The sequence below is a fragment of the Streptomyces sp. DF42 genome (assembly GCF_058267695.1).
In genome coordinates this window covers 5,133,057-5,245,072 of record NZ_CM177859.1, presented here as the reverse complement: position 1 = coordinate 5,245,072, position 112,016 = coordinate 5,133,057, and the positions used below count along the sequence as shown (strand labels likewise).

Below are 112,016 nucleotides of genomic sequence, written 5' to 3'. Positions count from 1 at the left end.
GCGGCTCCGGCGGCGTCGGCTGCGTCTGGGTCGTCTCGGTCACGATGAAAACGGTAGGCCGTGGCAGGCACGCCGTCGTCACCAGTGAGAAGGGTCCTTCCGCCTCCCCCTCAGGTACTACGGGTATGAAGGGGCAGGCGTACCAAGGCGCCCGGGCACCAGGGAGCCCGCACACCGGGGAGCCGACTCGCTGAGGCCGGTCACCGCGGACGGTTCACCACGCCAGCTGTGCGATCTCCTCCGCCACCACCGCGCACGCGTCCGCCGCCGGGTCGATCAGCGGGAAGTGGCCGACGTCCTCCAGCAGCGTGAAGCCCACGACCTCACCGGCCTTGGCCGCCGCGTCGGCGTACGCCTCGGCGACCGCCTGCGGGACGTCGATGTCACTGCGGCCCTGGACCAGGGTGGTCGCGATGCCGGTCGGGAGCAGGAGCGACGGGTCGGCGTACGGCCGGCGCTCGGCGAACTTCTCCTCTCCGCCCAGCAGTTGACGCGCGGCCCCGCCGCACACGTCGAGTTCGTCGGCCACTTCGAAGTCCGCGATCGGGGCCAGGGCGACCACCCCGCGCAGGGGCGCGGGACGGTCGATGTGCCAGGCGGCGTCGGCGGGGAGCAGATGGCGGGCCGCCACCCACAGGGCGAGGTGGCCGCCGGCCGAGTGCCCGGTGACCACCATGCGGCGCGGGTCGGCCCCCGGAAGGGCCTCGCGAACGAGCGCGGGCAGTGCGTCCAGCGCGGCCGCGACGTCGTCGAAGGTCTCCGGCCACCGGCCCGCGAGGGGACCGCCCGCACCGCCCTGGGCCGGGATCACGCTCCCCCGCCGGTACTCGACGCTGGCCACCGCGAACCCCCGCCGGGCGAGGAAGTCCGCGAACGGGGAGATGTGCCGTCGGTCGTACGCCGCCCGCCACGCGCCCCCGTGCAGGACGACCACCAGCGGCACGGGAGAGCCGGGGGTCGGATCGACGCGCGGGGCGTAGAAGTCGATCAGCTGGTCGGGGTGGTCACCGTACGCGGCGGTGGAGTCGGGCTCGACCGCCGGATGCGAGAACGCCGACTCCTCCTCGGTGGCGGCCCGGGCTGCTGCGGCGTCGTCCGGCATGCTCCAACCTCTCAGCGACGATGGGGGCACCTCCCGGGCTTTTTCCGCACTGCGGGGAGGGTTTGGCGGACCAGGAGAGAAAATCGGGCCGTTGGCGGGGACGGTATCAGGCCGGTGACGTGCGCGGACACGGGGATGTCACGCTCGGTGAGGGGAAACGGTTCTGTGACCCGCGGGGCGGGCGCTTCCCCAGCCTGCCCGACCCGCACGCCGGCACCCCGCCCGGCCCGCACGCCACCACCACCGGGGTCGGACGCCACCACCACCGGGGCCGCCGGAGGCTACCCGCCGAGCGTCTCCCCCAGTACCCGGGCCGCCCGCTCCACATCCGCGAAGCCGACGTACAACGGCGTGAAGCCGAACCGGAGGACGTCCGGGCGCCGGAAGTCCCCGACCACGCCCCGCTCGATAAGCCGCTCCATGACGTCCCCGGCGTCCGCACACCGGAGCGCCACCTGGCTGCCGCGCTCCTCATGGGCCACCGGAGTCAGCGACTCCACGCGCCCCGCCGGCACGTACTCCCGCACGCACTCCAGGAAGAAGTCCGTCAGGGCGAGGGACTTGGCGCGCACCGCCTCGATCGGGACGCCGTCCCAGACGTCGAGCGCCGCTTCCAGGGCCAGCATGGACAGGATGTCCGGGGTGCCGACGCGCCCGCGCAGCGCGCCCCCGGCCGGTTCGTACTCGGGCCGCATCCCGAAGGGCTCCGCGTGGGAGTTCCAGCCGGGCAGCGGGGAGTCGAAGCGTCCTTGCAGATCGTCGCGGACGTAGAGGTACGCCGGTGAACCCGGGCCGCCGTTCAAATACTTGTACGTGCAGCCGACCGCCAGGTCGACCCCGTGCTCGTCCAGCCCGACCGGCAGCGCGCCCGCGCTGTGGCACAGGTCCCAGACGGCCACCGCGCCCGCCGCGTGCACGGCGGCGGTCAGGCCGGGCAGGTCGTGCAGCCGGCCGGTGCGGTAGTCGACGTGGTTCAGCAGGACGGCAGCCGTACGACCGGACAGCGCGCCCGGCACCTCGGCCGGGGTCACCGGACGCAGCGTGCATCCCGTCATCCGGGCCGCCGATCCGGCGATGTACCCGTCCGTGGGGAAGGTCGTCGCGTCCACGAGGATCTCGTCCCGGCGCCCCGACGACTGCTCCGACGGCTCCGACAGCTCCGCCAGCCGTACCGCGCCCACCAGCGCCTTGAAGACGTTGACGCTGGTCGAGTCGCCGACGACGATCTGCCCCGGGGCCGCGCCGACCAGCGGTGCGATCCGGTCGCCGATCCGCTCGGGCGCCGTCCACCAGCCGCTCTCGTCCCAGGACCGGATACGCAGCTCGCCCCACTGACGCCGTACGACGTCGTCCACCCGCCCCGGGACCGCCGACGGCAGCGCACCGAGGGAGTTCCCGTCCAGGTAGACCACCTCGTCGAGCACGAACTGCCTGCGCGAACCTGCCAGCTCGTCGGAGGCGTCCAACTTCCCTGCGCGCTCGATGAGTTCAGACATGGGACCGCGCCGTCCACAGCTCCGGGAACACGTTCTTCTGCGCGCGCTTCTCCAGCCAGGCGACGCCCGCCGAGCCGCCGGTGCCGGCCTTGGCGCCCATCGCGCGACGGGTGGCGACCAGGTGGTCGTTGCGCCATCGCCACACCAGCTCGGCGACGTCCGTCAACGCCTCGCCCAGACGGGCGAGTTCGGCGTGCTCGTCACCGGAGTAGATCGCGGTCCAGACGGCCTCGACGGCCTCGTTCGGCTCGTAGCGCCCCGAGACGTCGCGCCGCAGGACCGAGGCGGGGATCGGGTGGCCGCGCCGGGCGAGCAGGCGCAGCACCTCGTCGTACAGGCTCGGTTCGTGCAGCGCCTTCTCCAGCTCGGCGTGGACGCGCGGGGCGCCGCGGTGCGGGACGAGCATGGACGCGGACTTCTCGGCGAGCAGGAACTCCATGCGGCGGTACATCGCCGACTGGAAGCCGGAGCCCTCGCCGAGCGCCGAGCGGTAGGAGTTGAACTGGGCCGGGGTGAGCTGGCCGAGGGGCTTCCAGGAGGCGTTCAGTGCCTCCAGCTCCCGTACCGACCGCTTCAGCGCGTCGACCGCCACCGGCACCCGGTCCTCGCGCAGGGCCCGCGTCGCGGTCTCCCACTCGTGGACGATGACGGTGAACCACAGCTCCATCACCTGGGTCGTGACCAGGAAGACCATCTCTCCGGGGTCGTCGGAGAGGGTGTGCTGGAGGTGGGTGAGCACGTCCGCCTGGACGTAGTCCTCGTACGGGGTCGTGCCCTGGAAGTCGAGATGCGGGGTCTCGGGCTCCGAAGCCTCGTCGGGCTGAGCCTGAAGGGACATCGCTGTCTCCTGCTGTGTACTCCGGGTAGCGGTCCGCCCCTGCCGTCATCGACACGGTGGCCCCGGTCCCCAACGGCATCTTCCACAATCGTCCCCCGAAACCGCAAGGTCCGCCCGGTCACACCAGGCGGACCTGCACACACGCGTCCCGGTCAGCCCAGCGTCTGGGCCGCCGCCGGCGAGGAGTCCTTCAGGAACTGGCTGCAGCGCTCGTACTCCTCCTGCTCACCGATCGCCTGCGCGGCGCGGGCGAGGGCGTGCAGGGCGCGCAGGAAACCGCGATTGGGTTCGTGCTCCCAGGGCACCGGGCCGTGGCCCTTCCAGCCGCTGCGGCGCAGGGAGTCCAGGCCGCGGTGGTAGCCCGTACGGGCATAGGCGTACGACTCCACGACGCTGCCCCGCTCGAACGCCTCGTCGGCCAGCTGGGCCCAGGCCAGCGAGGACGTCGGGTACTTGGCGGCGACGTCCGTCGGCGCGGTGCCGTTCGCCAGGAGCTCGCGGGGCGCGGGGTCGTCGGGGAGGTGGGTCGGGGGCGGGCCCCCGAGGAGGTTCTCGTGAATCGACATGTGAACCAGTGTCCCGCGTGCCGGGCGCTACCGCTCCCAGGCCCCCCATCGGCCCCGAAGGGGCCCTGTCCTCAAACGCCGGACGGGCTGGAATACCCTGCCCGGCGAGGGGACGTGCCGCCCCGGGGCTGATGATGCCGACCCGTGCGTACGGCACTCCGGACGGCGGCAGCCCGGCGGCAGGGGGCGCACCGGCGCGAAGGCACCACCGAACCAAGCACCGAAACGCCCCCACGCCGCACGCAGCCGCCACAACCGCCGCCCTCAGGCAATCCGCCTCCGCGCCCGCTGCCCCTCCAACGGCGGAGCCATCACCGACCCGTGCGTACGGCACTCCGGACGGCTGCAACCGGGTGGCAGCGGACTTACCGTCGCGAAGGCGACCACCGAGCCGAGCGCCAGGATGCCCGCGCACAGGAGCATCGCCCGGTGGAAGGCGTCGTCGAAGGCGTCCGGGGAGCGGTAGGCCTCCGGGCCCATTCCGGCGAGCAGCGGCAGTGCGGCCACCGCGATCAGGCCGGCCGCGCGGGCCGCCGCGTTGTTGATGCCGCTGGCCACGCCCGCCCGCGCGGTGTCCACGGAGGCGAGGACGGTGGCCGTCAGCGGTGCGACCAGGGTGACCATGCCGGTGCCGAGGACCAGTACGGCGGGCAGGACGTCGGCCACGTACGAGGCGCCAGGACCGACCCGCAGCATCAGCAGCATGCCGGCCGCGCACAGCAGCGGGCCGACGGTGAGCGGGATGCGCGGGCCGATGCGGTCGGCGAGGGCGCCCGAGCGGGCGGAGAACAGCAGCATCAGGACGGTCGTCGGCAGCAGCGACGTACCCGCGGCGAGGGGGGACCAGCCGACGGCGACCTGCAGTTGGAGGGCGGTGAGGAAGAAGAAGCCGCCGAAGGCCGCGTACACGCACAGAGTGACGAGGTTGACCGCCGTGAACTGGCGGGAGGCGAAGATGTCCAGCGGCAGCATCGGGTCCGGGCGGTGCTTCTCGACGTAGACGAAGACGATGCCCGCCGCCAGGCCGGCCAGCGCGGTGACGACGACCACCAGCGAGCCCTGGCGGGCCTCGATCAGGGCGTAGGTGACCAGGGCCAGGGCCGCGGCGCCGAGGACCGCGCCCAGCACGTCGAAGCGGCCGTGGGCGCGGCCGTCCGCCGACTCGGGGACGTGGCGCAGGGCGATGGGGGCGCACAGCAGCGCCAGCGGCACGTTGAGGAGGAAGACCCAGCGCCAGCCGGGGCCGTCCACCAGCCAGCCGCCCAGGAACGGCCCGACCGCCGCGCCTATCCCGCCGAAGCCGGACCAGAGGCCGACGGCCCGCCCGCGGTCGTCGGGGTGGAAGGACGCCTGGATCAACGCCAGGGAGCCCGGCGTGAGCAGCGCGCCGCCGATGCCCTGCAGGGCGCGGGCCGCGACGAGCACACCGGCGCTGGGCGCCACCCCGCACAGCAGGGAGGCCGCCGCGAACCACAGCACACCGATCACGAAGACCTTGCGGCGGCCGTAGTGGTCGCCCAGGGAGCCGCCCAGCAGGATCAGGCCGGCCAGCGTCAGCATGTACGCGTTGACCGTCCACTGCAGTGCGGCGAGGTTCGCGTTCAGGTCACCGCCGATGCGCGGGAGGGCGACATTGACGACGGTCGAGTCCAGCATGGCCATGCTGGAGCCGAGCACCGTGGTCAGCAGGATCCACTTACCCTGCGGGGAGGAGATCCGGACGTCGGGCATGTCCCCAGGTATACAGCGAGCCCGGCGCCGTCGACAGACGCCGGGCTCTTGCGTTCCCGCTCGTGCGTTCCCGCTGGTGGGTTCTGCGAGGCGTTACTTGATCCTGGTGCCGGTCGAGCGCAGGTTGCCGCAGGCCTCCGTCACGCGCGCCGCCATGCTCGCCTCGGCCAGCTTGCCCCAGGTGCGCGGGTCGTAGGTCTTCTTGGAGCCGACCTCGCCGTCGACCTTCAGGACGCCGTCGTAGTTCCTGAACATGTGGTCGGCGACGGGACGCGTGAAGGCGTACTGGGTGTCCGTGTCGATGTTCATCTTGACCACGCCGTTCTCCAGCGCGGTGCGGATCTCCTGCTCGGTGGAGCCGGAGCCACCGTGGAACACGAAGTCGAACGGGGACTGCTTGCCGAACTTGGCGCCCACGCCTTCGTTCAGCTCCTTCAGCAGCTCCGGGCGCAGCACGACGTTGCCCGGCTTGTACACGCCGTGCACGTTGCCGAAGGACGCGGCCAGGAGGTAGCGGCCCTTCTCGCCCAGGCCCAGGGCCTCCGCGGTACGGATCGCGTCGTCGACCGTCGTGTAGAGGGAGTCGTTGATCTCGTGCGAGACGCCGTCCTCCTCGCCACCGGTCGGGGTGATCTCCACCTCGAGGATGATGTTCGCCCGGCGGGCCTGCGCGAGGAGCTCCTGCGCGATGGACAGGTTGTCGGCGAGGGTCTCGGCGGAGCCGTCCCACATGTGCGACTGGAAGAGCGGGGTGAGGCCGGCCTCGACGCGCTTCTCGGAGATCGCGAGCAGCGGACGTACGTACCCGTCGAGCTTGTCCTTCGGGCAGTGGTCCGTGTGCAGGGCGACCGTGACCGGGTACTTCTCGGCGACGATGTGCGCGAACTCGGCCAGGGCGACGGAACCCGTCACCATTTCCTTGCTGTACTGACCGCCCAGGAACTCGGCGCCACCCGTGGAGATCTGGATGATGCCGTCGCTCTCCGCCTCAGCGAAACCGCGCAGGGCCGCGTGCAGGGTCTGGGTCGAGGTCACGTTGATCGCCGGGTAGGCGAACTTGCCTGCCTTCGCCCGGTCCAGCATCTCGTTGTAGACCTCGGGAGTTGCGATGGGCATCTGTCCGCTCCTTGGTATCTGCGGGTTGGCTTTCTGCGTACTACGGCCCTGACCTAGACCTTGGGGGTGACGTCGTCGTCGGCGCCATCCTCCCAGACTCGGCCGGATGCTTTGCCCGTCCTGTCCGGCTTGTGGACAACGGCCTGTGGACAAGGCGGTTGAGGCTCGCCCCAGGCTCCGTCGAGGATCGGTCGAAGTTCGGTCGACGTTCGGTCGAGGCTCAGTCGAGGCCCAGGTCGTCCTTGGAGTACGCGTAGAGGTACGGCACCCCGGCCCCCTCCTGGATCTTCTCGGCGGCACCGGTCGCCCGGTCCACGATCGTCGCCACGGCGACGACCTCCGCGCCCGCCTCACGCACCGCCTGGACGGCCTCCAGCGGGGAACCGCCGGTGGTGGAGGTGTCCTCGACGACCAGGACGCGGCGGCCCGCGATCTCCGGCCCCTCGACGCGCCGCTGCAGCCCGTGCGCCTTCGCCGCCTTGCGTACGACGAAGGCGTCCACCTTCTTCCCCCGCGCGGCGGCCGCGTGCAGCATGCTGGCCGCGACCGGGTCGGCGCCCATGGTCAGACCGCCGACCGCGTCGAAGTCGAGGTCGGCGGTCAGGTCCAGGAGCACCTGGCCGACCAGCGGGGCGGCCTCGCCGTCGAGGGTGATGCGGCGCAGGTCGACGTAGTAGTCGGCCTCCAGCCCCGACGACAGGGTCACCTTGCCGTGCACCACGGCCTTGTCCTTGATCTGTTGCAGCAGTGCGCCACGTACGTCCGTCATGCCAGTCAGCTTAAAGGGGGTGCCAAGTCCACGTGGTCGTCGCTTCGAGGGGCTCCAGCGGGGTGACCGTGCGGGGCAGGCTGTTCAGGCCGTCGGGCGGGCCGGTCTGCGGTTCCACGCACACGGCCGCCTCCTGCTCGTCGTACACCACGACCCACTCCTCACGGCTGGTCACCTTCAACTGCAGCTGGCCGGGCCAGGTGAGGGTGACGTCGACGCCGCCGGGCATGCCGAAGCAGTCGTCCCAGGGGCCCGGGCGGGGGTCGACGCGGTTGCCGGTGGGCAGCTGGTCGTCGCCGCGCTCCTCCTGCCAGGCGGGGGTGAAGGCGAGCGTCGCGTCCTCGCCGCCCAGGTTGCGGTTGAACCAGGGGTGCCAGCCGATCTGTGCCGGGAAGGAGGAGTCGTACGTCTCCACGGACATCGTCAGCGTCAACCCGCCCGGCGTGAGGGCGATCTGCTGCGTGACGAGGCCGGTGTAGGGCCAGGGCTCCACCAGTTCGTACGTGATGACCGCCTCGTCGGCCTTCACGCGCGCGGTGCGCCAGGCGCCGTCGCGGACGGTGCCGTGGATGGCGTGCGGCGGGGAGTTGAGCGGCAGCTGGTGGACGGCCGCGCCGTCCCGGAAGCGGCCGTCCCTGGTCCGCCCGCACCAGGGAACCATCGGGAAGCAGCCGAAGCGTTCGCCCTGGCGGAGCAGTTCCCTGCCGCCCACGCGCAGCCCCGAGACCCGGCCGCCGTTGCCCGGCTGCACGGTCACCTCCGCGTCGCCCGCGGTCAGCGTGATGTCTTCGTTACTCACGGGACGACCCTACTGGGGCGATCAAGCCCCCGGCCCCTCGCTCAGTGGCGCTTGCGCAACGCACGGCCGACGACGATCGCCGACGCGAGCACGAGGGCCGCCGCCGGGGCCGCCCAGCGCAGGGGGGAACCGGCGGACACCGTCTGCGGGGCGGGGACCGGGGCGTAGCGGCCACGGGGCGGGGCGTGGTCGACCTCCTCCGCGCTGCGGCCGATCATCGTGCGGCGCGCGTGCGCGGCTTCGGCGGGGGCGGGGGGTTCGGCGGCCGGGGTGAGGTCGGCGGGCGTGAGGTCGGCGGGGGCGGCGGCCTCCGGCCGGGAGGCGGGCGCGGCCTCGGGCTCCGCCTCTCCCTCGGCTCCCTCGGCTCCCTCGGCTCCCTCGGCTCCCTCGGCTTCCTCGGCTTCCTCGTCGGCAAGCGGGTCGAGGGACGGCGGCGGGACCTCGGTGTCGAAGACCGAGGTGTGCTCCGTGGACTCGGAACCGGACTCGGAACGGGTCTCGGCGGCGGGAGCGGGAGCGTCGTCGGCGTCGGGAGTCGTCTCGAAGTCGCTGGTCGCCTTGGGCTCGAACTCCTGGGTGACGAGGGGCTCGGATTCCCCGGACGCCTCGCTTTCGGCAGACCTCTCGGGTTCCGCCGCCGACACCAGGTTCTCCGCGAAACGGTTCAGCAGGCGGGTCGCGGCCGAGGCGACCTGCTCGGCCGGCAGCTCCGTGAGCCGGCCGGTCGCGGAGGCCGTGCCCTCGAAGGTGAGCCGGGAGCCGCCGTCCGCCTCCTCGACGCGGAGCGTGAGGGCGAGCTTGACCGAGCCGGTGCCGCGGGTCTCGGTGACGTCGCCCTCGGCGGCGTACGAACCGTCGTCCTGCGGGGTGACACGGACGGTCCCCCGATAGGTGACGGAGTGACTGCCGACGCGCACCTTCAGCCGTCCGGTGACGGGCTCGGCGCCCGCGTCCTGCTGGAGCCCGGGGACAGCCCGGGCCACGCCTGCGGGATCGGCGAGGGTCTCCTTCAGCCGCCGGGCCGGAACCGGAACGAACACCTCATGCTCCATGTCGGCCGAGCCTACCCAGGAGGCCGGGTCATGCACCCCGGTTGGTCGAAAGTGACCGCGCGTCGGTGCCGGCCGACGCCGAAGGCATTCCCGCCCGGCACGTCAGTGGCACGGGGGCACCAGCACGGCACGTCAGTGGCAAGGGGCACCAGCCACGGCACGTCAGCAGCGGGGCTGCACCAGCAAAGCCCTTCAGTAGCGCGGGTGCACCAGCGTCGACGCCGGCAGCCCGTCGATGCGCCTGGGCGTCACGGCTTCGGCGTCCGCCGTCAGGACCGTCTGGGTGACGGTGCGCAGGCGTGGCTCATGCGGGTCCAGGCGAAGCTGCGGGCGGGCGTCGGCACAGGCCAGGACGAAGCCCCAGTCGCGCGGTGCACGGGACGAGCCGGCCGTGCGGTCGGGGCCCGCGGCGAAGCCGGTGTCCCGCCCGCCCACACGGTAGGGCGCGGTGTGCAGGCCGGCGGCGCGCATGGTCGCCTCGACCGTCCAGAACACGTGCGGGCGGGTGGCGAACGGGCCCGCGTGCACGACGAGCCGGCCACCGGGTGCGAGGGCGCGCCGGGCGAGGCCGTAGAACTCCTGGGAGTACAGCTTGGTGCTGGCCGTGATGCCCGGGTCGGGCAGGTCCGAGATGACGACGTCGTACGTCGAGGTGGGCGCCGTGCGCAGCCTGCGGAAGGCGTCGTCCGTGGTCACGTGCACGCGTGGGTCGCCGTAGGCGTGGCCGTTCAGCTTCGACAGGGCCGGGTCGCGGCGGGCCAGCCGCACGACTTCCGGGTCGAGTTCGACGATGTCCAGGCGTCGCACGCCCGGGTGGCGCAGCACTTCGCGGGCGGCGAGGCCGTCACCGCCGCCGAGGATGAGCACGCGCGCGTGGGGGCCGTTCATCGCGGGGTGGACCAGGGCTTCGTGGTAGCGGTGTTCGTCGCGGCCGCTCACCCGGAGGCGGCCGTCCAGGTAGAGGGACAGGGGACGGCCGTCGGTGCCGCCGGTGAGGACGATCTCCTGGATGCCGGTCTGCAGCGCCACGCGGACGTCCTTGCCGTACACCGCGTGCCGTGCCGCCCGCTCGAAGTCGTCGACCAGGACGGCCGCGGAGGCGAGGACGCCGAGGACGGTGAGGTTGGCGATCAGGAGCAGCCAGCGGGCGCGGGGGGTGAGGTCGCGGCGGAACAGGCCGAGGACGAGGGTGCCGCCCGCGATCGCGTTGACGGTGCCGGTGATCAGGGCGCCGGTCAACTGGCCCAGGAGGGGCAGGAGAAGGAAGGGGAAGGCGAGGCCGCCGACGAGCGCGCCGACGTAGTCCGCCGCGAACAGGTCGGCCACCGCGCCGCCCGCGTCCTGGCGCCGGATGCGCTGGATCAGCTCCATCAGGAGGGGGACCTCGGCGCCGATCAGCAGGCCGATCGTCAGGGAGAACGCGACCAGGAGCCAGCGCGGACCCCACAGGCCGCCCCAGTCGCCGGTCCAGGCGAAGACGGCGTACAGGGCCATCGCGCTGCAGCCGCCGACGAGCGCGAGTGTCGCCTCGATCGCGCCGAAGCCGGCCGCGGCACGCCAGCGCAGGCGTTTCGCGGCCAGCGAGCCGATGCCCATGGCGAAGACCATGACCGACAGGACGACGGAGGCCTGGGTGACCGAGTCGCCGATCAAGTACGAGGCCAGGGCGACGAGTTCGAGTTCGTACACGAGTCCGCAGGCCGCGCATACGAAAACGCAGGCGAGCACGAGGAACCGTCCGGTGTCCGGCTGCACGGGCAGCGGCGCCGGGGCCGCCCAGGGGGGCGAGGAGGCGGGTGGTGCCGGTGCGTGCGGTTCGATCACGACTGCGACGTTACGTCACTCCACTGTCACCCTTCGTCACCCACACGTGTGGAACTGTCGGTCAGTTCGGCGTCCCGTGTTTGAGATCACGAGTCCAGGTCAGACGTCCAGCGGTCTGCCGTGCGCCACCGGCACCCGGACTCCCACCCGGGTCCGCGTCGCCACCAACTGCCCGTCCTGCGGGTAGGCGTGCCAGGTCCGCCAGTGGACCTGGCCCTCGTGCCGCTGGACCAGCAGCGCGGTGAAGGCGTGCGGGCTGCCGGGGAAGACGCCCGCCAGTCCGTGCGGATGGTCGGAGACCAGCGCGAGCAACTCCTGCGCGCGCCCCGCGAACGACCCCGGTGAGAGGACTTCCACGCGGGCCGCGAACTCGTACTCCCAGTCGCCCGCCCGTTTGGCGACGCCCAGCGGCAGCGGGGTGCTTCTGCCGGAGATGCAGGCCACCGTCTCCGAACAAGTGCCCCGTTCCTCCTCCAGGAGTACCTGGTGGGACGCCCCGAGGAGTCTCAACTGCAGCTTGGCCCCGGCCAGTTCGAGGTCGAGCGTGGCCAGTGCGGGAAGCGGCTCGCGCCCCAGGGCCCAGGCGAGGTCGGCCGCGCGCGTGTCGGTGTATGAGGTGTTCAGGGTCGTGAGCATGGGTCGGCTCTCCGCTGGCACGCAAAGAAAACAAAGGGAGGTGTGGGGGTCCGGCACACCCCGGGCGATGCCGGGGGATCGGCCCGGTCAGCCCAGTCGGGAGGTCAGGAAGGTTCCGCAGGACGCCCGAGGAGCTGCCTTGGTGATTTAGAGGGAATCATGAAGTCTGGCGCCGCCACAGCGTTTTTACCCAAGTTCGTGGGGTTTCCATCCCTCAGAGGGCTCCCCTGCTCACCTGTTCAACCAGGGCGTGCGCCACGGCGGCCATGGCGTACGCCGGAGCGTGCGAGCACCCGTACGGGCGTGTGCCCCGACGGGTGCTCGACCGGAGTGGCAGAAGGGGATCCGGTTCCCCCTGTGGAGCTCGGCTGCCCCGTGTCAGCTGCCTCCACCACCACATCCGCCACCGCCACCGCAGGACGAGTGGCCGCCGCAGGACGAGTGGCCGCCGCCGCAGGAATGGCCCCCGCCGTGGTGCCCGCCGTGATGCCCGCCCGACGAGCCGCCGTCTCCCCCGCCGGCCCACCAGCTGCTGGTCCCGCTGCTGCGGCTCCCCGCGCCGTACGACTTCGAGCCGCCGTTGCGTACTGCCGATACGACGATCGCCACGAACACGATCACGACCGCCGCCACGATGAAGCCTGTGAACATGGCGTCACCGTCCTTTCGGGTTTCCCGAAGCAGCCCCCCGTGGGTGCCTCGCGTCTTGCGTGAACGGGGAATGCCCGGCCGCCCGACCGGCCAAAACAGAGTTGAGGAACTTCAGAGGGTTCTCTTGGGGCAACGGCAACGGCCCCTGCCCGCACAGAAGGGAAGTTCAGAGGCCGTTCGTGGGTCACTGGGCCGTCTGTGGGCCGTCATCTTTCAATGCAACGAGCCGCCACGTGCTGCCGAGTGCTCCATTTGCGGATCCGTGCGTCTGCACGAACGCCGGAGCGGAGGGAGGGACGTGGGGACATGAACGCCTGCCTGGGCGTGCTGAAGAGGAGAGGGATCACATGTCTGTTCGAAGCATGACGTCAGCACGGCTCACCGACGGCCGCCCGCAGGTGTTCGCGGGAAGCAACCATGGGCTGTTCACCATGAGAGAGTCCCTGTTCGCCGCGTCCCAACGGCGGACGAAGTACAGCTCCTACAGCTCCCCGCCGGCGAACTCGTCGTCGATCTGCACCGGACCAGGACAACGGGAATGTGGGCGCGTCCCATCCGCTCTTCTGGTCGGCCGTGCCCGGAACCGTCTTCCAGGCGCGGACTATCTGCGAGCCCGGCGGTAGGCGATCAGCAGCCCCAGGAGAATGCCGACGAGGAGGGTCACGGACAGGACGATCCACAGGGGGAGGCTGACCTCGGAGGTCCAGAGCCGGATGGTCACAGACTTGGTATTAGCGGCGATGAACCAGATAGCCAGGGCTGCGAGCACGAAGAAGCCGACGGAACGCAGCCGGAAGTCCCGCCCCTTGACCGTCAAGGTGGACGGCCCACGTGTCTTCGCAGTCCTCTGGGCCATAAAGCCAGTATCAGGCGGTTCACCCGAGCTGGCGACTCGGTTGTGTCCCGGGCCGCCGCGATCCCCGTACGCGATCTTCCAAGCTGGTGCTGTGCAACGGCGAGTCAGGGCGGGACCTCACGGGGAATCGCGGTCCCTAAGGGCCAGTTGCACAGGACACCGCCCAGCCCGGGAATCCGCAGGTCACACCCGTGATCGCCTAACCTCGCTCCTAAAGCGGTGCTTGTGACGGGCAGATACGGGGATGAAGCTTGGCTACGTCGACTTAGCACAACGGCGTCCGTGGCGTCGAGCCATTCGCATCTCTCACCCACCGAGCGCTAGCGTCTCTGTGAGCCACCGCCGAGGAACGCCCGCAAGGGTCCCGCCAGCCGGACACGAGTAGGACCGCCACCTGCTCCGCCGCCCCTCGTCCTCGGGAGGGGCGGCCCATGGTCCACCTATGTCAGCTCGCGCGGCCAACCAGGTTCGGCAACAGAGTTGGGCACTCCTGCCTCGACGCCGGCCGTCAGGCGCCTGAGCCTCCTATCCGCAGGCAGCGCCTCGCTCTCATGTCTCGCTACCCCCGGGGGGCTCGATTGCTACGAAGGCCCCCGTCTAGGCGGCCCACGCGATGTCGAAACCGATCACCGGTCACCTCCTTACGTTGGGGGTTGCGCCGCCAAAGCGCCCCCCATGCCTGTCGCGTCAGTCAATCCCTCGGATTTGGCCTGCGTCGATGAACGAGGCCGGCGATGCGATGACCGCCGTCCTGCTTGAGGGCCAGGACGAAATTCACGAGTTGGCCCTCAAGGTCTTCTACCTGGTGCAGGAGTGGTTGCCTGCGATACGTCTCACCCGCGGTGAGCCGCCAGAGGCCCGGGCAAGACGACTGGAACCCACCCAGCAACTCTTCCTGGGACCGAAGGGCCCCCTCCGGAGCCGTGTCGGTCAGGGATCGGGACGGCAGTGGGGGCAGGTACGCCAGAGGCCCGCGGACGGCCCAGCCCCCCGGCGGGCTGGGCCGTCCGTGGGCCGTCCGAGGGCGGCCAACGACGACAGATGACGACAATCGACGACAGCCCTTCCCCTGCTCAGAGACGGCACCGTGAGTGCCGGCGCAGGTGCTCACCCGCGAAGGCAAGTTGAGGAACTCCAGGGCTTCGGCGCAGGATGACCGGCATGACCTCCAGCAACCGCCCCCTCCTCAACCGCCGCCTCACCGAGTTCGGGACGACGATCTTCGCCGAGATGTCGGCACTGGCGCTGCAGACGGGCTCCATCAACCTGGGCCAGGGCTTTCCCGACACGGACGGCCCGGAGGAAGTCCGGGAGGCGGCCGTGCGGGCGCTGCGTGACGGGCGCGGCAACCAGTACCCGCCGGGCCCCGGCGTCCCCGAGCTGCGCACCGCGATCGCCGCGCACCAGGAGCGGCGGTACGGGCTGTCGTACGACCCCGACGCCGAGGTCCTGGTCACCGCCGGCGCCACGGAGGCCATCGCCGCGTCGCTGCTCGCCCTGCTGGAGCCGGGCGACGAGGTGGTCGCCCTGGAGCCGTACTACGACTCGTACGGGGCCTGCATCGCGATGGCGGGCGGGACCCGGGTGCCGGTGACCCTGCGCCCGCACGAAGGTTCCTTCCGCCTGGACCTCGACGAGCTGCGCGCGGCCGTCACCGACCGCACCCGCCTGCTGCTCATCAACACCCCGCACAACCCGACCGGCACGGTCCTCACCCGCGAGGAGCTCACCGCGATCGCCGAGCTGGCCGTCGAGCGGGACCTGCTCGTCGTCACGGACGAGGTGTACGAGCACCTGGTCTTCGACGAGGCCGCGCACCTGCCGCTCGCGACCTTCCCGGGGATGCGGGAGCGGACGGTCACGATCGGCTCGGCCGGCAAGACCTTCTCCTTCACCGGCTGGAAGGTGGGCTGGGTGACCGGTACCCAGCAACTCGTGACCGCCGTCCGGACAGCCAAGCAGTACCTGACCTACGTCAACGCGGGCCCGTTCCAGTACGCGATTGCCGAAGCACTCCGCCTGCCGGACGCGTACTTCGACAACTTCCGCGCCGACCTGCAACGCAAGCGCGACCTGCTCGGCGACGGCCTGCGCGCGGCCGGGTTCGAGGTCTACCAGCCCCAGGGCACGTACTTCATCACCACCGACATCACCCCCCTCGGCGAGAAGGACGCCTACGCCTTCTGCCGCGCCCTACCCGAACGCTGCGGCGTCGTCGCCATCCCCACCTCCGTCTTCTACGACGACCCCGACGCCGGCCGCAGCCAGGTCCGCTTCACCTTCTGCAAGAGGGACGCCATCCTCCAAGAGGCAGCCAGTCGACTGCAGCGCTTGGGCTGACTGAACCCCGTCGTCCCGCTCGACTGGACACCACAGCCCTGAGATCTACTACCAGACCGGGGAGAAACGCTGTCCACCAGCGGGGAGATCAACCGTCCCTCAGTGGGGGGTTCGTACCATCCCTTGACATGTACGCATGTACTGCGGCGGTCCATGACCACCGCATCAGGGATGCGGTCGCCGAACGGCGGCGTTGCGCGGCCCGGAGGACTCTTTGTGTTGCCAGGGTTGCCGCGTGGTCGAGGCCGAGGACCCGCTCACGGCCCTCCAGGGTCTGCCGCAGGAGGTCGACGGCCTCTGCGTGGCAGCCTTGGTGAAGGAGCGTGACGGCGAGGTTGTGCCGGGTGGCGAGGGTATGCGGGTGCTCGGCCCCGAGCGCCGTCTCCCGCCGCCGCAACGTGTCGTGCAGCAGGTCGATGGCCTCCGCGTGCCGGCCCAGGCCGTCCAGGGCGACGGCGAGGTTGTTCCGGGTACGCAGGACCTTCGGATCGTCGGCGTCCAGCGTCGCGAGCTGCACCTCGAGCATGCGGCAGTGGATCTGCACCGCTTCGCCGTAGCGGCCTGCGTTAGAAAGGGCGTTGGCGAGGCTTCTGCGGCTGATGAGGGTGAGGGCATTGTCTGCTCCCCCGATGCGCTCGCGCTGTTCGACCGTCTCCCGCAGCAGCGCAAGCGCCTCCTCGAACTGTCTCAGGTTGCTCAAAGCCGTCCCGAGAGTGCGCTTGCTCTGCAGCGTGCGGTGGTGATCCGGTCCCAGTACCCGGGTCTTGTGAGCCAGAGCCTCCCGCATGAGAGCGGCCACCTCAATGTGCCGGCCCAGGTGGATAAGGGCCCCACACAGCACGCTCCTGCTCTTGTCCGTACGGGTGTGCTCGGCTCCGTATGCCGCTTCGTCCGCTTCGTATGCGGCCCTGGCCAAGGCTGCGGCGGGCGCGTAATCCCCCGCGGCGAAAAGAGCCCCGAGGATCCGACCCTTGGCATTCAAGACTCTGCCTTCTGGCACCAGTCCGCGGTGTTCGAACAACAGCTGCGCGTGCGGAGCGAGAGCGCGGGCCATGGGCCAGTCGACGCTGTCCCGCGTGATCCGCTCGGCCATCTCGGCCGTGCGCAGGAGTGCCGTCTGTCGCCATGTGCCGATGTCGATACCTGGCGATGATCCGAGCAGGAATGCGTTGATCTCGCGCACCAGCGGGTGGATCTGCAGCGCATCGGTATTCGCGTACCGCACCGGGTCGGCCGGTCCGAGCAGGCCGTACTGATGCAGCCCCGCCAGCGCAGCCTCCATGTCTCGGTTGCGCACGCGTAGATCAGTGACCAACCGGAGCAGTGCGGGCGTGATCCAGGCCCGTGGAATCGGCGCGTCAGCAAGGAGGGACAGCATCCGCAGCAGAGGCCGGGCCGTCGGAGAGCCGCCGCTTGCCAGCTGGTCGAGGGACAACTCCCAGGTGTAGCGCACAGTTTGGCGGACAGTGTCACTGTTGCGGTGCGCTGGATCCGGGGTACCGAGCAGGGCCGACAGATCGCGGTCGAGGGCACTGCGATAGTCGTCGAATGTCCGGTATCGGCTGCCCGGCCTGGCGATGTAGGTGCCGGCCGAACGCAGGGCCAGTGGTAATCCGCCCAAGCGCTCCGACAGCTTCTCCGCATCTTGTGCCGACCCCGCCTGCGGCGCCGCGTCCCGCAAGACCTCGGCGCCTGCCAGACTGTCCAGTGTGGACAGCTCTACCAGCTGCGCCCGCGGCCCCCAAGTCTCCCGGCTGGTGTTCCGACTCGTCAGGAGCAGCAGACCGTCGCCATCGGGTCGGACCCAGCCGCGGTAGTCACTGACTCCGTCGGGCGACAAACCGAGGTGCTCCGCCTGGTCAGCGTTGTCCACGACCAAGAGCCACTTGCGCGTGATGCGCAGTCGGCGCCAGACGGCGTCGGGCAGCGGAACCAGTTCGCTCCGCGCGGCTTGGAGCTCCGTGTCGTCCATCCCGCAGGCAACGGCGACCTGCGTCATCTGCAGGACGAACGAGTCCATGTCCTGCCAGCGGACCCAGAAGACCGTGTAGCCGTTCCGCTCAGCCTGCTCAGCCAGAGCGGCGGCCAACGTCGTCTTCCCGAAACCCCCGGCCCCGCACACCACCGCGAAGCGGCCGTGCGGACGCCGCAGCAGTCCCGCCAACCGATCGAGTTCGGGTCCGCGCCCACGCACTGCCTCCGAGTCGAGATACGGACGCCGCAGCGAAGTGAACCGCACGGCGGTGAGTGCGGCGCCGGTGACCGGATCCGTTCCCCGAGGGCTGCCCGCACCACCGCCCGGCCCGTCAAGGCGGCGGCTCACCAGCGCGAGTCCGGCACTGACCGCAGCCAGCAGCACGAACACCGACCAGACGACCCCGGTGTTCCGAGCCCAACTAGGCACCGTCGCACTCGCATAGTTGGTGACAGGCCCCAGCACGAAGCTCACAACCGCTCCCGCGCCGGCCGTAGTCGCCCCGAGCAACGCCCTATGCCGAGGTCCCATCCGTCCTGTTCTCCGTCACCAACGCAGCGATCCCTACCCGCCGCCCTCCCGCACCCTGGCAGGCATGCGCCGTCCCCCGCAAGGCAGCCGCCGGTCCGCACCCCGCCGGGCAAGATCGCGCGGTCGCCGCCGGATACTGCTCCGCGACCCTGTCGACCGCGGCGAGGAGATCCTGGAGTGAGGGGTCGCGCGGGTCCGCTGCCTGCGCGGCGTGCAGATAGCGCAGCAGCGTGCGCAGTGTGCCCGGGGCGTCGCCGCGTTCCTCCCCTGAAGCTCGGTAACCTGCTGGGGAAGCCGGGAGGGCAGGAACTCCTCCACATGAGGCGCCTCCCACAGCCCCAGTCGGCAGTCGCCCGGTGACGGTAGTCCAGCACCGTGCTGCAGGAGGCGGTGCAGCGGCTGAAGGCGCCGGCGGGCTGAGGCGCTGGTCGGCTGAGGGGTGGCGCCGGAGGTTTCCACAGGCTGTGGACGGCGAGAGCCCGGCCCCGGCACTCGACCGTGGGGGTCGGGTGCCCTGGCCGGGCTCTCCTGCGGCTACGGGGCGAGGACTACTCCTCGTCGTCCTCGGGCTTGTCCGCCTCGTTGATCTCCTGCTCGATGCCGAGCTGCTCGACGAGCCACTTGTCGAACTCGATGGCGGCGCGCACCCAGCTGACCGTGGAGGACACGAAGTGCTCCAGGGCGACGCCGGTGCCGATCAGCATCTGCGCCTCGCCGATCAGGCGGACGGTGCCGTCGTCGTGGGTGTGGCTGTAGACCTTGGGCCACAGCGTCCGCCGGTTCCAGTCGTCGATGGACTCCAGCAGCGTGGGCTTCTCGTCGATCTGGTGGGGGCGGTCGTAGAACGTCCGAACGGAGAAGACCTGCTGGTCCCCTTCGCCACGGAACATGAAGTACGTACGGAACTGCTCCCACGGCGCCGCGAGGTCACCCTCGTCGTCGACGACATACTTGAGCTCCATCTGGTCGAGGAGCTGCTTCACGAGGTCCTGATCCGGGACGACGGGGCCCGCCGGTCCGCCGGGCTGCGGCTCGGGCTGGCCCCCGAAGTTCGGAATCGAGGACGGGTCGATGCTCACCGTGATTTTCCCTTCGTACGGATTCAGTCATCCTCCCTCATCCGGGGAGGGGGGTGGCAAGCCCGGTCGGCCCTGTCAGCCACGGGCTGACACGATCCGGTCACCTGGGAGTGACGGTGCCATGACCAGCGGGCGGCATGATCGCGGCATGCGGATGAGGAGAGAGCTGCGGTGGCTGCTGTGGGGCCTGTGGCTGGTGTGCCTGGTGGTCGCCGTCTGGTTCGTCGTGGCCGTGATCATGCTGTGGGTGGACGGTATACGGCTCAACCAGTTGCAGAACTGAACGGGCCCGTCACCGGAAGGATGGCGGGCCCGTACGGCATGTGGCCGGTTACAGCGTCTTGCCGGTGGCCGGTCCCACGATCAGCCCGTCGCCGAAGGCGTCCACCCGGACCGTGTCGCCGTCCTTGACCTCGCCGGAGAGGATCTCCTTGGCGAGGCGGTCGCCGATGGCGGTCTGGACGAGGCGGCGCAGCGGGCGGGCGCCGTACGCCGGGTCGTTGCCCTCGTCGGCGAGCCAGGCCAGGGCCTCGTCGGTGACCTCCAGGGTGAGCCGGCGCTCCGCGAGCCGCTTGGCGAGGCGGCCGATCTGCAGGCGGGCGATACGGCTCAGCTCGTCCTTGCTCAGGGCCGAGAAGACGACCAGGTCGTCGAGCCGGTTGAGGAACTCCGGCTTGAAGGACGTCCGGACGACCTCCAGGACCTGTTCCTTCTTCTCCTCCTCGCCGGTCAGCGGGTCCACCAGGAACTGGCTGCCCAGGTTCGACGTCAGCACGAGGATCGTGTTGCGGAAGTCGACCGTACGGCCCTGACCGTCCGTCAGGCGGCCGTCGTCCAGCACCTGGAGAAGGACGTCGAAGACCTCGGGGTGGGCCTTCTCCACCTCGTCCAGCAGGACCACGCTGTACGGGCGCCTGCGCACCGCCTCCGTGAGCTGGCCGCCCTCCTCGTAGCCGACATAGCCGGGAGGGGCGCCGACCAGGCGGGCCACGCTGTGCTTCTCGCCGTACTCCGACATGTCGATGCGGACCATCGCCCGCTCGTCGTCGAAGAGGAAGTCGGCGAGCGCCTTGGCGAGTTCGGTCTTGCCGACGCCCGTCGGGCCGAGGAAGAGGAAGGAGCCGGTGGGGCGGTCCGGGTCGGCGATGCCGGCGCGGGTGCGCCGTACGGCGTCGGACACCGCCTGCACGGCCTCCTGCTGGCCGATCAGGCGCTTGCCCAACTCGTCCTCCATGCGCAGGAGTTTCTGCGTCTCGCCCTCCAGCAGGCGGCCGGCGGGGATACCGGTCCAGGCGGCGACGACGTCCGCGATGTCGTCGGAGCCGACCTCGTCCTTGACCATGGTGTCCTTGGAGGCCTCCTCCTCGGCCTCGCTGGCTTCCTCCAAGTCCCTTTCCAGGGTGGGGATCTCGCCGTAGAGCAGCTTGGAGGCGGTGTCGAAGTCGCCCTCGCGCTGGGCCCGTTCGGCCGCCCCGCGCAACTCGTCGAGCTTCTCCTTCAGTTCACCGACGCGGTTGAGGGACTGCTTCTCCTTCTCCCAGCGCGCGGTCAGGCCCCGCAGCTCCTCCTCCTTGTCGGCGCGGTCCCGGCGCAGCTTCTCCAGGCGCTCACGGGAGGCCGGGTCGGTCTCCTTCTCCAGCGCCAGCTCCTCCATCTTGAACCGGTCGACGGCGCGCTGGAGTTCGTCGATCTCGACGGGGGACGAGTCGATCTCCATGCGCAGGCGGGAGGCCGCCTCGTCGACGAGGTCGATGGCCTTGTCGGGCAGGAAGCGGGAGGTGATGTAGCGGTCGGAGAGAGTCGCGGCCGCCACCAGCGCGCTGTCGGCGATCTGGACCTTGTGGTGAGCCTCGTAGCGGCCCTTGAGCCCGCGCAGGATCGCGATCGAGTCCTCGACCGTGGGCTCCGCCACCAGCACCTGCTGGAAGCGGCGCTCCAGCGCCGGGTCCTTCTCGATCCGCTCGCGGTACTCGTCCAGCGTCGTCGCACCGACCATGCGCAGCTCGCCGCGGGCGAGCATCGGCTTCAGCATGTTGCCGGCGTCCATCGCGGAGTCGCCGCCGGCGCCCGCGCCCACGACGGTGTGCAGTTCGTCGATGAAGGTGATGATCTGGCCGTCGGAGCCCTTGATCTCGGCCAGGACGGTCTTGAGCCGCTCCTCGAACTCGCCGCGGTACTTCGCACCCGCGACCATCGCGCCGAGGTCCAGCGCGACCAGCCGCTTGTTCTTGAGGGACTCCGGCACATCGCCCTTGACGATCCGCTGGGCGAGTCCCTCGACGACGGCGGTCTTGCCGACGCCGGGCTCACCGATGAGGACGGGGTTGTTCTTCGTACGGCGCGACAGCACCTGCACGACGCGGCGGATCTCCTGGTCCCGGCCGATGACCGGGTCGAGCCGGCCCTCGCGCGCCGCGGCCGTGAAGTCCGTGCCGAACTTCTCCAGTGCCTTGTACTGACCCTCCGGGTCGGGTGTGGTCACCCGGCGTCCTCCCCTCGCCCGCTGGAACGCGTCCTGCAGCTTCTTCGCACCGGCCCCCTGCCCGGACAGTACGTCACCGGCGGCGCCGCCCTTCGCTGCGATGCCGATGAGCAGGTGCTCGGTGGAGAGGTACTCGTCGCCCAGGGCCCCGGCGCGCTCGTCGGCGTCCGCGATCACGGCGAGCAGCTCGCGGCTCGGCTGCGGGGGCGCGACGGTCGAGCCGGTCACGCTGGGCAGCCCCGCGAGGATCTTCTCCGCACCGGCGCGCACGGCCGCCTGGTCGGCGTCGACCGCGGCCAGCAGGTCGGTGATGTTCTCGTTTCCTTGTTGGCCTCGCCCCTGGAGCAGGGCCAGGACAAGGTGCGCGGGGGTGAGGTCCGGGTGCCCCTCGGTCACGGCCCGCTGCTCGGCCGCCCTGATCGCGTCCCGGCTCCGGTTGGTCAGCTCGGCGTCCACGTTCGCTTTCTCCTCCTGATGTCAGCTCTCCGCCACGTCTCCCATTGCTGACTCCATCAGCGTACACAAAGTTGAGTCTATTCCACTCAAGGCGGAAGCGGGGGCGGTCCGGCGGCTAAGTTCCCGTGGGTATGGCGACCTATTCGCAGGATCCCGGCGCCCCTGACGCCACGTACCTCAGCTTCTGGCGGGAGCGGCACCTGTGCACGCTGACGACCCCGCGCCCGGACGGCAGCCCGCACGTCGTGCCCGTCGGGGTGACCTACGATCCCGGTGCCCGGCTGGCCCGGATCATCACGAACAAGACGAGCACGAAGGTGGCGAACGTGCTGGCCGCCGGGTCCGAGGGCGCCCGGGTCGCGGTGTGCCAGGTGGACGGCCGGCGCTGGGCGACACTGGAGGGCCGGGCCTTCGTACGGACCGACCGGGAGCGGGTCGCGGAGGCGGAGCGGCGCTACGCCGAGCGCTACGAACGGACGCCGGCGCCGAACCCGTCACGCGTGGTGATCGAGATCGAGCTGACGCGGGCGATGGGGCTCGGATGACGGCACCGATGATTTTCGGCCAGTGCTCGACTGTGGCCGAATAGGCCGATACCCGGAAATGTCCCGCAAAACTGCAGCGGCGTCACCGTGTTCAGGTCACGGTGACGCCGCTGCGGGGGGAAGCACCTGAGCGATCTGTTGCGACGGGGGAATCGCGTCAGGCACTGCGGGGGGTGGCTGAGATGGTCCGAACTTGGGGGGTTTCCGGTTCCACCAGCCGGTGGTCTCGCTGGTCAAGGTTCACAAAGATCATTCCGTACCGGATGGCACATCGCACGGGCTGCGGCGCCCCCCGAGGCCGCCGCAGACACCGGTACGCCCGTACGTCCTCGTCCTCGTCGCGCGTAACGACGACCGGCTCGCCGAAGACGGTCACCATCAACGAGTCACCGGTGTGGGGGATCGCGGTGACCAGATCGATGAAGTGCCAGCCGGAGCGGTAGGCGGTGGCCATTTCGCGTCGGAAGGAGCGGTCGTCGGGTGGGGTGGTCATGACTCGGCAACCCACGTGCTGTCGGTCGGAGCAAGCCATGTGCTGTCACCCGGGACGCCGGACGCCGTGGCGCCGGACGCCGTGACGATCCACGTGCTGTCACCGGCACCGACGGCAGACACGGAAGTCGTCTTGTTCCAGGTGCTGTCCTGCGCGGCATCGCCCTTGGCTCCCGCGAGGCCGCCCAGCGCTCCGAAAGCCAAGGCCGCGGAGAAGGCGGCGACAAGCGCCGAGCGAAGCATTCTCTTATGCATAGTCGGCTTCGTCCTCATTTGAAGGTCACCTCTCCCCCGTCCGAATACGACGATGGCCCATTCCGGCACGTCATGGCCACACAAACGATGCATCATGTTCCTGCACGTTCAGGACCCTGGGGGGTGGAGATCTGGTGATAAATGAGACTAAGCGGACACATCCCCATGGGTTGACCGACCTGTGCGAGGACGGACGCCGCCTCTACGGCAACGCTCTCCGGACGGGACGCATCGCCCGCGCGGATGTCGAGCCTGCGCCGTGTTTGATGGAGTTCGCCCTCCTTCATCCGGATCCCGACGACCCGAACTGGCTGCGCCCGGTACCCCCTTCGATCGCCCTGGCCCAGCGGCTCAACCCGATCGAGAACGAGATCACCCAGCGCCGACGGCAGTCCATCGAACTCGCCGACGCTTTCGAGCCGTTCATGACCCTCAGCGCCCAGTCGACGGCGAACACCCACTCGATCACCGTGCTGGAGGGCCTCGACCGGATCAACTCGGCGCTCGATCTGGCCACCACCCAGTGCCAGACGGAGATGCTCACCGTCCAGCCGAGCCGCCGCCGTCTGGAACACACCCTCGCCCAGGGGCTCAACCGCGACCGGCCCCTGATCGAACGGGGCTGCCGCATCCGGACGCTCTACCAGCACCCGGCCCGCTACAGCCCGGAAACGCTCGCCTACGTGGCTCAGTTCACCGACGGCAAGGTGGAGTACCGCACCATCGACGAACTCGTCGAGCGGCTGATCATCTGCGACGAGACCGTGGCCTTCATCCCGACGCGCGACGACGGGGCGGTGGCCCTCGAACTCCGCCATCCGGGGCTCGTGCGCTATCTGATCAAGGTCTTCGAGTTCATGTGGACGCGCGCGGTCCCGCTGAGCGCCGGCGCCCCCTACGAGACCGCCCCCGACGGCATCACGGAGATCCAGCACTCCATCGCCAAGCTCCTCGTCGAGGGTCACGTCGACGAGGCGATCGCCCGGCGCCTGGGCATGAACGTCCGCACCTGCCGCGCCCACATCGCCAAGCTCGCCACGTCCCTGGGCAGCGGCAGCCGCGCCCAGCTCGGCTTCCTCATCGCGCAGTCGGGGATCCTGAAACAGGAACCCTGAGGCAGGACCGCTGAGGCAGGACCGCTGAACCCACCCGGAAGAAAAGGGTCATTCGTGACGACGCAGGCGCACCCGCACGGCCCGGAGGAGCTGTGCGAAGCGGGCCTGGAACTGTACGGCCGCGCTCTGCGCGAGGGCCGTGTGAGCGGCACCGAGGCCGAAGCGGTCCCCTGCCTCACCGACTTCGGCCTGCTGCATCCCGCCGTCACCGACCTGGGCCGCCTGGAGCCCGTCGCCCCGGCCCTCGCGCTCCACCGCCTGCTGCGCGCGTCGGCGGACCGCATCGCCGGCGAACGGCAGCGCGAGCAGCGGCTCGCCGAGACGTTCGCGCCTCTCATGCACATCGACGGGCAGCTCACCGCGGCACCCGGCCCGCCGACCATCAGCGTCCTCGGCGGACTCGACCGGATCAACGAGGCCATCGCCGCGGCCATGGCCGACGCCTCCCGCGAACTGCTCGCCATCCAGCCCTACGACGGCCGCAGTCCGGCCGCCCGCCTCGCCAGGAGCCTGGGCCGCGACCAGGACCTCCTGGACCGCGGAGGCCGCATCCGCACGCTCTACCAGCACACGCAGCGCCACTCCCCCGCCGTGATCGCCCGCTACGAGCAGCTGAGCGGTGACGCCGAGGCGCGCACCCTCGACCAGATCACCGAGCGCCTCATCGTGATCGACCATGCGGTGGCCTTCACCCCCGCGAACGCGGACCGCACGCTCGCCCTCGAAGTCCGGCACCCGGTCCTGATCGACTACTTCGCCATCACCTTCGACCGCCTGTGGCACATGGCCACGCCCATGCACCCCGAGGCCCCCACCCGGGCCTCCTTCAACGGCATCACCCCACGCCAGCACGCCATCGCCGCCCTCCTCGTGGAGGGCCACACCGACACCGTCATCGCCGAGCGGCTCGGCATGAACGTCCGTACCGCCCGGGTGCACATCGCCAAGCTGGCGGCCACCCTGGGCAGCGAGAGCCGGGCCCAGCTCGGCTATCTCATCGGACGGTCGGGGATTCTTGACCGGGAAGAGTGACCTGGGCGATGTCGGCGGAGTGACGCGGGCCGTCGAGGCCCACCTGGGCGATACGGACGCCGAGTTGGGTACGGCTGGCCGCGCCGAGGGTCTCGGAGAGCCGGGCGATGTGGGCGCGGCAGGTGCGGACGCTTATGCCGAGCCGCTCCGCGATGACCGCGTCCTGGTGGCCCTCCGCGAGCAGCGCCGCGATGGACTGCTCGCGGTGGGAGATGCCCTCGATGCCGGTGTCGGGCAGCGGCGCGGTCAGCGGGATGGCGAGGCGCCACAGCCGCTCGAAGACCGTGACCAGGTACTCGACCAGGGCCGGGTGGCGCAGCTCCAGGGCCAGGGTGCGGTCCGCGTTCGCGGGGATGAACGCCACCGTGCGGTCGAAGAGGATGAGACGGTCGATCACCTCGTCGAGCGTGCGGGCCTCGACCGAACCGCCCATCAGCTCCAGGTAGTTGAGCAGGCCCTGCCCGTGCCGGGCGACATGCGTGTACAGGTCGCGCATGCGAACTCCGCGCCCGCGCAGCGCCAGCGCGCGGTGCAGCCCCTCCGTCAGCTCGTGTTCGGGGCGGATGCCGCCCGGCTGGACGGTGAGGACCTCCGTCGTGCACGCCTGGGTCGCCTCGTCCATCGCGGCCTGGATACGGGACAGCCCGTCCAGGACGCGGATCGCGCTGCCCTCCGCGGCACCGGAGGCCGCCGACGTGGCGGGGCCCAGACCGGAGTACCGCTCGACGGCGGCGACCGCCGCGCCCACCCGCCGCTGGCTCACGCTGACCTCGTCGTAGACCTCGCGCAACAGCCGGGTCATGACCTCCTGCGGTGACGTCGGGACCAGCCAGTCCATGTCGTCGGGGTCCGGGTGCAGCAGGGCCAGCTCCAGCAGACACGGCACCGGTCCGGCATCCGGACGTGGCACGCGGCCCCGCCGTACGGCCCGGGAATACACGCGATTCCCGGCCTCGCACAGTCGGTCGGCACCGTGTGGATGCTCATCCGTCCCGTGCCCGGCCATCGCCCATCCCACCCCCGGTTTCGCCGCCTTCCGCAGCGCAACTATGCGCGGACGCGACCGGCTCCGCAACACGGCTCGGCCAAAGCTCCCGGTGGTTAAGCACCCATAACTCCCGTTTCCTACCGTCCTCCTGCCGTCGTCCTGCAACAAGCTGGGGGTGGTCCCGGGCACCCCGCCCGCCCCTTCCGGGTACGCAAGCTCCCGGAAATACCGGAGTGATCGTCGCGTTACACCGCGCCTCTAACGTCCCCTCATGGCGGACATATTTGACGCGTACGCGTTGGCCGATGCGTGGGACGAGATGTTTGAGCGGCCGGGTGAGGTCAGGACCGCCTATGAGCCGGTGCTGGCGGCGCTGCAGCCGATCGAACCGAGTGAACTCAGGTTCCGGGCGGACCAGATGGCCCGCGCCTTCACCGACCGCGGCGTGACGTACGCCTTCGCGGGCGAGGAACGGCCCTGGCCGCTGGACCTCGTGCCCCGCATCCTCGACGCCCTCGAATGGGATCTCATACAACGCGGGGTGAGCCAGCGCGTCAGAGCCCTGGAGGCCTATCTCGCCGACGCCTACGGGCACTGCCGTGCCTTCGAGGACGGTGTCGTGCCCTGGCGGCTGCTGCTCAACTCCCCCCACTTCCACCGATCCGCGCAGGGGGTCGAACCACCGGGCGGGGTGCGCATCCACGTCGCCGGCATCGACCTCGTACGCGACGAGGCCGGGGACTTCCGGGTCCTTGAGGACAACGTGCGGGTGCCCAGCGGGGTTTCGTACGTCATCGAGAACCGCCGGGCCATGACCCGGATCTTCCCGTCCCTCTTCGCCGAGCAGCACGTCCTGCCCGTCGACGGGTACTGCCACCGGCTCCTGGCCGCCCTGCGTGCCGCCGCGCCCGACGGGGTGCCGGACCCGAGGGTCGTCGTCCTGACCCCCGGCCCCAGCAACGCCGCCTACTTCGAACACGCCCTGCTCGCCCGCCTGATGGGCGTGCAGCTGGTCGAGGGGCACGACCTGGTCTGCCGCGGCAACCGGGTGTGGATGCGCACCACGCGCGGCGAGGTGCCCGTCCACGTCGTATACCGGCGCCTGGACGACGACTTCCTCGACCCGCTCCACTGCCGCCCGGACTCGGTGATCGGCTGCCCCGGCATCATGGGCGCGGCCATGGCGGGCAACGTCACACTCGCGAACGCCGTCGGCAACGGGATCGCGGACGACAAGCTGCTCTACACCTACGTCCCGGACCTGATCCGCTACTACCTCTCCGAGGAACCGATTCTTCCCAACGTCGAGTCCTACCGGCCCGACGAGCCGGGACAGTTGGAGGCGGTCCTCGACCAGATCGACCAGTTGGTCATCAAGCCCGTCGACGGGGCGGGCGGCCAGGGCATCGTCATCGGCCCGAAGGCCGACAAGGACACTCTCGAACGCACTCGCAAAGCCGTCACCGCCGACCCGCGCGGCTACATCGCGCAGCGGCCCGTCGCCCTGTCCACCTCCCCCACCCTCGCGGGCGAGCGCATGGCACCGCGCCACATCGACCTCAGGCCGTTTGCGGTGAACGACGGCAACGACGTCTGGGTGCTGCCCGGCGGGCTGACCCGCGTCGCCCTCCAGGAGGGCAACCTGATCGTCAACTCCAGCCAGGGCGGCGGCTCCAAGGACACCTGGGTGCTCGCCGAGGGCCAGTCCGAGCAGCCGGCGCCCGAGCCGGCCACCGCGATCCCCGCCGTCGCCCCGCGCCGGCTCGGACCCGACGGCACCCGTGCCGTCGTACAGGAAGGGGCCCAGCAGCAGTGAACGACGTGATCCTCTCCCGGATAGCCGAGGCCCTGAGCTGGACCGGCCGCTACGTCGAGCGGGCGGACGCCACGGGCCGCATCCTCGACGCGTATCTGCACCGCATGCTGGAGGACCCCTGGCGCGACGAGGACGCCGCCTGCCGGTCGCTGTACGCGATCCTCGGCATGGACGCCGGGGACGAGCGCGTGGACATGCAGCAGGTCCTGGACCAGCTGGCCTTCGACGCCCGCTCCACGGGCTCCATCGAAGGGGCGCTGGGCGCCGCCCGGTTGAACGCGCGCAGTGCCCGTGAGGCCGTCTCCTCCGAGATGTGGGAGTGCCTCAACTCCACCTGGCACGCGCTCGCCGACCAGCGGCTCGCGGCGCGGCGCACGGGCCCGTACGCCTATCTGGAGCTGGTACGGCGCCGGGCGGCCCTCTTCTTCGGCCTCGCGGACTCGACGATGAGCCGGGACGACAGCTGGCGGTTCGTCGTCCTGGGCCGCAGCCTGGAGCGGGTCGACATGACCGTACGGCTGCTGTCGGTGCGGGTGCTGGACGCCGCGCACGCGCCCGACTGGCCGACGCTGCTGAGCGCGTCCGGCGCCGACGAGGCGTACGCGCGCGTGTACGGCGGTTTCGGCGACACCCCGCGAGTGGCCGAATTCCTGCTCCTGGACCGGGACTTCCCGCGCTCGGCGCTGCACGCGCTGACCACGGCGGAGGAGTGCCTCACCGCGCTCGGCCGTCCCCGCCAGGACCCGGCGCGCCGCCCCATCGGCCGGCTGCGCACCCGCCTCGAATACCTGGACAGGCACGCCCTCGAAGACCAGCTTCCGGTCCTGCTGCGGGATCTGCAGCAGGCCTGCCTGGCGTCCGCGGACGCGGTGGCGGAGCGGTTCTTCCCGTACCAGGGGCCCGTCGAGTGGGCCCAGGAAGGAGCCTGAGATGGCTCGTCGCCTCCGTATCAAGCACACCACCCGGGTCTCCTACGCCCAGCCCGCGGCCTCCTCGCACAACGAGGTCCGTATGACCCCGCTGACGCTGCCCGGCCAGACCACCCTGGACGCCCGCGTCACGGTGAGCCCCGCGACGGCCACCTGGTCGTACTGGGACTACTGGGGCACCCAGGTCACCGGCTTCGACCTGATGGACCCGCACGGCGACCTCACCATCACCGCCTCCAGCCTGGTCGAAACGTCCCCGGCGGACCCGCTCCCGGCGGCGCCCACCTGGGCGAAAATGGCCGAACTCACGGTGAACTCACGCCTGTTGGAGTTCACGAGCCCGACGGGCCGTACGACGGTCCCGGCGAAGCTCGTCAAGAAGGCACGCAAGGCCGCGGCCGGCCTCGACCCGCACGACACGGCGACGGCCGTGTCGGCCCTGGTCGCCGGCCGGGTGTCCTACCTGCCCGGCGCCACCAGCGTGAACACGTCCCCCGCGGAGGCCTGGGAGCAGGGCGCGGGCGTCTGCCAGGACATCACCCACCTCACCGTCGCCCTGCTGCGGGGCGTCGGACTGCCGGCCCGCTATGTCTCCGGCTACCTCCACCCCGACCGCGAGGCCGAGCTCCACCGCCCCGTCGCCGGGCAGAGCCACGCCTGGATCGAGTACTGGGCGGGCGACTGGTGCGGCTACGACCCCACCAACAGCACCCGGGCCGACGAGTCCCACGTCGTGGTGGCCCGGGGCCGCGACTACGACGACGTCACCCCGCACAAGGGCATCTACCGGGGCGTGGCCGGCGGCCCGCCGGAGGTGTCGGTGGAGTTCACCCGGGTGGCGTGAGCCCCCGCCCGGGCGGCTGCCCCACGCACGACGCGAACCTGGCCGGGACCGGCTTCGCGTCGTCCGTGCGGTGGGCGAAGGAGACGGCGCAGCGGGGCGGGGTCCCGGCTGCCGAACTCACCGTGCGCAGCCGGCACGAGGCGGGCGGCAGCCCGGTCGTCTCGCCGCCGGGCGAGGTCCGCGCCCGGCTCGGAGCGGCACCGGACTTCACGTCCGTCGGCCTCGGCCTGCGGGAGGTGCGGCGGGCCCGCGAGACGGTGCCGGTGCCGGCCGGCCGAAGAGCGGTTACTCGAGGCCGATCGCCGCGCACTTCGAGGCGTACTTCGACGTGCAGATCTGGGAGATCTTGTAGATGCCGTCGGCGACGACCGTCGACTTGATGTTCTTCTTCGTCAGGGCGGTCACGGTGACGAGCTGCGCGGGGATGCCCTTGTCCGTGGGGCTGTCGACCGTGTCCTGGGTGAGGGCGTCGAACTCGATGTCCTTGCCCTGCACCTTGGCCACGGCCATCTGCGCGGCGCCCTGCGCCTCCTGCGGGTACGACTTGTACACGCTCATGTACTGCTCGCCCGCCACGATCCGCTGCACGGCCGCCAGTTCCGCGTCCTGACCGGTGAGCGGCGGCAGGCTGGTGATGCCGGCGTCCTCCATGGCCTTGACGATGCCGCCGGCCATGCCGTCGTTGGCGGAGTAGACGCCCGCGAGGTTGCCCTTGCCGATCGCCTTGATCGCCTCGGTCATGTTGGACTCGGCGTTCTTCGGGTCCCAGTCCTTGGTGTCGTACGACTTGGCGATCGTCACCTTGCCGTTGAGCTCGGACAGGGCGCCCGCCTTGAACTGCTTGGCGTTCGGGTCGGTGGGCGAACCATTCATCATGACGATCTTGTCGGAGGTGTCGACGCCGCTGCCCAGCGCGTCGAGCAGGGAGCGGGCCTGGACCTCGCCGACGAGTTCGTTGTCGAAGGAGATGTACGCGTCGATGGGGCCCTCGGCCAGCCGGTCGTAGGCGATGACCGGGATACCGGCGTCCTTCGCCTTCTTCACCTCACCGGCGATGGCGTGCGCGTCCACCGCGTCCAGCAGGATGGTGTCGACCCCGTCGTCGATCATCTTCTGCATCTGGGAGGCCTGCTTGTCCGCGTTCTGGCCGGCGTTGGCGTAGTCGACCTTGCCCTGCTTCCTGGTGAGCGAGGCGACCTGCTCCTTGATGATCGGGTAGTCGAAGTCCTCGTACCGGGTGTTGGCCGTCTCCGGCAGCAGCAGCCCGATGGTCACGTCGTCGCCCTTCGTGGGGCTCGCCGACTTGCTGTCCCCCGACACGTTCAGCGCACCGCATGAGGAGAGCGAGAGGGTGGTCGTGGCGACTGCCACGCACAGGGCGATACGACGGGTACGGGTGTTCACTGCGCTTACCTTCCGACACCTTCCGAACCAGGGTGCTTCACGCGGCCCAGGTGAAGGAAGCCAACGCCGTCTTCACACGATCGTCAAGGAATAACCGGGTAATGAGACGTCAACGTTAATGTCAGGCCCCTACGTACCGGTCTGCCACCCGAAGGCCCGACCATGACGAAGGGGCCCGGAATGTCTCCGAGCCCCTGCCACGACCTGACACGAGGACGTCAGTCGGACTGCTGCCGCTTCGGCCGCCACACCACCAACGCGCTGGTCTGCTGCACCTCCTGGTACGGGACCAGATCGCGGCGGTACGACGCGTGCACCGCCGCCTCACGCTGCTGCATCGCCGCCGCCGCGCCCTCGACCGCCGACTGGAGTTCGACGACGCGCTGCTGGAGCGCGGCGACCTGGTTCTCCAGTTCGATGATCCGCTTGATGCCGGCCAGGTTGATGCCCTCGTCCTGCGACAACTGCTGCACGGTGCGCAGCAGTTCGATGTCGCGGGCCGAGTAGCGGCGGCCGCGGCCGGGCGTGCGGTCCGGGGAGACCAGGCCGAGACGGTCGTACTGGCGCAGGGTCTGCGGGTGCAGGCCGGAGAGCTGGGCCGCCACCGAAATGACGTAGACCGGAGTTTCCTCGGTCAGTTCGTACGGGTTGCGTCGACGGCCGTCCATCTCTGTCAAGCTCCCTTCGCGGCCTGGAACAGCTCCGCCCGCGGGTCCTCGCCCGCGGTCGCCTCGCGATACGCCTCCAGCGCGTCACGAGCCTTCCCCGTCAGGTCCACCGGGACACTCACCTCGACGGTGACCAGGAGGTCACCGCGGGTGCCGTCCTTGCGGACCGCGCCCTTGCCCCGGGCGCGCATGGTGCGGCCGTTGGGCGTGCCCGGCGGCAGCTTCAGGGTGACGGGAGGGCCGCCCAGGGTGGGAACCCTGACCTCGCCGCCGAGGGCCGCCTCCGTGAACGTCACCGGGACGGTGACGGTGAGGTTGTCGTCCCTGCGGCCGAACACCGGGTGCGCGTCGACGTGCACGGTGACGTACAGGTCGCCCGCCGGGCCGCCCCGTTCGCCCGGTGCGCCCTTGCCGCGCAGGCGGATGCGCTGGCCGTCCGACACTCCGGCCGGGATGCGGACCTGCATGGTCCGCGACGACTTGGCGCGGCCGCTGCCCTTGCAGACCTCGCAGGGGTTCTCCGCGATCAGGCCGCGGCCCTTGCAGTCCGGGCACGGGTCGGTCAGCGAGAAGCCGCCGCCGGAGCCCCGCGCCACCTGGCCGGTGCCGACGCACGTCGGGCACACCCGGGGGTTGCCGTTCGCGTCGCCGGTGCCGGAGCAGGCCTTGCAGGGTGACTGCGAGGACATGCGCAGCGGGACCGTCGCCCCCTCGATCGCCTCGGTGAAGCTGAGGCTGACCTCGGTGTCGATGTCCTGTCCGCGCCTGGGCTGCACCCGCGTGGTGCCGGAGCTGCCGCGGTTGAACAGGCCCCCGAAGACGTCACCGATTCCGCCGCCGAAGCCTCCGGAGCTTCCGCCGCCCTGGGGGGTGCCTCCGAAGAGGTCGCCCAGGTCGAAGTTGAAGGAGCCGCCCGCGCCGCCCGGCCCCGGGCGGTAGCCGCCGTTGCCGAAGAGGGTGCGGGCCTCGTCGTACTCCTTGCGCTTCTTGGGGTCGCCGAGGATGTCGTTGGCCTCGGAGATCTCCTTGAAGCGCTCCTCGGCCTTGGCGTTGCCCTTGTTGGCGTCCGGGTGGAACTCGCGGGCGAGCTTCCGGTACGCCTTCTTGATCTCGGCCTCGGTGGCGTCCTTGGGGACGCCGAGGACCTTGTAGTAGTCCTTCTCGATGAAGTCCTTGGTGCTCATCCTCGACGCCCCTCCTTTCTCATCGGTTCAAGCTCAGCCCTCGTCCGGGCCACCGCTCTCCTTGTCGTCGGCCGCCTCGCCGGACTCCGAGGAGTCCGCCTTGACGGTCTGCGCCCCCGGCTGGGGTTCGGCCACGGCCACCCGCGCGGGGCGGATGGTGCGCTCGCCGATGCGATACCCGGGCTGCAGGATCGCCACGCAGGTCGTCTCGGTGACGTCCGGCGCGTACGAGTGCATGAGGGCCTCGTGGATCGTCGGGTCGAAGGGCTCGCCCTCCTTGCCGAACGCCTGCAGTCCCATCTTCGCCGCGACGGTCTCCAGCGACTCCGCGACGGACTTGAATCCGCCGACGAGCTCGCCGTGTTCCCGCGCGCGGCCGATGTCGTCGACCACGGGCAGGAGCTCGGTCAGGAGGTTCGCGATGGCGATCTCCTTGACCGTGATCCGGTCCCGCTCGACCCGGCGGCGGTAGTTCTGGAACTCGGCCTGGAGCCGCTGGAGGTCCGCGGTGCGCTCTTCGAGCGCCTTGCGCACCTGGTCCAGCTGGGCCGTCAGGCCGGCGATCTGTGCTGCGTCCCCGGCCGGGGCCGCCCCCTCCCCCGTGGAGGAGGAGGCGGCCTGCGGCTCGGCGTCGTCGGGGGTGGCGCCGGAGGGGACGTCAGGCTTCTCGTCGAAACCCGGGGTCTCCTCCGTCACGCGGCACCGTCCTTACGCTCCTCGTCGACGATCTCGGCGTCGACGACGTCGTCGTCGGCCTTCGGGGCCTCGGCACCGGGAGCGTCGCCGCCCGCGGCCTGCGAGGCCTGGGCGTCGGCGTACATGGCCTGGCCCAGCTTCTGCGAGACGGCCGCGACCTTCTCGGTGGCGGTGCGGATCTCGGCGGTGTCCTCGCCCTTGAGCGCGGCCTTCAGCTCCTCGACGGACGCCTCGACCTCGGTCTTGATCTCGCCCGGGACCTTGTCCTCGTTGTCCTTGAGGAACTTCTCCGTCTGGTAGACGAGCTGCTCGCCCTGGTTGCGGGACTCGGCGGCCTCGCGGCGGGCGTGGTCCTCCTCCGCGTACTTCTCGGCCTCCTGGCGCATCCGGTCGACCTCGTCCTTCGGCAGCGAGGAGCCGCCGGTGACGGTCATCTTCTGCTCCTTGCCCGTGCCCAGGTCCTTCGCGGTCACGTGCATGATGCCGTTGGCGTCGATGTCGAAGGCGACCTCGATCTGCGGGACACCGCGCGGGGCCGGCGGCAGACCCGTCAGCTCGAACATCCCGAGCTTCTTGTTGTACGCCGCGATCTCGCGCTCGCCCTGGTAGACCTGGATCTGCACGGAGGGCTGGTTGTCCTCGGCGGTGGTGAAGATCTCGGACCGCTTGGTCGGGATCGTCGTGTTCCGCTCGATGAGCTTCGTCATGATGCCGCCCTTGGTCTCGATACCAAGCGACAGCGGGGTCACGTCGAGGAGCAGGACGTCCTTGACCTCACCCTTGAGGACACCGGCCTGCAGGGCGGCGCCGATGGCGACGACCTCGTCCGGGTTGACGCCCTTGTTGGCGTCCTTGCCGCCGGTCAGCTCGCGGACGAGCTCGGCGACGGCGGGCATACGGGTGGAGCCACCGACGAGGACGACGTGGTCGATCTCGTTGATGGAGATGCCGGCGTCCTTGATGACGTTGTGGAACGGCGTCTTGCAGCGCTCCAGCAGGTCGGCCGTCAGCTGCTGGAACTGAGCCCGGGTGAGCTTCTCGTCCAGGTGCAGCGGGCCTTCGGCGGACGCGGTGATGTAAGGCAGGTTGATCGAGGTCTCGGTGGACGAGGACAGCTCGATCTTGGCCTTCTCGGCAGCCTCACGCAGGCGCTGCAGGGCCATCTTGTCCTTGCCGAGGTCCACGCCGTGACCGCTGGCGAACTGCTTGACCAGGTAGTCGACGACGCGCTGGTCCCAGTCGTCACCACCGAGGTGGTTGTCGCCGTTGGTGGCCTTCACCTCGACGACGCCGTCACCGATCTCCAGGAGCGACACGTCGAAGGTGCCGCCACCGAGGTCGAAGACGAGGATCGTCTGGTCGTCCTTGTCGAGGCCGTACGCGAGCGCGGCCGCGGTGGGCTCGTTGACGATACGCAGGACGTTCAGGCCGGCGATCTCGCCGGCTTCCTTCGTCGCCTGGCGCTCGGAGTCGTTGAAGTACGCCGGGACGGTGATGACCGCGTCGGTCACCTTCTCGCCCAGGTAGGACTCGGCGTCGCGCTTCAGCTTCTGCAGGATGAACGCGGACATCTGCTGCGGGTTGAAGACCTTGCCGTCAAGCTCGATCTTCCAGTCCGTGCCCATGTGACGCTTCACGGAGCGGATGGTCCGGTCCACGTTCGTGACCGCCTGGCGCTTGGCGACCTCGCCGACGAGCACCTCACCGTTCTTCGCGAAGGCGACGACGGACGGCGTGGTCCTGGCACCCTCGGCGTTGGTGATGACGGTGGGCTCGCCGCCCTCCAGAACGCTGACGACGGAGTTAGTCGTGCCCAGGTCGATGCCGACCGCACGTGCCATGGTGATTTCCTCCAGCTGACTTGAGTGGAACGGACTCAAGTGTGCACGACACCCGGCGATGGGTCAACAGACCTGAGTCGCAGGGGCTCAACTCTTATCCGTTCCTTACACGCAAGTGGCCGCTGACCTGCGTGGACACGGGCCTCCCAGCCTGCGTGGACACCACTCTCCCGGTCTGCGGGGACACCGCTCTCCCGGTTCTCCCGGTCTGCGTGGACCTTCCGGCCTGTGCGGGGACGGGTCTGCGGACTCCGTACACCGGCACCCGAAGCAGCAGGAGTACGACGATGAGCGCCCCCGCCCCCACCCAGAACACCCCGGACTCGGCGGTCCACCCGATGTGCATGAGCACTGCGACGAGCACCCCGGCGAACGCGCCGATACCGGGGAGCACGGTCGCCCCCTGCGGGGTGAGCCCCAACCGCCGCAACCGGTGGGCGAGATGGTCGGGCCCACCCCTCAGCAACGGCCGCCCGGCCAGTCGCCGCGACAGGACCACGAGAAGTACGTCGGCGCTCGCCACCGCGGTGAGCGGGAACAGCACCCCCGCACTGGACGCCAGCCCGTAGCCGGCCTGGGTGAACACGGCCGACGCGGCGAGCACGAACCCGGCGAACAGCGACCCGCACGCACCGAGCCCCACGCGCGCGGGAGGCCAGTTGTGCATGAGGAACCCCGTCAGCGCGGCGGCCAGCACGCTCAGCAGCACCGCGAGCCCGTCCATCACCTCGGCCGCCGCACAGGCGCCGACCCCGAAGGCGGTGACGACCCCGACGGTCCCCGCGAGCGCGTCGGCGTGGTCGAGCGCCTTGAACCCGACGGCGACGAAGACGATCCAGCAGACGGCGAGCGCACCGGCGGGCACCCCGATCTCGTCGTACGGCACCACCCACGCCGCCGCCGCGGCCGTACCGGCGACGAGCACCCGGGCCTTGACCCGCCGCAGGTCCGCGATGAGCCCGAGCGCCGCGACGACGCCCCCCGCGGCGAGCAGCCGGCCCACCCCGGATCCGAGCGGCGCGACGCCGGACCGGTCCCCGGCCACCGCCACCGCGCAGGTGGCGAGCACCACCGCCACACCCCCGAACAGCGGAAGGGGCCGCTGCCGCTGCCGTCTGCGCTCGACGACCCCGAGGCGCAGGGCAGGCACCCGGAGCAGTGCGGTGAGCACGGCGGCGAGCAGAAGGGCGGTGGTGGCGGCGGCGATCCCGTAGAGCACGGATCTAAGTTAGGGGCGAATGTACCAATTTGGCATGAATAACACGATCGGATCGTCACAGACCTTGAAGCCGGTCCTCGAAGCCGGCCCTTAAGGCAACCCTCAGCGACACAGATCACCAAACGGCTGGCTACAGTGCGATGGAAGATGGGGGTAGTCTCAGACGGACTGCATAAGTTACCGCTTAGTAATGTCGAGGCCCCGCCCTCGAACGAAACCCCTCGCAGGCCCGAGGAGCCCCCAAATGCAACTCGCCGCGATCATCGTGTCGCTGGTTCTGATCGTGGTCGGCGTGGCCCTGTTCGGCCGCGCGATCGTGCAGATCTACAACTTCATGCGGCTCGGCCAGAACGTGCCCGCGGGCACCCGCACCGACGAGCCGGTCCAGCGCACCGTCACCGTGGCCAGGGAGTTCCTCGGCCACACCCGGATGAACCGCTGGGGCATCGTCGGTGTGGCGCACTGGTTCGTGGCGGTCGGCTTCTTCTCGCTGCTGCTGACGATCGTCAACGCCATCGGCCAGCTGTTCCAGGCCGACTGGCTGCTGCCGGTCATCGGCGAGTGGGCTCCGTACAACGTGTTCGTCGAGTTCATCGGCACGATGACGGTGCTCGGCATCGCGGTCCTGATCGCGATCCGCCAGCTGAGCAAGCCGAACAGGCCGGGCCGCAAGTCCCGCTTCGCCGGCTCCAACTTCGGCCAGGCGTACTTCGTCGAGGCCGTCATCCTCATCGTCGGCGTCTGCATCTTCATGCTGCACGCGCTGGAGGGCGCCCAGCACCACGTGGACTCGTACGAGGCGTCGTTCTTCATCTCGTACCCGGTGGTGTCGTGGCTGAAGGGCCTGGACGTCTCCACGCTCCAGAACCTCACCTACTTCTTCGCCGGCCTGAAGATCGCGACCTCCTTCATCTGGATGATCACGGTCGCCCTGAAGACCGACATGGGCGTGGCCTGGCACCGCTTCCTCGCCTTCCCGAACATCTGGTTCAAGCGCAACGCCACCGGTGAGACCTCCCTGGGCGCCCTGCTGCCGATGACCTCGGGCGGCAAGCCGATCGACTTCACCGACCCCGGTGACGACGACGTGTTCGGCGTGTCCCAGGTCGAGCAGTTCTCCTGGAAGGGCCTCCTCGACTTCTCCACCTGCACCGAGTGCGGCCGCTGCCAGTCGCAGTGCCCGGCCTGGAACACGGGCAAGCCGCTCTCCCCGAAGCTCCTGATCATGTCGCTGCGCGACAACGCGCACGCCAAGGCCCCGTACCTGCTGGCCGGCGGCGGCAAGACCATGGAGGGCGAGGAGAAGGCGTCCGAGGAGCAGCTGGCCGGCGTCCCCGCCGCGGCTCTCGCGGAGGCCGAGCGCCCCCTCATCGGCACCGCCGAGGAGAACGGCGTCATCGACCCGGACGTCCTGTGGTCCTGCACCACCTGCGGCGCCTGCGTCGAGCAGTGCCCGGTGGACATCGAGCACATCGACCACATCGTCGACATGCGCCGCTACCAGGTGATGATCGAGTCCGCGTTCCCGTCCGAGGCGGGCACGATGCTCAAGAACCTGGAGAAGAAGGGCAACCCCTGGGGCCTGGCGAAGAAGCAGCGCCTGGAGTGGCTCAAGGAGGTCGAGTTCGAGGTCCCGGTCGTCGGCCAGGACATCGAGGACCTCACCGAGGTCGAGTACCTGTACTGGGTCGGCTGCGCGGGCTCCCTGGAGGACCGCGCCAAGAAGACCACGAAGGCCTTCGCCGAACTCCTCCACATCGCGGGCGTCAAGTTCGCGATCATGGGCGGCGACGAGAAGTGCACCGGCGACTCCGCCCGCCGCCTGGGCAACGAGCCCCTGTTCCAGGAGCTCGGCATGGAGAACGTCATGGCACTGAACATGGCGTTCGGCGAGGAGCTGGACGACGACGGCAAGGTGGTCCCGGAGTCCGCCAAGCCCAGGTCGGCCAAGAAGATCGTCGCCACCTGCCCGCACTGCCTGAACACGATCGGCAACGAGTACCCGCAGCTCGGCGGCGACTACGAGGTCATCCACCACACCCAGCTGCTGCAGCACCTGGTGGACGAGGGCAAGCTGGTCCCGGTCACACCGGTCGAGGGCATCATCACGTACCACGACCCCTGCTACCTGGGCCGCCACAACAAGATCTACACGCCTCCGCGCGAGATCATCGCGAACGTCCCGGGTCTTCGTAACGAGGAGATGCACCGCCACAAGGAGCGCGGCTTCTGCTGCGGCGCCGGCGGCGCGCGGATGTGGATGGAGGAGCGGATCGGCAAGCGCATCAACAACGAGCGCGTCGATGAGGCTCTGTCCGTGAACCCCGACATCGTCTCGACGGCCTGCCCGTTCTGCCTCGTCATGCTGACCGACTCGGTCAACGGCAAGAAGAACGACGGCAAGGCCAAGGAGTCCATCCAGGTCGTCGACGTCGCCCAGCTCCTCCTGGACTCGGTCAGGACACCGGCCGACCCGACGGACGCCGAGGAGACGGAGAGCGCACCGGAACCCGAGCCGGTGAAGTAGCCCGCCCACCGACACCGTCAGGCGCCCCCTGTCCCGCCCGGGACAGGGGGCGCCGTCGTAGCCCGAGAGAAGCGACACGGTGATCTCGCTACACCATCCGGTGAGTCATGGCGCCCAAGCCGTTATTTATACGTAGAAATTCCTATTTATTCCACTATCTGCACTTGAAGGCTGCCCACGCCGCAGCCCGGCGCTACTCAAGTCAAGGAGAGTGGAAGATGACGACATCGCTGAGATGGCGATCGGCTCTGGCCTCGGCCGCCACGGCCGCTGCGCTCGTCGCAGCACCGCTGGTGTCCGCGGGGACCGCCCAGGCCTGGGAGAACCCGCCCCCCGCGCACCCGACCCACACGGCGTACCCCCCGTCGCCGTACCCGCCCTACCCGCCGAAGCCGCACCACCCCGGCCACGGTCACCACGACGAAGGACACCACGAGAACGGGCACCCTCCGGGCCACCTCGCGAACACAGGCAACGACGACAAGAAGAAGCTGGCTCTGGGCGGTGTGGCCGCCGCGCTGATCGCAGCAGGTGTCGGCACCATGATGGTCGCTCGGCGTCGCCGTACCTCATGACGCTGCGTAAAGTGCGCATGAAGTTCCCCGGGCGTCCCGGGTCCGCCCGGGACGCCCACCGGGCGGACCGGCACGTTCGCGGCCCGCTGGCCAGGTACCTGCTGTTGGCCGGCGTCACTGTGCCAGTGGCGGCGGCTGCCTGGATCGGCGTGACCGGGTGGTTCGCCCGCTCCGACCTCCTCGCCGCTCAGGAGGACCTGAACGCGCTGCGGGAGTCGGTCGCGACGTCGGCGGCCCCCGCCTCCACCAAGGGGGTCGCCGCGGGGGCCCCGGTGGAGTCCGACCAGGAGCGGCTGACGCGTTCCGCGGCCGCACACGCCGCACGCGCCCACCACCTCACCACCGGGCCCGCCTGGTACACCGCCGCCCACCTGCCCTTCGTCGGCGGCCCGCTGGAGACCGTGCGCGGCATCGCACGGGTCTCGGACCAACTGACCAACGGCGTCCTGCCGCCGCTGGCGCGAGCCGTCCCCCAGCTCACGGCGGGCGCCCGTACCGGCGGCATTCCGCATGTCCTCACCGAACTGGAAGGCCAGGCGCCCGCGTTCACCCGGGCGGCGCAGGTGGCCGCCCAGGTACGGGACGAGGCCCGCCGCCTGCCCGGCTCCACCTGGCTGCCGCCCGTCGACCGCGCCCGCACGCAGCTGGCGGACCAACTCGACCGTCTCGTCCCGCAGACCGGCGACGCCGCGGTCGCGACGCGTGTGATGCCTTCGATGCTGGGGATGCACGGGCCGCGGCGCTACTTCCTCGCCTTCCAGAACACGGCCGAGGCCCGGGGCACAGGCGGTCTTCCGGGGGCATTCGCGGTGCTGCGGGTCGACCGGGGGCGGCTTTCGTTCGAGCACTTCGGCAACAACACGGAGATGGGCGGCCACGCGGCCGTGGACCTCGGGGCCGAGTTCGCCGCCGAGTACGGCAACAACCAGCCCGAGAGCGTCTGGGCCAACGCCAACATGAGCCCGCACTTCCCGTACGCGGCCCGTATCTGGACCGGGTTCTGGCGCGACCAGAGCGGCCAGCGTCTGGACGGTGCCTTCGCCATCGACCCCGGGGCGCTCGGCCTGCTGCTCCGCGCCACCGGGCCGGCCCGGCTGCCCGACGGCACGGCGCTCACCGCGGACAACGCCGTGGACGTCACCGAGCGGGCCGCCTACGCGAAGTTCGACGACGTCGCCCGGCGCAAGGCGTACTTCGTGGAGGCCGCCCGTGCCGCCGCCGGACGCCTGATGACCGCGGTCGACGACTCGCGCCAGATCCCCGCGCTGCTGAGTGCCGTGCGTGACGTGCAGCGGGCGGGACGGCTCCAGGTGTGGAGCGCGCACGCGAACGAGCAACGGCTGCTGGAGTCGCGGCCGTTCTCCGGCGTCCTCCCCGACACCCCCGGCCCGTTCACGGGGCTCGTCGTGAACAACGCGGCCGGCACCAAGCTGGACTACTACCTCGACCGCAGCCTCGTCTGGGCGCCGGGGGCCTGCACGGACACCGGCCGGTCGGTCACCGCGACGATGACCCTCACCAACCGGGCGCCGGTCTCGGGGCTGCCCGAGTACGTCACCCAGCGGGTCGACTACCCGCCCTACCGGACCCACCCGGGCGACAACCGGCTGATCGTGACCTACTACGCCGGCACGGGGGCGCGTCTGACGGGGGCCGTCCTGGACGGCCGCCCGGTCCACCCGATCCCCGGCACCGAACGCGGCCACCCGACGTACACCCTCGACCTGGAACTGCCCCGCCAGTCCAGCCGCACGCTGGTGCTGCACCTGAACGAGCCCGAGGCGGACGGCGCTCCGACGGTGCTGCGGCAGACCCTGGTGACGCCGACGCAGGTCACGGTGGGGCGCGGGGAGCCGTGCAGTGGGTGAGCCCTGACGCGTCGACGGTGAAGCCGGAGCCACTCTGCACACCGTGGCTCCGGCTTCACCGTCAGGGCTTCAGGATCCCGGCCAGCGTCCGAACCGCGTCGCGGACCTCCAGGGCCCGCGCCTTCTGTACGGCGGGCGGGGCACCGTGCGGGTCCTCGATGCCGTCCGTCTCCCCCGGCGGGGGCACCACCGCGCCGCGCCGGGACGCCGCCAGCCGGACCGCCTCGCGCGGCGTGAGCGCCACCGTCCCGTCCATGAGCCGGACGAACTCCCGGAGGGTGAAACAGCGGCGCAGCGCCAGCGGAGAGAGCCGCACGGCAGCCTCCCGGTGGCAGCGCTCCAGCCCGAGCACCAGGTCGGCGCGTTCGACATGGCCGGCCTCCAGGGGCCGGGCCGTGAACCCCCGTACGTCACCGCCGAGTTCCTGGAGAATCGCGCTCGTCAGGGGGTCCAGCGGCACCGGCCTGGCCCCGGAGCCCGCACTGCCCACCCTGAACTCCGGCTCCGGCAGAGCGGCGGCCAGCAGCCGTTCCGCCACCGGTGAGCGGTGCTGGTTGCCGGTGCAGACGAACAGGACCTCGAAGGCGCTCACCGGGTGCACAGGACGGTTCACGTCTCGCCTGCGGCGGACCGCCGGCCGGTGTCGACGGGCTCCGCGCCCCCGAACGCCGGGCGGGGCACGGGTACTTCCGCCGGACGGTAGCCGTATCCGTAGCCGTACCCGTTGCCCTTGAAGGTAGCCGCCATGCTGAAGACGGTGCCCAGGATGCGTACGCCCGTCCGGCTCAGTGACTCGGCGGCGCCGCGGACCTGGTCGCGGCCGGTCTTGGAAGCTCGTACGACGAACAGCACGCCGTCGGCGAGCGGGGCCAGACCGATCGTGTCGGCGACCGGCAGCAGCGGAGCGCTGTCCACGACGACCACGTCGAAGGTGCCGGCGAGTTCGCCGAGCACCTCCCGCATGCGGTCGGAGGCGAGCAGTTCGGTCGGATTGGGCGGCACGGCCCCGCTGGTGAGTACCGCGAGCCGGCCCCCGGCCTGCTGCGTCACGTCCTCGGCGCGAGCCTGGCCGATGAGCACCGTGGTCAGTCCGGCGTCCTGGACCAGCCCGAAGGTACCGGCCACGGAGGGGCGGCGCAGGTCGGCGTCGACCAGACAGGTCCGCAGCCCCGCGTCGGCGAGGGAGAGCGCCAGGTTGACGGCCGTGGTGGTCTTTCCCTCGCCGGGCACCGAGCTGGTCACGACGATCACCCGCGGCCGGTCGTCGACCTGCGCGAACTGCAGGTTGGCGCGCAGCGTGCGGAAGGCCTCGGCACGCACGGAGGTGCTCGCGGTGTCCATCGCGATCCGCTGCCGGGCGGAACTCCTGTCGTACGGGATGGAGCCGAGCACCGGCAGCGAGGTGAGCTCGCCGAGTGCCTCACTGGTCTTGAGGGTGGTGTCGAGCGCCTCACGCAGCGCGACGAAGGCGGCGGCGAGGAGCAGCCCGCCGAGAAGTCCGGCCGCGAGATCGAGCAACCGCTTCGGTGACACCGGGCGGACGGGAACGCTCGCCTGTTCGGTGACGCCGAGCGACACGGGCGAGACGCGGGCGGCGGACGAGTCGTGCCCCTTGGCGGGCGCGGAGGCCTGCTTCGGCGTCTCCAACCGCTCGACGACGGTGACGAAGCGCTGCGCGACGGCGTCGGCGATACGCGCCGCCCGTGCCGGAACCGTGTCGCGCACCGTGATGTTGATGAGCACGGTGTTGAGCGGAGCCTCGGCGGTGATGCGGGAGGCGAGCTGCTCCGGCGTGTACTGCAGCCCCAGTTTGCGCACCACGGGCTGGGTCACCTGACGGGTGGCCACGATCGCCGCGTACGACTGGACACGCGCCTGCGAGAAGCTCTGCCCCTGGTTCAGTTCGGAGGTGTCGGCACCGGACCGGGTCGCGACGAAGAGCTGGGTGTGGGCCGCGTACACCGGCGTGCTCAAGGCGATGAAGGTCTGGGCCGCACCGATACCGACCAACAGACAGATCAGGACGGTCGGCCAGCGTCTGGCCAAGACTTTGAGATATCCACGAAGGTCCAACGCGCGCCTCTCAATGACCTGGAGATGTTCTCTTTTTCCGAATTCGCCACTTAATGTCGTGTCGAGAATAGGTGTAATTGGGCGATATGCCCTGCATGCCTCGCGGCACAAGAACCGAGGGCCCCACCATGGATGGACAGGTTTTCGTGGATAGGAAAATCGCACCGGAGCCACGCGGGCTACGGATCGTGCTGGTCTCGTTCGCCTGCGATCCGACACGCGGCAGCGAACCGGCCATCGGCTGGGGCTGGGCGGAAACGCTGGCGACGCGCGGGCACACCGTGGAGGTCCTCACCCACCCCGAGTCCGACAACGTGCGCCACATCAGGCGCCGGGTCGAAGAACTGGGGGAAGTGGGCGAGCGCATCAAGGTGCATGTCATCCCTCTCCCGCACGCCCCCGCGTGGACCGGGCTGCTGCCCGGCTTCCTGCGGGGCATGGCCCGGGAGGTCAAGCTCTACGACGGCTGGCAGCGCCGGGCTCTGGCCCACGCCCGCCGTCGCGGACTGGGCGCCGCCGACCTCGTGCACCATGTCTCCTACGGATCCCTGCAGGGCGGCAGTGCACTGCGCCGCCTGGGCCCCCCCTTGGTCTTCGGCCCCGTCGGCGGTGGCCAGATCGCACCGCACAGTCACCGGCGCTACCTGGGCACCGCCTACGGGCAGGAGGTGCTGCGGACCGTGCTCTGGGTCGGCTTCCTCAGCCGTCGGCCGCAATGCCGGCTGACGCTCCGCAAGGCAGCGGCGGTACTGGCCACCAACCGGGACACGGCCCGTCTGGCCCGGCGTCTGAGCGGTGCCGACGCCCGGCTGATGCTGGCAGACGGCATCCAGGAGTCGCTGATCCGCGATGCGTCCCAGGCCCGGCAGAACCGGCCCGTCCGCCCGCCCACCGTTCTGTGGGTCGGCAGGTTGCACCCGCGCAAGACACCCGAGCTCGCGGTGCGGGCGATCGCGCATCTGCGGTCGGAATTCCCCGACGCGCGCCTCGTGGTCCTCGGCGACGGGCCCCTGCGACCGTCCCTGGAACGGCTCGCGCACCGGCTGGGAGTAGGTGAATCGGTCGAATTCCGTGGCCTCCTGCCCCGGGAAGAGGTCTTCGCCGCCTGCGACGACGCGGACGTCTTCCTGATGACCAGCCTGCGGGACTCCTCCAGCACCCAGACGTTGGAAGCGTGGGCCAGAGGCCTCCCCGTCGTCCATCTCGGCCACCACGGCATCAGCGATTTCTCGGCACCGGGCGGGGCGGTTTCCGTACCCCTCGGCAACCCCGCCGACCTGCCGCAGCGCGTCGCAGGGGCGCTCGGCGGTGTGCTCGGCGATCGGCAGACCCACCACGGCATGGAACGGGCCGCGCTGGCGTGGGCACGGAACCACACCTGGACGGCGAAGGCGAAAACCGCCGAAGAGCTCTACCGCGCCATCCTGCCGTCTGTGTGAACCTTCGAGAGGCAACCATGCTGGTATCGGTGATCATCCCTCTGTACAACACGGAGAAGTACATCGGAGCCTGTGTCGCGTCCGTGCTCGGCCAGACACACAAGGAACTCGAAGTCATCGTGGTGGACGACGGGTCCACCGACGGCGGCGCGGCGATCGCCGAAGGCGTCGCCGACCCGCGCGTACGGGTCGACCGAGGCGCGAACGGGGGAGTCGCGGCCGCCCGCAATCGCGGTCTCGCCCTCGCCAAGGGGGAGATCGTGGCCTTTCTCGACGCCGATGACGTCTGGTATCCGGAGAAGCTCTCCGAGCAGATCAGCGTCCTGCAGAGCGACCGCGGTGTCGTCGCCGTCGGCGCGGTCTTCCAGTATCTGTCCGGCAACGGCCGCCGGTTCGGCCGGGCGGGGCAGGACGCTCGTAGAGCCGACTGCCAGGAGCGCATGCGGCGCGGTCGACTGATGCCGTTCCCGATCTCCTCGCTGATCGCCCGTACCGAGGCCGTGCGCGCCGCGGGAGGTTTCGACGAGGCGCTTCCGCCCGTCGCGGATCTCGACCTCGTCGCTCGGCTGGCCCTGGCGGGATCGGTCGTCACGGTCATGCGGCCGCTCGGCGCCTACCGGGTTCACGGCGACTCCATCTCGGCCCGTCAGCCCGCCGAGATGATGATGCTCGTACGCTTCGTCGAGCAGCGGGCCACGGCCCGGCTCGAGGGCCGGCCCGAACCCGTCCTGGAATCGTTCGTGTCCTCGTACCGCCTCACGAAGACGCAGCGGCGGCGGGACGGCGCGGCGTGGCGATTCCGTCAAGCCGGCCTGCTGGTGATGGATGGACGGTATGTCAGGGCGATCGCGCTGTGTGCTCTCGCCCTGGTGACCCGGCCCTCCTACACGCTCCGGCGCATCGCGATGCGCCTTCCGGTCCGTCGTACGCCAAGTGCTGTCGCCCACGGCAGAAACTGAGAAGTCTCGACAAAGCCCCCATGCCGTGCCATGCCCGGCCGACACTGAGCCGGAGACCGCTCACCCGGTCTCCGGCTCAGGTACGGGTCCGCCAGGGCGGTGCCGGGCTCACCCCACCTCGGCGGAGCAGACGGACGACACGGGGTCGACGGCCGTCTGCTGGCTCGGCAGCGGGGGCGGGGTCGGTCGGCCGAGTGCCCGCAGGGTCCAGCCGGCCGAGCGCCACAGTGCCGGGTCGAGGGCGTTGCGCGCGTCGAGGATCCTCCGCGCGGGTGTCACGGCGGCGAGGGCGGCGGGGTCGATCCGGCGGAAGGCGGACCACTCGGTCAGATGCAGAACGAGATCGGCGCCCTCGCACGCCTTGTCCACATCGGGGATGTAGTCGAGCAGGGGCAGCACGGCCCTCGCGTTGTCCATTCCCTCCGGGTCGTGGAGCCGTACCTGCCCGCCCTCCCGGTGGATCGCGGCCGCGACGGCGAGGGCGGGTGAGTCGCGGACGTCGTCGCTGTCGGGCTTGAACGTGGCCCCGAGGACGGCGATACGGCGGCCGGTGAACCCTCCGCCCACCATGTCCCGGGCGATGTCGACGGTGCGTCGCCGCTGCCGTGTGTTGATCTCGTCGATCTCGCGGAGGAACGACACCGCGTCACCGACGCCGAGTTCGTCGGCGCGGGCCGTGAACGCCCTGATGTCCTTCGGGAGGCAGCCGCCTCCGAAGCCGAGGCCGGCGGAGAGGAAGCGGCGGCCGATGCGGGCGTCGTGCCCGAGGGCGTCGGCCAGGGTGGTCACATCGGCGCCCGTGGCGTCGCAGACCTCGGCCATGGCGTTGATGAACGAGATCTTGGTGGCGAGGAACGAGTTCGCCGCGACCTTGACCAGTTCGGCGGTCGCCGGATCCGTGCTGATGTAGGGCACGCCGGCCCGCAGCATCGGTGCGTACACCGCGCGCAGGGTCTGGTCGGCCCGTTGCGACTGGATGCCGGCCACCAGCCGCTCCGGGCGGAGCGTGTCCTGGACGGCGAAGCCCTCCCGCAGGAACTCCGGGTTCCACGCGACCTCGACGTCCGTGTCCTGCGGGGCGAGCTCCTGGACGCGCGCGGTGAGCCGGGCCGTCGTTCCCGCGGGAACCGTGGACTTGCCCACGATGAGGCAGGCGCGGCGCAGCCGGGGCGCGAGGCCGTCGACGACGGCGTCGACCGCCCGCAGGTCGCAGGCCGGTGAGTGCCGGCGCTGCGGGGTGTTCACGCAGACGAAGTGCACCTCGCCGAAGGCGGCCGCCTCGTCGAGCGAGGTGGAGAAGCGCAGTCGACCGGAGCCGACGGTTCTGCTGAGCACCTCCTGCAGACCTGGCTCGAAGAAGGGGACCCTGCCCTCGGCGAGGGCGGAGATCTTCTCGGCGTCGATGTCGACGCCGAGGACCTCGTGGCCGATGTCCGCCATGCACGCGGCGTGCACGGCGCCGAGGTATCCCGTTCCGATGACGGTCAGACGCATCTCACTCGTCGCTTTCTGTGTCAGTTCGGGTAGCCCGACGGGTTGAGTTCCTGGAACCGCCATGCGTCCTCGCACGTCGTGGTGAGGTCCCTCGTCGTGGTCCAGTTCCAGGCCCGGGCCACGGCGCCGGCGTCGGCGACGAGGGCCGGCACATCGCCGGGCCGGCGGCCGGTGATCTCGTACGGGATCGACGTACCGGAGGCACGCTGGAAGGCGGCCACGAGTTCGAGCACGGAAGTGCCGTGTCCCGTACCGAGGTTGAAGACGCGCATGCCGCGGTCGTCGTCGAGGTGTTCCAGCGCGACACGGTGGCCCTCGGCGACGTCCATCACATGGATGTAGTCGCGCACCCCCGTGCCGTCGGCGGTCGGATAGTCGCCGCCGAAGACGCTGAGCCTGGGGAGCCGGCCGGCGGCGACCTGGGCGAGGTACGGCATCACGTTGTTGGGCATGGCCCCCCGGGGCACCTCGCCCAGCAGTCCGCTGGGGTGCGCGCCGACCGGGTTGAAGTAGCGCAGGGCCAGGACGGACAGCTCGGGCAGGTGCCGGCAGGTGTCGGCGAGTACCTGCTCGCAGAGCCACTTCGAGGTGGCGTACGGGTTGGTGGGGCGCGCCTGGTCCTCCTCGGTGAGCGGCACCTTGGTGGCGTTGCCGTAGATCGAGCAGGACGAGGAGAACACCAGGCGGTGGACTCCGTGATCGTGCATGGCGCGCAGCAGTGCCGTGGTGCCGCCGACGTTGGTGTCGTAGTACTCGACGGGCCGTTCGACGGACTCCCCGACGGCCTTCTTCGCAGCGAAGTGGATGACAGCGTCGATGGGATGCCCGTCGAAAACCCGGGAGAGCGCACGCCGGTCGAGCACGTCGATCTCGTGGACGGCGACCGGCGCCCGGCCGGCGATCTTCGCGACGCGTTCCAGCGCGCCGGGCGAGCTGTTGGAGTAGTCGTCGACGACCACCAGGTCATAACCGTGGTCGAGGAGTTCGACGCAGGTGTGGCTGCCGATGAAACCTGCGCCGCCGGTCACCAGGACGGTGGTGCGACCGGCCATGGCTCACATCCCCCCGTCGGTACTGCCGGACGCCCGGCTGCTGAACCACTCCACCGTGCGCCGTACGCCGTCCGCGACCGGTACTTCCGGGTGCCAGCCGAGGTGCTCACGGACCCGGGCGATGTCCGGGCGGCGGCGGACCGGGTCGTCCGTGGGGAGCGGGTGGTACTGGATCTGCGAGTTGGACCCCGTGAGGTCGAGGACGAGCTCGGCGAGATCGGACACCGTCCACTCCTCCGGGTTCCCGAGATTGAACGGCCCGGTCTCGGACGAGTCCAGCATCGCGACCAGGCCGCGGACCAGGTCGCTCACGTAGCAGAAGCTGCGGGTCTGCTTGCCGTCGCCGTAGATGGTCAGCGGTTCGCCGGCGAGGGCCTGGGCGATGAAGCTGGAGACGACCCGGCCGTCGTGGGGGCGCATGCGCGGGCCGTAGGTGTTGAAGATCCGGATGATTCCCACGTCGACGCCGTGGCTGCGCCGGTAGGCGAGGGAGACGGCCTCGGCGTACCGCTTGGCCTCGTCGTACACGCTGCGCGGCCCGATCGGATTGACGTTCCCCCAGTACTCCTCGACCTGAGGATGGATCAGGGGATCGCCGTAGATCTCGCTCGTCGAGGCGAGCAGGAACCGGGCGTTGTTCCGGCGGGCCAGTTCGAGGGCGTTCTCGGTGCCCCGGCTTCCCACGGCGAGGGTCTGCAGGGGCAACCGCAGGTAGTCCGGCGGTGACGCGGGACTAGCGAGATGGGCGACGGCGTCGACCGGACCGGGGACGTCCGCGGCGACGCTCACGTCGGTATGGATGAATCCGAACGCAGGGTAGTTCTGCAAGTGTGCGATGTTCTCGGGCCGCCCCGTGCTGAGGTTGTCGAGGCACACCACGGCGTCTCCGCGCCGCAGCAATGCCTCACACAGATGTGAGCCCAAAAAACCGCCCCCGCCGGTCACGGCAACGCGCATGGCTTTTCTCCATGAATTCAGGAAGGGGGAGATGATCTGCAAAAACAACGAAAAGGATATGAGCAGATTCTTACTCCGCGTCAGGAGAGCGTCTGCGGCCATGCACTGTTTGGCCGGTACCCGAGGGCAACATGCCAGGACGCACAGTCGTCAGCGCGCGCACCTATCACTCTCACGTGTGAATGGGCACCTCGCGCGTCGCGCATTTCGCCGCGCTGTATCACTACTAGGCCTGCGGGGCTACTTCGCCCGGGGTTCGCGTGGCGGCCGGGGCTTTCTCGAAGCATCGCGAGAGAATCCTGTCCCCATGACGCAGCTGACGTCCGTCACAGTCCGTGGAATGCGCTGGACCTCTCTCGCCGGCGCGGCCGCCGCCGCCGTGCAGATTCCCTGTGCGGCCACGATGGCCCGGCTGCTCACACCCCAAGACTTCGGCCTGATGGCCCTGGCCTACCTGGTGCCGCGTTTCGCTCACCACTTCGCGCAGGGCGGCCTGAGCTCCGCGTTGGTCCAGCGCCCCTCACTCACCGATCGCCACGTACGCGTGATCCTCGCCCTGGCCCTCACTGTCGGCACCTGCTCGTCCGCGGCGGTCTGGTTCATCGCGCCGTACGGCACCGAGCTGGTCCGCGGTCCGGCCGAATTGACCGGCATGATCCGGGCGCTTGCCCTCTCGATGCTGATCGCGGCTCTGGGCGCCCCCGCCACAGGACTGCTGAGCCGCAGTATGCGATACCGGGCAGTCGCCTTCACCGACTTCTTCTCCTTCGTCGTCGGCTATTGCGGCGTATCCATCTCATCCGCACTTCTCGGCGCGGGAGTGTGGAGCCTGGTCTACGGCACGCTCGGATGGAATCTGCTGCTGACCCTGCTGTCCTATCTCATGGTTCGGCACTCGCTGCGTCCTCTGTTCGACGTGCGTGCCATGCAGGACATCATGCGCTTCGGCGGGAAAGTATCGGTCAACGGTTTCCTGGAATACCTCACGTCGGACTTGCCCAAGCTCGCCATCGGCCGCTACGTGGGCGTCGCCGCCGCCGGGCTCTACGATCGCGCCGCACTCCTGGCGTCGTTTCCGCTGCAACAGATCCAACAGGCGGCAAGCAAGGTGCTCCTGCCCGCCCTCAGCCGCATCCAGCACGAGACCGGTCGACTGGCCGCCTTCTACGCCGACTCCACGTCCGTGACCACGCTCGTCCTCTTCTCCCTGTGGGCGGTGATCGGCGCGAGCAGCGAGCAGTTGGTGGCGCTGCTGCTCGGCGGCCAGTGGCGGGGCAGCGCGGAGCTGGTCCCGATCCTGGGCCTGGTCAGCGTGCTCAGCCTGGTGGCGCAGTTCTCGGGCACGCTCCTGGAGGCCATGGGCTCGGTGGGACGCAAGGTGATCATCCATCTGGTGCAGCTGCTGGTTCTCATCGCCGGCACGGCCGTCGCGCTGTTCCTCGGCTACGGAGTTCAGGCACTGATGATGGCGATGCTGGTGAGCCAGCTCATCAAACAGGCCCTGTTCTACGTCTGCTTGAACCGGCTCTTCCCCTCCGCTCGGCGGCCGGTCGCGGAAGGGTACGCACAGGCTGTCGCTCTCTCCGGCCTGATCTGGGTCACCTTGTGGTCCGTTCAGGGGGCACTCGCGGGCAGCTGCCCCGGGACGGTGATCCTCGCGGGCAAGCTGGCGGCCGCAGCCGTACTGGCCCTGTGCTGTGTGCGGTACGGCGCGGGTCTGCACGGCGTGCGTGTCGCCCGGGAACGCGGCCTGCTGCCCGCTGCGCTGACGAAGGCCGACCGCGCCGGTTCACAGGGGGTTTGGTCCGGCTGACGGCGGCGCGGCGCTACCCGGCGCTCGATCATCGCTCAATAGGCACCGTTGCCCTCGACCACGGCCCGCAGCGTCCGGCACAGGATGCCGAAGTCGACGGAGGGGGACCAGTTGTCGACGTAGCGCAGGTCCAGGGCGACGGTCTCGTCCCAGGACAGCTCGGAGCGCCCGCTGACCTGCCAGAGACCGGTGAGCCCCGGCTTGACGCTCAGCCGCCTGAGCTCCACCTCGTTGTACTCCGCCACCTCGTCGGGCAGCGGTGGCCTGGGACCCACCAGGGACATGTGCCCCTGCAGCACGTTGAACAGCTGGGGGAGCTCGTCCAGTGAGAAGCGCCGCAGCACGCGGCCCACCCGCGTGATCCGGGGATCGCGGCGCATCTTGAACATCAGTCCGTCGTGCTCGTTGGCCCCGGCGAGCTCGTGCCTCAGCTGTTCGGCGTCGGCGACCATGGTGCGGAACTTCGACAGGTTGAAGTGGTAGCCGCTCTGTCCGACGCGGATCTGGCGGTGCAGGATCGTTCCCGGCGAATCCAGTCGTACGGCGATCGCCACCGCGGCGAACACGGGGGCGAGCAGCACCAGCAGCAACGCGGCGCCGATCCGGTCCGTCACCGCCTTCAGCAGCAGGGCGGGGCCGCGGCGGATGGGCGGGGCCACGTGCAGCATCGTCAGGCCTGCCGAGGACGAGACGCTGACCCGGCGTCGTACCACCTCGGTCAGACCGGGCACGACGACGAGCGGGCGGCCGTCCTGGTGCACAGCCCACGACAGGCGTCGCAGTCGCTCCGAGGCCATGCTCGGTCCGGTGACGACGAAGACCAGGTCGACCTCCAGCGTTCGGGCGGCCGCCAGCACCGGCGAGGAGTCGTCGGACAGCCGCGCCGGCGTCTGCCTGTCCAGCCGTGCGGTGACCGGAGCCACCAGGTTGAGGGCGTCGTCGCCGATCTGGCACGCGCCGACCACGACGAAGGCGTGGTCGGTGCGGCGCGCGAGATGGTTCACCAGACCGTCGAGAGCGGCCGCCTCACCGATCACCAGAGCACGGCGGACGGCCCGTCCGGCACGGCGCCGGGCCAGCAGGTGACGGTGGGTCAGCCCTCGGCACGTCGCGGTGGCCGGGAGGCATGCGAGCAGGCCCGCAAGCGCCAGATGGAAGGAGGGATGCTCACCGGTCTCCGCTCTCACCACGGTGAGCAGCGACACCAGGATCAGCCAGTCGCGCAGCAGTGCGGCGGCGTTGCCGCGCTCTCCCAGGTTTCGCCACGCGTACCGCGCGCGCGAGGCCCCTACCAGCACCCACGAGCCGGCCACCACCGCCGCGCACCGCACGGCATGCGCCTCACCGGCCAGGTGCAGGGTCGTGTACACCGGCGCGGCCGCCCCCGCGGCGTCGACGATCAGTGCGGTCGGCAGGTACCAGGCGGGCTTGCCGTCCCGTCTTCGTCCGGCGCGGGGCGGCTCCCGGTCGGACCGCACCCGTGCATGCCCTGGCAGCGGCACAAAAGGCACGTCTCCGCGAACAGTCACGGTCACCCTCTCCAACCGGCTCCAACGGATTGCTGCGGGTCCGTGCACCTGTCCGAGGTGCAGCAGCGGCGGACGCACGCAGCCGAGTGTGTCCGACGGATGCGCGGTGGGGCGGGTGGCGACGCTCACCCCGGAAGAACGATCACCCGATAAGAAGCATCGGGGGGTGTCCGTCGCGCCTCGCTGCGCCAGGCGAGTGGACTCACCACAACGCTCTCCCCAAAGCGTCGACTGAGGGGCATCGATTGCGCGAATTTGTCACTCATGCCCGGAATCATCGAAGGCGCCCTGTCATGAAGATCGCGGTGGTACACAGCTTCTACTCGTCCGCACATCCCAGCGGGGAGAACGGAGCCGTACAGGACCAGGTGCGTGCCCTGCGGGCGGCGGGCCACGAGGTGGAGTTGTTCGCAGCCCACACCGATGAACTGGCACGAGACGTGTTCTACCCGCTGCGGGCAGCGGCCCGGGTGGCGTCCGGTCGAGGCAACAACCCACTTGCCCGACTGCGTGTGTACGCACCCGACGTGGTGCACGTCCACAATCTGTTCCCCAACTTCGGGCGCTCCTGGGTACGGCACTGGGACGGCCCGCTCTTGGCGACTTTGCACAACTACCGACCCTTGTGTGCCGCGGCGACGCTCTACCGCGCGGGAGCCGTATGCACTCGTTGCCCTGACGGCGACTCATGGGCGGGTCTGCGGCACGGCTGCTATCGCGATTCCCGGGCCGCGACCCTTCCCCTGGCCTGGGCCGGACGGCACGGCCCCGCGCAGGACCCGCTGCTGGCCCGCGCGGACCGGCTCGTCGCGCTGTCCCGGCTCAGCGAGCGAACGTACCGGCGGGCTGGTGTGTGTGCCGAGCGCCTGGTACTCGTACCCAATTTCGCCGACGCACCGAGTCCGGGTGAGGCGCCGCCCGACGACACGGGCCGTTGGCTCGTCGCCGCGCGCCTCACGGCCGAGAAGGGTGTGCTGGAACTGCTGCGTCAGTGGCCGCAGGACGAGCCGCTGGACATCGTCGGCGACGGCGAGCTCCTCGCCGCCTGCAAGGCGTCAGCTCCCCCCTCGGTCCGCTTCCTCGGCCATCTCGACCGAGCCGAGCTGCGCCGTCGTATGCCTTGCTGGCGCGGCCTTGTCTTCCCCAGTCGCTGGTATGAGGGCGCGCCCTGCGTGGAGGTCGAGGCGCTGGCAGCGGGGCTGCCGATCCTGGCCTTCGTGGGGTCGTCGGTCGCCGAGTCGGTGCGAGAACGCGGTACCGGCCTGGTCACGGCATGGGACCGGCCGCTCCGCTCCGCCTTGTCGGACGCAGCCGCCCGCTTCCCGTCCCTACGCGCCCACTGCCGGCAGGTGTACCTCGATCACTTCACGGAGCGTGCCTGGACCAACCGGATCACCGCTGCGTACGAGGAGGCGGCACACGCCGCCGGCGGGCGTGTCAAGGCACCCGCATAGGGAGGGTGTTGGGCAGGGCGGCTTGGAAGGGCGAGTGATTCGTGAGCACGGGAGTGCAGATGGCGTACCCGCAAACCGATGTGGCCGGACGTCCGGATGCGGGCCACAGGGCGGCAGATTCGCAGGGAACCGGCCGAAAACCCGTCCCCGACCGCGGGTTGGTCGCCGGAATGGTCGTGGTCGCCGTTCTGCTCACCGGAGGCCGCTGGATTTCCCACCTGCACCTGGGTCCGCTGTACCTCGCTGACGGCCTGCTCGTGCTCGCCTTCCTGCACGCCTTCTGCACGAGATTCATCTCCGACAGGCAACGGGCTCCCGTCCACAGGCCGGGATTTCTGGTCGGGCTGCTCCTGCTGGTGGTGGGATTGCGGCTACTCGCCGTGCAGGGTGATGTGCTGATGGCCGCCCGTGACGCGGCGCCCTTCGCCTATGCCGCGATCGCCTACGTGTCCGGGGGCTCCTACCAGCTGGTCGGTGAACGCGGCAGGGAACGCACGGCCCGGTTGATCCATGGCGGACTGCTGCTGCATCTGGCCTGGATGGTGGTGGCGACCCTCGCGCCGCAATTCGTAGCGACACTGCCCGAAGTGGGCAACACGCGCATCTTCGAGATCAGGACCGATTTCGACGTGGCGGTGCTCGGAGTGCTGGTGGGCCTGTCGATCCTGCGGATCAGACGGGGCCGGGTCTGGCTGCACGCGTCGGTGGCGACTGCGGCGCTCGTGACGGGCCTGGCACAGGTGAACAGGGCCGGTCTCCTGTCCTGCGCGGCCTGCGTGCTGGTGGCCGTCATGTTCAGAGCGGGCAGGAACGGTCGTCTTACCCTCCGCGCGGTGCTCCTGGGAGCAACCGCGGTCCTCGCCGTGACCATGACGCTTCCGATGTCCCCGGCCGGCCAACGCCTCCTCGCGCTCAACGCGGGTCCGACATCGTCCTCGGAGATCGTGGAAAACGCTCAGGGCACCACGCGCGCACGTCTGATCGCGTGGGAGCGGGTCGTGACATACACGCTCAACGATCCGGCCCGCACGACGATCGGCGTGGGCTTCGGACCGGACTTCCTTCAACTGTCCAACGGCGACCTCCTCATCGGCCGGGGACTGGGAGTGCGCTCCCCCCACAACTACCTGGTCACCTGCTTCGCCCGACTCGGCGTCATCGGTCTCACCGTCGTCATCGCCCTGCTGGCCAGTCTGCTGGCCACGACGATCCGGACCATCCGCAGAGGGCCGCCCGACGAGCTGACGTCCCTGTGCGTACTGCTGGTGATCTCCCTTCTCATCGCGGCCCTTCTGGGCGTCATCCTCGAATCGCCCTTCGGCGCCGCTCCCTTCTTCTGGGCAGCAGGAATCCTGCTCGCGGGCGATCGGTCACGACGGGCCCGCGCCCGGCGGGAACCGCACCAGAACCCCCTTGTCCGCTCTCCTCAGGAGGTGTTGGTATGACCGTCGCAGTGGTGACCGGCTCCGCCGGTCTGATCGGTTCCCAGGCGGTACGGCACTTCGCAGGCCTGGGACTCGACATCGTCGGCATCGACAACGACATGCGCGCCCGGTTCTTCGGGCCGGAGGCGTCGACCGCGTGGAACGTGACGCGGCTGTCCGAGGACTTCGGCACGGCCTATGCGCACCATGACGTCGACATCCGCGACCGGGAAGCGCTGGCCTCCGTCTTCCGAAAATACGGCCGGGACATCGCCGTCGTCATCCACACCGCGGCGCAGCCGTCCCACGACTGGGCGGCGCGCGATCCGTTCGCGGATTTCGACATCAACGCCGCAGGCACCCTCAACGTCCTGCAGAACGTTCGCGAACACTGCGCCGACGCGCCCCTGATCCACTGCTCCACCAACAAGGTGTACGGCGACCGCCCCAACGCCCTGCCGATGGTGGAGCAGGAGACACGCTGGGAAATCACCGCCGGACACCGCTACGCCGCCGGCATCCGCGAGGACATGCCCATCGACGCCTGCCTGCACTCGGTCTTCGGCGCCTCGAAGGTGGCCGCGGACATCATGGTCCAGGAATACGGCCGCTACTTCGGACTCAGAACGGCCTGCTTCCGCGGCGGCACGCTCACCGGCCCGGGGCACTCCGCCACGGAACTGCACGGCTTCCTCGCCTATGTGATGCGCTGCGCCATGGAGCGGCGCACGTACAAACTCATCGGGTACAAGGGCAAGCAGGTGCGGGACGCCATCCACAGTCGCGACGTGGTCACCGCGTTCGAGGCGTTCTTCCGCAACCCGCGCAGCGGCGAGGTGTACAACCTGGGCGGTGGCCGGCACTCCAACGCCTCCAACCTCGAGGCGATCGCGCTCGCCGAGAAGATCTCGGGAAACGCGATGGACGTCGAGCACGTCGACACACCCCGGACCGGCGACCACATCTGGTGGATCAGCTCCAACGCGCGTTTCCAGGAGCACTACCCGCAGTGGCAGTTGACGCACGACGTGCCCATGATCATGAACGAGATCCACGAGGCCAACGCGGACAGATGGGTCCCGGTCCGGTGAAGAGGAACGTTCTGGGCGTCCTCGTCGACGTCACGAGGTACGACGAGGCGGTGGAGAGCGTGCTCGCCGCGGCCCGGCAACGCCGCCCGTTCGCCGTCACCGCGCTGGCCGTCCACGGTGTGATGACGGGCGTACTGGACCGGGAACACGGCGCCCGCCTCAACTCCTTCGACCTGGTGACCCCGGACGGCCAGCCCGTGCGCTGGGCACTGAACGTGCTGCACGGTGCGGCTCTCACCGACCCGGTGTGCGGCCCGAACCTGACGCTGAACCTCCTTGGCTCCGCAGCCGACGAGGGCATCCCGGTCTATCTGTACGGCTCGACCGAACAGACGCTGGATCGGCTGGTGCTGAACCTGCAGAACCAACTGCCGATGCTGAAGGTCGCCGGCCGAGAGGCGTCAAAGTTCCGCACCGCACGTCCTGGTGAGAGTGAGGAGATCGCCGCCCGGATCAGGGCCTCCGGGGCGCGGATCGTCCTGGTCGGACTCGGCTGCCCGCGCCAGGAAGTGTTCGTGCACGCCATGCGTCCGCTGCTGCCCATGCCGCTTCTCGCGGTCGGGGCCGCGTTCGACTTCCACGCGGGGAACCTGCGCAGGCCTCCTCTGTGGATGCGGAAACGTGGATTGGAGTGGCTGTGGCGGTTGGCTCTGGAACCCCGTCGGCTGTGGCGGCGTTATCTCTTGCTCAACCCGCACTACCTGCTGCTCCTCGCGGCACAGTGGGCCCGGCTGCGACCGGTCCCCCCGATGCCTCCCACGACGGACAGGCCGACCGAGTTCCCTGTGTAATGCGTTGAGCCCGGCAAGAAGGAACATAACGATGCGTCACATCCTCAATCCCAGACCCCGTCCGACAGCGATCCGGGCCCTCACCGTCGCACTGCTCGGTGCTGCCGGACTCGTGGCTTCGCCAGTCGCGTCGGACACCGTCCGCCCAGCCGACATGAGCACCGAACGCCTCGTCGACGACGGCCTGGCGCGGACCCCGCCGATGGGTTTCAACAACTGGAACGCGACCTTCTGCAGTGCCGCCTTCAACGAGGAGACGGTCAAGGGTGTCGCTGACGTCTTCGTCGAAAAGGGCCTCAGGAAGGCCGGTTACCAGTACGTCAACCTCGACGACTGCTGGGCGCTGCCTCAGCGCGACGCGAAGGGCAGGCTCGTACCCGACCCCGCACGGTTCCCGAAGGGCATCAAGGCAGTTGCCGACTACGTCCACTCCAAGGGTCTGAAGCTGGGGATCTACACCAGCGCCGGCACCAAGACCTGCAACAACGAGACCGGCTTCCCGGGCGCGCTCGGCCACGAGTACAGCGACGCGAAGCAGTTCGCCGCATGGGGCGTCGACTACCTCAAATACGACAACTGCAACAACCAGGGCGAGGACGCCCCGCGGCGGTACACGACGATGCGTGACGCCCTGAAGGCAGCCACCCGGTCGACAGGGCGTCCCATCGTGTACAGCATCTGCGAGTGGGGCGGGACCAAGCCCTGGGAGTGGGCGGCCGGCGTCGGCCATCTGTGGCGTACGACCGGCGACATCGGCGACAGTTGGGCGTCCATGCTGTCGGTCATGAAGCAGAACCTGCCGCTCGCCCGGTACGCCGGCCCCGGCCACTGGAACGACCCCGACATGCTCGAGGTCGGAAACGGCGGGATGACGGACGTCGAGTACCGCACGCACTTCTCGATGTGGTCCGTGATGGCGGCGCCGCTGCTCATCGGCACCGACCTGCGCAAGGCGTCGGACGCGACGCTCGCGATCCTCGGCAACGAGGACGTGATCGCGGTCGACCAGGACCCGCTCGGCAGGCAGGGCGAGGTCGTGTCGTCCGAGGATGGGCGCTGGGTCGTCGCCAAGCAGATGCAGGACGGCAGCCGTGTGGTGGCACTCTTCAACGAAGCGGAGCACGACCTGCGGATCGCCACGACGGCGTCGGCCGTCGGGCTGCCGGACGCGGACGGGTACACCCTGCGCGACCTGTGGCAGCACCAGAGCCACCGCACCGCGGGCACCATCGCGGCGACCGTGCCCAGGCACGGGACCGTGCTGCTTCGCGTGTGGGCAGACGGCGGCCGGCACGCCCTGTGACTCTCTCAGCTGCGACCGTACTCACCGGGCCCACGCCCGGTTGAGCTGCGACCGATTCTCGCACCCCGCCTCTTACCACCCATCTCGAACACGTGCATCATTGCGAGGTCGTTGTCGATGGTGCTGACGAGGTGAGCGGTGCGCGGGCGAAGAAGCGGGGCGGTCACTGCGGCGGCGCTCGGTTGTCTCCTCCTCCTCGCCGCCTGCGGCCCCGGCGCCGAGGGCGGAGCGGGAACCGCCCACACCACCCCCGTACAGATCGCCGACGCCCCCGCCGAACTCCCCGTCCCGCACGGCAAGGGCAGCAGAACCCCCGACGACTTCAACGGTGACGGGCACCGCGACCTCGTGCTCGACGCGCTCGTGAAGGCCCAGAGCCATGCCGACGACGCGGGCATCGGTGTCGTCTACGGCAGCGCGCGCGGACTCGCCCCGGGCGCACGGCAGTTGATCAGTCCCGTCAGGTACGCGGCCCGCGCCAAGGGCCAACTGCCCGCCGTCTTCGACGCGGAGGCGAGCTGCGACCTGGACAAGGACGGCTTCACGGACCTGGTCGTCTCGACGGACCCGCCCTACGACGGCCAGGGGCGCCCCCCGGTCCCCCTCCAGGTCCTCTTCGGTTCGCCCCGCGGGCTGACCCACGCCGTCACGCTCACCGTCCCCGCCGCAGCCCGGTTCGGCAACGACTGGCCCGACCAGCCGGTGTGCGGCGACTTCGACGGCGACGGCGCTCAGGATCTCGTGCTGCACGCGTCCGGGGAGCGACTCAGCTGTCTGCGCGGCCCGTTCAACCGTAAGGGCGCTCCTCGCGCGGCCGGGGCGCCCGTGCCCTCGCCGGGCGAGTTCCCCACGGGCCCGGCGGCCGACGTCAACCGGGACGGCTACGACGACCTGGTGGTCCGTGCGGCGGAGGGCACGAGCAAGGCGTCCCTCGTCCTCGGCGGCCCCGACGGCCCGACCCGCACCGGCACCGCCCTGCCCGAGGGCATCGACATCGCCCTCGGCCGCTTCGGCAGAGGCGCCGCCCTGGACGCGGCGGTCGGCGCGATGGGGGAGACCGCCCTGCGCTACGACCTCCCGGCCGCCACCCGTGCCACCCTCGCCTCCCCCGGCTCCATGCTCGACGCCGCCGACTTCGACGGCGACGGCCTCAGCGAACTCGTCTCCAGCGGCTCGCAGTTGCGGGTGTTCCGGGGCCGTACGACGGGCCTGTCCACGGCGGGCATGGTGACCGTCGCGCCACCGGCCCACGGCACCACCCGGGTAGTGGCCGTCGGCGACTTCGACGGCGACGGCCGGGCGGACCTCGCGGTGCGCACGTACCGGGGCGAGACCAAGGACACCGTCGCCGTCTATCGCGGCGTGAAGAAGGGGCTGGTGGCGGCCCACCCCGCGGTCACCTTCTCCAGCTCGGAGTTCCTGGCGGACGCCTGACGGCACACGGCCCGCCCCTCGCGTCACGGCAGCCCCGAAAATTAACCGAACTCACGTACAACCCTTACGCCCCATCGCAGGTCTCCTGATCGCCGACCGGCCCGTTAACCCGAGACCAACTCCCGGAGAACACGGGCCGGCGTGCACCCCATCGACTGTGGATGCCCGCCAGGCATCCCCGCATGCCGCAGGAGAAACCCGCATGCACAAGCCTCTGCGACTCGCCCTCGCGACGGCCGCCGCCGTCGCTCTGACGGGCGGATTGCTCACCTTCACGGCCGTGACCTCCACGGCCGCGGACTCCACCTCCGTCCCGCAGGCCGACTTCAACGGCGACGGGATCGGCGACACCGCCTTCTCCGCCGACGGCGCCTATGTGAACGGCAGGAACGGCGCCGGACAGGTGGTCGTCCTCTACGGCACCCAGACCGGCGTCTCGTCCGCAAAGCGCTCCACCATCAGCCAGAACACCGCCGGCAGCCCCGGCACCGCCGAGGCCGGCGACCGCTTCGGCGGTGACACCGCGTACGCCGACTTCAACGGCGACGGCTACGACGACATCGCCGTCGGCTCCCCCGGTGAGGACGTCGGCAGCGACAAGGACGGCGGCGGTCTCGCCATCCTGTGGGGCTCGGCCTCCGGCATCACCGGCAAGGGCGTCTCGGTCGCCGACCCGGCCCCCACCGCGCACGACTACTGGGGCAAGAACCTCGCCGCCGGCGACTTCGACGGCGACGGCAAGGCCGACCTGGCCGTAGGCAGCTCCGCCGCCACCGTCTACGTCCTCAAGGGCGGCATCAACGCCTCCGGCGTGCCCGGCGGCAAGTACACGATCAAGCCCCCGATCATGGGCGCCGACGCGAACGGCCCGCTCAACCTGACCGCCGGAAACATCAACGGCGGCCCCGAGACGGACCTGGTCATCGACGGCTTCGAGACCGACACCGACTACGGCTGGAACAAGAACTACTACGTTCCCGGCTCCTCCAGCGGCCTGAACATGTCCTGGTCACAGACGCTCAAGCCCGGCGTGATCACCGCGATCGGCGACATCGACCACGACGGCTACGGCGACATCGTCAGCGGCGCCTACTGGAACCCCACCACCGAGGACGGCACGACGGTCCCCGACTCCGGCAAGGGCGGCAAGGTCTGGGTCACCTACGGCTCCGACGGCGGCCCGATCACCACCAACCCCACCGGCATCACCCAGGACACCGGCAACGTCCCCGGCACCGCCGAGGGCAACGACTTCTTCGGCTACGAGCTCGACCTCGGCGACGTCAACGGCGACGGCTTCCTCGACCTGGCGATCGGCGTGGCCGGCGAGAACATCGGCAGCGCCGCCAACACCGGCGCGGTCACCGTCCTCTACGGCACCGCGAGCGGTCTGGACACCGCCTCCGGCGCCCAGTCCTTCGCCCAGTCCACCGCGGGCGTGCCCGGCAACGACGAGGACAACGACTACTTCGGCCAGGACGTCAAGCTCGACGACGTCACCGGCGACGGCAGGGCCGACCTCCTCGTCGGCTCCCGCGAGAACGCCGACAACGGCGCCGTGACCTACCTGCCCTCCGACGGCACGAAGATCGTCACGTCCGGCTCGCGCACGCTCTCCCCGAGCACCTCGGGCGTCTCGACGACGGGAACACCGTTCTTCGGCGCCAACTTCGCCGACTGACCGTCCCCGTACCGGAGCCGGGCCCTCACCCTCGGGCCCGGCTCCTCTTCTCTCCCCCGAGCCCCCGCCCTGCGCAAGCACACCCTCCTGCCGGCCACCGCACTCACCACCGGCCTGCTCGCCGCAGCCCTCCCGGGCACCACCGGATCTGCCGCATCCGCCGCCTCCGCCACCCCCTCCGGTCTGTCCGGCGACTTCAGCGGCGACGGCTGCGCCGTCGCGATCGGCGCCTCCGGCGAGAACGCGGGCGCCGGCGCGCTCACCGTCCTGTACGGCTCGACCTCCGGCCCCGGGACGGCCGGTGCCAAGACCCTCACGCAGAACACCCCTGGGATACCCGGCAGTTCGGAGAAGGGCGACCGCTTCGGCGCCCGCGCCACGCTCACCAGGGGCACGGGGCTCACGGTCTCGGCGCCGGGCGAGAACTCCGGCGACGGCACGGTCCGGTCCCTGCGCGGTGCGACGGCCCCCGGCGCCACGAGCTTCGGTCCTTCGGCCACCGGCGTCCCCACCACGGGCGCCCCCAACTACGGCTCGGGGCTTCCCTAAGGGGTCACCCGCACGTCCCCTTAGGGGATGTCACAGCTCGGCCGCAAAGCCGGGCCCGAACCGCCGGGCCCGGCCCGTCACTCTGCGGGACCAGGTACGTTCGAAGGCGTGGCTGGATTCAGGATCGGACGCGGCGCCCGGAACAACGGAGCTCCGCAAACGCGACCGCAACAACCCCCGTACGGACAGCAGGCACCGCAGGGCCCGTCGTACGGCTATCCCCCCGCGCCGCAGCCCCACCCCGGGCAGCAGCGGCACGGGAACGGCGGCGGCCAGTGGCCGCAGGGCAACGGCGGCGGGCACGGCGAGCCGGAGTACTTCGGGGACGGCGGCGGCTACGCACCGCAGGGCACCCCTGACCCGTATGCGGCGAACAACCCGGGCCACACCCAGGCGTTCTCGGTCGGCGAGGACCAGTACAGCCAGGGCGGCACCTACCGCGCGGGCTCGGCCCCCGCGGCCCCGGCAGGCCCCCGCCTGCACTGGAAGGACCTGCTCCGGGGCATCGTCCTGTCCCCCGCCCAGACCTTCCTCCAGATGCGGGACTACACGATGTGGGGCCCGGCCCTCATCGTGACGTTCCTCTACGGCCTGCTCGCGGTCTTCGGCTTCGACGGCGCACGGCATGACGCGATCACCGCCACCCTGGCGAACGCGGTCCCGATCGTCCTCACCACGGCCGTGGCCCTGGTGATCTCGTCCTTCGTGCTGGGCGTGGTCACCCACACCCTGGCCCGCCAGCTCGGCGGCGACGGCGCCTGGCAGCCCACGGTCGGCCTCTCCATGCTGATCATGTCCCTCACGGACGCCCCCCGCCTGGTCTTCGCCATGTTCTTCGGCGGCAACGCGACCTTCGTCCAGGCCCTGGGCTGGGCGACCTGGGTGGCCGCCGGCGCCCTCCTGACCATGATGGTCAGCCGCTCCCACGACCTGCCCTGGCCCAAGGCCCTGGGCGCCTCGGCGATCCAACTGATCGCCCTGCTGTCGATCGTGAAACTGGGCACCTTCTAACCCCCACCACCGCCGGAAAGGGGCTCCCCGCACCAGCGGAGAGCCCCTTTTCCCACATCACCCCGACGGGAAGCGACGGTGGCGGTGTGGTTTGCGAGCACAGAGTGCGAGATGCAACGGGAGATACGCGGGCGCACGATGGGACGAGGCGCACCTTTCGGAGGTGATGAGGATGCGACGAGCATTCATCGCCGCCGCGACGCTGATTCTTCCGCTCGCCCTTTCAGGCGGGCCGGCCGCGGCGGCATCACAGGACACTCCACCGTCCGTCACCGCCCAAGTGACCGGCGCGCGGGCTGCGCACGCCGCCAGACATCCCGGGACGCTCGTAGCCCAAGGGCCCGACGACATCTGCGACTTCACCAATCGTCGGCCGAACCTGCAGCGCGGCTCGGAAGGAAGGGCCGTCCGACAGGCGCAGTGCTACCTGAATGCGGCCATAGGAACAGACCTGGCAGAGGACGGAGACTTCGGCCGGGCTACTCGGAACACGACGAGGTTCTTCCAGGAATGCGCTGACATCGCAGTCGACGGACGCATCGGGGCGCAGACGTGGTCGTTCCTCTCCTTCTGGGCCAACCAGGCCGACGCCCCGTTCGACTGCTGACCCGGTTCGGGAGAGTCCGCTCAGAGCGCTTCCCTCGACGGAGTGACCGGCTCCCCCGACTTACGTACTACGGGCAGAACACTCCACGGAAAGTTGATCCAGTCATCGGTCCGCTTCCACACGTACTCGCACTTCACCAGGGACTGCGACTTCTCGTAGATGACGGCGGAGCGGACCTCGGCGACGGTGTCGAGGCAGAAGTCGCGGACGAGCTTCAGCGTCTTGCCGGTGTCTGCGACGTCGTCGGTGATCAGCACCTTCTTGTCGGAGAAGTCGATGACGTTGGGGACCGGCGCGAGCATGACGGGCATCTCCAGGGTGGTCCCCACGCCCGTGTAGAACTCCACGTTCACGAGGTGGATGTTCTTGCAGTCGAGGGCGTAGGCGAGCCCGCCTGCGACGAAGACGCCCCCGCGCGCGATGCTCAGCACGACATCCGGCTCGAACCCGTCGTCGGCGACGTCCTGCGCGAGCTCGCGTACGGCGACGCCGAACGCCTCGTAGGTCAGGTTCTCCCGCACACCGCTCATGCCGCCGCCCTCACACCCTGCGTCCGATGGAAGTCCGGGTCGGGCCGGGAGGCGGTGGGGCCGCGCTCGGGACGCGCTTCGATGTCGGAGAAAGGCACGTCCCGAGGATACGCAGAGGCCGGAGGCACGACACCGGTGCCTGCCGCTAGTGCCTCTCCAGAGCAACCGGCACCACACTGCGCAACCGGGCACATCCTGGGCACCTGATGAGCCGGCCAGGACCGAGTCGCTCGGCCTGCTGCATCGGAAGCGAGGCTGTGGTGAACACGTGCCCCTCGGCACAGCGGACGACAGTGCGTTCCATCAGGTCCCAGAGTCCCTTCCCCAAGAGCGGTGTCCGGCTGCCGGCTACCCGCCGACCTGCCGGCTACCTACCTACCGACCGACAAAAGCCACGTTACGGCATCAAAGGGATGGCGCTTCCAGCGGCGCCCCACCCCGTCGGAGCCTTCCGCAGCGTCTCCACCGTACGCCCCAACTTCCGCTCCGCGCGGGCATGTCCCGCTCCTGACGCGCACTCAGACGCCCGCCGCCTCGCCCCTGCGCGGGCGGCCGGCGCTCCGGTCCGCCCCGGGAGCGGTGGGGCGTCAGAGTAGTCTGGGGGCGCACATGGGATCTGGACGGCAGGACGGAATTCGAGCGATGACCCTTCCCGACCGCCTGTCCTCGGCGGCCCGAGAGCCGAGCGTCCGGACTCCCCAGGCCCCGCACAGCCACCTCGACGCCTACCTGGCGTCCGCCCTGACCGGACTGGACACCGACGAGCGCAAGTACCTGTTCGAGATTTCCGACTCGGTGGCCGACGTCTGTGCGCACAACAACGTTCGGCTCTATGAGCCCAGAAAAGTCACAGACCCGGTCCACCACACCACCGTGCCGGACGTGGAAGTCTTCAGGACGGACCGCCACCGGGTCATCAACTCCGACTTTCTCATTTACCTCGCACACTATCCGAGTACGGGTGCGGGGCAGGAACTCGTTTTCGCCCAGGAAGCCATCATCCCGATTGTGGTGGTCGCACATATCGACACCAGGATCAGTCGCATGGTGACCGGAATCCCGGGACCCCTCGCGCTTGTGCGATACGACTCGATTTCGCGGCTGGAGGAGCAGCTCAATCTGGAGATCGCTGAATTGCGACCCAAATTGCTGCAGCGCAGGACGGCCCTTGCGGACCTCGAACAACATCGGGTGGGCGCCCGCATCAAGGAGTTGCGCGAACTGCGGAACATGACCCGTCGACAGGTCGCGGAATCCACCCGGATCCCGGATGCCTTCAGCGCTGATCAGCTCAGGGACTGGGAGCAGAACAGCGACAGGGTGAACAACCTCAGCCTGACTTATCTGCAGGAGATCGCCTCCGCTCTGAGTGTAAGCATCAAGGATCTCATGTAGGTCTCCAGGTCTCCGCGGGCCTTTGGAATGACCTTTGGAATAAATTTCGGGTTTGGCCTTCGGGTGTGGCCCTCGGGTTGACCTTTGGGATGGCGAGGAAAATGACCGTGCGGAGAGTCGGTAAGCACGGCTGCTAGCATGACCTAGCCCTGGAGAAGAGAATGGAACCGGGCCCAGTGAAGGGAATCTCGTGAAGTATGTCGCGTATGCGGACCGTGCACCGGATTCGCAATATCGTACGATCTTGGGTGCCATCCTGGAACACGGCCTCACGTCACCCACGCGACAAGGCCCGGATGCCCTGACCCTTATGCAGCAGACCATGAGCTTCGAATTGGCAAATGGGTTTCCGATCATCACCGACAGAAGCATCTCCAGGTTCTGGCGCAAACCCATCGGGGAACTCTGCGCATTCATCAACGGGGCGACAACCCTCGATGAACTGGCCGAGTTCGGGTGCGACTGGTGGGGGCCCTGGGCCAGTGAGGCGAAGACGTCGCGTCGCGGTCTGCCGCCGGGTGATCTGGGGCCGGGCTCGTACGGTGGGGCGTTCCACGATTTCCCCACCGTGGAAGGCGAGGGCTTCGACCAGTTCAAGCACCTGGTGGAGCAGCTGACCGAGCTCCCGAACGACCGTACCCACTTCGTCAGTCCGTGGATTCCGCAGTACCAGATCCGCGGGGCGGGGAAGATTCCGCAGACGACCATTTCCCCCTGTCACGGCTGGGTCCATGTCAGGGTCATCGCCGGCCGGCTCCATCTGCACATGTTCCAGCGCTCCGGGGACGTTCCCGTCGGTGTCCCGTCCAACATGATTCAGTACGCGGCCCTGCTGTTGATGCTCGAACACCTCACGGGCATCCCCGCCGCGCGCTACTACCACACCATTTCGGACGCCCATGTCTACGAGGACCAGGTCGACAGCGTGAAGGTCATGCTGGACCGGGAACCGCGACGTCTGCCGACGGTGACGCTCAACGAAAGCGGTCGCCAGGTGACCGATATCCATGACTTCCGCGGTGAGCATTTCGACCTGTCGGACTATGACCCGCATCCGGCCATCGGCGCCATTCCGGTGGCGACATGAGAAGGTCTTTGATCGTCGCCGCCTCGGAAAACGACGTCATCGGTCATGACGGAGATCTGCCGTGGCACATACCGGGAGATCTGCGGTACTTCAAGGAAGTCACCCAGGGGCATGCGGTGGTGCTCGGACGTCTCACGCATGAGTCCATCGTCGCGCGCCTGGGTCGTCCTCTTCCCGGCCGCACCAGCGTGGTGGTGAGCGCGACCCCGCGCCCCGGCTCGGCGGACGTCCACTGGCAGCCCTCGGTCACGTCCGCCCTGGCCAGGGCGGAGGAGCAGGAGAAGGCGTCCGGAGACGGGGAGGTCTTCGTGATCGGCGGGGCCTCCGTCTACCAGCAGGCTCTTCCCAGCATCGACAGGATCTACCTGACGCGTGTGCACGCGCAGGTGGAAGGCGATTCCCGGATGCCGTCGGGATGGCTGGAGGGCTTCGCACCGACGTCGCGCGTCGACGTCGCCGCAAGCGCAATGACGTGGGCCCACTCGTTCCTGCGTTTCGAAAGGGTGCCCGTGTGACCCTGTACTACTTCGGCAATTGCCGGACCGAAGAGCAGCGGGCGGAGATGGAGCGGCTGGACAGCGAGGGCATCTGCCTCTTCTGCCCGGACGTCATCCGCAGCCATGAGAAACAGCAGATCCTTTGGGAGACCGCCCACTGGATGGTCACACCCAATGAATTCCCGTACGCCGGGACCCGGTTGCATCTGCTGCTCATCCCCAAGGAGCACGTCACCGATCTGCTCGAACTCTCCCCCGACGCCCGCGCCGACTTCTGGGAAGTCCTCGCGTACACGAAGGAGAAGTACGGCATGGGCCACTACGGCCTGGGCGCCCGCAACGGCGACTGCCGGTACACGGGCGGGACCATAAGGCATCTGCACGTGCATGTACTCGTCGGCGAGGGCGAGGTCGCGGCCGACGAGGACTTCACGCCGGTGCGGATGAGATTCAGTTCGTCTCCGGGCCGCTAGCGGCGCCGGCGGCATCACCGTGACCGGGTGTCATGTCGACCCAGATCAGCTCGACGCCCCCCGCACGCAGGATCTCCTCCCCGTCCAGCATCGAGTACGGACCGGCGAAGAAGCACTTCTGGAACCCTGTCTCGACCACGAGCCGGGCACAGGCAGGACAGGGGAACGTGCTGACGTAGAGGTCGGATCCCACCAGGCTCAGTCCGTCCCGTGCGGCCCGGGCCACCAGGGACGCCTCCGCATGGATGGCGGTGGACAGATCCGGCCGGACGCCTCTGCTGAAGTCGTTGCGCGGGTCCCCGTCGATGTACGGCGTGTACTCGGTCGGGTGGTGGTGGTTGTGAGCGGCCCGCAGGACGTGGCCGTCGCGCGCGGCCACCGCGCCCACCTGCCGCCACCAGTCCGAACTGCGCCGCGCCTCCCGCTCCGCCCGGGTCATGAACCGCCGGTCCAGATGCGACCGTGAGATCCGGTAGTCGAATCGGGCGGGCTTCGTCGCACGGCTCCAGTCGCGGTCCCAGCGCAGGAACGTCGACTCGAAGCGAAGCTCGGCCTTGTCCGGGAAGGCAGGGAGTTCGACGAGCCGGTGCATCATTTCCTCGTCGGGCAGTACGACCAGCTCGGCGACCACGGCGCCGGCCAGATCAGCCGGCTCGATCACCCGTACACGAGTGTCCGGAACGATCAGGCGGGCATGCTGCGCCGCGCGCTCCGGGCTCAGGCTCCGGATGTCCTTCGCGAGCTTCGGGAAGACCTCGCTGAACTCCCGGCCGAGAATCAGGATCTCGTCGGAGTCCGCATGCCGGTTCAGGAATGCCTCGTAGCCGGCGTGCACCACCGGCAGGTACAGGATCGTCTGCTTCACTGGCATGCCGGACCTCTACGTGGGGCTGCCGGGAGAGGCGTCTGCAGGCCGCTGACCAGTGCCTTCGTCGTCTCCCTGTTCGGTGAGACCCAGTTGGAGGCGGCGCAGGCGGGCCGAGGTGCTCACGGTCGCCATGCGATCGAGGACCTCGACGCGGACGCAGTACTTCGCCTCGAGATCAGCGATCTCCTCGGCGGTGTAGGTGTCCGCCGTGGCAACCAGCACGTCGGGGCGGACGGCGTCGATGAGGGCCCAGCGGGGGTGGTCGACCTGCTTCAGGGTGACGAGGCCCACGCCGCGCTGATGTGTCACCATCCGCAGCCGTTCCATCTCTGGTACGGCCGGGCGGTTGGGACCCTTCCGCCGCCGGATCTTCTCATCACTGTCGAGCCCGACGATAAGGAATTCGCCATATTTACGGGCGGCCTCGAGATACATCGAGTGGCCCTCGTGGATAATGTCGAAAGAACCACTCGTCAACACGACCCGCATACCCAGAACGCGAAGCGCATCGACGATTTCCGTGATTTTTTCGTAACTCTCCACGAAACGCAAGTCGAAGTGGGATTCGTCTGCGAATAGGTCTTTACCGAACATGGGATCCTCGCGAATCAAGCCATTGACCCATTGGGCTTTTACTGACCTGCTCGTCATTTCCTCTTGGCCTCATCGGGATCTGTCTGGGGGAAGGCTCGTTAATCACGCATTCTTGTCGAATCTCGAGGTCACCCTACCCCCTCCGACTCCGCGGTAACGCCTCAATGGTAGCCGCGCAGCTTACCGCCGCGCCTCCGTGCGAGGGGGCCGCATGCCCGAACGGCCCGTTGCCGCGGTCCGCCCCCACTCGCATCGTCAGGCAAAGCGCCGCAAACTCCTTCCGTGGCAAGCGAGTTCACCGTAAGGTTGGCTCCGCTCCGGACCACCAGAGAAGGTCAGGTAATGGTTGCTGAAAGCGATCGGCGTCCGCACCGTCCAGGTTGCCTCCTCTCCCCACAAGATCTACTCACCGAGCTCCAGAGCTCCGAACGCATCTTCCGGTCGGGGTCGTGGAAGCCCGAACAGTTGCTTGGCGCGGGCTACTCGGTTCGGCTGGGTGACGACCTGCTGGTAATTCCGGACAACCCCGGGGAAGCCAGGTACACGGCAATCAAGGGCGACAAGGTGATGCCCGAGTTCACCCTGGCTCCGGGCGACACCGCGCTGATATCCACGATCGAGAAGTTCTCGTTCGACTTCGACGTCACGGCGACCATCGGCGACAGGTTCGGTCTGGCCGCCAAGGGACTCCTCGTCCTGCACGGCTCGACGGTTCACCCGGGCTACGGCCGTGAAGTGGACCCGGAAAGCGATGGCTGGCGACTGAAGACCGACGAGCGCCTCTATTTCATCGTGGCAAATGTCGGCCCGAAGAACATCACCATGCGGAAGGGTGATGCGATTGCCTATCTGCAGTTCTTCGACATTGAGCGGGCGCCCGAGAACCCCGTGGCCAACGTGGGATTCGACTACCTGAGCACCCTGTTCGGGGCGGGCGAGCACGGGGAGGACGGCGGGCTCTCCTACTTCCGCAACGTCAAGGACCTGCGCACCGAAATCGACATTCAGCGCCAAAGGGTCGACCGCGAGATTGCGGACATGGGGCGCGCTGTCGAGACCAACCACGCGGAGATGAAGAACCGCGTGACCGACGCCCAGACCGCCGTGGACCGCGTCACCAACACGAGCAACATGATCGTCGTGTTCGGCGTGTTCCTGATCGCGACCACCCTGCTGGGGATCGTACTGGTGATGCTCGGCGACCTGGTCGACAAGCTCTCCGACCTGGACGTCTGGAAAATCGCGCTGCTCTCCGTGCTGGCAACGCTGTACGCCGGAGCCACGGTCACAGGGGTGGTGCTGGTGGCCCGGGCGGCGGCAAAGGCGATCCAGCCCGGGACGCCGCCAGGAACCACCGACGACGGGTGACGACCCGTCGTCGGCAACGAGGCCTGGAGCGCATGGATCCAGGCCTCGTACTGTGCGGATGGGGTAGAGTAGCCGAGCGGTTGGACACCGGCACGGTCGGCGTCTGAACAGGCGGGTGTAGTTTAGTGGTAGAACATCAGCTTCCCAAGCTGAGAGCGCGAGTTCGATTCTCGTCACCCGCTCCATGATGAAACCCCAGGTCAGCGACCTGGGGTGCGTTTGTTGTCTAGACCAATTTGGGGGTGGCGTGCCCTCCGCGTGCCCTAAGTGCAGGCCAAACGGCCACCCAGAGGGCCCTGGAGGGCCAGCTCGACCCCAGTAGCGCCGGAATGTCTCGAATAGTAAGACGCGTTTTGCGTGATCCCGGTCACAGGTTGAGCAAATGGCGGACAAGTCACTATCGCAAAGGGCGACTTGCAGAATGGCGCCGGGCCACGACTGTGCAAGCCTTGCTTCGACCATTCGGCCTCGGCCATGCGGGCCAGTGGTCAACAATGCGCGGCATGCCCCCCAGGTACAGCCGCTCTCGAAGACGCCGACCATCGCCGCGGTGCGGGCGCCCCACGCAGAAGGGGACGCCGTGCAAGCTCCCCCAAGAGATCGGCCGGGGCTGCCGCCATCACGCGACACGGGGCGAGCGCGAAGCGGCAAAGGCGGAGGCAGAAGCCCAAGCCGAGAGGGCAAGACTACGAGCCGAGCGAGAACGGCAGAGGATGCGCGTCGGCCTCGGCGTCGTCACCCTCGCCCTGTTGGTCGGCCTGGGCTCCTGCGCCTGGGACTCCTGGACTGACGACCAGCACGAGGCCACATGCAAGCCGCTCCGAACCGAGGCACGCAGGTTGAGCGACAGAGCGCAGGCAGTACGGGTTCCTCTCGTGCCGGCCATCGACCCGAGCGTTGTCCACCTGCAACTCGGCCCCGATTTCCCTGACAGCCTCGGAGACATCGACGCCACGTCGGCCACAGAGTCGGACATCGCGGCGGCGTACAGCGAAAAGCGCGACCTCGCCGGGCAGGCCGCGCAAGTCGTACTCGATCACCGGGAGTGCTTCAGCGATCTCTACATAGACCAAGCCTCCCGTATACGGCAGGCGCCTTCAGAAGTCAGCCGCGTGGTGATGCCCGCGCCCGCGCACTGCCTGGACGGATGGCCCTCAACGTCCATCGGACAGCAGGGAGCGTGCTCCCATCACGGCGGCGTCGTTCCTGGGAGCCAGTGGGCGACGTTGCTCTTCGCCTGACCCAGGTGAGTCGACCGATCGGCGCGGATGACCACGCCGTATCGTTCACCTGCTCTCCCTACGCGGGCACCAGGCCACCCAGCGCCTGTCGAAGGGCAGTGCCCACAACAGGGCCGGCTTCGGCCACCTGCCGGAGATCGTCGCTCTTCATGTAGCGGTAGCTCTGCGGAGGATGGAAGGCGCCCGTGGCGCGCAGCGCACTGAGCGGCACGGGTTCGTCGAAAGACACGGGCTCTTCCAGCGTGAGACCGCTGGCCTGGGCAGCGCCGCTCATGTAGGCGTCGTACTCGCGTCGGGTGATCCCTGTCTGGGCGCGATGCGCCGACCAGACCTCCCTGGGGGAAGCCACGTGGACTGAGGCGATGCGCGCCATGCCCACCAGGGCCATGGTGGGCGCGGTCGCGTAGAGGAGGACTGGCGTTCCGGGAGGCGCGGCGACGCGTTGGCGGCGGACCTCCACCGTCTTGCTGCCGGCCAGGATCGCGGTGGCGAAGCGCGGGTGGACGGACAGCAGCATCGCGCGTTCCGGATCGCTCACGTCGTTCGGTGCCCCTCTTTGTAGATCGCCTGGAACAGCTCGTTGCTGATCTTCGACAGCGAGATCAGCGAGTTCGACGACCACGGTAGTCCCAGGTCCCTGGCCAGCGAGGTCAATCGCCGCAGCGTCACCGGCTTGGGGAAGATCTCGGTGTCCGAGAACCTCAGCGCCATGGCACGGCCGGAGGCATCAGCGGCTTCTTGAACCTCAGCCCGACCATATACACCCAGGTGTTCGAATTTCGAGAAGAGGGTGTCCGGTGTGTCGATGAGCACCTCGTCGAGTCGCGAACTGCCCACCACCATTTGGCCTTCGACTGCGGACTTGCCCTCGCTGACGTACCAGAGCAGGCGCGCGGGGACACTCTCCCCGCGACGACCGGAGGAGCGGTAGTAGACGTGCTCCCGGCTGATGCCCAGGACGTCACTCCGCGGGACAAGCATGGCGGGGACATTGAACAGCTCGGTCGACCAGCGGGGCTTGATAGGCAGCAGGAAGGACGGCAGCTCGGAGTCGATGACCTTCGCCGGCCACCATGCTCGCTCCACTACTGCGGCCACCTCGGCCGGCATTCCAGCCCGGAGCGTGGTCGTCTCCACGGTCAGCTCGCGGGCGAGCCCACCGGCCACGGCCTCTACCTCGGCGGCCGTCCCGCATACGTTCACCAGGAGGGAGACGAGTCTGCCGTCGTGCTCGAAGTACCCGTCGTCCCCTGCCGCGGCCTTGGCGGCCTCGGAGGGGTGGGGATCGCTGATGCGGATGATCTCTGCGCCGTAGTCGCGCCCGAGGCGCTTGAGAAGGAAGAGGAGTTGCCGGGCCAGTGTCTCTTCCAGTGGGTGGTCGGCCGTGCGGAGGACGGGGACGATCAGGGTGCGTCCGTCCAGGGCCCATGCATAAAGGGCGACGGGGCGGCCCTCGCCGTCACGCAGCAGCTCGCGGTGCCATGCGACCGTTCCCTCGTTCAGGGAGCGCAGCCGCTCGGCAAAGGCCGAGCCGTCGTCGTGACCCGACTGGTGGAAGAACGCGACCAGTTCGTCCTCCGCGCCCGGCGCCACCTCACTGGACCTGAACTCTGTGCCCATCAGATCGGCGGGACGGTACATTTGGGCCTGTCGCAGCTCGTCCACGTGCAGAGTGACCGTGGCCGGTGACACGACGCGGACGCGGGCAACCTCCCACGCTACGTCGGCCAAGCGTGCGAGCAACGGGTCTCGCGTCGCCAGGACTTGCAATCCGGCGCACGACGTCTCGGCTATGTACTGCAAACAGCGCCGTAGCTCTGCGTCGACGGCAAGGTCCGGCAGCGCCTGCGTGGCAGCCTGGAGCAGCTCAGCGCTTCGCTCCTCCACAGCGGCCGGGATGGGGGACAGCTTGCGCAGGCCGGTGAGGGCCGCCCGCTGGTGCTGACGCTCGGCCGTGTCCACGAGGTCCCGGATCTCGTGGACCAGCTGAGGCGTGTAGGCGAGCTCAACCAGATCCGTCATCCAGCCTGCTTCCAGCGCGCGGGACTGCTCAGCCTCGTCCGTGTCGGCGAGTCCGCGCAGATCGGTGAATACACCGTGGTCGACCGTCACCACCAGCAGCGCGTCGCTCTCCACTTCGGCGAACAGGTCCGGATGCCCGAGGTCCAGCCACCATCCGTCGAGGATTTCGCCGTCCCGACCGCGCCCTCGGACTTCGCCGTGCGGCACAAAGCCCAGGCTTCGCCACATTGCGCTGAGGTCGTAGTCCCGCCGGCACTTGGCCTTGATGCCGAGCCGCTGTGGGTACCGCCCCTTGATCTCGTCAACCAGCATGCGCGCTATACCCCTGCCGCGCTGCTCTTCCGCCACGCACAGGTGGGCAAGGCGTATGTGCGCGCTCCTCTTCGGCAGCCCGAACAGTGCGTACCCGATCACCTCATCCGCTTCCACGGCTACCAGCAGGCCACCGTCCTCCGCGTGTTTGCGGTAAGCAGGCGGCGTCAGCAGTCCCAGGGTCTTGGTGTAGCGATCGCCGAGCGCCACCGCCTTGTCGATCAGCTCCGTCTGCGTAGGCGAGACGAACACCAACTTGATTGCCATTGCTCCCCCTCCACTTGGTCGTCCTTGGCCGACCGCAGCTCCGCTGACAGCACATACGGGGAAAGCTGATCTCAATCACGGCCGTCCCTCAAGGGGGCACGAGGGGCGCACGGTTCTGTAGAGGCCGTTACTGGGCGAGGCAGGCGGCCGGGCTCGGCCAGAAAGGATCCGGCCGGGCCGCGGTCCAGACGTCGTCATGCCTCCTGGGAGCGCCGTCGGCCAGCAGCTGACTCGCCGAGCTGCTGCCGCACTTCGGCGTCAATTCCCTGGGCGAGCTTGCGCTGGTGCTTCGCCGTCGAGTGCTGATAGATCAGCTGGGCCCGCTCCGAGGACTGGCCGGCGCGGACCATCAGATCCTTCAGCTTGGCACCCGTGTCGGCGGCGAGGGTGTTGCCGGTGTGGCGGAGGTCGTAGAAGCGGAAGTTGTCCGGCATACCGACCTTGGTGCGCGCCTTGCGCCACTTGCGGCCGAAGGTCGAGCGGCGGAAGGGGGCGCCCTTCTCGCCGACGAAGATCAGGCCGTCCCGGTCCTTCTCGGCGAACCACCGGAGGTGGCGGCGGAGCTCGGGGAGCAGGAAGTCGGGCAGGTACACGCTGCGTTTGCCCGCGCGGGACTTGGGGTCGCCTGTGACTCGTCGTCCGTTCGTCAGCTCCGGAGACGCCTGCGTGATGCGCAGGGAGCATTCGTCGAGATCGACACTGTGACGGCGCAGTTCGGCCAGCTCCTCCGGGCGGAGGGAGGCGAAGGCGCCGAGCAGGACCATCAGGCGCCAGCGTGGGCCCATGGCGTCGGCGAGGTCGAAGACCTGCGCGATGGTGGCGGTGGGGCGCTCGTCGGCCTCCTCCTTGCCGGCGCCCTTGATGCGGCACGGGTTGGTTCGGAGGAGGTCGTCGTCGACTGCCGTCTGCAGGATGCCCTTCAGTAGGCGGTACGACTTGGCGACCGTGGTGGGGCCGGTCGCCTTCAGGCGCTCGGCTCGCCACGTGCGGACAGAGGGCGGGGTGATCTCGTCCAGGTCCTTGCCGCCGAAGGTCGGCAGGATGTGCCCGCGCAGCAGACCCCCGTACCGGTCGACCGTGGTCGCGGCCAGGCCACGCTCCTCCATCCAACGCAGGGCGTACTTCTCGAAGTTGAGCGCGCCTGCATCCGGGTTGTGCCAGGTGTTGCGCTCGATGTCGGCGCGGACGAGGTTGAGCCAGTCCTGGGCGTCGGACCTGGTCTCGAACGTCTCCGGTGCGGTGTACCGCTGGCCGTCGGGGCCGATGTAGCGGGCCTGCCACCGGCCCGAGGGGAGCTTGCGGACCGTGCCGAACTCGCGCCGCCGCTGCGGCTTGCGTCCCGCCATCAGGCCGCCTTCCCGTAGCGGGCACGGCTGCGGCGGACCGGCTCGACGGTGCGCGCTTCGACGTACTCGGCCACCGCGCTCTCGGGGATGCGCACCGGGCGGCCCAGCTTGACGTAGCGAATACGGCGCTCGGCGATGAGGCGGCGGACGAAGCGCTCGCCGGTGCCGAGCAGCTCGCCGGCTTCGGCCACGGTCAGGAGGCGGTCAGCCATTCACATTCACCTCCTTCGCGGTGCACTGAGAGCGGGGGTAGGCAGGGGGTATTGCAGGTCGGCGCAAGGGCGATGCGTCCTTTACTCGGGGAAGCGGTTCGGGGCGGCAGCAGTCCGGGCCAGTGGAGGCGGGCCTACGCGGCTTGAACCCCGTGGAGAAGTGCCAGGGGCGAGACCCGGAGGGCCTGAGCGAGGGCGACGAGGTCGTCGATGTCGCAGCGGCGTTGGGCGCGTTCGATGCGGGACAGCATCGTGTTGGTCATCGGACGGCCGAAAGCGGTGACGCGGGCGGCGAGCTCGCGCTGGGCGAGGCCGCGTTCGGTGCGGAGGATTTCGATGGTGCGGGCGGTCCGTATTCCGGCCGGACCGATTTCCAGGGATCGTGCTGCCATAGCTCCATTTGTAGCTCCGGATCGCCGGTTTGGTTAACCGGCGATCGTCGGCTATGTTGCGCCCGGCTCAGCGGCCGGAACGTACCTGCGGGCTGGGTTTCGAGTATCCGGTTGGCGGTGCCTTCGTCAGCCCGGATATGTGCTCTGACGTGGGGTGTTGTGTTGTAGCTTGCGCTCGCAGCGGGAGTCAACGGGTTCTCGATGTGATGCTTCTGGCTTCATCTGACGGGGCATTATTTCGGCAACCGCTGATTCGGGTTTATAGTTTTGGTCCCTTGCTCGCCGTAAGTGTTCGCCGTCAGCTGTCTGATTTCCCGGCGGAATGCTGGACTTGTGCGGCATGGGTGTGGCTGTCTTGGCCATACGACGCCACCAGCCCTCCCCCGCGCCTTCGGAGCGGGGCTGTGTGCCGCCCCTCTCCCTGTGCACCGCCCGCCGAGGGCTGCCAGCACCTCCCCGCCCTCACCTAGGAGCCGCCACCCCATGAGCCACGACGCCCGCGAATGGGTGTGGAACCACAGCCACAGCAAAGGCACCGCCCGCCTGGTCCTCGCTCTGATCGCCGACCGGTGCATCGACCGGCGCTGCATCGCGTACGCGTCCGTGCCCACCCTCATGAAGCGCGCGAACGCCTCCCGCACCGCGGTGCGTGACGCACTGGCCAAGCTGATCGCCGGCGGGGAACTGGTCCCGCTCCCCGGACGCAAGGGGCCACGGGGAGAGACGTACTACCACCTGCCGGACGCTGCCCGGTTCCTCGCCGAACAGGCTGCCGAGGGGGATCAGGATCTGCCCCTCCCGGGGCGTCAGAATCCGACCCCTGGGGGACCGGAATCCGACCCTGCCGACGCCTTCGACGGGGGGCCGGAATCTGATCCCCCGGTACGGAATGTGACCCCCAGGGGGGTCGGATTCAGACCCTCAGGGGGTGCGGATTCCGACCCCCAGAACAGAAGAGAACCGAAGGTGAACGGAAGTAACAGCAGCAGCTCTGCCCCGCTCATCCCAGCCACCGACTGGCAGATCGACGACGACGCCCGGGCCTGGCTGCAGGACCACGGCCACCTCGACCGACTCGGCGAGCATGCCCTCCACGCCGCCGACGAGAAGTGGCGCACCTACCGGGCCACCTGGGACCCCCGCACCGCCGCCGCCTGGGCTGCCGACTGGCGCGCGTGGATCGCCCGCGAGCGCACCCCCGCCCCTGGCCGCCCCAACCTCTACGCCCTGCCCGGCGGCACGCCCACCTCGACCACCGGCATGACGCGCTCCGAGGCGCACATGGCCGCCCTGCTCGCCGCCCTCGACGAACCGACCGGATCGTAAGGAGTAACCACCCCTGGAGCGCAACGAAATCGCCGCCGTCCTCGCCTACATCGGACGCCTGGACCCCCGCACCATCCGCACCGGCACGGGCGAGGCCCGTGACCAGATCGCCCAGTGGCAGGAGCTGCTCGACGACGTGCCCTTCGCCACCGACCACGGATGGGACGTCCGCGAGGCGATACGGTCCCACGTCCTCGACTCTCCGTACCCGATCCTCCCGGTGGACGTCGCCCGCAAGTGGCGTGCCCACCGACGCGACCGCCTCGACCGGCACACCGACCCCACACCGGCTGCCGACCCGGACGATCCGGCCGCCTGGCGAGCCGAGCTGCTCCGGTCCCGCAACGCTGTCGCCGCGGGTCTTGCCGCCCCCTCGACGCACGAGCAGATCACCAGCGGTGACCGGTCCCGCGACATCGAGGAGCGCCTGCGCGAGATCGGATCGTGCATCCCGCCGGCCGTCCGCGCCGAGCTGACCCGCTACCGTCCGACCCGCGCCGCGCGCGAAGCTGCCGGCACCAGCGGCGTCCCCGACGCGCTCAGCGTCCGGTGCGAGTGGTGCCACGCACCTGCGGGTGCGCCGTGCCGTCAACGGCGGACGAACCCTGACGGCACCGCCAGGGGCAACACCGTACGGGCGGCTCCCCACCCGTCGCGCATCGATCTCGCCACCGCCCGGCTAGACCGACAACGAGCTGCATGACGCAGCCCGGCCTCGCTCCTCGCGGCAGCTGCGCCGTCCTACGACCGAGCGGTCCCGGACGAGCCGTACGCGATCGACGTGGAGATCCTGACGACCGCGTCCCGGGGACCGAGCCCGCGAAGATCGGGGACCGAACCTCGGTCCCCGACGGTCCCGAGATCACGATCACCTCATGGCGGGGACGGTGGCGCACGGGGATCGCATCGCGGGGACCATGACGACGACGCACCGGGGACCGAGAGGGGACCAGTCCCCGAGGAAACCGCAGCTCAGAGGTCGTTTCGTGCCCGTCCCCAGAGCGTCCCAGGGACGGTGACCGTCCCCGCACCAGCCCGTTCGAGTCCCCCTCGGGGACCGCAACCGTGCAGGGAACGGGACGGTCCCGGTGACGACCTGTCAAGGGGACCGTCCCGTTGACGATGCGTCAGGGGGACCGTCCCCGATGAGCGTCGCGATCCCCGTCCCCAAGCGTTTGGGGACCGTGCACCGCAGCGCTGTGGGGACCGGTCCCCGTTGCGCTCTCTGCAGCCATAGCCCCGAACCCGACAGCGCCGACCTCGGTTCCCCTGTCCAGATCCCCTCCCACAGCCGCCGAATTGCTCCGGCCACGGCCCTCCTCTGCCGTCGGTCGGCGCCACGGCGGCTCAGCTCCCCTTCCGAACACCCCCTGGAGAACCACTCGTGCACGACCGACACCACGAACACACCAACCGGCAGGAGACTCCCATCGCCCCAGACAACCGCGCAGCAAGGTATCCCGCTGGACCGTCCACAGGCCGGTTCCACGGGGAAGCCTCCGCCCCAGGGGTGGCGGAGGCACTCGGGCACCAGGGGGTGCCCGAGGAGGAGAAGCAACACTCTGACGCCGAGCCCGTCGCCGTTGCCGTGCCCCTGCCGCGCGCCGCCGAAGCAGCCGCTCTGCATCGAGTCGCCCAACGCCGCAAACCCGACCCAGGCGGCCGGCGCAAGAAGCGCGTCGATGCCCGTTACAGCGTTGAGGAGAGGGACGCAATCCGTGCCAAGGCCACGTCGCTGAACCTGAGCGGCGCTCACTACGTCGCCGCCGTCACCCTGGCCCACGTTGAAGGTGACCTCACTGTGCCCGGCCAACGCACTCAGCTGGACGACTACATCGATGAGCTGACCGCCCTGCGCGAGCAGGTCGCCACCATCGGCCGCAACGTCAACCAGATCGCCAAGAAGCTCAACTCCGGCGGCCATCCACACCCTGGGGACAGTGCCCTCCTCGCCCAGACCGACCGCACTCTGGACGCCGTCGGTGCTGCAGTGCGCCACATCGCGGCAGCTGCGAACCAGGCCGTCAGCCACAAGGCGGCCCGATGATCGCGAAGATCAGCGGCGGCAAGGACACCGCCGGCCTGATCCGCTACCTGTTCGACACCAAGAAGGCCAAGGACCACACCGACCCGCACCTGGTGGCCTCCTGGGACGGTTTCGCCCCCGACCCCGGCCGCGCCGACGACTTCGACGCAACGAAGAGGCTCCTGGTGGCCGACCTCGACCTGCACGTCAAGCAGGCCCGGCGGCACGGCCGCGCACCCGAGAAGCACACATGGCACTGCTCCATCCGCGCCGCCCCCGAAGACCGCATCCTCAGCGACGAGGAGTGGGCCGACATCGCCCGCCGCGTCGTCGCCGCCACCGGCATCGCACCCGCCGGCGATCCGGACGGCTGCCGCTGGGTCGCCGTCCGCCACGCCCCCGACCACATCCACATCGCCGCCACCAAGGTCCGGGCGGACCTGCGCACCGCACGCCACTGGAACGACTACCTCACCGCCGACCGCGAACTCGCCGCCATCGAGAAGGAATACGGCCTCTTCCGTGTGGTCCGCGGGGACCGCACCGCCGCCAAGCGGCCCACCCGCGCCGAGCAGGAGAAGGCCCGCCGCCAAGGCCGGCAGACAACCTCCCGCGAGCTGCTGCGCACCACCGTCCGCCAGCTGGTGTCCATCGCCGCCAGCCCGGAAGAGTTCCTCCACCTGCTCGACGGCGTCGACGGCGTCCGCGTCGACGTCCAGCACTTCCCCTCCGGGGACGTACGCGGCTACAAGGTCGCCGTCGAAGGCGACACCAACGCCGCAGGCGAGCCGGTCTGGTTCTCCGGCTCCCAACTCGCCCCCGACCTGTCCTTCCCCAAAATCCGCGAGCGCCTGACCGGCATCGAACCCCCACCAGCCACAGAGCCGGGCAGCCGACGTAGGCCAAACCCCTGGCACCAGGCCACCGCGGCGGCCGAACGCATCCCCCACCACCTCGACCAGGCCGAAGACACCGTGGCCCAGGCACACATCGCGGCCTTCGCCGAGGCCCTCGACGTCCTGCCGCTCCTCGCCCCCGACCACCTGCGAGCACAGCTCCAGCAGGCCGCCCTCGCGTTCGAACGCGCCTCCCGCTCCCGCATCCGCGCCCAGCAGGACCAGGCCCGCGCCCTGCGCGGCGCCGTACGAGCACTGCGCACCGCACCGGTCACCGGTGACGGGAGCGGACTGGCGATGTTCCTCGACATCGCCGTCCTGGTCGTCATCGCCACCACCCGCTGGCACCAGACCCGCCACCACGACCAACAAGTCGCCGCCGCCCAACAGACCCTGATCCACCTCCAAGCAGCCTACGAGCACGCAGCCGCTCAGCCACTGGCCGCCCTGGCCCGGCGCAAGCCACCCACCCACATCGTGGAACACCACGCCCAGCACATACGAACCGTCCTGCCCGACCACGCCGAGCGGATCCTCGACGACCCCGCCTGGCCGGCACTGGCCGCCGCCCTCACCCAAGCCGAGACCGCCGGCCACGACCCCCGACAGCTCCTCCAGCACGCCGCCCGCCAGCGCGCACTGGACGACGCTCGCTCCACCGCCAGGACCCTCACCTGGCGCATCCAACGCCTCGGTGAACGCCACATACCCGGCCCACGAGCCCAGGCACCCAATGCTCAGCATGCCGCGGTGCACCCCGCCGCTCCGCAGCAGCCGCAGGCGCGGCGGCGCTGATCACCCTTGCGCCCGGCCGCCATCCGACCTGGGTGCCTGGGGTTTGCGGTGTTTGCCGGTGCCGGAGCCCAGCGGCTTCGGCACCGGCCCTTGGAGTGGTGACGGCTCGTTGCTCTCCGGGTACAGGATGGCTTTGGCCTCGGCCAGGCTGGCGGCGAATCCGTACGGCTCCCACAGGTGCCCGTTCCAGCGCTCGATGGCGCGTGGCGCATCCGGATTCAGATGCGATGCCCTGGGCCCGCCGCCGGGTACAACAGGCACGGCACGAAGGCGACCGATCTTCGCGTCACGGCGTTCCGCCCAGTCCTTCAGCAGCTCGTCGTCCATCCTGGCGTTCCTCGCGTCGGTGGTGGCTGCCTCAGGAGGGTAGCGGCCATTGCGGGCCGTTCGGGTTCCCGAGCCAGACGACCTGCCGGTCGGGGGAGACAGTGACACCGAAGGCGGCGGTGTTCGGTGCGCCGTACTCCTCCCAGGTGCCCACCGCCGCCTCGACCGCATCCCACAGGCGGCGGGGGCCGCCCTGGCGGACCTGCCAACCGCCGTCCGTGGGGGTGAGAACAGCGAAGGAATCGGTGACGCTGTCCAACAGAAACGTGCTGACCGAGCCGGCGTCGACCGCCATGGAGAAGAAACGGGCGTCCGGCGCCGCGAGCTGTGCCATGAAAGCCGGGCCTGAAGTGCTGAGCGCCTCCGGCCCGTACGTGGCTTTCCGCGCAGTCCCGTCGTCGGGGCCCGGCACCCTGCCGAAGCTCCCCGGCGCGTCCTGCTGGCGGGCGATCATGAAGCTCGGGTCGTCCTCGCTGAACCAGCCGCTCGCGCTGTCCCCGGTGACGATGAGCTTGACCAGGCCGAGGGAGCGCATCCAGCCGCGCAGGGTGGTGAGGATGATGCCGCCCGGCCGGACCTGTTCCAGCCAGGCGGGCGGGATGCTGCGGAAGCCGCATGTGGCGATCAGCCGGTCGTACGGGGCTCCGGCGCGGTGGCCGACGCGGCCGTCCCCCACCACCAGGTGAGGGGTGTGACCGGAACCGGTGAGAGCTTCGCGGGCGCGGCGGGCCACGCCCTCGTCCGTCTCGATCGAGGTCACGTTCTCGCTGCCGAGCCGGTGGCACATCAGGGCGGTCGAGTAGCCGGTTCCGGTGCCGATTTCCAGCACGTTCATACCGTCCTGCACGTCGAGGTCTTCGAGCATCCGGACCACGAGGCTCGGCAACGTCGACGACGAGGTGGGGGCCGCCTTGCTGATCGGTTTCGGGTCGGCCCAGTCGATGTCGTGGCCGTCGAACTGGGTCATCCATGTCTCGTCGGTGTAGACGAGCCGGAGCCACTCCTCCTTGCCGACCGTCTCCCGTGTAACCGGCTCCCACGTGGTGACGCCGGGGGCGTCACTCTCCCGGTAAAAGCGCGGGATGAACTTGTGGCGGGGCACGGCTTCCACAGCATCCCGCCACTGCGGCGAGCGCAGCCAGCCGTCCTTCTCCAGTTGCCGAGCGAGCCGACGCCGTAGATCGACGGCGGCCGTCTCCAAGTCGGGCTCACAGGCCACGGATGCCTCCTTCCAGGAGATCGGCGAGTGCCGCAGTCATCCCCAGACCGGTCGGCGGCTCCATCCATGCCCACTGCCCGGAAGGATTGCACTCGATGAAGCTCCACTCGCCGGAGTCGGTCAGAGCGAAGTCGAACGCCCCAAAGACGAGCCCGAAGTGCTTCAGATAGGCGTGCATCGACCGCTCCACCGCGGGCGGCGCGGCAAGCGGCGTGTAGGTGTGCGTGCCGTAGTCCGTGCGCCAGTCGAGGAGACCGGAGTCGATCCGCACGGCGAAGATCTGCTCGCCGATCACCGTGACCCGGATGTCGGCGACCTTGTCCACGCGCTTCTGGAAGAGATGCATGGTGCCGGTCACGGAGTCGTCGATCTCGTCGACAGTCACCTCGGTGACGGGGACGGTCTGGGCCTTGCCGTCGACCAGGTAGAGCGGGACCGAGATCGGCTTGAAGATGGCCGGGCCGTGCTCCCTGATGAAGGCCCGTGCGTCGTCGGGAACGTTGGTGACGAGCGTGGGCGGCACCGTGAAGCCGGCCGCCACCGCTGCCGCGAGCCCGGCCGGCTTGTACTCGGCGTCGCCGATGCGGTTGGGGTGGTTGACGTAGAGGCAGCCGGGCAGGGAGGTCAGGATGCCGCCGAGCCCGTAGCGGGCCTGGGCCGCAGCGAGCCGTTCGTCCTGCTTGTCGAGGTGGGGGAAGGCGAACCCGGAGGGGCGCCGGTAGTACATGGAACGCACCGCGCCCAGGTCGGCACGTCGGCTCGGGGTCTGCACGCTTCCCCGCCAGCTGTCGCCGTCGCCGCCGATGGCGGCCGAGCACGACAGGGTGGCGGGGAAGTCACCTGAGTCGAACCGCACGACCGGGACACCCCGGTCGTGCAGCTCGGCGATCACGAAGTCCGCGGTCGGGTCGTCGAGGTTGGTGACGACCAGGACCGGACGATCGTCGTTCGTCACCGGAGTCACTGGTCGGTGTCGTTGCCCGTGTCGCTGTCCGGGGAGTCGCTGTTGCGGTCGCCCTGGCCCGTGGTGCCGGTCGCGGGGTTGGTGCCGGAGGACGTGCCGTGGCCCGGGGACATGGTGGGCGCCCTGGAAGCGTCGAAGTACCGGGCGGTCTGCGTCTCCGGGTCCAGCGTCACCGTCGCGTAGGCGGGCCCGGCAACGGGCGGATACGGGGCGATGCGGCGCAGGCCCCACGGGGCTGCGGTCAGGTGCCCCTGCGGCAGGGGGCTGCCGGTGGGGAATCGGTCCATGTGGTTGAACACAGTGTTCCTTTCTGTCGGGAATTCCTGTCCTTCGTGCGCCTTGCTCACCCGCACGGCATCGAGGAACGCGGTCCTGCTCGTGCGGGGGTCTCATGGGCGCCGGGAAGAAGAGGCGCCGGGTCTGCGTCAAAGCCGGACGGGATTCCGCAGTCCGTCCAGGACTCGCTGAAGAAGGCTGATGTCCGGTGCGCGGGCCTCGGCCGCCAGCCGACCGTCGCGGTACCAGCGGCTGAGGTGTTGCCGCCACGCGCCCTCGGCGCGCTGCGCCTCGGCGCGGATCTCGCCGAGGACCAAACCCGACTCGACGCGCAGCCGCACAAGGTCGGCTGGAGTGATCCGGACCGGCTCCGGGACAACCACCCCACCGGCCTCGTCAGACAAACAGGTGGGGTTGAAGGCCAGCTCCACGCACGCGTCCGGGCACGGGTCGCCGGCCAACTCCTCTGCGGGCAGGAGCCGTAAAGAGACGAGCGCGATCAGCATGCGGCCGTCACCCGCAGCTCTGCCCAGATGCGTTTCCCGCCGCGTACCAGCTCGCTGCCCCAGGCGTGGGCAAGAGCTTCGACAAGGAGCAACCCGCGGCCGTGCTCGTCGTCCGGTGACGGTGTGCCCGGGGTGGGTCTGGTGCGGGACGTGTCCGTCACGACGATCCGGGCGGACTCCTTGCCCACCCGGGTGATCGAGGCGCCGACCGTGGCGGCGTCAGTGTGCTCCACCGCGTTGGCCACCAACTCGGTGACGACCTGCGCGGCGACGTCCACCAGCTGAGGCAGGCCCCAGGTCTGAAGTACCAGCGTTATGTCCCGACGCGCCTGAGTGACGGACTCCAGCCTCGCCGCATACCGCTCCTGGTAGCGCTGTGGTCCCACCGTTGCAGCCGTCATGGTCATCGTCGCGTCCCTTGGAGGTGCTCGCGTTCGGGGTAGCCCAACCACCGGCCGTCGGGGCGTTGTTGCCTGAGGAGGATTGGCTCGGCAGCATCCGCAACGAAACCCACAGTGACAGCCTCCCTACTAGGCTCGTTCGGTGGTGCATACGACGGTAGAGAGCCGTGATCACAGCTAGAAGTGACCGCAAGTACGGGTGGTTTGCTGCGGATACACGGGAATGGGGCTGTTCATGCAGTCGAGTTCGCGACCAACCCTGACCGGCAGTCAGGGATCAGGCGGGCGCCCCCGCACGGGCGTCATTTCCGGCTACGTCTTCCGGGTCATCCGAGAGCAGCAGGGACGCACCCAGGAGGACACAGCCGAGCAGCTGCGCGTGTCCGCGGACACGATCGCGGGCTGGGAATCGGGCCGCCGCCCGCTGACCGCTGTACCGGTCGGGCAGATGCTCGTACACCGTCATCGGCTGATGCACATGGGCACCGCCCCGGCGCTCCTGCAAGCCCTCGACCGCGCGCTGGAGGCGGACGTCCTCCTCGCGAGCGCCCTCGACGACCAGGCCGACGTCGCGGCAAGCCCGCTCGGGGCCTGGGTGATGCAGCGTGACCTCGTTGAGGTCCTCGCCTGGCCCCTCAACCACGTGCCGCCCCAGCCCGTCCGTGGCCTGCCCGCCCCGCCCCGCAAGCGCCGAGGCCCCGCGCCGGCCGGGCCGGAGCTGTCGGTCGCAGACCGCGCGCGGTTCTTCACACAGATGCGGCGCACCGCGGAACAGGCCCGGGGCGAAGACCAGTTCCTGCTCCGCCGCCAGGCCCCCTACCTCTCCGGGTACGACGACCAGGACGACACCTCCGCATGGCTCGCACACCAGCAGGCGACAGAACGCCCTGGCGGCTGGCTCACGGGCTGGCTCAACTCCCGGTCTGTTGCCGCGGTCTCGGCCCGGCAAGGGGACCGGGACCGCATGAGTCACTTCATCGACGCCGCCCTCCTCGACGACGACGCCGGCGAGGCCGCGAACCTGAACTACTGGGCCTACTGGATCGGAGAGACGGCCCACCTGGAGCTGAGCGACGACTTCATCGCCGCCCGCAACCCCGGGCCATGGCCAGGCGACAAACTCCTCGCCCATCTCGCGCACGGCCTCGCTCCGCATCATGGCTACGTCGACCTCAATATCCACTCCGTCTGGTCTCTGCTCCAGGTACGGCCCAACCTGCTGCGATCCGGAGCAGCAGGACGCGCCCTGCGCGACAGGCTGCCCGTGATGTTGGATAGCCGGGAGCTGTCGGCGCGCGGGCGCCGGGAGCTGGAGAGCATCCGGTATGCGATCCGCCTCGCCGAGGCGTGAGAGGAGTCCGACGGTGGCTGAAGACCTGTCCGCGGTGGCGCGCTTCCTGTACGAGGCGGGCACGCTGAAGCAGACCAAGCGCACCGGCTGGTGGATGGCCGGAGTACGCGACCCCGAGTCGGTGGCAGAGCACTCATGGCGCACCGCTCTCCTCGCGACCATCATCGCGAAACTGGAAGGCGCCGACCCCGCACAAGCCGCGTTCCTCGCGGTATGGCACGACTCACAGGAAACCCGTACCGGGGACGTGAACTACCTGGGCAGGAAATACGCCCCACAGGCAGACCCGCGAGCGGTCACCGAGGACCAGGTCTCGGGCATGCCCGAGATCCTCGCCACCGCGGTACGCGAGCTGGTCGCGGAATACGAGGCGAAAGAGTCCCCGGAGGCCCTCTGCGCCCGGGACGCCGACAAGCTGGAATGCATGATCCAGGGCATCGAGTACAAGGCCCAGGGCTACGAGAACGCGCAGCGCTGGATCGACAACAGCCGACGCCGACTCACCACGAAGTCCGCCAACGAGCTCGCCGACGCGGTGCTTGCGACCGAGTCTCTGGATTGGCTGCGCGCAGCCCTTGGGGAGACGCAGAGCTGACCTCGTCCGACGGATCCGGCACTCAGCCCTCGGTGCCCCGACCGGGTCGCCCGAGCAACGTCACTACCCGAACCGCAACCCGAACGTCACTACGCTGACCGGCGGGATGCCCCGGCGAAGAGCGAGACCATGACGTACGACGGCGACCGCATCAAAGCTCTGCTGGACGAGGGCGTCAGCGACAAGGTGTACCCCGGCGCCGTGTGGGCCATCGCCGACGCCAACGGCATCCACGCCCAGGGCACCCCGGCGTCCTCGACCCCGACGAGCCGGACCTGCCGATGCGCGCCGACACCGTCACGCCGCCAGCCTCACCAAGATCCTCGCCGTCTGGTCCGCCATCGGCGCCCTGTGGGAGGAGGGCAAGCTCGACCTCGACGTCCCCTTCAACGACTTCTGGCCCGAGGTCGATGGCCACCCGCTCGGAGCCTGGGGCGAGCAGGATTCGGCCCCGCCTGGACCAGACAGTCACTGACCGTCCAGACCAGCACCCTCGAACCCGTGCGCGGCTTGTTCTGGCACCCCGCCCCCTGGCGCCCACCCCGATGACGACACCTGGGTCCACTACGGCTTCACCGGCACCGGCATGTGGATCTGCCCGCAGCAGGGGCGGTGGGCAGTACTGCTCACCAACAAGCTCTACTACACCCGCGACCGCCAGCCCCTGACCGACGTGCGCAACACCTTCCGCACTCTCGCCTTCGCCTGACGCAACCGTCGGCGAAATCCATTGAGGGAGCCCCGACAGCTTCCAGTAAATGTCTGACGGGCCCGACCGATCCTTGGTCAGGCCCGTCATTGTCTTCGTCCTGCGGCCTCTACAACCGTCGCAACCCACGTGAGCCTGGGAGCCTAACTCCGTTGTCAGTGCCTGCTGTCAGGATCAGCATCGCCCTACATCGTCGTCTGGAGGACGCCCATGACTGCCGAGCTTGGTCCGCTGGCCATCACACGCCGCAAAAGCAGTGAGCCGATACAGGCGGGGGGCGAAACGGTGGGCAGACTCGGCGACTTCTGGAGCTGGGCGTACTCCGACCTGGCCAACAACACCATGCGCGGCGTCTTGGCCGAGTACCTCGTGGCCGTGGCGTTGGGCGCCGCGATCGGCACCCGCACCGAATGGGACACCGTGGACATCCGTACACCCGAGAAGCGGCGCGTGGAGGTGAAGTCGGCGGCCTACCTTCAGTCGTGGGCACAGCCCCGGCCATCGAAGATCGAGTTCGGCATCGCGCCAGCTTCCGGCTGGGACGCCCAGACCGGCGTTACCTCAGCGGAGGTAATGCGCCGCTCGGACGTCTACGTCTTCTGCCTGCTGCACCACCAGGACAAGCAGACCCTCGATCCCCTGGACCTCGACCAGTGGACCTTCTATGTCCTGCCCACCCGTGTTTTGGACGAACGCTGCCCGACCCAAAGTCCATCAGGCTGTCCAGCCTCGTCGAGCGCCTCAGCCCGCTGAGGACCGACTTCGCCGGCTTACCGAAAGCAGTCGCCGCGTGCGCCGAAGGCATGCGATAGCCCGAGGCGGCGGTCTCATCCCGCGCGGTGAGCCTTGTCGACGGCCTTCTCCAGCAGGCAGCACCGCTGGCCCGGCCGCGACGGCCGGACCTCCAAACCCTCGGGATCTACCCGGCGGCGAACGCGTCCTCGACCTGATCGAGCCGGTCGGCCCACCAGCGCAGCAGCGCCTCATCCGCGGTGAACAGCTCATCGCAGGAGAAGTCACCGCGGTCGTAGTGGAACTCCAGCTGCCAGAAGTCCGTCATCCGCTTCCACCACAGCCTGCGGGCACCGTCCACGAGCGCGGTGACGTCCACCAGCATCACGGACCGGTAGCCGCTGACGAACGCCGAGACACGGTCGAGGTCGAACACCCCGTCCACCCCGAACTGCACCTGCGCCGTCCGCACGGCCTCCTCCTCGTACCGCCGCACGCCCACCCGGTCCCAGTCCAGAACGGCGGCCAGGTCCTCGCCCTCCCACAGCAGGTTCCGGTACTGGAAGTCACCGTGGGTCCACCCGCGGGCGCCCTCAGAGATCCCGTGCTGCGGACGGAGATCAGCGTGCTTGGTGATCAGTGCCTGCGGTCAGAGCCAGTCCCAGTGCCTGAAAGCGAAGTACAGCGTCAGAGGGACAACGACGATGACGGCGCTGGAAACGATGAAGCCCGACTGTTGTCCAAAGCCGGGGTAGGGAAGGTTCTGTCCGTAGAAGCCAGTGATCGCCGTGGGCACGGCGATGATCGCGGCCCAGCTCGTCACCTTCTTCATGATCAGGTTCATCCGGTTCGCCTGCACCGACAAGTTGGTCTCCATCACCGAGGCCACCAGGTCGCGCAGCGACTCCGTCCACTCGCCGGCACGCAGCACGTGGTCGTACACATCGCGGTAGTACGGCAGCAGGTGGCCGTCGACGACGTCGAGGTCGGGGCGCATGAGGGCGTTGACGACCTCCCGCATGGGCAGGACCACGCGACGGAGCCGAACCAGTGATTTCCGCAGGGCGTAGGACTGGCGCTGTACGGTCTGGATCTGCCGGCCGCCTTCAGCGAAGAGCAGATCGTCAAGTCCCTCGATACGTTCGTCGAGTTGCTGTACCGCGGCGAAGTGCCCGTCGACGACGTAGTCGAGCAGGCCGTGGAGCAGAAAGGCGACCCCGTGGGCTGCCAGAGCCGGGGTACGGTCCCAGCGGGCGACCAGCTCGTCGAGGGCGAATGCGGCGTCCTTGCGGACGGTGATCAACGCCTGCGGCGTGAGGATGACCGCGAGCTCGCTCATCGTCAGTCCTGCGCCGTCCGGGTCGACGGCGACCGCGTAGACACTGAGGAAGTGATGGGTGCGGTAGCTGTCGAGTTTCGCCCGCTGTCCCTCGTGCAGCGCGTCCTCGAGAGCCAGCTCATGGAGACCGAGTTCCTCGCCGACCGCCGTGAACTCGGCACGGTTCGGGCGGTACAGGTCCAACCACACGATCGAAGACGGATCCGCCAGATGCCGGGAGATGTCGCGGACCGGGAAGTCCTCCTCGACCAGGGAGCCGTCGCGGTACAGCCGAGTACGGGCCATGTCGCGCACCCTAACGGCACCAGCGGAGCATCAGCGGACACCACTACCGGACATCCACTCCGACGGGCGGCACCTCCTGGATCGCCTTGAAGTCGGCGCGCCGCCCGGCAAAGACAGCCCTACGGGCGCCCGGGTCTCCAGAAGTCATTCCTGGCGCTCGTGGCGTTCCTCGCCGCTCCGAGGGTCCTTGGCGGGGATCGGGTGTGCCTGATGGGTGCCGGTGTCGATGAGGATCTGTGCGGCATGGGTGACGTTGTCGGCCCGGACGGCTCTGTCCATGGCGGCACGGGCGGCATCGGGTGTCGCGTGCGGCGGGATCACGAGAAGGGAGAAGTGGTCCTGGTCGCCCCGAGTGATCAGTACGGTGTCGTCACCGACCGGGAAGGAGTCGATATGGACGACCCGGTCGTCGATGACCAGCCGCGTGGGAAGTTCATCCCATGCGGTGGCGTCCAGGCCGACGCGCGTGATGGGGCCGAGGTGCCCGGTCAGCACGTGGATGAGGTCGGGCAACTCCGCGCCGATGTCGCGGGAACGCGGCCACCACGCGCCGTCGAGATTGCCTTCCCGGGATGGTGTCGTCTCCAGCCGCAGAAGAACTGTCCCGGGTTTCGCGGCCCGGTGGATCGCGTCCGGTAGGAGCCCGGGCGCGCGAGGGATGTCGGATTCGGTCATGGTGTCTCCGCCTGTCTGCGGGATTCGGTGTCGCCGCCGAACGCGGGACCTCGTCCTCTCGGTCGTCCTCTCACCGTAAGTCGTGCGCCGCCGCACCGGCTACGCTCGCCGACGGTGCCGGACTCGTGCCCCTCGGTAAAATGCCTGCTCACGAGCACGTCCCGGGCCTCGGAGCGGCGTAGAGTGAAACGACCGGGAGTACTTCGCACACCGGCCGTCACGTCGGTGCCGTTCCCGGCGAGCAACAACACCGGCCTCCAGGAGGAGCCCCCGGGGACAGGTCCGCGTCATGACCGCGACCATCGAACCTACGATCATCAAAGAGCACCCGCCTCCGGCGTCGGTCTTGCTGTCCCTGGCCCCGACCGGCTCGGTTCCAGGTCTCCTGGACGGTGCCTGGTGGCCCCGCTCCCGTGATCGAACGGGGGTCACGATGAAGTCACCGAAACTGCCGTCGGCCGGGCCCGCGGAGGTTCGTATTGTCGCCGCGGACCCAAAGGCGGCTCGACATGTCGCGGAGATTCTCCGCGGTTGTTTCGCCGCCACCGCAGCGCGCAGCCACCCCGCGGGCGCTGACGGCGGAACACGCCTCCACCTCACCGTGGACACCACGCGCATGGCGGAACCGGTGCGCTCCTGGCTGTTGACCAGCCAGTCCTCCGGGACGATCACACACAGCCGGACGAAATGTGAGGAGATGGCCCCTCAGCGGGGGAAAGAGGGTACCGCCCCAGACGTAAGGGTTTCCGTCGGTGCCGGCACGAGAGGCAAGCGACCATGGCGACACTGCACGAGCGGCAGCACTACCGCGAGGCGATCATGAAGAGCCTGTACGAGGCCATGGAAGGCAATCGCCTCCTCGGCCTCACCGGGGCGCAGCTGCGCGAGGAACTCGCCATGCCCGAGGAGGACCTGGCCGCCGCCTGCACGTACCTGGCGGCCGAGGGACTGATCCAGGTCGACTGGGCGCGAGGAAACACACCTGCGATGGTCACACTGCTGCACAAGGGGATCCAGCTCATGGAGACCGAGGAGAAGGACAGTGACTGACACGCCGCAGACCGCCCTCAGAGCTGCGGCCGGTCACAGATGACCGAAATGGCCTCCTGGGCATACGCTTGTGAGCGGGTCGGCGCACTCTCACGTGCAACGACCCGGAAGGGCGGCCCCGGTGTGTATACGCCGGGGTCGTTGCGTCACCGGCCGCATGCCACAGGGAGATGGTGTGATCCACTCGGCCGACCTCCGCGAGCGACACAACTGGAACACCGTTGCCTTGAAGGGCGGGGAGACGCACCGTCTACGTGGACGGCGGACAGCGGCTGGCCCGCCGCTGATACCGGGAGGCTGACGTCCTACTGTCCGGTAGGGCGGTCCGACCGGCCACCCGACCTGCCCTTCTGTGCGGGGTACCACACCGTCTCCTGGCGCGACGCCCGACATCGCTCACAGCCGCTTGCCTGAGCGAGGTCGGGCACTCGCCGTTAGCGTGAAAGGAAGGGGCACGACAGGCTGCCTGTTGCGTCGGAAAGTGGTGACCGGAGATGACGGATACCGGACTGCCGAACCGGCCCGAGACTCCTCGCGCGGGGTCATTGGGCGAGCGCGGCGGGAAGAGTGCGGGGGTGCCGCACGGAAGCGATCCGGGGTCGCGTGGCCGTACGACTATCGCCGACGGTGTGGTGGCGAAGATCGCCGGCATGGCGGCCCGGGATGTGCCGGGCGTCCATTCGATGGGCGGTGGGTTCGCCCGTGGCATGGGGGCCATGCGTGAACGGATGCCCGGTGCGGGCGGGAAGTCCGTCACCAGCGGAGTGAAGGTCGAGGTCGGCGATGTGCAGACCGCGGTCGACCTGGAGATCGTCGTCGAGTACGGCGTCTCCATCATCGAGGTCGCGGGCGACGTCAGAGAGAACGTGATCGCTGCCATCGAGCGGATGACCGGTCTGGAAGTGGTCGAGGTCAACATCGCGGTCGGCGATGTGCATTTGCCCGACGAGGACGAGGAACAACCGGAGCGGCGGCTCGAGTAGTCGCTTGCCGGAGCCGAAGCGAGGAAGGAGCACGCGATGGGTGTGGCCGCGGTTGGCCTGTTCACCGGGATGGCGCTGGGCTTCGCGGGATACTTCGCCGGCTTCGGCGCGTTACGGGCCGTTCCCTTCAGGACCCCGACCGCGCGCCTCGCTCTGAAACCAGTGAGTCCTTCACCAGGGCACGTCGAGCCGGACGGGGCCTGGTGGCCTCGGTCACGTGACCTGACACACGAACTCTCCGCTCTGGCGGACGTACTGGATCCACTGTGGGGACGGATCACCCATATCGCCGTCAACCCGCGCTACTGGCCGACGCTCCCACGCAAGATCCTCGTCAACGGCCATGTAGTGGCGGTCGGTTGGTTCACGTCGGAGCAGGATCCGCACAAGATCCTGCCGCTGTCCTATACGGCAGGCCGCTGGGACCTCTTGGTGATACCCCCGGAGACCAGCGCTCCCTCGGCCGCCCGGCTGGTGGCCGCCGCGAGCGCGAACACCGGCCCGCCGATGACCGCGACCGCCCTCATGACGGCGGAACAGGCCGGCGAGACCTCCTCCTCGTACGAGGCCACCAGCAGCCGGCCCGGCCGAGTGGTGGTGGGGGTGTGACGGTCGTCGTCACCGCCCTGGCCGTCGGTGCCTGATGATTCGCCGGGCAGTCCGTGGTGGGCCGGATCACACGTGACCACCTGCCGCGGCCGCCAGGAGCGGTTCCGCTGTCTCCTCGGTCGTATCCGGAGGCACGACCAGCAGATCCCAGCGCCCCCGGCCGGGGGCGAGCAGGACGATCGTGTGCGGGGCGGATGCCGCCAGGGTCCTGTGCAGGCGTACGACCTGGTTGAAGACGAGCATCCGGCCGGGCACCGCGGGCCACGTCGCCCCGTTGACGGTGACGCTGGTGATGTGACCCCATGCGCGCGGCAACCCGGCAAGCAGTTGGGGGAGTTCGGAGAGCAGGTCGTACGAACGGGGCCACCACGCTCCGTCGATGAGCCGGGGCATGCCGCTGCCGGACGCGAGACGCATCCGCAGGACGGGGTGGGAGGGAAGCGGGGACTGCAGTGCGGTGGTCATGAAGGCTCCTGCCAACTGCCGTAAGAGTGGTTGACGTCAGGCACGACGGTCCGCGACCCGCTGCGCCGTCGGCCAGCGCACGTCGTGCACCCAGCCGAGGCGTTCGAGGAGGCGGATCACGGCGGCGGAGGGGTCGATCTGACCGCGGTCGACGCCGTGCCGGGCGCTGGTGGGGTCGGCGTGGTGGAGGTTGTGCCAGCTCTCGCCGAACGACAGCAGGGCGAGGGGCCACAGGTTGGTGGCCCGGTCGTGGCGCCGGGTACGGAACGGGCGCTCACCGATCATGTGACAGAGGGAGTTCACGCTCCAGGTGACGTGGTGCAGCAGCGCGATACGCACAAGTCCCGCCCACAGCAGGGCGGTCACGCCGTACAGCCACGTACCGCCGATGGCCCAGCCCACCGCGAACGGCAGGGCGAGGGTGAGAACGCACAACGCCGGGAAGGCGCGGGCGACGGCACGGATGTCGCGGTCGGCCAGGAGATCGGGGGCGTAACGCTCCGGCGGCGTACGGTCGTTTCGGAACAGCCAACCGACGTGCGCGTGCAGCAGACCGCGCAACTGGCCTCGCAGATGCGTGCCGTAGCGGTACGGGGAGTGCGGGTCCCCCGGCCGGTCGGTGAAGGCGTGATGGCGCCGATGGGTGGCCACCCAGCCGATGACATCGCCCTGGAAACTCATCGAACCGGCCACCGCGAGCGCGATCCGCACAGGACGGACGGCCCGGTAACCGCCGTGGGTGAGACCGCGGTGGAAGCCGACCGTGACGCCGAGACCCGTGATCGTGTAGAGGACGAGCGCGAGCACGATGTCGGCGGGATGGATGAGACTCCCCCACAGCAGCCAGCCGGCGAGACCGATCGCCACGAACGGCAGGACGACGATCACCGCCGTCACCGCAACGTACAGACGCTCACCGCCGTCGCGCGCGGGCGCCGGGCCGTCGGGCGGGAACGGGGACGTCCCGTCGTAGCCCTGGGGCGGCGGGGCGGGGTCCGACGGTGTGACCGTCGGGGACGTGGTCGGACTGAGTGGCATACGTGGCTCCTCGGCCGGGATGCGGATGGCGCGGCCGGGGTCACGGGCTGCCCATGAGATGGGAGTCGCGAGGACGGGCCGGTTCGGACACCGGCATACGAAGAGCCCTCGCTTCCTCCACCGTACTCCCGCACGCTCCGGGACGAGGCGGGCCGGATCGCGTGGCCACCGCGTTGACACGGACCGTTGCCGGACGTTGACTGGCAGCACGGTGCAGGGCCATGCCACCCCGGAACACACGGCGAAGCATTCCGCCTTCCCGCCTCGCCCAGACCCCGCGGGAACCCACCTACCGGACAACAGCGAGGCCGGCCATGACCGTTTCACAGACCATCAAGAGCCAGGCGCAGACGATGAAGGGCAGGATCACGGAAGAACTCGGCCGGGTCACCGGCAACAGGCGACTGCAGCGCCGAGGCAGGACCGACCGGGTCTCCGGAAGCCTGAAGCAGGCCGCGGAGAAGGCCAAGGGCGCCTTCAGGCGTGGCGGAAGCGGCTCCCGGTGATGTACGACCAGAAACGCGCCCAGCAGCCCGCGGGCCAGACCCGGGGCCCCGCCGAGCGCCGTACCCCAGGCCCTGAGCCGCTGCTCCCGTCGGACGAGCAAGACAAGATCGTCCAGTCCCTCCGGCACGCTCTCAACACTTTCGCCGACACCCCGCGTGAGGCGCTGGAAGAGGCCGAGAGCGCCTATGACGAAGCCACCGCCCAGCTCGTGAACGCCCTCGCGGAACAACGGCGTCTCCTTCGCGCCGGCTGGCAGGACCTCGACCCGGAGGCGCAGTCCGACGAACTCCGGCACGCGCTGAGGCAGTACCGGGAGATCACCCAACGACTGCTCCAGCTCTAGGCGGCCACTACTCCGCGCTGCCTCGAAGCGCGGAGTAGTGTGGACAGTACCGAGAGCATTTCGCACACCGGCTTCCACGCCGGGTCGTTCTCGGCGAACCATGAAACCCGGGCCGCCGCAGAAGCGGCCCGGAGACGGGTCCGCATCATGTCGGCGACCTTGCTTCCACCTCTGCCGCACCCCGAGCCCGTCGCAGCCCCGGCCGCGCGTCTCACCCTGAAGACCGACGGCACCTCCCGCGGACTCCTGGACGGTGCCTGGTGGCCCCGCTCCCGGGATCTGCTGAGCGAACTGCCCGCACTGACCGACGTGTTGGACCCCCTGTGGGGCCGCATCACCCGCATCGCCGTCAACCCGAAGCACTGGCCTGTCATCCCGCCCAAGGTTCCCGTGCACGGCCACATCGTCAAGGTCGGCTGGTTCACCCCGGAGATCGACCCGCACAAGCTGCTGCTGCTCTCCTACGGCACCGGCCGCTGGGACCTGCTGATCATCCCGCCCGAAACCGGGGCGGAGTCGGCGGCCCGGCTGATGGCTGCCGCGTCCGACTACGATGGCCCGCCACTGACCGCGAGCGCGCTCATCGCCGCGGACGAGGCCCGGCACGGCGTCTTGGCGACCGACGAGCCACTGGACCCGGACGAGGCATGGGAGTACGAGGGCGGCGCCTCCGCAGTGTCGGTGTCAGCGGCCGTTCCGCAACAGACCCCTCCCCCCGGCCGGGCCAGCCGCCTGATCATCGGTATGTGAGGTGGCCGCCATGAACGCCTTCCTGACAGCCGCCGCCTTCGGGGTCCTCATTGCAGCGGCGGCGTACGTGATCCACCGGCTCAACATCCAGCACGCCGACAGAATCGCCGTGCACCAGTACAGCGCCCGCCTGCCCGGCCGCCGCGGCCGCGGCACGCAGCAGCCCCCGGTGGAACCGGACCGGTCCGAGTCGCCGACCGCCGGCGAACGGCGGGACCACCGCGACGGCGGCCGCGGCCGCTTCCCGCCGCGCCGCCGCCGCAGCCCTACCACTCACCACAGGTGACCAGCCGGTTTCCCCGCACCGGCCGCGCTTACGAATCGTCGACTCGGCCCGTACCGACGTGTGCGCCCGAGCGCGAGCACCCGGGCCATGGACCGCGCGAGGAGCAGCCGGGCCCCATGAACCGAGGCATCCGAACCGAGGCGTCATGACTCTTCCGCGGCTGAAGGTCTACCGGCACAACCGGGGCAGTCGGGCGCTGATCACCCTGGCCGGTGAGATCGACCCGGCCACCGCGCCCCAGGTGCGCGCCGCTCTGGAGCGGTGCCTGCATGATGGCATCACCACCATCGACGTGGATCTGACCACCGTCGGCCGCTGCGACAACAGCGGTCTGCGCGTCTTCCTCGACGCGTCGAGGCACGCCGCCGGGAGCCACGCGTCCCTGCGGCTGCACCACCCGTCCCCGCAGACCGCGCGGCTCCTCGCGGACACCGGCTCCGATCTTCTGCTCCTGTGACGGCTCCGGGAGAGACCTGGTGCAAAGCTGTACGAAGAGCCACCTTTTCTGATCATGTGTGACATGCCGTTCTCTGGCGTAATGGGCTGTTCGGGGTGACCGGCCGCGTCACTCTGTGCGGGTTGATCACGGTCGTGTCGGGAGCCCGTGTGTCGGTGCGGGCGCTGGACTCGCGGCACGAGGTGAGCATGGACACGGTCGCCGATGGTTTGACGACGCCGGTGCGGGGGTGCGGTTGTGACGGAAGGCGAGCGCCGACCTGACGAGGTCATGCTGGACCGGTCGGAAGGGTTCGGTGAGCGGCTGCTGGGGGTGCTGCTGGACCGGGCGCACGAGATGCCGCCGCAGCTGATCGCCCCGCTGATCGCGGAAGAGGTGGCCAGGGTCGGTGGCCGCGACGTCTCGATCCTGCTGCAGGACTACGGCCAGCTGGTGTTGGTGCCGCTGTCAGGTCGGCGGCTGATGGTCGGCGAGCCGGAGCCGATCGACGACTCTCCCGCCGGCACGGCCTTTCTGCAGGCGACCACTGTCGAGGTGCCGGGGGCCGACGGCGTCCGGATGTACCTGCCGTTGCTGGACGGCAGCGACCAGGTGGGCGTGATGGCCCTCACCCTGGACACCGTCGATGACAACGACCGGCGGCTGCTGCGCAGGCTCGCCGGCCTGGTCGCCGACATGCTGGTCACCAAGCACAGCTACACCGATCAGTTCTTCCGTGCCCGGCGTCGTGAACCGATGAGCGTGGCCGCGGAGATCCAGTGGTCCCTGCTGCCGCCGCTGGCGATGGCCGTCCCGCAGGTCGCGGTGGCCGGAATCCTGGAGCCCGCCTACGACGTAGCAGGCGACAGCTTCGACTACGCCCTCAACGAGGACATCCTGCACGTGGCCATGGTCGATGCGATGGGCCACGGCCTGGACGCAGCCACGATGGCGACCGTCGCCGTCGGGGCCTACCGGCACGCCAGACGTGCCGACATCGGCCTGTCCGAGATCTACGCGTTCATGGACCGGGCCATCGCCGAGCAGTTCGGGCCCGACCACTTCGTCACCGCCCAGATGATGCGTCTGAACATCGCGACGGGCCACCTGCAGTGGGTCAACGCGGGCCACCCCGCACCGCTGCTGATCCGCGACCACCGGGTCGTCCGGCAACTGACAGGCCCAACCACCCTGCCCGTCGGCTTCGGCGGTGAAGAGCCCCGCATCAGCGGGCAGACGCTCCAACGCGGCGACCGAGTGCTGTGCTTCACCGACGGCCTGATCGAGGAGCACGAAGCCGGCGAAGAACAATTCGGCGAAGAACAACTCATCCACTCGGTCAACCACATCGAACACACGACGAAGGGGGTACGAGCGGTGGTGCGCTCACTCTCCCACGCCCTGAAGCAGCAACGGGGCGGCCGCACCACCGACGACGCGACCCTCTTCCTGATCGAATGGCGCGGGGGCGCCGCCGACCACCTCGTGCTCCTGGAGTGAGCCGACAACCGCACCGCCGAAGACAGGGCCGACGCCACAGGGACCCCCGGCCTGGCTGCGGCGATCCCGGGGATTTTCTCCGCCGCCCCGCCCGCGAGGATCGTTTCGCCACGGGGCTCCGACCCAGTCGGCAGCATCGTGCCCAGGCGAGTGCGGGGCTCATCCGGACCGGGACGGCAAGGCACGGACCGCCCCACGCGGCCGGCTTGGGCGTTTCGCGTGCGAATACCGTGCGGTGCCTCGGATATGCGTGAGCCACCGCGTTTTTTGCAGCGCCCATGTCCTGGGGTTGGGCTGCTTCGAACGGTCCAAACATGACGCCAGCACTACGCTGCTGTGTAGACGTCGCAGGCCCCGGCGACATGCTGTCGCTGAAGACAGAGCGTCACGCGATCCCGGCACGCCCGATGTGCCTCAAGCGGGCAACGATCTGCTGCCCGCTGCGTCGCACGCATCCCAAACCAGGCGGGCACGCATGTACGCGCTGATCGTTCCGGCTTCAACCCTCTTTGTCCTGCTCGCCGTTGTGATGGCCCTGTCCTGGTGGGAGGACCACATCCTGCCGACGTCGCCGACCGAGCCGGCCGAACCACCCGCCGAGGCTCCGTTCACCCCGGCGGCCTCTGCCCAGCTCCCACAACTCCTCAGTATCGACACCGCGTTGACAAGGGAGGATGCCGGGCGTTGACTGGCAACACGGCGTAGGGCCATGCCACTCCGGATCATTTCGGGCGCAGCATTCCACCTTCCCGCTTCGCCCGGACCCCGCGGAAATCAGGAAATCCCCGCGATCCGGAGGCCCGGCAATGATCTGGTTTCTTCTCCTTCTGCTGGTCCTGGTGGTCTTCGGGTTCGGCTTCACCCTGCAGATCCTGTGGTGGGTCGCCGCCGTCCTCCTGGTCCTCTGGATCGCCGGCTTCGCCATGCGCGGGCGCGGCGGTGGCCGCCGCCGGTACAGCCGCAGGTAGTCCGTTCCGGAGCTCGATCCTGCGCGAGACGCTGATCGCCGCAGGGCGGGCGGGCTTTGTCGCCCGCGGCATCGTCTACGTACTGATCGGGCTGCTGTCCATCCGGATCGCCGTCGGGGGCGGCGGCCAGGCGGACCGGAAGGGCGCGCTGCACGAGATCGCGACGCAGCCCTTCGGGAAAGCGATGCTCTGGGCGCTGGTGGTCGGTTTCGCAGCCATGGCGCTCTGGCGGGGAGCCCGCGCCGTGCACACCACGGGGCCCCGGCGGAAGGCGGGTTCGCGACTCCTCGACGGCGGGCGGGCGGTCTTCTACGTCGCCGTCTGCTGGGCCACAGCGGTGTATGCGGCCGGTGGCGGGCAGGGCTCCAGCGGCAGCGAGCAGTCACAGGACTGGACGGCATCGGCGCTCGAACTGTCGTGCGGCCAGGTATGGGTGGGAGCCACGGGCTGCCTCTTGATCGAGTATCGGCGCGGTACTCGCCGTCGGGCGGCCATGCGGCGCTTCCTGCGGCAGCTGGACACCGCCGCCATGAGTCACCGTACGAAGCAGGTCGTCACCGCTCTGGGCGTGGTCGGAGGCGTGGCGCGTGGCGTGGTGTTCGCCGCCGCCGGGGTCTTCGTCCTGGTGGCAGCCGTCCGCTTCGATCCCGACGAGGCCAAGGGCGGGGACGCGACGCTCCGGAGCTTCGCACAGACACCGGCGGGACCGTGGCTCCTGGTCGCGGTCGGGCTGATCCTCTTCGGTGTCTTCTCCTTCGCCTCGGCTCGCCGGCGCCGGCTGTGAACGCTGCCCCGAGCCACCGCCAGAGCCGCTTCGGCAGCGTCTGCGGAGGCGACAGCCCGCGCCAGGGTGGTCAGGCCACCAGCCCGGGGAGGGGTTCGGAGTCGTCGATGAAGGCGCGGGCCACATCGGACAGTCGCCGGTTGTGGGCGCGGGCGTAGCCGCGCAGCGCGGTGAACGCCTGTTCCATGTCGATGCTCTGCCGTTCGGCGAGTTTGCCCTTGGCCTGCTCGATCAGTACGCGGCTGTTCAATGCCGTCTGCAGTTGTTCGTTGAGGACGGTGCTGCGATGGGTGGAGCGTTGCTGTAGGAGGCTGATGGTGGCGACGTCGGCCAGGGCCTGGGCGATGAGTGTGGCGGGCGGGTCGAAGGGGCCGGGGGCGGCGCGGAAGAGGTTCAGCGCACCGACGGTCTCGTCCCGCAGACGCATGGGCAGGGCCTGGACGGCGCCGAAGCCGCTGCGGTGGGCCGCTGTTGCGAAATGCGGCCAGCGGTCCACCGCCCGGGTCAGATCGGGGACGATCACCGGTGCGCCGGTACTGAAGCACTCCAGGCAGGGGCCCTCGTCGTTCTGGAGCTGGAAGAGCTCCAGCAGGCGCACCTGTTCGTCGGAGGCGGCCATCACGCGCAGTTTGCCGTCCCGGTCGGCGAGCAGCACCCCGGCGGCGCTCGCATCGAGCATGCTCACGCAGCGGTCGGTCAGCAGGCGCAGGAAATCGATGAGGTCGAAGTCGGCGACCAGGTTGTCCGCCAGCTCGACGAAGGTCTTGGCCAGGAGCTGCTGATTCATCGTGTCACCCTCGATTGAGACTAGTCCCGCCGGGAGGGGGCGGGAAGCGCAGCACGCTTATCGTCCGGAACCGGTGCGTCAGGCGTCATCGTCCGTCCGTTTCGGTTCCGTGTCCGGGGAGAATCGGAGCCGGTTGGCCACCACGTCGGCGGCCACGTCGGCGAGCCGACGCCCTTGCGTATAGGCGTAGGCGCGCAGCCGGACGAAGGCTTCGTCGATGCCGACTTCGAGCTGGACGGTGAGGATGCCGGTGGCCTGGTCGATCTCCGCCCGGTATCCGCCCAGGTCCTCGAAGCCGTGGTCCGGTGACGGTACGCCGGCCTGCGCACCCGTCTCGTCGATCCGCGCGTCGAGCAGGAGCAGCGTCGCGAGATCGGCGAACGCCAGCGCGTCGGCCAGCTCCTCCGCGTCCAGCACGGTCGGCACGTTTGCGTACAGGTCGAGGACTCCCGGGCTGATCGCCCCGATCTGCAGGGGGAGCGCGAAGACCGCCCGTGCCCCGACTTGCAGGGCAGCATCGGCGAACACGGGCCAGCGGTCCTGCAGCCCGCCGGTCAGCAGATCGGGGGACAGGACGGCCGAGCCATGGGTGAAGGCATCCACGCAGGGGCCCTCGCCCAGGGTGAGCTGGAGCTCCTCCAACTGCTCGCTGATGGTGTCGGTGCTGCACAGCGGATGGCTTGCGGTGGTCTTGGACATCGCCGATACCCCGGCTCCGCCGACCGGCAATGCGACCACGGCCGCGGTGCACACGTCCACCACACCGACCGGGGCGCCGCGTCGGGCCGCCTGCTCGGCGACCAGCACCTGGATGCGGGCCGACCGGCTGTCGGCCCTCATCCGGGCCACCGCGACCAGGCATCGTGGGCCAGGCCCTCCAGACGCGCCGTGGTGCGTTCTCCGAGGGGGAATACCAGCGCACGGAACATGGTCGGGCCCGCCGGCCGCCACACCTCTCCCAGGTCCAGCCATCCCCAGGAGCGGAGCGACGCGAGGGTCGGGTGATCGCCCGGATCCACCAAGGTGGCGCCGAGGGATGCCTGGTGGTCGCTCAGCAGCCGCTCTTGCAAACGGCGGGCCACGTCCTGGTCCTGCGGGTGTGGCTGGACCAGGATGCGGGTGATCGCGAAGACGCCGCCGGAGGCGGTGAGTTGCTCGATGCTCTGTGGCAGTGTTCCGTCGAACCCGAGCCACCAGATGCCGTCACTGGCCACCGGGAATCCGAAGGCGCATCCCACCAGATGGTCCGTCTCCGCGATCACCATGGCGAACCCCGGCCGCCGGATGTCGCCGGTGAGACGGCTCAGGAAGTCCGGGCGGCTACGGCTGTGGTACGCCTCAGCGGCGGACGTCTCTCGGGAGTCGACGTACAGATCCGCCAGCTCCCCGCCCAAGTCCTGCGCCAGCCAGCGGTTCACGCGGCGCAACCGCACCGCGTCCATGGTGGACGGCTCGCCTGCATGCGCCTTGTGCGGCTGCCCCTGCCTGGGCTGGGCCTTCACCGCACATCGCCCGACAGGACAGCCACCAGCGGGACACTCCGCTCCGGCAGGGCCGGAGCGACCGGGTCAGGGACGTCCCCGAGAGACGGTGGCAGATGCCCGAGCGGAAGGTCGGCAACCAGGAACCCGCAGCCGGTGAGCTCGAGGATCCGCGCCAGTGACGGTGGCGGGTTGTGCAGTCGTAGGCTCCCGCCGGCCTTCCTGGTCCGCTGCGCGGCGTAGAGGAAGGCGTTGAGGCCGCTGCAGTCGCAGAAGGTGACAGGGGTGAGGTCGACATCGACGATGCGGATGCCGTCGCTCAGGCATCGCGCCAGTGCTGCGCACACCAGCGGTGCCGATTCCAGGTCGATCTCACCAGCCAGGGTGATCAGTGCCCGTTTCCGTCGGTCATGACGATAGATGGTGAGCCGTGGGAGGGGCATGACGCCTCGGTTCCAAAGACCATCCGGCAGCGAGATGGGGACGCCGGGGCCCGGCTCCTCTTGGCGCGCTGCTGGCAGGGACGTACGTGCGGCGGAGGCGGAACGACGGCCGGTCCGAGGGCCTGCGCGACAGGACATAGGGTCCGCCCGGTTCTCTCCAGGGATGCGTCGGGTGACGGACGAGAGCTCCGCTCCACGCAGCCATCTGTGTCGCCAAACGACAAGCCGCCGGGGTCTGGGACGCTTGTAGAGCATGGTAGTCCTGCCCCAGTGCGACGGACGGCCCGAAGCCGCCCATCTCAGGATGTGGATAATGTCGAGGTGTCACGGCGCGCTCATACCCGGTGCCCTGCACGGTACTTGGACCCATGACGGGAAGGCCGCTGCTCGTGTCGGACTGAGGTCTGGATCTTTTGCAAGGGCTGCAGCAGGAGGATGTTGCGGCGGCCTCGGCCGTCGGCGTTGCCGGTGCACTGCAGTCGGTCTTCGCGGACCCGGCAGGCAGGTTGGAGAAGGAGAACAGGACGGCCAGTCGCGCGTGCCTCCGTCCCGGCCGAGGTGAGTTTCTGGCTGCAGCGGGCCTCCGGGTCACAGGGCGAGACGATCTCTGTGCTCGGCCACGGGACCCAGGCGGTCTCCAGGCCGGCCTACCGTTACTGCAGTGCGTGGACCGCTGCTGAGAACACCGGGGGCATCCGGGATGCTGCGGGGACGATGAGGCGGGCGGTGCCGGGACGGCGGCTCGCGGCCAGCAGGGCTCCGGTCAGCAGTCGGTGGCGGCGGGTCAGCCGGGACCATGTGTGCTCGTACTTGTCCGGTTGTCCGGCGGCAAGGCAGCGGACGGCGGCCCCGGCCGTCGCCAGTGCGAGGGCGATGCCCTCGCCGGTGAGGGCGTCCAGGTAGCCGGCGGCGTCGCCGACGAGCAGGACACGGCCGGCGACTCTGTGCCGCACCCGCTGTCGCAGTGGTCCGGCGCCGCGTACCTCCGTCGTGGCCGGGCCGCGCAGCGAGGCGGTGAGGGCAGGGAAGTCGGCCAGGTGCTCGTCGTACCCGCGACGGTTGCGGCTGAGGACCGCGACGCCCACCAGGTCGTCGCCGACCGGTGTCACATAGGCTTCGCCGTGGCGGGACCAGTGGACCTCCACGAAGTCCGTCCACGGTTCGACGCGGTAGTGCCTGCGCAGCCCGTAGCGACCGTGGGGGCGGCCCGGCAGTTCCAGCCCCAGGCTGCGGCGCACCGGGGAGTGCAGGCCGTCGGCGGCGATCAGCCAACGGGCTGTGGTTCCGGCGGCGGTGACCGTGTCCGCGTTCTGGCGCACCTCGCCGACCTTGCCCGGCAGCATCCGCACGCCGAGGCCGAGAGCGCGCTGGTGCAGAGCGGCGTGCAGCATCGTACGACGGATCCCCAGCCCGCTGTGGCCGCGGAAGGACGCTTCGGCGCGGACGCCACCGTCCACGTAGCGGATGCCGCGCAGTTCGCGGCCACTGGCCTCGACGCCCAGTGCTCTCAGCGCGGCGACTCCGCCGGGCATGACGCCTTCTCCGCAGGCTTTGTCCACGGGCGAGGTCCGGGGTTCGACGACGACGGCCTCCAGGCCGGCGAGCGCGGCGTGGATCGCGGCGGCCAGACCGGCCGGTCCACCGCCGGCCACCAGTACGTCGATCACGCCGGAGCGGTCGTGGTCGGCGTGGTCGTGGCGGCCAGCGCCCGGTTCTCGCAGCGGATGCGCACGGTGAGCAGGGCGGCGTTGAGTACCGTGAACACGGTCGCGGTGATCCAGGCGGTGTGCACCAGGGGCAGGGCCAGGCCCTCGGCGACAACGGCCACGTAGTTCGGGTGCCGCAGCCACCGCCACCGGTAGGGGCCGCCGGTCACCAGCGGCAGGCCGGGTACGACGATCACCCGGGTGTTCCACCGGGGTCCCAGGGTGTGGATGCACCACCACCGCAGCGCCTGGGCGCCCGCGAGCACGGCCAGCATCGGCCAGGCCAGGGCGGGTACGAAGGGCCGGTCGGCCAGCCAGACCTCGACCGGGCAGGCGGCCAGCAGGCCGGTGTGGAGGGCGACCATCGCCGGGTAGTGGCCCTGCCCGGACTCGGTCGCGCCGCGGGCGGTGCTCCACCGTTCGTTACGGCGGGCGACGACGAGTTCGGCGACGCGCTCGGCGGCGACGGCGGCCACCAGCAGTCCGTACCAGATCATGTGTCTCTATGTCCTTCGTATCCCTATGTCCTTCGTGTCCTTCGACGGTTCGAACTACCAGCGCAGCAGGACGAGTTCGCAGGCGAAGCCGGGCCCCATCGCCAGCAGCAGACCCGGTGTGCCCGGCGGCGGGCGGCGTTGGGCCAGGGTGTCGCGCAGTACGTGGAGCACCGATGACGAGGACAGGTTGCCGACCTCGGCGAGGTGACGCCAGGTCACATCGAGCGCGTCGTCGGGCAGGTCGAGGGCCTCGGTGACGGCTTCCAGGACCTTGGGGCCGCCGGGGTGGCACACCCAGACGGTCACGTCCTTCGGCTTGATCCCGTGGTCGCCGAGGAACCCCTCGACGTCATCGGCGAGGTAACGGCGTACGACATCGGGGACCTGTGGGTCGAGGACGACCTGGAAGCCGGTGTCCTTGATGTCCCAGCCCATGACGCGGCCGGTGTCCGGGTACAGGTGGCTGCGGGTGTCCACGATCGTCGGGCCGGCGGTCTCGTCCGGGCGGTCCGGGCAGCTCGCGCCGCAGGCAACGACCGCGGCGGCGCCGTCGCCGAACAGTCCGGTGGCGACCATGTTGGCCATGGAGGCGTCGTTGCGCTGGAAGGTGAGCGAGCACAGTTCGACGGACAGCAGCACCGCCACGTGGTCGGGCCGGCCCAGCAAGTAGTCGTGCATACGGGCCAGGCCGGCTGCGCCGCCTGCACAGCCCAGACCGAACAGTGGCAGCCGTTTGACGTCCGGCCGCAGTCCGAGGCGGCCGACCAGCCGTGCGTCGATCGAGGGCGTGGCGATGCCGGTGACGGAGGTGAAGATCAGCAGGTCCACGTCGGCGGCGGTCAGACCCGCCATGTCCAGTGCGTCTTGGACGGCCTTGGCACCCAGGTCGGTGGCGGCGGCGATGAAGACGTCGTTGGCGGCGCCGAATCCGTCCAGTTCCCCATACCGTTCGAGCGGCAGCGTCATGTGACGCGCGCCGACCTTCGCGCTGAGGTGCAGCCGGTCCACGACCCCGCGGTCGGTTCCCTCCGGCAGGCAGGTGCGGGCGACCATATCGGTGATCTCGGACTGGGTGCGACGGTGCGGTGCGAGGGCACCGTGAACGGCGGCGATCCGCGTCATAAGTTTCCCGTCCAATTACCAACTCGGGTGAGTTGCTCCCCACATGTTCCCCGGACCGGGACTTCGACACCATGAACGGCCCGTCCGGCCGTTCCTCCCGAGGGGGCGTGTGCTCCAGCCGGGTGGGGCTCGGGCGCCTAGGATCGGCGGGTGGGCACTCCCGAGCAGTCGACGGCCGACGGCGCGACGGCGAGTTGGGCCGACCGGGTGGCTGGTCTGGCCGGGTCGTGCCACCCCGGGCCGGTCGTGGCGGTCACCGCCCTGATGGCGGCGCTGGCCGTCACCGCCGGCCAGAGCGCCGCGCGTTGCGTCCTGACCGCCGCCGCCGTGCTGACAGGGCAGTTGTCCGTCGGCTGGTGCAACGACGCGTTCGACGCGCGCCGGGACATCGCGGCCGGCCGCCGCGGCAAACCCGTCGCCGACGGCACGGTCGGAGTGACGGACGTGTGGGTGGCCGCCTATGCCGCGCTGGCGCTGTGCGTGCCGCTCTCGCTCGCCTGTGGCCTGCGGGCGGGCGCCGTTCACCTGACCGGGGTGGCGGCGGCGTGGGCCTACGACCTGCGGCTCAAGGCGACAGTATGGTCCTGGGCACCGTACGCGGTGGGCTTCGCAGCGCTCCCGGCGTTCGTCGCGCTGGCCTTGCCTGGGCACCCATGGCCGGCCTGGTGGGTTGTCACCGCCGGGGCGCTGTTGGGGGTCGGCGCCCATCTGGGTGACGCACTGCCGGACATCCGCGGGGATTTGGCGACGGGAGTTCGGGGATGGCCGCACCGGCTGGGCCCGGACGGCACCCGGCTGCTGCTGCCGGCGCCGCTGGTGGCCGCGTCCGCGGTGCTGGTGCTGGGGCCCGCCGGACCACCCGGCAGGTGGGGACTGGCGGCGCTCGCGGTGGCCGGCCTGGTCGCGGTGGCGGGGACGGTGCTGGGACACCGCTGCGAGCGGGCGGCGTTCGCGGCGGCGGTCGCCGTGGCGGTGGTGGACGTGGCGCTGCTGCTGCTGCGCGACACCCGGATCGCCTGACCGTACGGCAGCCGCGAACGCGGAGCAGCCATGACGTGGCGCTCGAAGCCGCAGCGCTGTGTCCATGCGGTACAGCGCGAAGTTCTCTCCGATTCCCTGCCCCGCGACACCACTCACGCCTTGCTGCACGAGCCGGCAGTATTCCTCCCACTCACGGGTCAGCTTCCTGCGGCCCTGCGCCACGGCCCGGGGCTTGCGGATCTCGAACATCGCCCCCCTTGAACTGGGGTGTTGCGACGGCTCCTAGAACCTAAGGTCCCTCCGGGGGCTTTGTGCTGTCAGGCCCGGACTGGTCCTGGGCATTCGGGAGCCGGTCAGCGGGCCGGGCGCCGGGTGGAGCGCCAGATGGATCGGGCCGCCAGGTAGAGCAGATCGACGATCAGAAGCAGTACGCCGATGGACATCAGGTAGAGCATGCCGTCGACGGCCGCGCCTATGGCGACCAGAGCGATTCCGGCGATGAGCAGGGTCAGGAAGAGGAGCATGACGGGACGTCTCCTGGAAAGGAACCGTGCGAGATCTGCGTGGTCTCTCGGTACGGCACGACACGCTGTGCCTGTGCTCGATGTCGGCGCACAAGGCCGTCAAGGGCCGGTGTCTTCGCGCACGCCGTCAGCGAAGCGAGTGCGCCAGGCAGCGTGCTGTCGGTTTGATCCTCCGCGTGCCAGAACGCTCGGGTTCCAGGAATCGTGGGCGACCTCGCAGCCGGTACCCCCCACGGGGCTTGGGCCCAGGGGATCCTAGGTGGCGCGTTTGGCGCGGTGGCGGGCTTCCCGGAGTCGGACCTTCGAGGGGAGGCGGTCCAGGCAGGCCGAGTCTCGTGCTTGTGCGAGTGTTTCGCGGCTCAGCTGCCCCAGAGCCCGCGCTGGATCGGCGTGAGGCTCCAACAGCAGCCGCACGCGTGCGGTCGGAGCGGTACGTCGGCCCGTCAGCCGGACATGAGCCCGCGAGACCCCGTCGAGGGCTTGCGCCTCTTCCTCGATGACGTCCTCCAGTGTGCGGCCGTTGAGTCGGGCCGGCGCGCCGTCTCCGCTGTCGACGAGGACACGGTCCAGGCGGTGTCTGCGTTGCGCGAGGAGCCACCACAGCAGCAGGGCCAGCAGCACGGCGAGCACCGCGATCACGGTCGGCCACCACCAGTCCTCTTCCCGCCACCGGGTACGTCCCCAGGCGCCCAGCACCGCATCGTCCGGTCCCCGGAAGGGCCACCAGCCCGGCACGTCGAAGTCCCAGTGGCGCTGCAGGTCCAGTGCGCCCAGCAGCACGCCGCCGCCCAGGGCGAACAGTCCGAGGCCGAGAAGCCCGAGCAGCACCCGGTTCACCGTCCTGAGCATCAGGATCACCTCAGCCCTTCTTGGGGCGCCGGACGCGCACGGCCAGTGTGGGTTGCCGGGCCAGGCCCAAAGACGTCACGGCTTCGCCCAGCTCGGCGTCCAGGTCCGCGCGGACCTCCTCAAGATCGCGGAAGTGTGCTCGTGCCCGGGCTTTGGCCTTCCGGCGGCCGACATCGACCTGTGCCGACTGGACACCGGGCACCTGCATGGCCCGGTCGCGCAGAACCAGGGCGGCCGCGCGGCGGTCGAGCCCGGCTCGGACGTCCTCTGTCCCAGGGATACCGGTGGGCCGCCGCATGGGCAGCAGCCGGCGCAGTCCCGGCGTCACCGCCAGCAGGAAGAGCCACAGGCCGAGGGCCATCGCGACCGCGGCCCCGACGATCATCCAGACGTCGTCCAGGGGCCGTGTGGCCAGTTCCTCGGCGAGCCGCCGCCGCCAGCGCATCGCATTCCGGCCTGCCCGCACCGCGACCACGTCGTACAGGAGAAATCCGACGGCCGCGGCGGACAGCATGGCTGCCAAGGCCGCGGGAATGCGCCGCGACGACCAGAAACGGTGCGCCGACCGGCCTGATCCGTCGATCACCTTCGTGGCGTCCCCGGCCGCCCCCGGGGTGCCGTCGGCGGACGGAACCGCCTGTCCCGGACCGGAGGAGAGGTCCCTGTCACCGGTCGGCTGCCGCGAGGTGTTCGCGCTCATCTCACCCTCTCCCGGTCCGTGTGCCGCGTATGCGCCGAGTGCAGTTGCCCGACCGATACCGCGAGGTCGGACACCTCCATGCCGGCCCATGTCCTGATCCGTTCGGTGACCTCCCGGCGCACCGCGGCGCACTGCGCCCCGATGTCGGAGGGATAGCCGAGCTCGACGGTGATGTGCAGCCGTGCCTCGCCGAGCACCGCCTGCCGTCCGGCGGCGGACTCGGCGTCCCGTCCTGCGCTGGTCCGTTCCGGCGCCCGCCGTAGGGATGTGCTCACGTGTGGCGTCCGGCGGCCGGATGGTACGTGGCCGGCCGACTCGGTGAACCGGCTCAGCGCCTCGCGCGCCACCCGGGCAGCGATCTTCGCGACGACCCGGTCGGTGACGATGGTCGCCCCGCGCTCCCCGCGGGGGACGCCCGGACGCTCATCGGCTTCCCCGCTCACCGCCGCCAGTCTCCCCGAGCCTGTCGCCGGTCGTCACGGATCCGATCCTGCCGGTCCCGGCGGCGGACGAAGTCGCCCGGTTCGAGATCACCCTCCGTGAACCGCCCGATGACGAGACCGACGAGGCCCAGCACCAGCACCAGCAGGAAAGCCCAGAAGTCACCGAAATACGCGGCGAAACCCAGCGCCATTCCGGCCATCAAGCCCACCACGGCCCTGCTCATTTCGCGCTCCTTCACTCAAGTGGGCTGTTCCGCCCCGGCTACTGGATCCGCTGCCGCTCCTCCCCTTCGTCCTCCTCGTCGTCCGGCAGTTTCACGTCGCTGACCGTGATGTTGACTTCCACGACTTCCCGACCCGCCATCCGCTCCACCGCGGAGATCACGTTCTCCCGCACCGCGGCGGCCACGTCCGTGATCGCGACGCCGTAGTCGACGACGAGCTCCAGATCGATGGCCGCCTGCAGCTCTCCGACCTCGACACTGACCCCGCGCGTGGCGGATTTGCCGCTGCCGGCGCCGGGCATCCGCTCCCGCATGGATCCCATCGAGCGGGCGAATCCGCTGCCCAGGGCATAGACGCCGAGCACGTCCCGTGCCGCCATTCCGGCGATCTTCTCCACCACCACTTCAGCGATGGTCGTCCGGCCGCGAGACCCGGGCGCAGCGCCGAGCTTGACGCCGGTGTTCTCAGTCATCGGGATATTCCTCCCTCGCGAGGCCACAGAGCACCCATTACTGCGATTATAGTCTTTTAGTACCTTTTACCCATCTATAGGGC

At 69.6% G+C, this 112,016-nt stretch carries 112 protein-coding genes, 1 tRNA gene and 2 pseudogenes (1 of these 115 only partly in view); 51 read left to right on the top strand and 64 right to left on the bottom strand.

What is annotated here, in order from left to right:
- The 14 genes from ACYUED_RS24020 to ACYUED_RS23955 all read right to left on the bottom strand — a co-directional run.
- Nucleotides 1–43: the 5' portion of a sensor histidine kinase gene (locus ACYUED_RS24020; protein WP_491284879.1), read on the bottom strand. 1,325 nt of this gene lie to the left of the window's left edge; the window shows 43 of its 1,368 coding nt (coding positions 1–43); the start codon lies at nt 41–43; the stop codon falls past the left edge of the window.
- A gap of 171 nt (nt 44–214) precedes the next feature.
- Nucleotides 215–1,102, bottom strand: a complete 888-nt coding sequence (locus ACYUED_RS24015; RefSeq protein ID WP_491284877.1) for an alpha/beta hydrolase — start codon at nt 1,100–1,102, stop codon at nt 215–217.
- 281 nt (nt 1,103–1,383) lie between these two features.
- Complete coding sequence (kynU, locus tag ACYUED_RS24010; RefSeq protein ID WP_491284875.1) at nt 1,384–2,598, bottom strand: kynureninase; 1,215 nt, start codon at nt 2,596–2,598, stop codon at nt 1,384–1,386.
- Nucleotides 2,591–3,436: a tryptophan 2,3-dioxygenase family protein gene (locus ACYUED_RS24005; protein ID WP_491284873.1), complete on the bottom strand. Its 846-nt coding sequence runs from the start codon at nt 3,434–3,436 to the stop codon at nt 2,591–2,593. The genes kynU and ACYUED_RS24005 overlap by 8 nt, the downstream gene beginning before the upstream one ends.
- Nucleotides 3,437–3,588: 152 nt before the next feature.
- Nucleotides 3,589–4,002, bottom strand: coding sequence for a DUF3151 domain-containing protein (locus ACYUED_RS24000; protein WP_491284871.1), 414 nt, complete (start codon nt 4,000–4,002; stop codon nt 3,589–3,591).
- Between the two features lie 264 nt (nt 4,003–4,266).
- The gene (locus ACYUED_RS23995) at nt 4,267–5,733 is read right to left on the bottom strand and encodes an MFS transporter (protein ID WP_491284869.1); all 1,467 of its coding nucleotides are present in this window, start codon (nt 5,731–5,733) and stop codon (nt 4,267–4,269) included.
- 93 nt (nt 5,734–5,826) lie between these two features.
- Complete coding sequence (gene fbaA / locus ACYUED_RS23990; protein WP_266518593.1) at nt 5,827–6,849, bottom strand: class II fructose-bisphosphate aldolase; 1,023 nt, start codon at nt 6,847–6,849, stop codon at nt 5,827–5,829.
- A 220-nt stretch (nt 6,850–7,069) separates the two neighbouring features.
- Nucleotides 7,070–7,618: an orotate phosphoribosyltransferase gene (pyrE, locus tag ACYUED_RS23985; protein WP_266518590.1), complete on the bottom strand. Its 549-nt coding sequence runs from the start codon at nt 7,616–7,618 to the stop codon at nt 7,070–7,072.
- 10 nt (nt 7,619–7,628) lie between these two features.
- The gene (locus tag ACYUED_RS23980; protein ID WP_491284867.1) at nt 7,629–8,417 is read right to left on the bottom strand and encodes an aldose epimerase family protein; all 789 of its coding nucleotides are present in this window, start codon (nt 8,415–8,417) and stop codon (nt 7,629–7,631) included.
- A 41-nt stretch (nt 8,418–8,458) separates the two neighbouring features.
- Complete coding sequence (locus tag ACYUED_RS23975) at nt 8,459–9,469, bottom strand: SRPBCC domain-containing protein (protein ID WP_491284865.1); 1,011 nt, start codon at nt 9,467–9,469, stop codon at nt 8,459–8,461.
- A gap of 192 nt (nt 9,470–9,661) precedes the next feature.
- A complete protein-coding gene (locus ACYUED_RS23970; protein ID WP_491284863.1) occupies nt 9,662–11,293 on the bottom strand; it encodes a polyamine aminopropyltransferase in 1,632 nt (543 codons plus the stop codon).
- Between the two features lie 99 nt (nt 11,294–11,392).
- A complete protein-coding gene (locus ACYUED_RS23965) occupies nt 11,393–11,929 on the bottom strand; it encodes a DUF2617 family protein (protein ID WP_491284862.1) in 537 nt (178 codons plus the stop codon).
- Nucleotides 11,930–12,307: 378 nt separating this feature from the next.
- On the bottom strand, nt 12,308–12,580 hold the full coding sequence (locus ACYUED_RS23960; protein WP_491284860.1) for a hypothetical protein: 273 nt from the start codon (nt 12,578–12,580) through the stop codon (nt 12,308–12,310).
- 601 nt (nt 12,581–13,181) lie between these two features.
- Complete coding sequence (locus ACYUED_RS23955; RefSeq protein ID WP_491284858.1) at nt 13,182–13,436, bottom strand: lipopolysaccharide assembly protein LapA domain-containing protein; 255 nt, start codon at nt 13,434–13,436, stop codon at nt 13,182–13,184.
- Between the two features lie 1,152 nt (nt 13,437–14,588).
- Here ACYUED_RS23955 and ACYUED_RS23950 point away from each other — a divergent pair.
- Entirely contained in the window at nt 14,589–15,776 is a 1,188-nt protein-coding gene (locus ACYUED_RS23950) for a pyridoxal phosphate-dependent aminotransferase (protein ID WP_491284856.1), read from the top strand.
- An 88-nt stretch (nt 15,777–15,864) separates the two neighbouring features.
- Here the strand turns inward: ACYUED_RS23950 and ACYUED_RS23945 are convergent, their stop codons facing one another.
- Entirely contained in the window at nt 15,865–18,225 is a 2,361-nt protein-coding gene (locus tag ACYUED_RS23945) for a tetratricopeptide repeat protein (protein ID WP_491284854.1), read from the bottom strand.
- A 605-nt stretch (nt 18,226–18,830) separates the two neighbouring features.
- Entirely contained in the window at nt 18,831–19,361 is a 531-nt protein-coding gene (locus ACYUED_RS23940) for a YbjN domain-containing protein (protein WP_266518564.1), read from the bottom strand.
- A 148-nt stretch (nt 19,362–19,509) separates the two neighbouring features.
- Here ACYUED_RS23940 and ACYUED_RS23935 point away from each other — a divergent pair, with 148 nt between their 5' ends.
- On the top strand, nt 19,510–19,644 hold the full coding sequence (locus ACYUED_RS23935) for a hypothetical protein (protein ID WP_491284851.1): 135 nt from the start codon (nt 19,510–19,512) through the stop codon (nt 19,642–19,644).
- Nucleotides 19,645–19,692: 48 nt separating this feature from the next.
- On the opposite strand, the gene clpB is transcribed toward ACYUED_RS23935, so the two are convergent.
- Nucleotides 19,693–22,299, bottom strand: a complete 2,607-nt coding sequence (gene clpB / locus ACYUED_RS23930; protein WP_491284849.1) for an ATP-dependent chaperone ClpB — start codon at nt 22,297–22,299, stop codon at nt 19,693–19,695.
- Between the two features lie 131 nt (nt 22,300–22,430).
- Here clpB and ACYUED_RS23925 point away from each other — a divergent pair, with 131 nt between their 5' ends.
- Nucleotides 22,431–22,844, top strand: a complete 414-nt coding sequence (locus tag ACYUED_RS23925; protein ID WP_491284847.1) for a pyridoxamine 5'-phosphate oxidase family protein — start codon at nt 22,431–22,433, stop codon at nt 22,842–22,844.
- 157 nt (nt 22,845–23,001) lie between these two features.
- Here the strand turns inward: ACYUED_RS23925 and ACYUED_RS23920 are convergent, their stop codons facing one another.
- Complete coding sequence (locus tag ACYUED_RS23920) at nt 23,002–23,337, bottom strand: Rieske (2Fe-2S) protein (RefSeq protein WP_266518551.1); 336 nt, start codon at nt 23,335–23,337, stop codon at nt 23,002–23,004.
- Nucleotides 23,334–23,591 (bottom strand): hypothetical protein, encoded by a 258-nt coding sequence (locus tag ACYUED_RS23915; protein ID WP_491284844.1) that lies wholly within the window; start codon nt 23,589–23,591, stop codon nt 23,334–23,336. The genes ACYUED_RS23920 and ACYUED_RS23915 overlap by 4 nt, the downstream gene beginning before the upstream one ends.
- A gap of 134 nt (nt 23,592–23,725) precedes the next feature.
- Here ACYUED_RS23915 and ACYUED_RS23910 point away from each other — a divergent pair, with 134 nt between their 5' ends.
- Together ACYUED_RS23910 and ACYUED_RS23905 are read left to right on the top strand one after the other, a co-directional pair.
- A complete protein-coding gene (locus ACYUED_RS23910) occupies nt 23,726–24,706 on the top strand; it encodes a helix-turn-helix transcriptional regulator (protein WP_491284842.1) in 981 nt (326 codons plus the stop codon).
- A 54-nt stretch (nt 24,707–24,760) separates the two neighbouring features.
- Complete coding sequence (locus ACYUED_RS23905; RefSeq protein ID WP_491284840.1) at nt 24,761–25,738, top strand: helix-turn-helix transcriptional regulator; 978 nt, start codon at nt 24,761–24,763, stop codon at nt 25,736–25,738.
- On the opposite strand, the gene ACYUED_RS23900 is transcribed toward ACYUED_RS23905, so the two are convergent.
- Complete coding sequence (locus ACYUED_RS23900; RefSeq protein WP_491284838.1) at nt 25,701–26,744, bottom strand: helix-turn-helix transcriptional regulator; 1,044 nt, start codon at nt 26,742–26,744, stop codon at nt 25,701–25,703. The genes ACYUED_RS23905 and ACYUED_RS23900 overlap by 38 nt on opposite strands.
- A 253-nt stretch (nt 26,745–26,997) precedes the next feature.
- Here ACYUED_RS23900 and ACYUED_RS23895 point away from each other — a divergent pair, with 253 nt between their 5' ends.
- From ACYUED_RS23895 to ACYUED_RS23885, 3 genes are read left to right on the top strand one after another with little or no spacing between them, the layout of a single operon-like run.
- The gene (locus tag ACYUED_RS23895) at nt 26,998–28,542 is read left to right on the top strand and encodes a circularly permuted type 2 ATP-grasp protein (protein WP_491284836.1); all 1,545 of its coding nucleotides are present in this window, start codon (nt 26,998–27,000) and stop codon (nt 28,540–28,542) included.
- Nucleotides 28,539–29,471, top strand: coding sequence for an alpha-E domain-containing protein (locus ACYUED_RS23890; RefSeq protein WP_266518536.1), 933 nt, complete (start codon nt 28,539–28,541; stop codon nt 29,469–29,471). Before ACYUED_RS23895 ends, ACYUED_RS23890 begins: the two co-directional genes overlap by 4 nt.
- A 1-nt stretch (nt 29,472) precedes the next feature.
- On the top strand, nt 29,473–30,315 hold the full coding sequence (locus ACYUED_RS23885) for a transglutaminase family protein (RefSeq protein WP_491284833.1): 843 nt from the start codon (nt 29,473–29,475) through the stop codon (nt 30,313–30,315).
- A gap of 285 nt (nt 30,316–30,600) precedes the next feature.
- Here the strand turns inward: ACYUED_RS23885 and ACYUED_RS23880 are convergent, their stop codons facing one another.
- From ACYUED_RS23880 to ACYUED_RS23855, 6 genes are all read right to left on the bottom strand, one after another.
- On the bottom strand, nt 30,601–31,719 hold the full coding sequence (locus ACYUED_RS23880; RefSeq protein WP_491284831.1) for a sugar ABC transporter substrate-binding protein: 1,119 nt from the start codon (nt 31,717–31,719) through the stop codon (nt 30,601–30,603).
- Between the two features lie 218 nt (nt 31,720–31,937).
- A complete protein-coding gene (locus ACYUED_RS23875; protein WP_491284830.1) occupies nt 31,938–32,387 on the bottom strand; it encodes a heat shock protein transcriptional repressor HspR in 450 nt (149 codons plus the stop codon).
- Nucleotides 32,388–32,392: 5 nt separating this feature from the next.
- Nucleotides 32,393–33,571 carry a molecular chaperone DnaJ gene (gene dnaJ, locus ACYUED_RS23870; RefSeq protein ID WP_491284828.1) on the bottom strand — a complete coding sequence of 393 codons (1,179 nt, stop codon included), beginning with the start codon at nt 33,569–33,571 and terminating at the stop codon, nt 32,393–32,395.
- A gap of 33 nt (nt 33,572–33,604) precedes the next feature.
- Nucleotides 33,605–34,267, bottom strand: a complete 663-nt coding sequence (gene grpE / locus ACYUED_RS23865; protein ID WP_491284826.1) for a nucleotide exchange factor GrpE — start codon at nt 34,265–34,267, stop codon at nt 33,605–33,607.
- Nucleotides 34,264–36,108, bottom strand: coding sequence for a molecular chaperone DnaK (gene dnaK / locus ACYUED_RS23860; protein WP_491284824.1), 1,845 nt, complete (start codon nt 36,106–36,108; stop codon nt 34,264–34,266). The genes grpE and dnaK overlap by 4 nt, the downstream gene beginning before the upstream one ends.
- 94 nt (nt 36,109–36,202) lie before the next feature.
- The gene (locus ACYUED_RS23855; RefSeq protein ID WP_491284822.1) at nt 36,203–37,327 is read right to left on the bottom strand and encodes an MraY family glycosyltransferase; all 1,125 of its coding nucleotides are present in this window, start codon (nt 37,325–37,327) and stop codon (nt 36,203–36,205) included.
- 244 nt (nt 37,328–37,571) lie between these two features.
- Between ACYUED_RS23855 and ACYUED_RS23850 the strand changes: the two genes are divergently transcribed.
- The 3 genes from ACYUED_RS23850 (at nt 37,572) to ACYUED_RS23840 (ending at nt 42,297) form a co-directional block, all read left to right on the top strand.
- Nucleotides 37,572–39,854, top strand: coding sequence for a (Fe-S)-binding protein (locus tag ACYUED_RS23850; RefSeq protein ID WP_491284819.1), 2,283 nt, complete (start codon nt 37,572–37,574; stop codon nt 39,852–39,854).
- A 218-nt stretch (nt 39,855–40,072) separates the two neighbouring features.
- Nucleotides 40,073–40,429: a hypothetical protein gene (locus ACYUED_RS23845; protein ID WP_491284817.1), complete on the top strand. Its 357-nt coding sequence runs from the start codon at nt 40,073–40,075 to the stop codon at nt 40,427–40,429.
- 17 nt (nt 40,430–40,446) lie between these two features.
- Complete coding sequence (locus tag ACYUED_RS23840; RefSeq protein ID WP_491284816.1) at nt 40,447–42,297, top strand: DUF4012 domain-containing protein; 1,851 nt, start codon at nt 40,447–40,449, stop codon at nt 42,295–42,297.
- A gap of 61 nt (nt 42,298–42,358) precedes the next feature.
- Here the strand turns inward: ACYUED_RS23840 and ACYUED_RS23835 are convergent, their stop codons facing one another.
- On the bottom strand, nt 42,359–42,889 hold the full coding sequence (locus ACYUED_RS23835) for an arsenate reductase/protein-tyrosine-phosphatase family protein (RefSeq protein ID WP_491284815.1): 531 nt from the start codon (nt 42,887–42,889) through the stop codon (nt 42,359–42,361).
- Nucleotides 42,890–42,906: 17 nt separating this feature from the next.
- A complete protein-coding gene (locus ACYUED_RS23830; RefSeq protein WP_491284813.1) occupies nt 42,907–44,535 on the bottom strand; it encodes a tyrosine-protein kinase domain-containing protein in 1,629 nt (542 codons plus the stop codon).
- Here ACYUED_RS23830 and ACYUED_RS23825 point away from each other — a divergent pair.
- Nucleotides 44,517–45,809, top strand: coding sequence for a glycosyltransferase family 4 protein (locus ACYUED_RS23825; RefSeq protein WP_491284811.1), 1,293 nt, complete (start codon nt 44,517–44,519; stop codon nt 45,807–45,809). The genes ACYUED_RS23830 and ACYUED_RS23825 overlap by 19 nt on opposite strands.
- A 29-nt stretch (nt 45,810–45,838) precedes the next feature.
- Nucleotides 45,839–46,768 carry a glycosyltransferase gene (locus tag ACYUED_RS23820; RefSeq protein WP_491284809.1) on the top strand — a complete coding sequence of 310 codons (930 nt, stop codon included), beginning with the start codon at nt 45,839–45,841 and terminating at the stop codon, nt 46,766–46,768.
- Nucleotides 46,769–46,876: 108 nt separating this feature from the next.
- Here ACYUED_RS23820 and ACYUED_RS23815 read toward each other — a convergent pair whose 3' ends face one another.
- The 3 genes from ACYUED_RS23815 to ACYUED_RS23805 are packed head-to-tail and all read right to left on the bottom strand — an operon-like array spanning nt 46,877 to nt 50,271.
- On the bottom strand, nt 46,877–48,262 hold the full coding sequence (locus ACYUED_RS23815) for a UDP-glucose dehydrogenase family protein (RefSeq protein ID WP_491284806.1): 1,386 nt from the start codon (nt 48,260–48,262) through the stop codon (nt 46,877–46,879).
- Nucleotides 48,263–48,282: 20 nt separating this feature from the next.
- Complete coding sequence (galE, locus tag ACYUED_RS23810; protein ID WP_491284804.1) at nt 48,283–49,314, bottom strand: UDP-glucose 4-epimerase GalE; 1,032 nt, start codon at nt 49,312–49,314, stop codon at nt 48,283–48,285.
- A 3-nt stretch (nt 49,315–49,317) separates the two neighbouring features.
- Nucleotides 49,318–50,271: a UDP-glucuronic acid decarboxylase family protein gene (locus ACYUED_RS23805; RefSeq protein ID WP_491284803.1), complete on the bottom strand. Its 954-nt coding sequence runs from the start codon at nt 50,269–50,271 to the stop codon at nt 49,318–49,320.
- A gap of 340 nt (nt 50,272–50,611) precedes the next feature.
- Between ACYUED_RS23805 and ACYUED_RS23800 the strand changes: the two genes are divergently transcribed.
- Nucleotides 50,612–52,084, top strand: coding sequence for an oligosaccharide flippase family protein (locus tag ACYUED_RS23800; RefSeq protein ID WP_491284801.1), 1,473 nt, complete (start codon nt 50,612–50,614; stop codon nt 52,082–52,084).
- A 35-nt stretch (nt 52,085–52,119) separates the two neighbouring features.
- Here the strand turns inward: ACYUED_RS23800 and ACYUED_RS23795 are convergent, their stop codons facing one another.
- Nucleotides 52,120–53,562: a sugar transferase gene (locus ACYUED_RS23795; protein WP_491284799.1), complete on the bottom strand. Its 1,443-nt coding sequence runs from the start codon at nt 53,560–53,562 to the stop codon at nt 52,120–52,122.
- A gap of 344 nt (nt 53,563–53,906) precedes the next feature.
- Here ACYUED_RS23795 and ACYUED_RS23790 point away from each other — a divergent pair, with 344 nt between their 5' ends.
- The 9 genes and pseudogenes from ACYUED_RS23790 (at nt 53,907) to ACYUED_RS23750 (ending at nt 64,958) form a co-directional block, all read left to right on the top strand.
- A complete protein-coding gene (locus ACYUED_RS23790; RefSeq protein WP_491284797.1) occupies nt 53,907–55,067 on the top strand; it encodes a glycosyltransferase in 1,161 nt (386 codons plus the stop codon).
- 59 nt (nt 55,068–55,126) lie between these two features.
- Entirely contained in the window at nt 55,127–56,512 is a 1,386-nt protein-coding gene (locus tag ACYUED_RS23785) for an O-antigen ligase family protein (protein ID WP_491284795.1), read from the top strand.
- Entirely contained in the window at nt 56,509–57,582 is a 1,074-nt protein-coding gene (locus ACYUED_RS23780) for an NAD-dependent epimerase/dehydratase family protein (RefSeq protein ID WP_491284794.1), read from the top strand. The genes ACYUED_RS23785 and ACYUED_RS23780 overlap by 4 nt, the downstream gene beginning before the upstream one ends.
- Nucleotides 57,579–58,373, top strand: coding sequence for a WecB/TagA/CpsF family glycosyltransferase (locus tag ACYUED_RS23775; protein WP_491284792.1), 795 nt, complete (start codon nt 57,579–57,581; stop codon nt 58,371–58,373). Before ACYUED_RS23780 ends, ACYUED_RS23775 begins: the two co-directional genes overlap by 4 nt.
- Before the next feature lie 31 nt (nt 58,374–58,404).
- A pseudogene (locus ACYUED_RS23770) lies at nt 58,405–59,655 on the top strand (glycoside hydrolase family 27 protein); the annotation flags it as partial.
- A 159-nt stretch (nt 59,656–59,814) separates the two neighbouring features.
- Nucleotides 59,815–61,110 carry an FG-GAP repeat domain-containing protein gene (locus ACYUED_RS23765; RefSeq protein ID WP_491284789.1) on the top strand — a complete coding sequence of 432 codons (1,296 nt, stop codon included), beginning with the start codon at nt 59,815–59,817 and terminating at the stop codon, nt 61,108–61,110.
- Between the two features lie 202 nt (nt 61,111–61,312).
- Nucleotides 61,313–62,791, top strand: coding sequence for a VCBS repeat-containing protein (locus ACYUED_RS23760; RefSeq protein ID WP_491284787.1), 1,479 nt, complete (start codon nt 61,313–61,315; stop codon nt 62,789–62,791).
- A gap of 576 nt (nt 62,792–63,367) precedes the next feature.
- Nucleotides 63,368–64,351, top strand: a complete 984-nt coding sequence (locus ACYUED_RS23755; RefSeq protein WP_491284782.1) for a Yip1 family protein — start codon at nt 63,368–63,370, stop codon at nt 64,349–64,351.
- Nucleotides 64,352–64,517: 166 nt separating this feature from the next.
- Nucleotides 64,518–64,958 (top strand): peptidoglycan-binding domain-containing protein, encoded by a 441-nt coding sequence (locus tag ACYUED_RS23750; RefSeq protein WP_491294399.1) that lies wholly within the window; start codon nt 64,518–64,520, stop codon nt 64,956–64,958.
- 20 nt (nt 64,959–64,978) lie between these two features.
- On the opposite strand, the gene ACYUED_RS23745 is transcribed toward ACYUED_RS23750, so the two are convergent.
- Entirely contained in the window at nt 64,979–65,488 is a 510-nt protein-coding gene (locus ACYUED_RS23745; RefSeq protein WP_491284779.1) for a phosphoribosyltransferase, read from the bottom strand.
- A gap of 642 nt (nt 65,489–66,130) precedes the next feature.
- Here ACYUED_RS23745 and ACYUED_RS23740 point away from each other — a divergent pair.
- The 4 genes from ACYUED_RS23740 (at nt 66,131) to ACYUED_RS23725 (ending at nt 68,940) form a co-directional block, all read left to right on the top strand.
- On the top strand, nt 66,131–66,883 hold the full coding sequence (locus ACYUED_RS23740; RefSeq protein ID WP_491284776.1) for a helix-turn-helix domain-containing protein: 753 nt from the start codon (nt 66,131–66,133) through the stop codon (nt 66,881–66,883).
- A gap of 190 nt (nt 66,884–67,073) precedes the next feature.
- Nucleotides 67,074–67,970, top strand: a complete 897-nt coding sequence (thyA, locus tag ACYUED_RS23735; RefSeq protein WP_491284774.1) for a thymidylate synthase — start codon at nt 67,074–67,076, stop codon at nt 67,968–67,970.
- Entirely contained in the window at nt 67,967–68,485 is a 519-nt protein-coding gene (locus ACYUED_RS23730) for a dihydrofolate reductase (RefSeq protein ID WP_491284773.1), read from the top strand. The genes thyA and ACYUED_RS23730 overlap by 4 nt, the downstream gene beginning before the upstream one ends.
- Complete coding sequence (locus tag ACYUED_RS23725; protein ID WP_491284771.1) at nt 68,482–68,940, top strand: HIT family protein; 459 nt, start codon at nt 68,482–68,484, stop codon at nt 68,938–68,940. Before ACYUED_RS23730 ends, ACYUED_RS23725 begins: the two co-directional genes overlap by 4 nt.
- Here ACYUED_RS23725 and ACYUED_RS23720 read toward each other — a convergent pair.
- Together ACYUED_RS23720 and ACYUED_RS23715 are read right to left on the bottom strand one after the other, a co-directional pair.
- Complete coding sequence (locus tag ACYUED_RS23720) at nt 68,918–69,811, bottom strand: deoxycytidylate deaminase (RefSeq protein WP_491284769.1); 894 nt, start codon at nt 69,809–69,811, stop codon at nt 68,918–68,920. The two genes, ACYUED_RS23725 and ACYUED_RS23720, sit on opposite strands and share 23 nt — an antisense overlap.
- A 9-nt stretch (nt 69,812–69,820) precedes the next feature.
- Nucleotides 69,821–70,459 (bottom strand): adenylyltransferase/cytidyltransferase family protein, encoded by a 639-nt coding sequence (locus ACYUED_RS23715; protein ID WP_491284768.1) that lies wholly within the window; start codon nt 70,457–70,459, stop codon nt 69,821–69,823.
- Between the two features lie 225 nt (nt 70,460–70,684).
- On the opposite strand from ACYUED_RS23715, the gene ACYUED_RS23710 reads away from it, so the two are divergent.
- From ACYUED_RS23710 to ACYUED_RS23700, 3 genes are all read left to right on the top strand, one after another.
- Nucleotides 70,685–71,770: a dCTP deaminase domain-containing protein gene (locus ACYUED_RS23710; RefSeq protein WP_491284766.1), complete on the top strand. Its 1,086-nt coding sequence runs from the start codon at nt 70,685–70,687 to the stop codon at nt 71,768–71,770.
- A gap of 111 nt (nt 71,771–71,881) precedes the next feature.
- Nucleotides 71,882–71,955: transfer RNA gene (locus tag ACYUED_RS23705), tRNA-Gly, on the top strand.
- A 528-nt stretch (nt 71,956–72,483) separates the two neighbouring features.
- Entirely contained in the window at nt 72,484–73,011 is a 528-nt protein-coding gene (locus ACYUED_RS23700; RefSeq protein ID WP_491284764.1) for a DUF3761 domain-containing protein, read from the top strand.
- A 58-nt stretch (nt 73,012–73,069) separates the two neighbouring features.
- Here ACYUED_RS23700 and ACYUED_RS23695 read toward each other — a convergent pair whose 3' ends face one another.
- The 5 genes from ACYUED_RS23695 to ACYUED_RS23675 all read right to left on the bottom strand — a co-directional run bounded on the left by ACYUED_RS23695 (nt 73,070) and on the right by ACYUED_RS23675 (nt 77,562).
- Entirely contained in the window at nt 73,070–73,549 is a 480-nt protein-coding gene (locus ACYUED_RS23695) for an ASCH domain-containing protein (RefSeq protein ID WP_491284762.1), read from the bottom strand.
- Nucleotides 73,546–75,612 carry a GNAT family N-acetyltransferase gene (locus ACYUED_RS23690; protein ID WP_491284760.1) on the bottom strand — a complete coding sequence of 689 codons (2,067 nt, stop codon included), beginning with the start codon at nt 75,610–75,612 and terminating at the stop codon, nt 73,546–73,548. Before ACYUED_RS23690 ends, ACYUED_RS23695 begins: the two co-directional genes overlap by 4 nt.
- A 194-nt stretch (nt 75,613–75,806) precedes the next feature.
- Nucleotides 75,807–76,958: a tyrosine-type recombinase/integrase gene (locus ACYUED_RS23685; protein ID WP_491284758.1), complete on the bottom strand. Its 1,152-nt coding sequence runs from the start codon at nt 76,956–76,958 to the stop codon at nt 75,807–75,809.
- On the bottom strand, nt 76,958–77,170 hold the full coding sequence (locus tag ACYUED_RS23680; RefSeq protein WP_249836078.1) for a helix-turn-helix domain-containing protein: 213 nt from the start codon (nt 77,168–77,170) through the stop codon (nt 76,958–76,960). Before ACYUED_RS23680 ends, ACYUED_RS23685 begins: the two co-directional genes overlap by 1 nt.
- Nucleotides 77,171–77,304: 134 nt before the next feature.
- Nucleotides 77,305–77,562 carry a helix-turn-helix domain-containing protein gene (locus ACYUED_RS23675; RefSeq protein WP_491284756.1) on the bottom strand — a complete coding sequence of 86 codons (258 nt, stop codon included), beginning with the start codon at nt 77,560–77,562 and terminating at the stop codon, nt 77,305–77,307.
- A gap of 483 nt (nt 77,563–78,045) precedes the next feature.
- On the opposite strand from ACYUED_RS23675, the gene ACYUED_RS23670 reads away from it, so the two are divergent.
- The 4 genes from ACYUED_RS23670 (at nt 78,046) to ACYUED_RS23655 (ending at nt 82,605) form a co-directional block, all read left to right on the top strand.
- Complete coding sequence (locus tag ACYUED_RS23670) at nt 78,046–78,888, top strand: helix-turn-helix domain-containing protein (protein ID WP_491284754.1); 843 nt, start codon at nt 78,046–78,048, stop codon at nt 78,886–78,888.
- Nucleotides 78,889–78,901: 13 nt separating this feature from the next.
- Complete coding sequence (locus ACYUED_RS23665; protein ID WP_491294397.1) at nt 78,902–79,591, top strand: zinc finger domain-containing protein; 690 nt, start codon at nt 78,902–78,904, stop codon at nt 79,589–79,591.
- Nucleotides 79,592–80,398: 807 nt separating this feature from the next.
- Nucleotides 80,399–80,935, top strand: coding sequence for a plasmid mobilization protein (locus ACYUED_RS23660; RefSeq protein ID WP_372500145.1), 537 nt, complete (start codon nt 80,399–80,401; stop codon nt 80,933–80,935).
- Complete coding sequence (locus tag ACYUED_RS23655) at nt 80,932–82,605, top strand: relaxase/mobilization nuclease domain-containing protein (RefSeq protein WP_491284751.1); 1,674 nt, start codon at nt 80,932–80,934, stop codon at nt 82,603–82,605. Before ACYUED_RS23660 ends, ACYUED_RS23655 begins: the two co-directional genes overlap by 4 nt.
- Here the strand turns inward: ACYUED_RS23655 and ACYUED_RS23650 are convergent, their stop codons facing one another.
- The 6 genes from ACYUED_RS23650 to ACYUED_RS23625 form a co-directional block, all read right to left on the bottom strand.
- Complete coding sequence (locus ACYUED_RS23650; protein WP_491284749.1) at nt 82,606–82,932, bottom strand: DUF6087 family protein; 327 nt, start codon at nt 82,930–82,932, stop codon at nt 82,606–82,608.
- Nucleotides 82,933–82,963: 31 nt separating this feature from the next.
- Nucleotides 82,964–84,151 carry an ATP-grasp peptide maturase system methyltransferase gene (gene tgmC / locus ACYUED_RS23645; protein ID WP_491284747.1) on the bottom strand — a complete coding sequence of 396 codons (1,188 nt, stop codon included), beginning with the start codon at nt 84,149–84,151 and terminating at the stop codon, nt 82,964–82,966.
- Nucleotides 84,141–85,106 carry an ATP-grasp ribosomal peptide maturase gene (gene tgmB, locus ACYUED_RS23640; protein ID WP_491284745.1) on the bottom strand — a complete coding sequence of 322 codons (966 nt, stop codon included), beginning with the start codon at nt 85,104–85,106 and terminating at the stop codon, nt 84,141–84,143. Before tgmB ends, tgmC begins: the two co-directional genes overlap by 11 nt.
- A gap of 5 nt (nt 85,107–85,111) precedes the next feature.
- Nucleotides 85,112–85,414: a putative ATP-grasp-modified RiPP gene (gene tgmA, locus ACYUED_RS23635; protein WP_491284743.1), complete on the bottom strand. Its 303-nt coding sequence runs from the start codon at nt 85,412–85,414 to the stop codon at nt 85,112–85,114.
- Nucleotides 85,415–85,540: 126 nt separating this feature from the next.
- Entirely contained in the window at nt 85,541–85,897 is a 357-nt protein-coding gene (locus ACYUED_RS23630) for a hypothetical protein (protein WP_491284741.1), read from the bottom strand.
- Entirely contained in the window at nt 85,891–86,304 is a 414-nt protein-coding gene (locus tag ACYUED_RS23625) for an ATP-binding protein (protein ID WP_491284739.1), read from the bottom strand. The genes ACYUED_RS23630 and ACYUED_RS23625 overlap by 7 nt, the downstream gene beginning before the upstream one ends.
- 217 nt (nt 86,305–86,521) lie before the next feature.
- On the opposite strand from ACYUED_RS23625, the gene ACYUED_RS23620 reads away from it, so the two are divergent.
- The 4 genes and pseudogenes from ACYUED_RS23620 to ACYUED_RS23605 all read left to right on the top strand — a co-directional run bounded on the left by ACYUED_RS23620 (nt 86,522) and on the right by ACYUED_RS23605 (nt 89,706).
- Nucleotides 86,522–87,649 (top strand): helix-turn-helix domain-containing protein, encoded by a 1,128-nt coding sequence (locus ACYUED_RS23620; protein ID WP_491284737.1) that lies wholly within the window; start codon nt 86,522–86,524, stop codon nt 87,647–87,649.
- 13 nt (nt 87,650–87,662) lie between these two features.
- Nucleotides 87,663–88,244 (top strand): HD domain-containing protein, encoded by a 582-nt coding sequence (locus ACYUED_RS23615; RefSeq protein WP_491284735.1) that lies wholly within the window; start codon nt 87,663–87,665, stop codon nt 88,242–88,244.
- 129 nt (nt 88,245–88,373) lie between these two features.
- Nucleotides 88,374–88,953, top strand: a pseudogene (locus tag ACYUED_RS23610) (serine hydrolase).
- 210 nt (nt 88,954–89,163) lie between these two features.
- A complete protein-coding gene (locus ACYUED_RS23605) occupies nt 89,164–89,706 on the top strand; it encodes a hypothetical protein (protein ID WP_491284733.1) in 543 nt (180 codons plus the stop codon).
- A gap of 166 nt (nt 89,707–89,872) precedes the next feature.
- Here ACYUED_RS23605 and ACYUED_RS23600 read toward each other — a convergent pair whose 3' ends face one another.
- The 3 genes from ACYUED_RS23600 to ACYUED_RS23590 all read right to left on the bottom strand — a co-directional run bounded on the left by ACYUED_RS23600 (nt 89,873) and on the right by ACYUED_RS23590 (nt 91,984).
- Nucleotides 89,873–90,322: a phosphotransferase gene (locus ACYUED_RS23600; protein ID WP_491294395.1), complete on the bottom strand. Its 450-nt coding sequence runs from the start codon at nt 90,320–90,322 to the stop codon at nt 89,873–89,875.
- Between the two features lie 12 nt (nt 90,323–90,334).
- Complete coding sequence (locus ACYUED_RS23595) at nt 90,335–91,309, bottom strand: magnesium transporter CorA family protein (protein WP_319302715.1); 975 nt, start codon at nt 91,307–91,309, stop codon at nt 90,335–90,337.
- Nucleotides 91,310–91,453: 144 nt separating this feature from the next.
- A complete protein-coding gene (locus ACYUED_RS23590) occupies nt 91,454–91,984 on the bottom strand; it encodes a DUF5994 family protein (protein ID WP_319302717.1) in 531 nt (176 codons plus the stop codon).
- 777 nt (nt 91,985–92,761) lie between these two features.
- Here ACYUED_RS23590 and ACYUED_RS23585 point away from each other — a divergent pair.
- The 3 genes from ACYUED_RS23585 to ACYUED_RS23575 all read left to right on the top strand — a co-directional run bounded on the left by ACYUED_RS23585 (nt 92,762) and on the right by ACYUED_RS23575 (nt 94,626).
- Complete coding sequence (locus tag ACYUED_RS23585) at nt 92,762–93,034, top strand: hypothetical protein (RefSeq protein WP_249836105.1); 273 nt, start codon at nt 92,762–92,764, stop codon at nt 93,032–93,034.
- A gap of 494 nt (nt 93,035–93,528) precedes the next feature.
- Nucleotides 93,529–94,017, top strand: coding sequence for an Asp23/Gls24 family envelope stress response protein (locus tag ACYUED_RS23580; RefSeq protein WP_359585826.1), 489 nt, complete (start codon nt 93,529–93,531; stop codon nt 94,015–94,017).
- A 36-nt stretch (nt 94,018–94,053) separates the two neighbouring features.
- A complete protein-coding gene (locus tag ACYUED_RS23575; protein WP_491284728.1) occupies nt 94,054–94,626 on the top strand; it encodes a DUF5994 family protein in 573 nt (190 codons plus the stop codon).
- A gap of 66 nt (nt 94,627–94,692) precedes the next feature.
- Here ACYUED_RS23575 and ACYUED_RS23570 read toward each other — a convergent pair whose 3' ends face one another.
- Nucleotides 94,693–95,091, bottom strand: coding sequence for a DUF5994 family protein (locus ACYUED_RS23570; protein WP_359585823.1), 399 nt, complete (start codon nt 95,089–95,091; stop codon nt 94,693–94,695).
- Nucleotides 95,092–95,127: 36 nt separating this feature from the next.
- Nucleotides 95,128–96,129, bottom strand: coding sequence for an acyl-CoA desaturase (locus ACYUED_RS23565; RefSeq protein ID WP_319302725.1), 1,002 nt, complete (start codon nt 96,127–96,129; stop codon nt 95,128–95,130).
- 314 nt (nt 96,130–96,443) lie between these two features.
- Here ACYUED_RS23565 and ACYUED_RS23560 point away from each other — a divergent pair, with 314 nt between their 5' ends.
- The 9 genes from ACYUED_RS23560 to ACYUED_RS23520 all read left to right on the top strand — a co-directional run bounded on the left by ACYUED_RS23560 (nt 96,444) and on the right by ACYUED_RS23520 (nt 101,703).
- Nucleotides 96,444–96,635 carry a CsbD family protein gene (locus tag ACYUED_RS23560; RefSeq protein WP_359585819.1) on the top strand — a complete coding sequence of 64 codons (192 nt, stop codon included), beginning with the start codon at nt 96,444–96,446 and terminating at the stop codon, nt 96,633–96,635.
- Entirely contained in the window at nt 96,635–96,979 is a 345-nt protein-coding gene (locus ACYUED_RS23555) for a hypothetical protein (protein ID WP_491284724.1), read from the top strand. The genes ACYUED_RS23560 and ACYUED_RS23555 overlap by 1 nt, the downstream gene beginning before the upstream one ends.
- A gap of 39 nt (nt 96,980–97,018) precedes the next feature.
- Nucleotides 97,019–97,729: a DUF5994 family protein gene (locus ACYUED_RS23550; RefSeq protein WP_491284722.1), complete on the top strand. Its 711-nt coding sequence runs from the start codon at nt 97,019–97,021 to the stop codon at nt 97,727–97,729.
- A 10-nt stretch (nt 97,730–97,739) separates the two neighbouring features.
- Nucleotides 97,740–98,015 carry a hypothetical protein gene (locus ACYUED_RS23545; protein WP_491284721.1) on the top strand — a complete coding sequence of 92 codons (276 nt, stop codon included), beginning with the start codon at nt 97,740–97,742 and terminating at the stop codon, nt 98,013–98,015.
- A 145-nt stretch (nt 98,016–98,160) separates the two neighbouring features.
- Nucleotides 98,161–98,472 (top strand): STAS domain-containing protein, encoded by a 312-nt coding sequence (locus tag ACYUED_RS23540; protein ID WP_491284718.1) that lies wholly within the window; start codon nt 98,161–98,163, stop codon nt 98,470–98,472.
- Nucleotides 98,473–98,709: 237 nt separating this feature from the next.
- Complete coding sequence (locus ACYUED_RS23535; RefSeq protein WP_491284716.1) at nt 98,710–99,951, top strand: PP2C family protein-serine/threonine phosphatase; 1,242 nt, start codon at nt 98,710–98,712, stop codon at nt 99,949–99,951.
- Nucleotides 99,952–100,426: 475 nt separating this feature from the next.
- Nucleotides 100,427–100,639 carry a hypothetical protein gene (locus ACYUED_RS23530; protein WP_491284714.1) on the top strand — a complete coding sequence of 71 codons (213 nt, stop codon included), beginning with the start codon at nt 100,427–100,429 and terminating at the stop codon, nt 100,637–100,639.
- Between the two features lie 118 nt (nt 100,640–100,757).
- Nucleotides 100,758–100,919: a hydrophobic protein gene (locus tag ACYUED_RS23525; RefSeq protein ID WP_334479836.1), complete on the top strand. Its 162-nt coding sequence runs from the start codon at nt 100,758–100,760 to the stop codon at nt 100,917–100,919.
- Nucleotides 100,891–101,703 (top strand): DUF1206 domain-containing protein, encoded by an 813-nt coding sequence (locus ACYUED_RS23520; RefSeq protein ID WP_491284711.1) that lies wholly within the window; start codon nt 100,891–100,893, stop codon nt 101,701–101,703. The genes ACYUED_RS23525 and ACYUED_RS23520 overlap by 29 nt, the downstream gene beginning before the upstream one ends.
- Nucleotides 101,704–101,773: 70 nt before the next feature.
- Here ACYUED_RS23520 and ACYUED_RS23515 read toward each other — a convergent pair whose 3' ends face one another.
- The 7 genes from ACYUED_RS23515 to ACYUED_RS23485 form a co-directional block, all read right to left on the bottom strand.
- Entirely contained in the window at nt 101,774–102,490 is a 717-nt protein-coding gene (locus ACYUED_RS23515) for an ANTAR domain-containing protein (RefSeq protein WP_491284707.1), read from the bottom strand.
- A gap of 78 nt (nt 102,491–102,568) precedes the next feature.
- Nucleotides 102,569–103,330: an ANTAR domain-containing protein gene (locus tag ACYUED_RS23510; protein WP_491284705.1), complete on the bottom strand. Its 762-nt coding sequence runs from the start codon at nt 103,328–103,330 to the stop codon at nt 102,569–102,571.
- Nucleotides 103,327–103,992 (bottom strand): hypothetical protein, encoded by a 666-nt coding sequence (locus ACYUED_RS23505; RefSeq protein ID WP_491284703.1) that lies wholly within the window; start codon nt 103,990–103,992, stop codon nt 103,327–103,329. Before ACYUED_RS23505 ends, ACYUED_RS23510 begins: the two co-directional genes overlap by 4 nt.
- Entirely contained in the window at nt 103,989–104,414 is a 426-nt protein-coding gene (locus tag ACYUED_RS23500) for an STAS domain-containing protein (RefSeq protein ID WP_491284701.1), read from the bottom strand. The genes ACYUED_RS23505 and ACYUED_RS23500 overlap by 4 nt, the downstream gene beginning before the upstream one ends.
- A 653-nt stretch (nt 104,415–105,067) precedes the next feature.
- Nucleotides 105,068–106,081 carry an NAD(P)/FAD-dependent oxidoreductase gene (locus ACYUED_RS23495; RefSeq protein WP_491284699.1) on the bottom strand — a complete coding sequence of 338 codons (1,014 nt, stop codon included), beginning with the start codon at nt 106,079–106,081 and terminating at the stop codon, nt 105,068–105,070.
- Nucleotides 106,078–106,617, bottom strand: a complete 540-nt coding sequence (locus ACYUED_RS23490; protein WP_334479826.1) for an isoprenylcysteine carboxyl methyltransferase family protein — start codon at nt 106,615–106,617, stop codon at nt 106,078–106,080. The genes ACYUED_RS23495 and ACYUED_RS23490 overlap by 4 nt, the downstream gene beginning before the upstream one ends.
- Before the next feature lie 54 nt (nt 106,618–106,671).
- Nucleotides 106,672–107,739 (bottom strand): type III polyketide synthase, encoded by a 1,068-nt coding sequence (locus ACYUED_RS23485; protein WP_491284697.1) that lies wholly within the window; start codon nt 107,737–107,739, stop codon nt 106,672–106,674.
- 150 nt (nt 107,740–107,889) lie between these two features.
- On the opposite strand from ACYUED_RS23485, the gene ACYUED_RS23480 reads away from it, so the two are divergent.
- Entirely contained in the window at nt 107,890–108,759 is an 870-nt protein-coding gene (locus ACYUED_RS23480) for a UbiA family prenyltransferase (RefSeq protein WP_491284695.1), read from the top strand.
- Nucleotides 108,760–109,073: 314 nt separating this feature from the next.
- Here the strand turns inward: ACYUED_RS23480 and ACYUED_RS23475 are convergent, their stop codons facing one another.
- From ACYUED_RS23475 to ACYUED_RS23450, 6 genes are all read right to left on the bottom strand, one after another.
- Nucleotides 109,074–109,244: a hypothetical protein gene (locus ACYUED_RS23475; RefSeq protein ID WP_334479819.1), complete on the bottom strand. Its 171-nt coding sequence runs from the start codon at nt 109,242–109,244 to the stop codon at nt 109,074–109,076.
- A gap of 255 nt (nt 109,245–109,499) precedes the next feature.
- Nucleotides 109,500–110,093 (bottom strand): alkaline shock response membrane anchor protein AmaP, encoded by a 594-nt coding sequence (gene amaP, locus ACYUED_RS23470; RefSeq protein ID WP_491284692.1) that lies wholly within the window; start codon nt 110,091–110,093, stop codon nt 109,500–109,502.
- A 10-nt stretch (nt 110,094–110,103) separates the two neighbouring features.
- The gene (locus tag ACYUED_RS23465; RefSeq protein WP_491284690.1) at nt 110,104–110,793 is read right to left on the bottom strand and encodes a DUF6286 domain-containing protein; all 690 of its coding nucleotides are present in this window, start codon (nt 110,791–110,793) and stop codon (nt 110,104–110,106) included.
- Nucleotides 110,790–111,236, bottom strand: coding sequence for an Asp23/Gls24 family envelope stress response protein (locus ACYUED_RS23460; protein WP_491284688.1), 447 nt, complete (start codon nt 111,234–111,236; stop codon nt 110,790–110,792). Before ACYUED_RS23460 ends, ACYUED_RS23465 begins: the two co-directional genes overlap by 4 nt.
- The gene (locus ACYUED_RS23455; RefSeq protein ID WP_351472778.1) at nt 111,233–111,460 is read right to left on the bottom strand and encodes a hypothetical protein; all 228 of its coding nucleotides are present in this window, start codon (nt 111,458–111,460) and stop codon (nt 111,233–111,235) included. The genes ACYUED_RS23460 and ACYUED_RS23455 overlap by 4 nt, the downstream gene beginning before the upstream one ends.
- 38 nt (nt 111,461–111,498) lie before the next feature.
- Nucleotides 111,499–111,933, bottom strand: a complete 435-nt coding sequence (locus tag ACYUED_RS23450; protein WP_491284686.1) for an Asp23/Gls24 family envelope stress response protein — start codon at nt 111,931–111,933, stop codon at nt 111,499–111,501.
- Nucleotides 111,934–112,016: the final 83 nt, after the last annotated feature.

What these genes read in the sequence shown, in the direction of transcription:
- ACYUED_RS24015 (WP_491284877.1), bottom strand. Translation starts at nt 1,102, where the DNA reads ATGCCGGACGACGCCGCAGCAGCCCGGGCCGCCACCGAGGAGGAGTCG.
- kynU (WP_491284875.1), bottom strand. Translation starts at nt 2,598, where the DNA reads ATGTCTGAACTCATCGAGCGCGCAGGGAAGTTGGACGCCTCCGACGAG.
- ACYUED_RS24005 (WP_491284873.1), bottom strand. Translation starts at nt 3,436, where the DNA reads ATGTCCCTTCAGGCTCAGCCCGACGAGGCTTCGGAGCCCGAGACCCCG.
- ACYUED_RS24000 (WP_491284871.1), bottom strand. Translation starts at nt 4,002, where the DNA reads ATGTCGATTCACGAGAACCTCCTCGGGGGCCCGCCCCCGACCCACCTC.
- ACYUED_RS23995 (WP_491284869.1), bottom strand. Translation starts at nt 5,733, where the DNA reads ATGCCCGACGTCCGGATCTCCTCCCCGCAGGGTAAGTGGATCCTGCTG.
- fbaA (WP_266518593.1), bottom strand. Translation starts at nt 6,849, where the DNA reads ATGCCCATCGCAACTCCCGAGGTCTACAACGAGATGCTGGACCGGGCG.
- pyrE (WP_266518590.1), bottom strand. Translation starts at nt 7,618, where the DNA reads ATGACGGACGTACGTGGCGCACTGCTGCAACAGATCAAGGACAAGGCC.
- ACYUED_RS23975 (WP_491284865.1), bottom strand. Translation starts at nt 9,469, where the DNA reads ATGGAGCATGAGGTGTTCGTTCCGGTTCCGGCCCGGCGGCTGAAGGAG.
- ACYUED_RS23965 (WP_491284862.1), bottom strand. Translation starts at nt 11,929, where the DNA reads ATGCTCACGACCCTGAACACCTCATACACCGACACGCGCGCGGCCGAC.
- ACYUED_RS23960 (WP_491284860.1), bottom strand. Translation starts at nt 12,580, where the DNA reads ATGTTCACAGGCTTCATCGTGGCGGCGGTCGTGATCGTGTTCGTGGCG.
- ACYUED_RS23955 (WP_491284858.1), bottom strand. Translation starts at nt 13,436, where the DNA reads ATGGCCCAGAGGACTGCGAAGACACGTGGGCCGTCCACCTTGACGGTC.
- ACYUED_RS23950 (WP_491284856.1), top strand. Translation starts at nt 14,589, where the DNA reads ATGACCGGCATGACCTCCAGCAACCGCCCCCTCCTCAACCGCCGCCTC.
- ACYUED_RS23935 (WP_491284851.1), top strand. Translation starts at nt 19,510, where the DNA reads ATGCGGATGAGGAGAGAGCTGCGGTGGCTGCTGTGGGGCCTGTGGCTG.
- ACYUED_RS23925 (WP_491284847.1), top strand. Translation starts at nt 22,431, where the DNA reads ATGGCGACCTATTCGCAGGATCCCGGCGCCCCTGACGCCACGTACCTC.
- ACYUED_RS23920 (WP_266518551.1), bottom strand. Translation starts at nt 23,337, where the DNA reads ATGACCACCCCACCCGACGACCGCTCCTTCCGACGCGAAATGGCCACC.
- ACYUED_RS23915 (WP_491284844.1), bottom strand. Translation starts at nt 23,591, where the DNA reads ATGCATAAGAGAATGCTTCGCTCGGCGCTTGTCGCCGCCTTCTCCGCG.
- ACYUED_RS23900 (WP_491284838.1), bottom strand. Translation starts at nt 26,744, where the DNA reads ATGGCCGGGCACGGGACGGATGAGCATCCACACGGTGCCGACCGACTG.
- ACYUED_RS23895 (WP_491284836.1), top strand. Translation starts at nt 26,998, where the DNA reads ATGGCGGACATATTTGACGCGTACGCGTTGGCCGATGCGTGGGACGAG.
- ACYUED_RS23885 (WP_491284833.1), top strand. Translation starts at nt 29,473, where the DNA reads ATGGCTCGTCGCCTCCGTATCAAGCACACCACCCGGGTCTCCTACGCC.
- ACYUED_RS23875 (WP_491284830.1), bottom strand. Translation starts at nt 32,387, where the DNA reads ATGGACGGCCGTCGACGCAACCCGTACGAACTGACCGAGGAAACTCCG.
- dnaJ (WP_491284828.1), bottom strand. Translation starts at nt 33,571, where the DNA reads ATGAGCACCAAGGACTTCATCGAGAAGGACTACTACAAGGTCCTCGGC.
- dnaK (WP_491284824.1), bottom strand. Translation starts at nt 36,108, where the DNA reads ATGGCACGTGCGGTCGGCATCGACCTGGGCACGACTAACTCCGTCGTC.
- ACYUED_RS23850 (WP_491284819.1), top strand. Translation starts at nt 37,572, where the DNA reads ATGCAACTCGCCGCGATCATCGTGTCGCTGGTTCTGATCGTGGTCGGC.
- ACYUED_RS23845 (WP_491284817.1), top strand. Translation starts at nt 40,073, where the DNA reads ATGACGACATCGCTGAGATGGCGATCGGCTCTGGCCTCGGCCGCCACG.
- ACYUED_RS23840 (WP_491284816.1), top strand. Translation starts at nt 40,447, where the DNA reads ATGAAGTTCCCCGGGCGTCCCGGGTCCGCCCGGGACGCCCACCGGGCG.
- ACYUED_RS23815 (WP_491284806.1), bottom strand. Translation starts at nt 48,262, where the DNA reads ATGCGTCTGACCGTCATCGGAACGGGATACCTCGGCGCCGTGCACGCC.
- galE (WP_491284804.1), bottom strand. Translation starts at nt 49,314, where the DNA reads ATGGCCGGTCGCACCACCGTCCTGGTGACCGGCGGCGCAGGTTTCATC.
- ACYUED_RS23805 (WP_491284803.1), bottom strand. Translation starts at nt 50,271, where the DNA reads ATGCGCGTTGCCGTGACCGGCGGGGGCGGTTTTTTGGGCTCACATCTG.
- ACYUED_RS23800 (WP_491284801.1), top strand. Translation starts at nt 50,612, where the DNA reads ATGCGCTGGACCTCTCTCGCCGGCGCGGCCGCCGCCGCCGTGCAGATT.
- ACYUED_RS23790 (WP_491284797.1), top strand. Translation starts at nt 53,907, where the DNA reads ATGAAGATCGCGGTGGTACACAGCTTCTACTCGTCCGCACATCCCAGC.
- ACYUED_RS23785 (WP_491284795.1), top strand. Translation starts at nt 55,127, where the DNA reads ATGGCGTACCCGCAAACCGATGTGGCCGGACGTCCGGATGCGGGCCAC.
- ACYUED_RS23780 (WP_491284794.1), top strand. Translation starts at nt 56,509, where the DNA reads ATGACCGTCGCAGTGGTGACCGGCTCCGCCGGTCTGATCGGTTCCCAG.
- ACYUED_RS23760 (WP_491284787.1), top strand. Translation starts at nt 61,313, where the DNA reads ATGCACAAGCCTCTGCGACTCGCCCTCGCGACGGCCGCCGCCGTCGCT.
- ACYUED_RS23755 (WP_491284782.1), top strand. Translation starts at nt 63,368, where the DNA reads ATGTCACAGCTCGGCCGCAAAGCCGGGCCCGAACCGCCGGGCCCGGCC.
- ACYUED_RS23750 (WP_491294399.1), top strand. Translation starts at nt 64,518, where the DNA reads ATGAGGATGCGACGAGCATTCATCGCCGCCGCGACGCTGATTCTTCCG.
- ACYUED_RS23745 (WP_491284779.1), bottom strand. Translation starts at nt 65,488, where the DNA reads ATGAGCGGTGTGCGGGAGAACCTGACCTACGAGGCGTTCGGCGTCGCC.
- ACYUED_RS23740 (WP_491284776.1), top strand. Translation starts at nt 66,131, where the DNA reads ATGACCCTTCCCGACCGCCTGTCCTCGGCGGCCCGAGAGCCGAGCGTC.
- ACYUED_RS23730 (WP_491284773.1), top strand. Translation starts at nt 67,967, where the DNA reads ATGAGAAGGTCTTTGATCGTCGCCGCCTCGGAAAACGACGTCATCGGT.
- ACYUED_RS23720 (WP_491284769.1), bottom strand. Translation starts at nt 69,811, where the DNA reads ATGCCAGTGAAGCAGACGATCCTGTACCTGCCGGTGGTGCACGCCGGC.
- ACYUED_RS23715 (WP_491284768.1), bottom strand. Translation starts at nt 70,459, where the DNA reads ATGACGAGCAGGTCAGTAAAAGCCCAATGGGTCAATGGCTTGATTCGC.
- ACYUED_RS23700 (WP_491284764.1), top strand. Translation starts at nt 72,484, where the DNA reads ATGCGCGTCGGCCTCGGCGTCGTCACCCTCGCCCTGTTGGTCGGCCTG.
- ACYUED_RS23690 (WP_491284760.1), bottom strand. Translation starts at nt 75,612, where the DNA reads ATGGCAATCAAGTTGGTGTTCGTCTCGCCTACGCAGACGGAGCTGATC.
- ACYUED_RS23685 (WP_491284758.1), bottom strand. Translation starts at nt 76,958, where the DNA reads ATGGCGGGACGCAAGCCGCAGCGGCGGCGCGAGTTCGGCACGGTCCGC.
- ACYUED_RS23680 (WP_249836078.1), bottom strand. Translation starts at nt 77,170, where the DNA reads ATGGCTGACCGCCTCCTGACCGTGGCCGAAGCCGGCGAGCTGCTCGGC.
- ACYUED_RS23675 (WP_491284756.1), bottom strand. Translation starts at nt 77,562, where the DNA reads ATGGCAGCACGATCCCTGGAAATCGGTCCGGCCGGAATACGGACCGCC.
- ACYUED_RS23670 (WP_491284754.1), top strand. Translation starts at nt 78,046, where the DNA reads ATGAGCCACGACGCCCGCGAATGGGTGTGGAACCACAGCCACAGCAAA.
- ACYUED_RS23655 (WP_491284751.1), top strand. Translation starts at nt 80,932, where the DNA reads ATGATCGCGAAGATCAGCGGCGGCAAGGACACCGCCGGCCTGATCCGC.
- ACYUED_RS23650 (WP_491284749.1), bottom strand. Translation starts at nt 82,932, where the DNA reads ATGGACGACGAGCTGCTGAAGGACTGGGCGGAACGCCGTGACGCGAAG.
- ACYUED_RS23630 (WP_491284741.1), bottom strand. Translation starts at nt 85,897, where the DNA reads ATGCTGATCGCGCTCGTCTCTTTACGGCTCCTGCCCGCAGAGGAGTTG.
- ACYUED_RS23625 (WP_491284739.1), bottom strand. Translation starts at nt 86,304, where the DNA reads ATGACCATGACGGCTGCAACGGTGGGACCACAGCGCTACCAGGAGCGG.
- ACYUED_RS23620 (WP_491284737.1), top strand. Translation starts at nt 86,522, where the DNA reads ATGGGGCTGTTCATGCAGTCGAGTTCGCGACCAACCCTGACCGGCAGT.
- ACYUED_RS23605 (WP_491284733.1), top strand. Translation starts at nt 89,164, where the DNA reads ATGACTGCCGAGCTTGGTCCGCTGGCCATCACACGCCGCAAAAGCAGT.
- ACYUED_RS23595 (WP_319302715.1), bottom strand. Translation starts at nt 91,309, where the DNA reads ATGGCCCGTACTCGGCTGTACCGCGACGGCTCCCTGGTCGAGGAGGAC.
- ACYUED_RS23590 (WP_319302717.1), bottom strand. Translation starts at nt 91,984, where the DNA reads ATGACCGAATCCGACATCCCTCGCGCGCCCGGGCTCCTACCGGACGCG.
- ACYUED_RS23585 (WP_249836105.1), top strand. Translation starts at nt 92,762, where the DNA reads ATGGCGACACTGCACGAGCGGCAGCACTACCGCGAGGCGATCATGAAG.
- ACYUED_RS23580 (WP_359585826.1), top strand. Translation starts at nt 93,529, where the DNA reads ATGACGGATACCGGACTGCCGAACCGGCCCGAGACTCCTCGCGCGGGG.
- ACYUED_RS23575 (WP_491284728.1), top strand. Translation starts at nt 94,054, where the DNA reads ATGGGTGTGGCCGCGGTTGGCCTGTTCACCGGGATGGCGCTGGGCTTC.
- ACYUED_RS23570 (WP_359585823.1), bottom strand. Translation starts at nt 95,091, where the DNA reads ATGACCACCGCACTGCAGTCCCCGCTTCCCTCCCACCCCGTCCTGCGG.
- ACYUED_RS23565 (WP_319302725.1), bottom strand. Translation starts at nt 96,129, where the DNA reads ATGCCACTCAGTCCGACCACGTCCCCGACGGTCACACCGTCGGACCCC.
- ACYUED_RS23560 (WP_359585819.1), top strand. Translation starts at nt 96,444, where the DNA reads ATGACCGTTTCACAGACCATCAAGAGCCAGGCGCAGACGATGAAGGGC.
- ACYUED_RS23555 (WP_491284724.1), top strand. Translation starts at nt 96,635, where the DNA reads ATGTACGACCAGAAACGCGCCCAGCAGCCCGCGGGCCAGACCCGGGGC.
- ACYUED_RS23545 (WP_491284721.1), top strand. Translation starts at nt 97,740, where the DNA reads ATGAACGCCTTCCTGACAGCCGCCGCCTTCGGGGTCCTCATTGCAGCG.
- ACYUED_RS23540 (WP_491284718.1), top strand. Translation starts at nt 98,161, where the DNA reads ATGACTCTTCCGCGGCTGAAGGTCTACCGGCACAACCGGGGCAGTCGG.
- ACYUED_RS23530 (WP_491284714.1), top strand. Translation starts at nt 100,427, where the DNA reads ATGTACGCGCTGATCGTTCCGGCTTCAACCCTCTTTGTCCTGCTCGCC.
- ACYUED_RS23525 (WP_334479836.1), top strand. Translation starts at nt 100,758, where the DNA reads ATGATCTGGTTTCTTCTCCTTCTGCTGGTCCTGGTGGTCTTCGGGTTC.
- ACYUED_RS23515 (WP_491284707.1), bottom strand. Translation starts at nt 102,490, where the DNA reads ATGAATCAGCAGCTCCTGGCCAAGACCTTCGTCGAGCTGGCGGACAAC.
- ACYUED_RS23510 (WP_491284705.1), bottom strand. Translation starts at nt 103,330, where the DNA reads ATGAGGGCCGACAGCCGGTCGGCCCGCATCCAGGTGCTGGTCGCCGAG.
- ACYUED_RS23500 (WP_491284701.1), bottom strand. Translation starts at nt 104,414, where the DNA reads ATGCCCCTCCCACGGCTCACCATCTATCGTCATGACCGACGGAAACGG.
- ACYUED_RS23490 (WP_334479826.1), bottom strand. Translation starts at nt 106,617, where the DNA reads ATGATCTGGTACGGACTGCTGGTGGCCGCCGTCGCCGCCGAGCGCGTC.
- ACYUED_RS23485 (WP_491284697.1), bottom strand. Translation starts at nt 107,739, where the DNA reads ATGACGCGGATCGCCGCCGTTCACGGTGCCCTCGCACCGCACCGTCGC.
- ACYUED_RS23475 (WP_334479819.1), bottom strand. Translation starts at nt 109,244, where the DNA reads ATGCTCCTCTTCCTGACCCTGCTCATCGCCGGAATCGCTCTGGTCGCC.
- amaP (WP_491284692.1), bottom strand. Translation starts at nt 110,093, where the DNA reads ATGCTCAGGACGGTGAACCGGGTGCTGCTCGGGCTTCTCGGCCTCGGA.
- ACYUED_RS23465 (WP_491284690.1), bottom strand. Translation starts at nt 110,793, where the DNA reads ATGAGCGCGAACACCTCGCGGCAGCCGACCGGTGACAGGGACCTCTCC.
- ACYUED_RS23455 (WP_351472778.1), bottom strand. Translation starts at nt 111,460, where the DNA reads ATGAGCAGGGCCGTGGTGGGCTTGATGGCCGGAATGGCGCTGGGTTTC.
- ACYUED_RS23450 (WP_491284686.1), bottom strand. Translation starts at nt 111,933, where the DNA reads ATGACTGAGAACACCGGCGTCAAGCTCGGCGCTGCGCCCGGGTCTCGC.